This window comes from Bradyrhizobium sp. 45, from assembly GCF_023073155.1.
Taxonomy (GTDB): domain Bacteria; phylum Pseudomonadota; class Alphaproteobacteria; order Rhizobiales; family Xanthobacteraceae; genus Bradyrhizobium; species Bradyrhizobium canariense_D.
In genome coordinates this window covers 1-100,969 of record NZ_JADPIX010000051.1, presented here as the reverse complement: position 1 = coordinate 100,969, position 100,969 = coordinate 1, and the positions used below count along the sequence as shown (strand labels likewise).

Annotated in this window: 98 protein-coding genes and 4 pseudogenes; 77 read left to right on the top strand and 25 right to left on the bottom strand. The window is 60.4% G+C overall.

What is annotated here, in order from left to right:
• Positions 1–93: 93 nt before the first annotated feature.
• The 5 genes and pseudogenes from IVB42_RS09235 to IVB42_RS09215 all read left to right on the top strand — a co-directional run.
• Positions 94–228: pseudogene (locus tag IVB42_RS09235) on the top strand (antirestriction protein ArdC); the annotation flags it as partial.
• A 109-nt stretch (positions 229–337) separates the two neighbouring features.
• Entirely contained in the window at positions 338–580 is a 243-nt protein-coding gene (locus IVB42_RS09230) for a hypothetical protein (RefSeq protein WP_247470069.1), read from the top strand.
• Positions 580–1,641: a toprim domain-containing protein gene (locus tag IVB42_RS09225; protein WP_247470067.1), complete on the top strand. Its 1,062-nt coding sequence runs from the start codon at positions 580–582 to the stop codon at positions 1,639–1,641. The genes IVB42_RS09230 and IVB42_RS09225 overlap by 1 nt, the downstream gene beginning before the upstream one ends.
• A gap of 330 nt (positions 1,642–1,971) precedes the next feature.
• Positions 1,972–2,895 carry a DUF2493 domain-containing protein gene (locus tag IVB42_RS09220; protein ID WP_247470065.1) on the top strand — a complete coding sequence of 308 codons (924 nt, stop codon included), beginning with the start codon at positions 1,972–1,974 and terminating at the stop codon, positions 2,893–2,895.
• 1,161 nt (positions 2,896–4,056) lie between these two features.
• Entirely contained in the window at positions 4,057–4,377 is a 321-nt protein-coding gene (locus IVB42_RS09215; protein ID WP_247392237.1) for a DUF736 domain-containing protein, read from the top strand.
• Between the two features lie 148 nt (positions 4,378–4,525).
• On the opposite strand, the gene IVB42_RS09210 is transcribed toward IVB42_RS09215, so the two are convergent.
• A complete protein-coding gene (locus tag IVB42_RS09210) occupies positions 4,526–4,753 on the bottom strand; it encodes a helix-turn-helix transcriptional regulator (RefSeq protein WP_007594546.1) in 228 nt (75 codons plus the stop codon).
• Positions 4,754–4,983: 230 nt separating this feature from the next.
• On the opposite strand from IVB42_RS09210, the gene IVB42_RS09205 reads away from it, so the two are divergent.
• From IVB42_RS09205 to IVB42_RS09145, 13 genes and pseudogenes are all read left to right on the top strand, one after another.
• Positions 4,984–5,256: a DUF2285 domain-containing protein gene (locus tag IVB42_RS09205; RefSeq protein ID WP_247392239.1), complete on the top strand. Its 273-nt coding sequence runs from the start codon at positions 4,984–4,986 to the stop codon at positions 5,254–5,256.
• A gap of 164 nt (positions 5,257–5,420) precedes the next feature.
• On the top strand, positions 5,421–5,615 hold the full coding sequence (locus tag IVB42_RS09200) for a DUF6499 domain-containing protein (protein ID WP_247299373.1): 195 nt from the start codon (positions 5,421–5,423) through the stop codon (positions 5,613–5,615).
• Positions 5,616–5,754: 139 nt separating this feature from the next.
• The gene (locus IVB42_RS09195; protein WP_345946726.1) at positions 5,755–6,195 is read left to right on the top strand and encodes a DUF2285 domain-containing protein; all 441 of its coding nucleotides are present in this window, start codon (positions 5,755–5,757) and stop codon (positions 6,193–6,195) included.
• A gap of 130 nt (positions 6,196–6,325) precedes the next feature.
• Complete coding sequence (locus IVB42_RS09190; RefSeq protein ID WP_018454787.1) at positions 6,326–6,607, top strand: helix-turn-helix domain-containing protein; 282 nt, start codon at positions 6,326–6,328, stop codon at positions 6,605–6,607.
• A 21-nt stretch (positions 6,608–6,628) separates the two neighbouring features.
• Positions 6,629–7,509: pseudogene (locus tag IVB42_RS09185) on the top strand (replication initiator protein A).
• A 165-nt stretch (positions 7,510–7,674) separates the two neighbouring features.
• Positions 7,675–8,139, top strand: coding sequence for a DUF2840 domain-containing protein (locus tag IVB42_RS09180; RefSeq protein WP_247403487.1), 465 nt, complete (start codon positions 7,675–7,677; stop codon positions 8,137–8,139).
• Entirely contained in the window at positions 8,136–8,648 is a 513-nt protein-coding gene (locus IVB42_RS09175; protein WP_247470063.1) for a S26 family signal peptidase, read from the top strand. The genes IVB42_RS09180 and IVB42_RS09175 overlap by 4 nt, the downstream gene beginning before the upstream one ends.
• Positions 8,645–9,532, top strand: a complete 888-nt coding sequence (locus IVB42_RS09170) for a lytic transglycosylase domain-containing protein (protein ID WP_247361534.1) — start codon at positions 8,645–8,647, stop codon at positions 9,530–9,532. Before IVB42_RS09175 ends, IVB42_RS09170 begins: the two co-directional genes overlap by 4 nt.
• 199 nt (positions 9,533–9,731) lie before the next feature.
• Positions 9,732–10,796, top strand: a complete 1,065-nt coding sequence (locus IVB42_RS09165) for an IS110 family transposase (RefSeq protein ID WP_247470076.1) — start codon at positions 9,732–9,734, stop codon at positions 10,794–10,796.
• Between the two features lie 547 nt (positions 10,797–11,343).
• Positions 11,344–13,107 carry a DUF3363 domain-containing protein gene (locus IVB42_RS09160; RefSeq protein ID WP_247470062.1) on the top strand — a complete coding sequence of 588 codons (1,764 nt, stop codon included), beginning with the start codon at positions 11,344–11,346 and terminating at the stop codon, positions 13,105–13,107.
• A gap of 37 nt (positions 13,108–13,144) precedes the next feature.
• A complete protein-coding gene (locus tag IVB42_RS09155; RefSeq protein WP_247470061.1) occupies positions 13,145–15,130 on the top strand; it encodes a conjugal transfer protein TraG in 1,986 nt (661 codons plus the stop codon).
• Between the two features lie 6 nt (positions 15,131–15,136).
• Positions 15,137–15,565 carry a CopG family transcriptional regulator gene (locus IVB42_RS09150; RefSeq protein WP_018454780.1) on the top strand — a complete coding sequence of 143 codons (429 nt, stop codon included), beginning with the start codon at positions 15,137–15,139 and terminating at the stop codon, positions 15,563–15,565.
• A gap of 130 nt (positions 15,566–15,695) precedes the next feature.
• Positions 15,696–17,012 carry an MFS transporter gene (locus tag IVB42_RS09145; protein WP_051112976.1) on the top strand — a complete coding sequence of 439 codons (1,317 nt, stop codon included), beginning with the start codon at positions 15,696–15,698 and terminating at the stop codon, positions 17,010–17,012.
• Positions 17,013–17,022: 10 nt separating this feature from the next.
• On the opposite strand, the gene IVB42_RS09140 is transcribed toward IVB42_RS09145, so the two are convergent.
• Positions 17,023–18,342 carry a type II toxin-antitoxin system HipA family toxin gene (locus tag IVB42_RS09140; protein ID WP_247392251.1) on the bottom strand — a complete coding sequence of 440 codons (1,320 nt, stop codon included), beginning with the start codon at positions 18,340–18,342 and terminating at the stop codon, positions 17,023–17,025.
• On the bottom strand, positions 18,342–18,593 hold the full coding sequence (locus tag IVB42_RS09135; RefSeq protein WP_247392253.1) for a helix-turn-helix domain-containing protein: 252 nt from the start codon (positions 18,591–18,593) through the stop codon (positions 18,342–18,344). Before IVB42_RS09135 ends, IVB42_RS09140 begins: the two co-directional genes overlap by 1 nt.
• 440 nt (positions 18,594–19,033) lie before the next feature.
• Between IVB42_RS09135 and trbB the strand changes: the two genes are divergently transcribed.
• The 11 genes from trbB (at position 19,034) to IVB42_RS09080 (ending at position 28,563) form a co-directional block, all read left to right on the top strand.
• Positions 19,034–19,948 carry a P-type conjugative transfer ATPase TrbB gene (gene trbB, locus IVB42_RS09130; RefSeq protein WP_247470060.1) on the top strand — a complete coding sequence of 305 codons (915 nt, stop codon included), beginning with the start codon at positions 19,034–19,036 and terminating at the stop codon, positions 19,946–19,948.
• 37 nt (positions 19,949–19,985) lie between these two features.
• Positions 19,986–20,276, top strand: a complete 291-nt coding sequence (locus IVB42_RS09125; protein ID WP_018454775.1) for a TrbC/VirB2 family protein — start codon at positions 19,986–19,988, stop codon at positions 20,274–20,276.
• The gene (locus tag IVB42_RS09120) at positions 20,276–20,539 is read left to right on the top strand and encodes a VirB3 family type IV secretion system protein (protein ID WP_018454774.1); all 264 of its coding nucleotides are present in this window, start codon (positions 20,276–20,278) and stop codon (positions 20,537–20,539) included. Before IVB42_RS09125 ends, IVB42_RS09120 begins: the two co-directional genes overlap by 1 nt.
• A 10-nt stretch (positions 20,540–20,549) precedes the next feature.
• Complete coding sequence (trbE, locus tag IVB42_RS09115) at positions 20,550–22,991, top strand: conjugal transfer protein TrbE (protein WP_247470059.1); 2,442 nt, start codon at positions 20,550–20,552, stop codon at positions 22,989–22,991.
• Complete coding sequence (gene trbJ / locus IVB42_RS09110; protein ID WP_247470058.1) at positions 22,988–23,719, top strand: P-type conjugative transfer protein TrbJ; 732 nt, start codon at positions 22,988–22,990, stop codon at positions 23,717–23,719. Before trbE ends, trbJ begins: the two co-directional genes overlap by 4 nt.
• Positions 23,719–24,072: a putative entry exclusion protein TrbK-alt gene (trbK-alt, locus tag IVB42_RS09105; protein ID WP_247470057.1), complete on the top strand. Its 354-nt coding sequence runs from the start codon at positions 23,719–23,721 to the stop codon at positions 24,070–24,072. Before trbJ ends, trbK-alt begins: the two co-directional genes overlap by 1 nt.
• Positions 24,069–25,298 (top strand): P-type conjugative transfer protein TrbL, encoded by a 1,230-nt coding sequence (gene trbL / locus IVB42_RS09100; protein ID WP_247470056.1) that lies wholly within the window; start codon positions 24,069–24,071, stop codon positions 25,296–25,298. The genes trbK-alt and trbL overlap by 4 nt, the downstream gene beginning before the upstream one ends.
• A gap of 97 nt (positions 25,299–25,395) precedes the next feature.
• A complete protein-coding gene (gene trbF, locus IVB42_RS09095) occupies positions 25,396–26,079 on the top strand; it encodes a conjugal transfer protein TrbF (protein WP_247470074.1) in 684 nt (227 codons plus the stop codon).
• A gap of 8 nt (positions 26,080–26,087) precedes the next feature.
• Entirely contained in the window at positions 26,088–27,104 is a 1,017-nt protein-coding gene (trbG, locus tag IVB42_RS09090) for a P-type conjugative transfer protein TrbG (RefSeq protein WP_247470072.1), read from the top strand.
• Positions 27,101–28,312: a TrbI/VirB10 family protein gene (locus IVB42_RS09085; RefSeq protein WP_247470055.1), complete on the top strand. Its 1,212-nt coding sequence runs from the start codon at positions 27,101–27,103 to the stop codon at positions 28,310–28,312. The genes trbG and IVB42_RS09085 overlap by 4 nt, the downstream gene beginning before the upstream one ends.
• An 8-nt stretch (positions 28,313–28,320) precedes the next feature.
• Positions 28,321–28,563 carry a DUF2274 domain-containing protein gene (locus IVB42_RS09080; protein WP_247470054.1) on the top strand — a complete coding sequence of 81 codons (243 nt, stop codon included), beginning with the start codon at positions 28,321–28,323 and terminating at the stop codon, positions 28,561–28,563.
• On the opposite strand, the gene IVB42_RS09075 is transcribed toward IVB42_RS09080, so the two are convergent.
• From IVB42_RS09075 to IVB42_RS09060, 4 genes are all read right to left on the bottom strand, one after another.
• The gene (locus tag IVB42_RS09075) at positions 28,536–29,495 is read right to left on the bottom strand and encodes a LysR family transcriptional regulator (RefSeq protein WP_247470052.1); all 960 of its coding nucleotides are present in this window, start codon (positions 29,493–29,495) and stop codon (positions 28,536–28,538) included. The genes IVB42_RS09080 and IVB42_RS09075 overlap by 28 nt on opposite strands.
• A gap of 586 nt (positions 29,496–30,081) precedes the next feature.
• Positions 30,082–30,984: a tetrahydrofolate dehydrogenase/cyclohydrolase catalytic domain-containing protein gene (locus IVB42_RS09070; protein ID WP_247470050.1), complete on the bottom strand. Its 903-nt coding sequence runs from the start codon at positions 30,982–30,984 to the stop codon at positions 30,082–30,084.
• A 478-nt stretch (positions 30,985–31,462) separates the two neighbouring features.
• A complete protein-coding gene (locus IVB42_RS09065; RefSeq protein WP_247470048.1) occupies positions 31,463–32,560 on the bottom strand; it encodes a hypothetical protein in 1,098 nt (365 codons plus the stop codon).
• Between the two features lie 349 nt (positions 32,561–32,909).
• Positions 32,910–33,260, bottom strand: coding sequence for a dihydroneopterin aldolase (locus IVB42_RS09060; RefSeq protein WP_247470046.1), 351 nt, complete (start codon positions 33,258–33,260; stop codon positions 32,910–32,912).
• Positions 33,261–34,030: 770 nt separating this feature from the next.
• On the opposite strand from IVB42_RS09060, the gene IVB42_RS09055 reads away from it, so the two are divergent.
• The 4 genes from IVB42_RS09055 (at position 34,031) to IVB42_RS09040 (ending at position 37,213) form a co-directional block, all read left to right on the top strand.
• Positions 34,031–34,234, top strand: coding sequence for a hypothetical protein (locus IVB42_RS09055; RefSeq protein ID WP_247470044.1), 204 nt, complete (start codon positions 34,031–34,033; stop codon positions 34,232–34,234).
• Positions 34,235–34,320: 86 nt separating this feature from the next.
• On the top strand, positions 34,321–35,226 hold the full coding sequence (locus IVB42_RS09050; RefSeq protein ID WP_247470042.1) for a 3-keto-5-aminohexanoate cleavage protein: 906 nt from the start codon (positions 34,321–34,323) through the stop codon (positions 35,224–35,226).
• Between the two features lie 427 nt (positions 35,227–35,653).
• Positions 35,654–36,499, top strand: coding sequence for a formyltetrahydrofolate deformylase (gene purU / locus IVB42_RS09045; protein WP_247470041.1), 846 nt, complete (start codon positions 35,654–35,656; stop codon positions 36,497–36,499).
• A 330-nt stretch (positions 36,500–36,829) separates the two neighbouring features.
• Positions 36,830–37,213: a hypothetical protein gene (locus IVB42_RS09040; protein WP_247470039.1), complete on the top strand. Its 384-nt coding sequence runs from the start codon at positions 36,830–36,832 to the stop codon at positions 37,211–37,213.
• Positions 37,214–37,411: 198 nt separating this feature from the next.
• Here the strand turns inward: IVB42_RS09040 and IVB42_RS09035 are convergent, their stop codons facing one another.
• The gene (locus IVB42_RS09035; protein ID WP_247470037.1) at positions 37,412–38,320 is read right to left on the bottom strand and encodes a LysR family transcriptional regulator; all 909 of its coding nucleotides are present in this window, start codon (positions 38,318–38,320) and stop codon (positions 37,412–37,414) included.
• Between the two features lie 319 nt (positions 38,321–38,639).
• Here IVB42_RS09035 and IVB42_RS09030 point away from each other — a divergent pair, with 319 nt between their 5' ends.
• The 4 genes from IVB42_RS09030 (at position 38,640) to IVB42_RS09015 (ending at position 44,177) form a co-directional block, all read left to right on the top strand.
• Positions 38,640–39,605, top strand: coding sequence for a fumarylacetoacetate hydrolase family protein (locus IVB42_RS09030; RefSeq protein ID WP_247470035.1), 966 nt, complete (start codon positions 38,640–38,642; stop codon positions 39,603–39,605).
• A 1,845-nt stretch (positions 39,606–41,450) separates the two neighbouring features.
• Entirely contained in the window at positions 41,451–42,326 is an 876-nt protein-coding gene (locus tag IVB42_RS09025) for a 2,3-dihydroxybiphenyl 1,2-dioxygenase (RefSeq protein WP_247470033.1), read from the top strand.
• Positions 42,323–42,610 carry a hypothetical protein gene (locus IVB42_RS09020; RefSeq protein WP_247470031.1) on the top strand — a complete coding sequence of 96 codons (288 nt, stop codon included), beginning with the start codon at positions 42,323–42,325 and terminating at the stop codon, positions 42,608–42,610. Before IVB42_RS09025 ends, IVB42_RS09020 begins: the two co-directional genes overlap by 4 nt.
• A gap of 208 nt (positions 42,611–42,818) precedes the next feature.
• Positions 42,819–44,177 carry a hypothetical protein gene (locus tag IVB42_RS09015; protein WP_247470030.1) on the top strand — a complete coding sequence of 453 codons (1,359 nt, stop codon included), beginning with the start codon at positions 42,819–42,821 and terminating at the stop codon, positions 44,175–44,177.
• 724 nt (positions 44,178–44,901) lie between these two features.
• Here the strand turns inward: IVB42_RS09015 and IVB42_RS09010 are convergent.
• On the bottom strand, positions 44,902–45,207 hold the full coding sequence (locus IVB42_RS09010) for a hypothetical protein (RefSeq protein WP_247470029.1): 306 nt from the start codon (positions 45,205–45,207) through the stop codon (positions 44,902–44,904).
• A gap of 265 nt (positions 45,208–45,472) precedes the next feature.
• A complete protein-coding gene (locus IVB42_RS09005) occupies positions 45,473–45,652 on the bottom strand; it encodes a hypothetical protein (RefSeq protein ID WP_247470028.1) in 180 nt (59 codons plus the stop codon).
• Between the two features lie 101 nt (positions 45,653–45,753).
• Between IVB42_RS09005 and IVB42_RS09000 the strand changes: the two genes are divergently transcribed.
• Together IVB42_RS09000 and IVB42_RS08995 are read left to right on the top strand one after the other, a co-directional pair.
• Entirely contained in the window at positions 45,754–46,731 is a 978-nt protein-coding gene (locus tag IVB42_RS09000) for a virulence-associated E family protein (protein WP_247441465.1), read from the top strand.
• Positions 46,732–47,146: 415 nt separating this feature from the next.
• A complete protein-coding gene (locus tag IVB42_RS08995) occupies positions 47,147–47,464 on the top strand; it encodes a hypothetical protein (protein ID WP_247470027.1) in 318 nt (105 codons plus the stop codon).
• Between the two features lie 108 nt (positions 47,465–47,572).
• Here IVB42_RS08995 and IVB42_RS08990 read toward each other — a convergent pair whose 3' ends face one another.
• Complete coding sequence (locus tag IVB42_RS08990; RefSeq protein WP_247441469.1) at positions 47,573–47,872, bottom strand: hypothetical protein; 300 nt, start codon at positions 47,870–47,872, stop codon at positions 47,573–47,575.
• A gap of 144 nt (positions 47,873–48,016) precedes the next feature.
• Here IVB42_RS08990 and IVB42_RS08985 point away from each other — a divergent pair, with 144 nt between their 5' ends.
• From IVB42_RS08985 to IVB42_RS08975, 3 genes are all read left to right on the top strand, one after another.
• Positions 48,017–48,256 (top strand): hypothetical protein, encoded by a 240-nt coding sequence (locus IVB42_RS08985; RefSeq protein WP_247441471.1) that lies wholly within the window; start codon positions 48,017–48,019, stop codon positions 48,254–48,256.
• A gap of 471 nt (positions 48,257–48,727) precedes the next feature.
• The gene (locus tag IVB42_RS08980; protein ID WP_247378193.1) at positions 48,728–49,198 is read left to right on the top strand and encodes a nuclear transport factor 2 family protein; all 471 of its coding nucleotides are present in this window, start codon (positions 48,728–48,730) and stop codon (positions 49,196–49,198) included.
• Positions 49,199–49,642: 444 nt separating this feature from the next.
• Entirely contained in the window at positions 49,643–49,909 is a 267-nt protein-coding gene (locus IVB42_RS08975; protein ID WP_247378191.1) for a hypothetical protein, read from the top strand.
• A 43-nt stretch (positions 49,910–49,952) separates the two neighbouring features.
• Here IVB42_RS08975 and IVB42_RS08970 read toward each other — a convergent pair whose 3' ends face one another.
• Positions 49,953–50,216 (bottom strand): hypothetical protein, encoded by a 264-nt coding sequence (locus tag IVB42_RS08970; RefSeq protein WP_247441473.1) that lies wholly within the window; start codon positions 50,214–50,216, stop codon positions 49,953–49,955.
• Between the two features lie 1,261 nt (positions 50,217–51,477).
• On the opposite strand from IVB42_RS08970, the gene IVB42_RS08965 reads away from it, so the two are divergent.
• Entirely contained in the window at positions 51,478–51,693 is a 216-nt protein-coding gene (locus IVB42_RS08965) for a hypothetical protein (RefSeq protein WP_247441475.1), read from the top strand.
• 115 nt (positions 51,694–51,808) lie between these two features.
• Here IVB42_RS08965 and IVB42_RS08960 read toward each other — a convergent pair.
• A pseudogene (locus IVB42_RS08960) lies at positions 51,809–52,042 on the bottom strand (SOS response-associated peptidase); the annotation flags it as partial.
• Between the two features lie 166 nt (positions 52,043–52,208).
• Here IVB42_RS08960 and IVB42_RS08955 point away from each other — a divergent pair.
• Positions 52,209–52,445, top strand: coding sequence for a hypothetical protein (locus IVB42_RS08955; protein WP_247441477.1), 237 nt, complete (start codon positions 52,209–52,211; stop codon positions 52,443–52,445).
• A 1,256-nt stretch (positions 52,446–53,701) separates the two neighbouring features.
• Here the strand turns inward: IVB42_RS08955 and IVB42_RS08950 are convergent.
• Positions 53,702–54,130, bottom strand: a complete 429-nt coding sequence (locus IVB42_RS08950) for a heme-binding protein (RefSeq protein ID WP_247384960.1) — start codon at positions 54,128–54,130, stop codon at positions 53,702–53,704.
• Positions 54,123–57,134, bottom strand: coding sequence for an FAD-binding and (Fe-S)-binding domain-containing protein (locus IVB42_RS08945; RefSeq protein WP_247470026.1), 3,012 nt, complete (start codon positions 57,132–57,134; stop codon positions 54,123–54,125). The genes IVB42_RS08950 and IVB42_RS08945 overlap by 8 nt, the downstream gene beginning before the upstream one ends.
• A gap of 174 nt (positions 57,135–57,308) precedes the next feature.
• On the opposite strand from IVB42_RS08945, the gene IVB42_RS08940 reads away from it, so the two are divergent.
• The 6 genes from IVB42_RS08940 to IVB42_RS08915 all read left to right on the top strand — a co-directional run bounded on the left by IVB42_RS08940 (position 57,309) and on the right by IVB42_RS08915 (position 63,751).
• A complete protein-coding gene (locus IVB42_RS08940) occupies positions 57,309–58,508 on the top strand; it encodes an aminotransferase class V-fold PLP-dependent enzyme (RefSeq protein WP_247470025.1) in 1,200 nt (399 codons plus the stop codon).
• Positions 58,509–58,552: 44 nt separating this feature from the next.
• The gene (locus IVB42_RS08935) at positions 58,553–59,350 is read left to right on the top strand and encodes an enoyl-CoA hydratase/isomerase family protein (protein WP_247470024.1); all 798 of its coding nucleotides are present in this window, start codon (positions 58,553–58,555) and stop codon (positions 59,348–59,350) included.
• A gap of 140 nt (positions 59,351–59,490) precedes the next feature.
• The gene (locus IVB42_RS08930) at positions 59,491–60,477 is read left to right on the top strand and encodes a tripartite tricarboxylate transporter substrate-binding protein (protein ID WP_247367443.1); all 987 of its coding nucleotides are present in this window, start codon (positions 59,491–59,493) and stop codon (positions 60,475–60,477) included.
• Positions 60,478–60,652: 175 nt separating this feature from the next.
• Positions 60,653–61,195, top strand: coding sequence for a tripartite tricarboxylate transporter TctB family protein (locus IVB42_RS08925; RefSeq protein ID WP_247378171.1), 543 nt, complete (start codon positions 60,653–60,655; stop codon positions 61,193–61,195).
• A 12-nt stretch (positions 61,196–61,207) separates the two neighbouring features.
• Entirely contained in the window at positions 61,208–62,725 is a 1,518-nt protein-coding gene (locus IVB42_RS08920) for a tripartite tricarboxylate transporter permease (protein WP_247470022.1), read from the top strand.
• A 156-nt stretch (positions 62,726–62,881) separates the two neighbouring features.
• The gene (locus IVB42_RS08915; protein WP_247367413.1) at positions 62,882–63,751 is read left to right on the top strand and encodes an outer membrane protein; all 870 of its coding nucleotides are present in this window, start codon (positions 62,882–62,884) and stop codon (positions 63,749–63,751) included.
• A gap of 130 nt (positions 63,752–63,881) precedes the next feature.
• Here the strand turns inward: IVB42_RS08915 and IVB42_RS08910 are convergent, their stop codons facing one another.
• Complete coding sequence (locus tag IVB42_RS08910; protein WP_247470020.1) at positions 63,882–65,075, bottom strand: CoA transferase; 1,194 nt, start codon at positions 65,073–65,075, stop codon at positions 63,882–63,884.
• Positions 65,076–65,204: 129 nt separating this feature from the next.
• The gene (locus IVB42_RS08905) at positions 65,205–65,366 is read right to left on the bottom strand and encodes a hypothetical protein (RefSeq protein ID WP_247367484.1); all 162 of its coding nucleotides are present in this window, start codon (positions 65,364–65,366) and stop codon (positions 65,205–65,207) included.
• Positions 65,367–65,563: 197 nt separating this feature from the next.
• On the opposite strand from IVB42_RS08905, the gene IVB42_RS42010 reads away from it, so the two are divergent.
• The 9 genes from IVB42_RS42010 (at position 65,564) to IVB42_RS08865 (ending at position 75,640) form a co-directional block, all read left to right on the top strand.
• Positions 65,564–65,692 (top strand): hypothetical protein, encoded by a 129-nt coding sequence (locus tag IVB42_RS42010; protein ID WP_256470502.1) that lies wholly within the window; start codon positions 65,564–65,566, stop codon positions 65,690–65,692.
• Positions 65,693–66,223: 531 nt separating this feature from the next.
• Entirely contained in the window at positions 66,224–67,777 is a 1,554-nt protein-coding gene (locus IVB42_RS08900) for an oligosaccharide flippase family protein (protein ID WP_247470018.1), read from the top strand.
• Positions 67,778–67,780: 3 nt separating this feature from the next.
• Entirely contained in the window at positions 67,781–69,619 is a 1,839-nt protein-coding gene (gene asnB / locus IVB42_RS08895) for an asparagine synthase (glutamine-hydrolyzing) (protein WP_247470016.1), read from the top strand.
• 3 nt (positions 69,620–69,622) lie between these two features.
• Positions 69,623–70,711: a glycosyltransferase gene (locus IVB42_RS08890; RefSeq protein WP_247470015.1), complete on the top strand. Its 1,089-nt coding sequence runs from the start codon at positions 69,623–69,625 to the stop codon at positions 70,709–70,711.
• Positions 70,712–70,753: 42 nt separating this feature from the next.
• Entirely contained in the window at positions 70,754–71,359 is a 606-nt protein-coding gene (locus IVB42_RS08885) for an acyltransferase (RefSeq protein ID WP_247470014.1), read from the top strand.
• Positions 71,349–72,200 carry a class I SAM-dependent methyltransferase gene (locus tag IVB42_RS08880; RefSeq protein WP_247470013.1) on the top strand — a complete coding sequence of 284 codons (852 nt, stop codon included), beginning with the start codon at positions 71,349–71,351 and terminating at the stop codon, positions 72,198–72,200. Before IVB42_RS08885 ends, IVB42_RS08880 begins: the two co-directional genes overlap by 11 nt.
• Before the next feature lie 3 nt (positions 72,201–72,203).
• Entirely contained in the window at positions 72,204–73,136 is a 933-nt protein-coding gene (locus IVB42_RS08875; RefSeq protein ID WP_247470012.1) for an SDR family oxidoreductase, read from the top strand.
• Positions 73,129–74,322 carry a glycosyltransferase family 1 protein gene (locus IVB42_RS08870; protein WP_247470011.1) on the top strand — a complete coding sequence of 398 codons (1,194 nt, stop codon included), beginning with the start codon at positions 73,129–73,131 and terminating at the stop codon, positions 74,320–74,322. The genes IVB42_RS08875 and IVB42_RS08870 overlap by 8 nt, the downstream gene beginning before the upstream one ends.
• A 172-nt stretch (positions 74,323–74,494) precedes the next feature.
• Positions 74,495–75,640, top strand: a complete 1,146-nt coding sequence (locus IVB42_RS08865; RefSeq protein ID WP_247470010.1) for a hypothetical protein — start codon at positions 74,495–74,497, stop codon at positions 75,638–75,640.
• 886 nt (positions 75,641–76,526) lie between these two features.
• On the opposite strand, the gene IVB42_RS08860 is transcribed toward IVB42_RS08865, so the two are convergent.
• The 5 genes and pseudogenes from IVB42_RS08860 to IVB42_RS08840 all read right to left on the bottom strand — a co-directional run bounded on the left by IVB42_RS08860 (position 76,527) and on the right by IVB42_RS08840 (position 79,428).
• Positions 76,527–76,940 (bottom strand): NUDIX domain-containing protein, encoded by a 414-nt coding sequence (locus IVB42_RS08860; protein ID WP_247470009.1) that lies wholly within the window; start codon positions 76,938–76,940, stop codon positions 76,527–76,529.
• 281 nt (positions 76,941–77,221) lie between these two features.
• The gene (locus IVB42_RS08855) at positions 77,222–77,788 is read right to left on the bottom strand and encodes a hypothetical protein (protein ID WP_247470008.1); all 567 of its coding nucleotides are present in this window, start codon (positions 77,786–77,788) and stop codon (positions 77,222–77,224) included.
• Complete coding sequence (locus IVB42_RS08850; protein ID WP_247470006.1) at positions 77,761–78,003, bottom strand: hypothetical protein; 243 nt, start codon at positions 78,001–78,003, stop codon at positions 77,761–77,763. The genes IVB42_RS08855 and IVB42_RS08850 overlap by 28 nt, the downstream gene beginning before the upstream one ends.
• A gap of 643 nt (positions 78,004–78,646) precedes the next feature.
• A pseudogene (locus tag IVB42_RS08845) lies at positions 78,647–78,963 on the bottom strand (CoA transferase); the annotation flags it as partial.
• Positions 78,964–79,101: 138 nt separating this feature from the next.
• Positions 79,102–79,428, bottom strand: a complete 327-nt coding sequence (locus IVB42_RS08840) for a hypothetical protein (RefSeq protein ID WP_247470005.1) — start codon at positions 79,426–79,428, stop codon at positions 79,102–79,104.
• A gap of 201 nt (positions 79,429–79,629) precedes the next feature.
• On the opposite strand from IVB42_RS08840, the gene IVB42_RS08835 reads away from it, so the two are divergent.
• The 5 genes from IVB42_RS08835 to IVB42_RS08815 all read left to right on the top strand — a co-directional run bounded on the left by IVB42_RS08835 (position 79,630) and on the right by IVB42_RS08815 (position 86,612).
• Positions 79,630–81,999 (top strand): FG-GAP-like repeat-containing protein, encoded by a 2,370-nt coding sequence (locus IVB42_RS08835; RefSeq protein ID WP_247470003.1) that lies wholly within the window; start codon positions 79,630–79,632, stop codon positions 81,997–81,999.
• A gap of 216 nt (positions 82,000–82,215) precedes the next feature.
• Positions 82,216–83,781 carry a hypothetical protein gene (locus IVB42_RS08830; RefSeq protein ID WP_247470001.1) on the top strand — a complete coding sequence of 522 codons (1,566 nt, stop codon included), beginning with the start codon at positions 82,216–82,218 and terminating at the stop codon, positions 83,779–83,781.
• Positions 83,782–84,026: 245 nt separating this feature from the next.
• Complete coding sequence (locus IVB42_RS08825) at positions 84,027–84,434, top strand: FdtA/QdtA family cupin domain-containing protein (protein ID WP_247470000.1); 408 nt, start codon at positions 84,027–84,029, stop codon at positions 84,432–84,434.
• Positions 84,435–84,458: 24 nt separating this feature from the next.
• Positions 84,459–85,562, top strand: a complete 1,104-nt coding sequence (locus IVB42_RS08820) for a DegT/DnrJ/EryC1/StrS family aminotransferase (protein WP_247469999.1) — start codon at positions 84,459–84,461, stop codon at positions 85,560–85,562.
• Between the two features lie 33 nt (positions 85,563–85,595).
• Positions 85,596–86,612, top strand: a complete 1,017-nt coding sequence (locus tag IVB42_RS08815; RefSeq protein ID WP_247469998.1) for a glycosyltransferase family 2 protein — start codon at positions 85,596–85,598, stop codon at positions 86,610–86,612.
• Positions 86,613–86,713: 101 nt separating this feature from the next.
• Here IVB42_RS08815 and IVB42_RS08810 read toward each other — a convergent pair whose 3' ends face one another.
• A complete protein-coding gene (locus IVB42_RS08810; RefSeq protein ID WP_247469997.1) occupies positions 86,714–87,631 on the bottom strand; it encodes a glucosyl hydrolase in 918 nt (305 codons plus the stop codon).
• Positions 87,632–88,018: 387 nt separating this feature from the next.
• Here IVB42_RS08810 and IVB42_RS08805 point away from each other — a divergent pair, with 387 nt between their 5' ends.
• From IVB42_RS08805 to IVB42_RS08745, 13 genes are all read left to right on the top strand, one after another.
• Positions 88,019–88,795 carry a class I SAM-dependent methyltransferase gene (locus IVB42_RS08805; protein WP_247469996.1) on the top strand — a complete coding sequence of 259 codons (777 nt, stop codon included), beginning with the start codon at positions 88,019–88,021 and terminating at the stop codon, positions 88,793–88,795.
• Complete coding sequence (locus IVB42_RS08800; protein WP_247469995.1) at positions 88,792–89,481, top strand: acetyltransferase; 690 nt, start codon at positions 88,792–88,794, stop codon at positions 89,479–89,481. The genes IVB42_RS08805 and IVB42_RS08800 overlap by 4 nt, the downstream gene beginning before the upstream one ends.
• A complete protein-coding gene (locus IVB42_RS08795; protein WP_247469994.1) occupies positions 89,478–90,428 on the top strand; it encodes a GNAT family N-acetyltransferase in 951 nt (316 codons plus the stop codon). The genes IVB42_RS08800 and IVB42_RS08795 overlap by 4 nt, the downstream gene beginning before the upstream one ends.
• A 25-nt stretch (positions 90,429–90,453) precedes the next feature.
• Positions 90,454–91,590 carry a hypothetical protein gene (locus IVB42_RS08790; protein WP_247469993.1) on the top strand — a complete coding sequence of 379 codons (1,137 nt, stop codon included), beginning with the start codon at positions 90,454–90,456 and terminating at the stop codon, positions 91,588–91,590.
• The gene (locus IVB42_RS08785; RefSeq protein ID WP_247469991.1) at positions 91,590–92,462 is read left to right on the top strand and encodes a hypothetical protein; all 873 of its coding nucleotides are present in this window, start codon (positions 91,590–91,592) and stop codon (positions 92,460–92,462) included. The genes IVB42_RS08790 and IVB42_RS08785 overlap by 1 nt, the downstream gene beginning before the upstream one ends.
• A 164-nt stretch (positions 92,463–92,626) precedes the next feature.
• Positions 92,627–93,553: a glycosyltransferase family 2 protein gene (locus tag IVB42_RS08780; protein WP_247469990.1), complete on the top strand. Its 927-nt coding sequence runs from the start codon at positions 92,627–92,629 to the stop codon at positions 93,551–93,553.
• A gap of 50 nt (positions 93,554–93,603) precedes the next feature.
• Positions 93,604–94,158, top strand: a complete 555-nt coding sequence (gene rfbC, locus IVB42_RS08775) for a dTDP-4-dehydrorhamnose 3,5-epimerase (protein ID WP_247469989.1) — start codon at positions 93,604–93,606, stop codon at positions 94,156–94,158.
• 14 nt (positions 94,159–94,172) lie between these two features.
• Entirely contained in the window at positions 94,173–95,231 is a 1,059-nt protein-coding gene (gene rfbB / locus IVB42_RS08770) for a dTDP-glucose 4,6-dehydratase (protein WP_247470071.1), read from the top strand.
• A complete protein-coding gene (rfbD, locus tag IVB42_RS08765; RefSeq protein WP_247469988.1) occupies positions 95,228–96,130 on the top strand; it encodes a dTDP-4-dehydrorhamnose reductase in 903 nt (300 codons plus the stop codon). Before rfbB ends, rfbD begins: the two co-directional genes overlap by 4 nt.
• Positions 96,127–96,993, top strand: a complete 867-nt coding sequence (gene rfbA / locus IVB42_RS08760) for a glucose-1-phosphate thymidylyltransferase RfbA (protein ID WP_247469987.1) — start codon at positions 96,127–96,129, stop codon at positions 96,991–96,993. The genes rfbD and rfbA overlap by 4 nt, the downstream gene beginning before the upstream one ends.
• Positions 96,994–97,301: 308 nt before the next feature.
• On the top strand, positions 97,302–98,108 hold the full coding sequence (locus IVB42_RS08755) for a YdcF family protein (protein WP_247469986.1): 807 nt from the start codon (positions 97,302–97,304) through the stop codon (positions 98,106–98,108).
• A 260-nt stretch (positions 98,109–98,368) separates the two neighbouring features.
• Positions 98,369–98,587, top strand: a complete 219-nt coding sequence (locus IVB42_RS08750; RefSeq protein WP_247469985.1) for a hypothetical protein — start codon at positions 98,369–98,371, stop codon at positions 98,585–98,587.
• The gene (locus tag IVB42_RS08745) at positions 98,584–99,603 is read left to right on the top strand and encodes a glycosyltransferase family 4 protein (RefSeq protein WP_247469984.1); all 1,020 of its coding nucleotides are present in this window, start codon (positions 98,584–98,586) and stop codon (positions 99,601–99,603) included. Before IVB42_RS08750 ends, IVB42_RS08745 begins: the two co-directional genes overlap by 4 nt.
• Here the strand turns inward: IVB42_RS08745 and IVB42_RS08740 are convergent.
• Positions 99,591–100,538, bottom strand: a complete 948-nt coding sequence (locus IVB42_RS08740) for an NAD-dependent epimerase/dehydratase family protein (RefSeq protein ID WP_247469982.1) — start codon at positions 100,536–100,538, stop codon at positions 99,591–99,593. The two genes, IVB42_RS08745 and IVB42_RS08740, sit on opposite strands and share 13 nt — an antisense overlap.
• An 85-nt stretch (positions 100,539–100,623) precedes the next feature.
• Positions 100,624–100,969 (bottom strand): polysaccharide biosynthesis protein (locus IVB42_RS08735; RefSeq protein ID WP_247469980.1); only part of this gene is annotated, 346 nt, incomplete at its 5' end.

Sequence of the window (100,969 nt, the reverse complement as noted above, 5' to 3'; positions counted from 1 at the left end):
ATAATGCGCAGCAGATCGCAAGCCGTTTTAGCCGATCTCCACAAGCCGGCCGCGCTAAGAATCTTCCTTCACATTATGATCTGCTGCTGATTACTTGAAGTCTTGCGCGAGGACAGTCGTGCCATTATCCGGGCTGCCTCCAAGGCCAGCAAGGTTGCCGATTATCTGCTTGGCTTTCTCCCAGAACCCGTCGGCGACATGCCGAGGGAGGACCAGCAGGCGGCGTGAGGTTCTGCTCGCGAGGCGCGGGCACTAGAGTGAGAGGGGGCAGGGTTGTTTCCGCGACGGGTTGGAGGCCGAGAGAGAGGCTCCCGGCTGCCTGTCGTGGAGAATCAGCATGCCAAAAGCTGTCCAAAAGATCACGTCGGCCAATGTCGGAGTGACCCGTGGAAAGCCCATCGAAGTGTCGGGATCCAGTGCCAAGATGCGCAAGAGCTTGCGAGTCTACGGCCTCTTTAGAGAGATCATCTTTTGTAAGCTCCGGATGCTCGTGCGGATGGACGCAAGCGGCATAGAGATGCTGTCGAAGATACTCGACCGGTATCCAGTCGAAGGTGCCAGCTGGCAGGAGGCGGCCTGATGTCCCGCCAACCTTGCGAACTGGCACGCCGCCTTGCGCGAGAGGCGGAGGCTGTATGCCGACACTATCTCTCCAATGGCAAGCGGACGGGGCGGTATTGGGTGGTCGGCGACGTCCACAACAACCCGGGCCGCTCACTATTTGTGCGGCTCCAGGAATCGCCGAAGGGAGCGGCGGGCAAGTGGACCGATGCCGCAACCGGCGCGCATGGTGATCTCCTCGACATCATCCGCGAAACGCTGGCTTTGCGAGACTTTCGTGAGGTCGCCGAGGAGGCGAGGCGCTTTTTGAACCTGCCTTGCTCTGAGCAGAAGCCGGCCCCAAGACCTATTCCCTCAGTCATACCGCCCGGATCGCAGGAAGCCGCCCGTCGGCTCTTTGCGATATCCCGCCCGATCGAGGGGACCATTGCCGAGGCTTATTTGCAGGGCCGCGGCATAACCCGCATCCACCATGGCGGCAGTCTGCGCTTCCATCCGCGCTGCTACTATCGGCCGGACGACCATCTGCCGACCGAAACCTGGCCGGCAATGATCGCCGGCGTCACGAATCTCGATGGTCGCATCACCGGCGTGCACCGGACCTGGCTCGATCCGGACGGCTTTGATCGCGTGCGGCTCGGCAAGGCTCCGATCGATACGCCACGGCGCGCGATGGGCGATCTGCTCGGCAACGCCGTTCGGTTCGGCGTGGTGGATGACGTGCTCGCTGCCGGCGAGGGTATCGAGACCATGCTTTCGCTACGCTATTTGCTGCCGACTATGCCGATGGCGGCCGCGCTTTCGGCTAATCACCTCTCCGCCATGACGCTGGCGTCTAGCCTGCGCCGGCTCTACATTGCGCGCGATGCCGATGCCGCCGGTGGTGCGGTGGTGGCAACTCTCAGCCAGCGCGCAGCAGACGCCGGCATTGAAGCGATCGTGCTGTCGCCCTGGCTGGGCGACTTCAACGAAGATCTGCAGCTATTCGGTCTCGAAGCCCTCCGAGCAGCGCTGCGGTTTCAGCTTGCGCCAGAGGATGTCGTTCGCTTCCTGCATTCGTCGATCGTGGCCGCGGAATAGCTCCCGGTCTTTGATCGACGTTGATGGACCGGTCATAGGCGAGGCCAATACCGGAAGAGGACGCGACCTCGGCCTTCTAGAGGGCGATCGGACGGCAGCCGGCCCGGGCCGGCAATGGCTGCCTCCGGCTATTTTCCGCCGCGCGCCAGCGATGTGAAGACACATCATGCAGTTGGCCGCGCGCTTTGCATCGCGAAGCAAAATAGCCGGCCTCCGCCATCCTCCGCTGCCGCTTCGGCCCTGTCGGGTTCTGGCCCGGTCCGCCCGCCGGCAGAGGATCGCCACGAAGACCGCGATGGTCGCGGCCGATCCGGCAAAGGACCTCTTCCCATGACCGACGATGACGACATCGAACCGCCGCATGCCTCTTCCCCGACCGACCACATCCTCACTGAATTACAGCTGTTTGGCTATCGTCCCTTCGACGACCAACCCGATCCGAGACCGCTCCCGGAGGGCAAGATGATCGTCGGCGCCATAGCGGACATCTTTGATGCTATGGTTGCGACCCTGAACGACACGCGACTTGAGCCGGACCTTGACGATCTGCTCTGGTCGACCGTCAACCTGTTCCATCGTGTCCTCGATCGCATCGAACGGCAGCTCGATAACAACGAACAAGCGCAGCATAAGAGCCAGCGCGAGCAGAATGGCTCGGAAGTGCGATCGGTCGAACTTGAGCGCCTGACGGCTGAAGGCATCACGCTGATCGAGCGCCGCAACTGCCTGGAGCTCTTCCGCGACCAGGCCATCGAGCGATTTGAGGTCCACACCGGCTCAGCCTGGCGCCCACGATCGGGATCATTGGTCAATCACCGAACGCTCACCGCGGCAATGATCGACTCCCGCGACTTCATCGCCGCCAAGCGTCGTTCCGAGACCGAGGTCATGTTGCCACCAGGACCGAAAATTGCACTCACCGGTGGGCTCGACTTCAATGACCATCATCTGATCTGGGATCGTCTCGACAAGGTTCATGTCAAGTATCCCGACATGGTCCTGCTCCATGGCGGCTCGCCCAACGGTGCCGAACTGATCGCCTCCAAATGGGCGACCACCCGCAAGGTACCTCAGATCGCCTTCAAGCCTGACTGGACGAAACATGCCAAGGCTGCCCCCTTCAAGCGCAACGACGCCATGCTCGAACTCCTGCCGATCGGCGTCATGCATTTCCCGGGCACGGGAATTCAGGACAATCTCGCCGACAAGGCGAAGCGGCTCGGCATTCCCGTCTGGAAGTTCGGCGGCGCATGAGCGCCGTCGCCTCGAAGACGCCAAGGTGGAGTTGCACGCCGCAACTCCGCCTCGTTTCGTTTTTACATCGCAAAACTGCGCCGTGTGGTGGTGGAAGGCGCGATTGATAAATCCATGCACATGGAGCCACCACCATGCTTGCCATTGGGCTTGTTCTGGTATCGGTTTGTTTTGCTGGGCCATGTTTGCGCTCGCGGTGTACGCTTTGCCGTTTTTCGTCGCACTCAGTATCGGGACTTTGGCATTTCGCGATGGCGCGGGGCGTCTTCGGCGCACTGCTTATTGGAGTTGCTTCGGGCGCGCTGACGCTTGCCGCTGGTCGGGTCGCCGTTGCCTTTAGTCGGTCCTTGGCCTTGCGCGTCGCCATCGCAACCGTATTCGCGGCCCCTGCGGCAATCGCCGGCTATCATATGGTGTTCGCCCTATCGCAGATCGGTGTGCCGTCGTCGGCTTGGCGCCACGTCTTCGCTTGTTTGGGCGCTGCTTGCATCAGCGGCACGGCATAGGCGCGTTTGACTGTTTTCGCGAACCCGCCCGTCGGAGTCGGTCGGGGTGCTGGAGAATACGGCTCGCCCAGTTCTTCCAGCAGCGACGCACGAGTGATGAGGCTTCGTCGCCATCATCGGCCGAGCAAGACCGCACAGGGCACCACGTTGAACGAGGCGGCGTCGAGCTTGAGCGAGAGGTAACCGCACTTCTCGTCAGAGCGCTCTAAGCAAGCCGTAGCAATCTCTGTCTGATCCACATAGTTGCGTGGAGCGGCGCGCCGCGCTCGATCATTCGTTCCGAGACGATACCGCCCTTTGCGGCAGATTGTTTCTCTTTGTGCGGCGAACCGTACCGACCTCTTGTTCTGCACAATCGAGATTCGCCAAATCTTCTCCCAAGGTTGCGGTTCAGCACGCGGACGCACGTGGCCTCTTTGATGGCTTGATCTGGCCGAAGACCGGCTGCGCCTCGATCGTCTCAGCCGCAACGCCGTTGATGCGACTTTCTTCCCCTGGGCTTGCGCCCATTCCTCGCGAGGCAAGAAAGTCGCAACAACGGCGTCCTCCGCTGCGCTCCGGCCCGCGAGCGGGTGCGTCGCCGATCGTCCTCGGCCTCTAGATCGCCATCGAGGTCGCGGTGGTCGCGGGCTCGAAACACAACAGGAGAAGTGACATGGCTAACATCGGTTCTTTCAAGAAGGTCGGCAACGACTTCCAGGGCGAGATCGTCACCCTGAGCCTGCAAGCCAAGGGCGTCCGTATCGTCGCCGAGACCAACCGATCCAACGACAACGCTCCCAGCCACCGCATCTACGTGGGCCGGGCGGAGATCGGCGCAGCTTGGTCGAAGCGCTCTGAAGAGGGCCGCGATTACTTCTCGCTCAAGCTCGATGATCCTTCGTTCAACGCGCCGATCTACGCCAACCTGTTCGATGATGAAGGCGGCGAGGGCTACACCTTGCTCTGGTCGCGGCCCCGCAAGAGCGGCGAGTAGACGCTCCGCCAAGCCCCGTCCGGTCCGCCGGGCGGGGTGTGGGCGCCTGTTCGAGGCCTCACGCACGGCCGCCGATCCAGCAATCCGGATCGGCGGCCGTGACGCGTGTCCGTGTCGGGCGCTCCCCCGCTACCCGGCTCGCGGAAGTTCATGATCGAACTTTGGACACCTTCTCCTCAAGCAGATCTGCAGGCCGAACCCCTAGAGCTTGGGCAATCTGCCAGATCGTTAGCAATGTAGCGTTCTGCAACCCTCGCTCCATGCTACTCACGAAGGCTCGATCGACGCCCATGCGTTCCGCCACCGCCTCTTGGCTCAAGCCAAGGGCCAGTCGAAATCGACGCGCGTTCGCTCCGAAAACCTTGCGGATATCCATCCGCAGGATAGGAAGCAATCGCGTATTTTGGCGCTACGTGTTATAATACGCGGAGCTGGGTGTTGAAGGTCACGGACGGAGCCTCGATTGCTGAATATGTGGGGAACGCGGCTTCTTGAACGCTCGCCCGAGCTCGTGGCATGCCATATGCTACAGAACGGAACTGTTCGAGCCGGCAAGGCTTTCGCCTCGCAATTTTATTTTCAATCCCGCGCACATAGTAGCCTCTGATGTCAAAGCCGTCGCTGGATCCCGACGTCGCGGATGTCGCGCCGAACGAGCCGGCGCTGACAGCCTATGACGAACAGCATGTCGTCACGTACATTCGCCTTCTGCAGGCGGAGGGCGAGGGGGCGAACTGGCGCGAAGTGGCTCGAGTCGTCTTGCACATGGATCCAGAGCGAGAGCCGGACCGCGCGCGGGCCGCATATCAGAGCCATCTTGCGCGCGCCAAGTGGGTGACTGAGCAGGGACGCCTCTTACGCGGTACTGGCTCAAAATAGAAGAGAATTGCCGACTACAGGCGTGCAGCAAGAACGATTTTCTCCCGCTAACCGGTGGTCATTCTCATGCACCACGTGGTGCCAAACTAGGGGCTTCCTACAACCGCCTCGTTCATAATTATTGCGCCGCAATCTTGTTCGTTAAGTGCAATGGGGCGGAAGCAATGCCTGAATTCGACTGGCGATCGCCGGATTCGTTTAAGAGTCTAGAGAACGCTGAGATCACTGAAATCGCCTGGGTAGGCCTTCGTATGAACGTGGACTACCAACGTGACTACGATGCGATCGTCGCTAGCAGCTCAGACGGCGAGGTGAGCGAGGAATTCAGGAGGAGGTGGGGCCTCTGCTTTCGCGCATGACCCGCAGAGGTCGTTCCACGAGCAGACAATCTTTTGGGCGCCCGAGGTTCTCCCGACCGTCGTCCCGGTCGTTGTAACCGATTCAACGCCTGGTCAAGGCCCAACGCCTCAGCCGCCGCTTGATCCTGCATCTGGTCAGGTGCGCCGTGCCGCTGACGGCTGGCATGCCGTGCTGCAAATCGGTTCGGTGAAGCATCGCATCTGGTCGAAACAGCCGCTGACCGCAGGCGCTCGCTATGCGGCCGATTTGCCATTTGACGGCGATTTCGAGGCGCGCGCGCATGCCGCCACGCGGCTGTGGCGCGCGATGAATGGACGCGCGCCAGGGCCTCCGTTTCATCGCGTGCCCAAACAGCGGCGCGAACGACTGTGCGCAGCCCTTCGCGCGGTCGCCGCGTATCTCGCTGGCGCGACTTATCGCAGCATCGCAGAAGCTCTGTTTGGCAAGCCGCGCATATCCGATCGTGGCTGGAAAACACACGATCTGCGCAGCCGAACCCGTCGCCTTGTACAAAGCGGCCTCGCATTTGTGCGCGGAGGCTATCGCAAGCTGCTTCGGCCGAGGCGCAGGGTCGAGTAGCGCCTTCATGGGTGGCCGAAAATGGACCCCCCAATATTCGGCATCCCCCTCCGAGATCGCGCTTCTCCATGATGACCCCACACACGCCGGCGCCGCCATCCGCGGTGCGCTGTCATCCTGGAGTTCTCAAATGCCCGATTCGACGGCCGGTCTACCTCCGCGATTCCTGCGAACACCGGAGGCTGCGCGTTACCTTGGCCTCTCCGGTCGCACGCTGGAGAAGCACCGCACGTACGGCACCGGGCCGACGTATCGGAAGATCGGCGGACGTGTCGTCTACGCCGTAGACGACCTGAAAGCCTGGGCTGACCTCGGCGCCAAAACGTCGACGTCTGACCCCGGGAAGGGGACCGTGCTGCCGGCAAAGAAGCATCCGGTACTGCGCCCATATGCGGGCCAGGAACGTCGCTAATCGCGGGCGAGGGCAGTGACCATGCGGCGCAAACAACATTCCGAGCGCGATCAGCTGGAGCTCTTTAGGGCGCTACCCGGCGATCTCGCGCCACGCGATTCGCAGGATCTGATGGCTTATCCGTTCTTCTCGCTTGCAAAAACGAAGCGAATTATTCCGATCGACTTCCGTGTCGGCGCGATCTCAATTCGGGTCGAAGCGGTGCCGGAACACGGCATGGCGACCATCTGGAATGCCGACGTTCTGATCTGGGCCGCATCCCAGATCGTCGAAGCCCGTGACAACGGCTTGAAGAACTCGCGCCTGATGGCCGCAACGCCTTATGAAATTCTGACATTTGTCGGCCGCGATACGAGCGCGCGAGATTATGATCGCGTCAAGGCCCGTCTCGACAGACTTCAGTCAACGACCGTCCTGACCTCGATACGTCAGCCGACAGAGCGCCGGCGGCATCGCTTCTTCTGGCTTAACGAGTGGAAGGAGACGGCCGATGCAAATGGCCGTCCATTTGGGCTCGAGCTGATCCTGCTTGATTGGTTCTATGCCGGCGTCATCGATGACGCGCTCGTGCTCACGATTGACCGCGGCTATTTCGAACTTACGGGCGGGCTTGAACGGTGGCTCTACCGCCTCGCGCGCAAGCAGGGTGAACGTCAGCACCGCGGCTGGAGTTTCGACCTTGTACGCTTCCATACCAAGTCCGGCATCCTCTCCCCGCTCGAGCATTTTAGTTCCGACATACGGCAGATCGTCCAGCGTCAGACATTGCCCGGCTATCGGCTCGTGCTCACGCGCGATCCGAGCGGCACAGAGCGGCTGAACTTCGTGCCCACGCTCGTTGCTCCCTTAACGGCACGCCTTCGTCGGCGCGGACTCACTCCAATTCGGAGGACAACCTGTGAATCAGTTCGTGCTATCGAGGGATGCAACCTTCGTGCCATCAGGGACTCGATCTTCGTGCATTGGCGAGCGCGGGCTGGGAGTCGTGCTTGCCTTCGCCTGCCGCATACGTACTTCGCCGAGCGCAAAGCTTACGGCTCTCAGCTCCAGCATCAAGGAGCCGCTGCATGAGTGACCTCACCGAAGTAGAAATCTTGTGGCTTGAGATGCGTATCGAAAACCGCATTCGGTTCGGTCGCATCGTCAAGGAACGGAAGCTTGATGGTCACCGGCGTGTACTGTCATTCGCGCCTGGCAGCATCTTTGCCTTCGTCCGTTGGACCTCCAGCGACTTTGGCACGATCATCTCGCGGATTGACATCTTGCGCGCGGTCGCACCAGGACAGCGCTGCTCGACCGTGCCGTATGTGAAGCCGGGCGGAGAGATTTTGCTGCGGCTCTCCGGTTGGCCGAAGGTCGAACGGGTGCTGCAGATGGTCGATGCGGTCGAAGCGCTCGGCATCGATCCCGCCGATGTCGCTCCTGATCATTGGCATCACGTTCATAACCGTCTGTCCGTGAACGAAAATCCGCGTCCGTATACGAAAGCGCGCCATCAGGCGTGGCTTAATCGTCAAAAGGTGATGCGATGACGTGCCGTTTCATCATGCTGATAACGACGTTCGTGGTTGCTGCCGCCCTTGTCACGACAATCTTTCTGGAGCCGCTTCCGCTCTACATCTGGAATGCATCGACGAGCGTACCTATCGGTCTCTATCGCTTGCGATCGGCAAAACTCTTTCGTGTCACAGAGCTGGTCGCCATTCAGCCGCCGGAACCACTTGCGACCTTTCTAGACCTGAACGGCTATCTGCCGGTCGGCGTCCCCATGCTCAAGCGGGTCTTGGCGCTGCCGGGGCAGACGGTCTGCAGAAGCGGTCTCACTATTTCCGTGAATGAAATTGAAGTCGGCGAGGCCCGGGATCGTGACGGACGCGGCCGGCCGCTGCCGAAATGGCAGGGCTGCCGAGTCGTCGGGGAGGGCGAGCTCTTTCTCATGAATTGGCAGTCGGATGACTCCCTTGACGGCCGATATTTTGGATTTCTTCCGGCGTTGGGCGTGATCGGCCGTGCCCTCCCGGTGTGGACGTGGGAGGAGTGATCGTGCGTGTTCTACGTTTCCGTTCTGCCATTCCTCTGTTCGATCAAGTGCAGGACCATTCCTCCGTCTCGACCAAAGCTTGCAAAGCCGACGCGCGCAGCGGCGGTCCAGCGCGGCCGAAAGGCCGGCGCGAAGCGGCTTTACCCTGGACGGGCGCGAGCACGCCGGCACTCTTGCATTTTTTCGAGAGGAGCCTGTGCGCTGCCGTGCCCCTGTTCGTGGCACTGACTGTGAGTAACGCTGCTGCTGTCGCCGAGACGCGACCGGCAGAGCTCACAGCGAGTTATCGAACTGGCAATTCATTTGCGGATTTCGTTGAAGCGGCCTCGCGTCGCTTTGGCATGCCGGTGCGCTGGATACTGGCAGTCATAGACGTCGAGAGCGCCGGAGACATGCGCGCCAAATCACCCAAGGGCGCCATGGGGTTGATGCAGATCATGCCAGAAACCTGGGCGGAGCTACGTCTGCGGTACGACCTCGGCAACGATCCTTACGATCCCCATGACAACATACTTGCAGGTACGGCGTACCTGCGCGAACTGCGCGACCGTTACGGTGCGCCGGGCTTGTTTGCAGCCTACAACGCGGGGCCTGCTCGTTACGATGAGCGTCTCGCCGGCCGCCCATTGCCAGTAGAGACCGAAGCCTATTTGCGGAAGCTCGCGCCAGTCATCGGCAGCGACCTTACTACTTCCAGCGCAGTCGCTCGTCTGCGGTCATCCGCTGGAGAACTCTTCGTTGTGCGGCCTGAAAGCCCAATGAGCGCTGCCAGGCGTCCACCGAAACGGGCTCCGACGGCTGCCTCGATTCACGACGTCTCGGCCATTGTGCCACAAGCAACAGGGTTGTTTGTTGCGAGATCTGGTGCGGGAGGCGCGCAATGATGGAACGCGCAAGCTCGCATGCGTTGGCGTGCTCTGGAGAAGAACGGGCGGAATGGGGAGAGCGGTGGGCAAGCACGACAGCAGGACGGCTCTTCAAATCGGGCTTCGAGAAACCGGTGCACGACGATAGCCGCCGTGTGGCCGAATCCGGAGCCTGGTGCAACGACTTAGGCCTTCGTTGCCACACAGGAGAGCTCCGCTGAAGCTATACGTTGGGTCGGATGTCGGTCTTGAAGAAACTAGTCATTGCATCGTCGATGGCGAGGGTCTCACTGTCCATGAGCTCAAGGTGAGCACCGAGCCAGCGGCGATCCGCTCCGCAGTAGAGGGCTACGCGGATCGCCTCGAGCGAGTGGGCGTTGAGGCGTCATCCCTTGGTATCTGGCTGTATCGTGAACTTCAGCCGGCCCGGCTTCCAATCATTGTTGTTGAAGCGCGCCGCATGCGCGTTTCATTGTCGACAATGCGGAACAAGACCGACCGGAACGACGCGCGGGGTATCGCGCAGATGATGCGACTGGGTTGGTACCGCGCCCTTCATGTCAAGAACATCGACATGCAGAAGATGCGCACCTTGTTGACCAGCCGGAAGCTGTTGAAGCGCAAACTGATCGATCTCGAAAACTACATTCGTGGTGCGCTGCGGGCCTATGGATTGCTCGTCGGAGCCGTCGCTCGAGGGGCCTACGAAGCACGCGTCCGCGAGCTGATCGAGCACAGCGATCCGATCTTTGTGATGACCATCGAGGCCATGCTGGACATGCGTCGCGCCATCCTCGAGGGCGACGATCGGCTACATCGTGTGCTGTTGCAAGTGGTCCAGCATGACCCCGTCTGCCGGCGTTTGATGACGGTTCCCGGCGTCGGTCCCGTCGCGGCTCTGTCGTTCAAAGTCGGCGTCGACGACCCCCATCGCATTGCGCGATCACGAACGGCCGGCGCCCATTTTGGTCTAACGCCGAGGCGGCACCAGTCCGGCACGTCGATCGACTTTGAAGGGCGCATCAGCAAACAGGGCGACGTTGCCGTCCGAGAGGCGCTTTGCGAGGCAGCCGCAAGCCTGCTGCTGCGGGTCAGAAAATGGTCGGCCCTGCGAGCGTGGGGCCTGCGGATCGCCAAACGGTCCAGCATGTTGTGCGCGATCACCGCGGTGGCGCGCAAGCTCGCCAGCATTCTGCACCGGATGTGGGTCAGCGAGACCGACTTCCACGTCGGGTTTGGCGCAAAGATCACGCAGCGGCTGCGGTTGAAACCGGCGGAGTAGCCGCGGTGCAGGTGACGATAGATTAGCGCTGGGTCTGCGCCCGGCATGTTGAGGAGGAACGTAACTACAGATCCGCGCGCGCGGTGAGCGTCCCCTGGCGGGCCGCGAAACGGGAAATGTCCGCTATCGCTTGCCTGCTGCCGCCCTTCGGGGACGAGAGCGCCGGACTGCTTGGACATCCCTGTTTACGAACCTGATGAAGAGCATGCGACGGCCGAAGTGCTGAACGCGAAGGAACGCACGGACCCCGCCTGGTGAATGCAAGTGGCGTACGCGGCTGCGGTGAAGTTGCGCGTTGTTGGTGCAGGGAGTCGGTAATGACTGAAGTTCGAAGAGTCGAAGAAAAGCGTAGGAATGAGTTGACTTTGCCCGCCCGATTAGGAAGGCGAGATAAAAGGGGCTCGCCGGTCGAACCGCAAGCCATTGACATGGCTTGGGTCCTGGCGTGCCGGTCGGTCGGAGCGCGTGCCGCGCGTTGGATTTTGGCGAATGCAATCAAAGGCGTTTTCGGCACTGTGTGCGCTTTTGTTCGTTGGGAGGCCCTGCCATGAGCGTGGGCGACAGCGATTTACGTATTCGGCCTGGGCGTATCCGGAGTACCCGCTCGCCGAAGCCCAAGAGCTTTATCAACCAGGTGCTACATGCCGCGACGAAAGCCGGTCACACCTCAGGACAGGCCGCGGCTGGCAGGCGTTCTGTTGCCTATGGGCGCTCCACGTTTGGCCGCGGGCGCCTCGCCTTTAGCCGCGCCAGATTGTTCAGCCCGGCACGACGCGTTGTGGCGAAGGCGCGTGTTGTCCGGCACAAGGGCCGAGCCTTCCGTTCAGCACCACTGACCGCCCATCTTTCGTATCTCAAGCGCGACGGCGTGACTCGAAGTGGTGAGCGGGCCGAGATGTTCGATGGGGGCAGCGACCGCGCCAATAGCGCAGCCTTTGCTGACCGGTGCAAGGACGACCGGCATCATTTCAGGTTCATCGTCTCACCAGAGGATGCAGGCGACATGACCGACCTGAAGGCCTTCACCCGCGATCTCGCGAAGCAGATGGAGACCGATCTCGGTACGCGGCTCGATTGGGTGGCCGTCGATCACTGGAACACGGATAACCCTCACGTCCATCTTCTCGTGCGGGGAGTAGATGAGCAAGGGGCAGATCTCGTGATCTCCCGCGACTATATCAGCCAGGGCCTGCGCTCGCGCGCCGAGGAACTGGTCGCCATCGAACTGGGCCCAAAACCCGAGCACGAGATCCGCAATTCACTGGAGAGGGAGGTTTCGGCTGAACGATGGACGCGGCTCGATCGGGAGATCCGGCTGGCGGCCGATGAGACCGGGTATGTCGATCTTCGGCCAGAGAATCCCGGCAAGTCTGATCCCGAGGTCCGGCGCCTGATGGTCGGCCGCCTGCAGCATCTGGAGAAGATGCGCCTTGCCGTATCCGCCGCACCAGGCGAATGGATGGTCGGCCTCGAGGCCGAGCGCAGCTTGCGCGACCTCGGCATGCGCGGCGACATCATCAAGACCATGCACCGCGCCTTTACCGAGCGTGGAGAAGCGCGCGGCGTTGCCGACTTTGTCATCGAAGGTGGACAGCCTTCGTCCCAGATCATCGGACGGCTGGTCGATCGGGGATTGCACGATGAGTTGACGGGTGAGGCTTACGCCCTGATCGATGGAACTGACGGACGCGCGCACCACGTCCGCTTCCGAGGGATCGAGGCCTTCGAACAGGCGCCGCCGATCGGCGGCATTGTCGAAGTCCGGCGCTTCGGCCAAACCGGCGATCCGCGCCCCACCTTTGTGCTCGCGACCCGCTCCGATCTCGATCTCAGTGGGCAGATCACCGCAAGAGGAGCAACCTGGCTTGACCACAGGCTGGTCGAACGCGACCCCATGCCGCTCGCCATGGGCGGATTCGGCCGCGAGACCCGCGACGCCGTGGAAGCCCGTACCAAGCATCTGGTTCAGGAAGGTCTGGCGCGCCGGAAGGGCCAACACATCATCTTGCAGCGCGACCTTCTGGACACGTTGCGCCGACGTGAACTGGACGAGGTGGCGGCAAAAGTCTCGACCGACACCGGCCTGCCTTACGTGAAGGCGGCCTACGGGGAGCATGTGGCGGGCACCTATCGGCAGCGCCTGACGCTCTCCTCGGGGCGCTTCGCCATGATTGATAATGGGCTCGGCTTCCAGCTCGTGCCTTGGTCGCGCGAGCTCGAGAAGAGGCTCGGCCAGCACGTCACCGGCGTCGTGAAGGACGACGGTGGCATCGAATGGGGCTTTGGTCGGAAGCGCGACCTCGGCCTCTAGCATTCTCTCCACTGCAGTTGCGCAAAGGACTTTCGCGATGTCTGGAACCAAGATCCTCTGGGGACAGGTGATCGTTGTCGGCCTGATCGTCTTGCTGGCCATCTGGGGCGCGACCGAGTGGACGGCTTGGCGGCTCGCCTGGCAGCCCGAATTGGGACGTCCCTGGTTCGAACTGGCGGCCTTCAAAGTCTACTACCCGCCTGTCTTCTTTTGGTGGTGGTTTGTCTACGACGCCTATGCGCCGCACGTCTTTGTTGAGGGCGCCTTCATCGCGGCGTCGGGGACATTCATTTCGATCGCCGTGGCGATTGGCATGTCGGTCTGGCGGGCGCGCGAAGCCAAGAATGTCGAGACCTATGGCTCGGCGCGCTGGGCTGATGCGGGAGAGGTTCGAGCGGCAGGGCTCCTCGGTCCAGATGGCGTGGTGCTCGGTAAGCTCGACCGCGACTACCTCCGGCATAACGGACCGGAACACGTCCTGTGTTTCGCGCCCACCCGATCCGGCAAAGGCGTCGGTCTTGTCGTTCCCTCGTTGCTGGCCTGGCCCGGCTCGGCCATCGTTCATGACATCAAGGGCGAGAACTGGCAACTGACCGCCGGCTTTCGCGCGCGGCATGGCCGCGTCCTGCTGTTCGATCCGACGAATCCAAAGTCGTCAGCCTATAATCCGCTTCTCGAGGTCCGTCGTGGGGAGTGGGAGGTTCGCGACGTTCAGAACGTGGCCGATGTCCTGGTCGACCCCGAAGGCTCGCTCGACAAGCGGAACCATTGGGAGAAGACCAGTCATTCGCTCTTGGTCGGCGCCATTCTCCATGCCCTCTATGCCGAGGCGGACAAGACCTTGGCTGGCGTGGCCGCCTTCCTGTCGGACCCGAAGCGGCCGATCGCAGCGACGCTGAAGGCGATGATGACCACGCCACACCTCGGCGAGCATGGCCCCCATCCCGTGGTCGCCTCGACCGCACGTGAACTACTCAACAAATCCGAGAATGAACGCTCCGGCGTCTTGTCCACTGCCATGTCGTTCCTCGGGCTCTACCGGGATCCTGTCGTGGCCCAGGTGACCCGACGTTGCGAGTGGCGGATTGCAGATCTGATCGCTGATAGCCGGCCGACGACGCTTTACCTGGTGGTGCCACCCTCCGACATCTCGCGGACCAAGCCGCTGATCCGCCTGGTGCTAAACCAGATCGGCCGGCGCCTGACCGAGGATCTGCACGCCCGTGAACGGCGGCATCGCATCCTGATGATGCTGGATGAGTTCCCAGCGCTTGGGCGGCTTGATTTCTTCGAGTCCGCGCTCGCTTTCATGGCGGGGTACGGGATCAAGAGTTTCCTGATCGCGCAGTCGCTCAATCAGATCGAGAAGGCCTATGGGCCCAACAACGCCATCCTCGACAACTGCCACGTCCGGGTCAGCTTTGCGACCAATGACGAGCGGACCGCGAGGCGAGTATCCGATGCGCTTGGTACGGCGACGGAGATGCGCGCGATGAAAAACTATGCCGGACACAGGCTAAACCCGTGGCTCGGGCATCTGATGGTCTCGCGGCAGGAGACGGCGCGCGCGCTTCTGACTCCTGGCGAAGTCATGCAGCTTTCGCCGTCGGACGAGATCGTCATGGTGGCGGGTACGCCGCCGATTCGAGCTCGGAAGGCTCGCTACTATGAAGATCGGCGGTTTACCGAGCGGGTCTTGCCGCCGCCCGATCCAGCCGCATCCGGCCGGTCACCGCGAACGGACGGATGGTCTGCATTGGGAGCGCCCAAGCCGGCGTCGCTTCCAAGCGAAAGGGGGCGAGCGGAGGAAGATTCGGCGAATAGCGGCCTTCGTCGCGAGCCCGAACTCCCCGATCACGTCGCGATCGCCAAGGAGACGGCCGAACCGACGCCGGCCGAGGAATTTGCCGTCGTTCTTGACGACGACGAGGACGCGGTCCGCCAGTCCCGGCTTCTCCGTCAGCAAATGCGCGGCGTCGCCCGTCAAGCCGCTATGGACCCGAATGACGGCATGGAGCTCTGAGACACTATGCGCGACCGGATGAACGTGTATTTCCCGCCGGAGCTTCTCAAGCAGGTCTCGGATCTGGCGGATCGCCAGAAGCTCTCGCGGTCTGCGATCGTGGAGGCGGCCGTTGCTTCGTTTCTGTCGCCGGATGGATCGGACAGGCGGGAGGCGGCGTTTACCCGTCGCCTGGATCGGCTGTCGCGTCAGATGCAGAGACTGGAGCGTGACGTTGGTTTGACAGCCGAGACCCTGGCTCTCTTCGTCCGTTTCTGGCTGACGGTTACGCCACCGCTACCGAACGACGCGCAGGCGGCTGCACAGGCAAAAGGCCGGGAGCGGTTTGAAGGATTTGTCGAGGCGCTCGGGCGTCGTTTGCAAAAGGGGCAGAGCTTTCTGCGTGAGATACCGGAAGATATCGTCCGTCAGGAGCCCGCCGGCGGACCTGACTGATCGCTCTCAATGCGCCATCGCGCGAACCCTTCTTTTTCTACGCCAGCCTACGACCAAAGTGATTCAGCCGAGCCTATAAAAAGCTGGACGCGCTATCGGCTCGAATGAGTTGATGAGCAAGAGGGTCGGCATGCAAGTTACAAGGACGTGGCGTCTCACCGTGCGCGTATTTCTACCGTTTGCTGCTGGCTACTATCTTTCGTATCTATTTCGGACGATCAACGCCTTGATCGTGAGTCATCTCAGCTCGGATGCCGGGCTTGGGTCAGCCAACCTCGGACTGCTTACGTCAGTCTATTTCCTGGTCTTTGCGGCGGCTCAGATCCCGGTCGGTATATTGTTGGACCGCTTTGGTCCGCGTCGGGTCCAGAGCGCGCTGCTCTGGTTCGCAGCACTGGGCGCCGGACTGTTCGCCGTATCGACCGGCTTCCTGTCGTTTTTGATCGCGCGTGCGATGATCGGGCTTGGCGTCGCGGGGGCGCTGACGGCAGGACTTAAGTCCATCATCCTTTGGTTCCCCAGGGAGCGAGTTGCCTTGCTCAACGGCTACATGATCATGCTGGGATCACTAGGAGCGGTGACCGCCACAGTTCCCCTCGAACACCTGCTCGCTTGGATGGGCCGGCGGCAGCTCTTTGAGGTCCTGGCGGCTGCGACAGGTGCCACAGCGATCCTCATCTATGTCGTAGTTCCAGAACAACGCGTTATCCCATCGAAAGCACCAGTCTCCGCCACCCTGGGATCCGTTTTCAGCGACAGGCGCTTCTGGCGGATAGCCCCGTTGTCGGCGACTTGCGTTGGTTCAGCTTGGTCGCTGCAGGGATTGTGGGCATCACCGTGGCTTGCAGACGTGGAGGGGCTCGATCGCGCAGGCCTCGTCAGACAGCTGTTCATCATGTCGATCTTTCTCAGCGGCAGTGCCTGGTTGTTCGGTATGACGATCCATCACGTCAAACGAACAGGCCTCACGGCTGAGACGATATTCGCGATGCTGGCCGTGCTGTTTATCGCAGCCGAGCTAGCCTTGATCCTGCGAGTACCTCTGCCGTCCATCTTGCCCTGGTCGGTTGTCGCAATCATCGGAACGGCAACTGTGGTCAGCTTTGCCGTGATAGCTGATTATTTTCCGTCGGAGCTTGCCGGCCGTGCCAATGGCGCCTTGAACGTCTTGCACTTTGGGTGGGCATTTCTGGCACAATATGCGACCGGAGTGATCCTGGAGCAATGGTCCACGAACGATGGCCATAGGTCGATCTTGGCTTATCAAGTCGCGTTCAGTCTCAACGTAGCGCTGCAGATCGCGGCGTTGGTTTGGTTCGGGCTACCTTGGATCCAATCCTTTGCTTGCTGGATGAATTCAGTCCCTTCCACCATGCCGGTCAGCGCTTTCGATGTGGTCGAAGCAAGCATTTTCTGCGAGCAATCGGACGGCGAGGTGGAGTGGTGACCCGCGCGACCTAAGCGCCACTCTCCGTCGTGACGAGGCTGTTGAGGCGTCGCTTGGCGCCGGTCGCGATGGATTCTGCCATCGCCTGCGGGAAATCCTTCGGCAGCTTCGCAATCGTTGTGTCGATCTTCGTGCCAGCCGTATCCGCGAGCTCTTCGATGATACCGCGAACCACGCTGTCGGGCAGGCCGCAAGTCTTTGCGGTTTGCACGAAATGTCGGCCGAGAATCGTGTGTACTACGTAGTGGCGACTATTGCCGATCGCCATGGCGAGCTTCATCTGGTTTTGCGTGATCTGCTTGGCATCGAGGCTCGGTTGCGTTGAGATGATGTCGTACAGCGGCGCGAGGACGAATCGTCCGCCGGGCGAGAGGTGGATGCTGAAATTCTTGGCGTGGCCGTCAGTAGCCGCCAGAAGCCAGAAAACGATTTGTGCCTTGAAGAAGGTCGCCTGGTCGGTCGCCGGTGTATCGCTGCCTTTGAGGAGATCAGAGATATTTCGGATGTCCGGGCCGCCGTCCGATTCGTATTTGCGCCCGGGCGGGACGGAAAGCGCCTGACAGCAATCTTCCTGTGGCAGGCGCAGAAGCCGTCCGTCGTGCGCCCATGTGCGGTCGAAGCGCTCAACGGCGAGCACGCGCCTCCCCGCGAAATCAACGATGCGCGACTTGGCGACGGGCAAGTCGAGCGCGGCGACGAGCTTCAGGCAGAGATGCTCGTTTTCAACGCTGTGGGTCAGGTCGACGCCGCTCGGTAACCTGCCGATCTGCGGTTTGATGATGTGCGTGGTGGCGGTCGTGCCGTGCGGCACATGCCACTTGTCCTTCCAGTAGAGAAGGGCGGTTTTTTCCTGGGCTCCAGCCAGAGAGATACGAAACTCCTGATCGGGACCGATGCCGAGCGGATTGTTGGCGAGATTGGCAAGGATCGCCGCGATGTCCTGGTCGCTCGCGACGCGAGCGTCAATCGCGCCCGCCGCTCCGGGTGCCGTTCCATCCGGAAGGAATTGCAGGGCGCCGACACAGTCGCGGCCGATCGCGGAAAGCAGGCTGTAAGCATCGGCTCCGCCGGCATGCGCGCGTTCGGCGACACGCCGGCGGATGTCGTCGTTATCGGGAAGCAGGTTATCGAAGACTGCAATGACGGGGTCACCGATATAGCGGTCTTCGCGTAGAGGCATCGATACCGAGACCGGGATGGCGTTCTCCCATCCCAGCCAGGCTTCGTCGTATTGGAAATCGATGGCGCCGCTGCTCTCCCGCCGCAGCCGCCCGACCAGACGAGCGTTCAGGTAGACGTTGAGAGGCGCTCGGATAGGACGGCGTCCCATCAGAACAGATCCTCGATGGCTTTGGCCGACACCTTCGTGCGTGGTCGGAGGACCAGTTCCAGGTCGAGCGCGGCCAGCGCATCCATGAGGATGCGCAGTTGCGTCGCTGGTTCGCCGGCCTCCAGCTTCGAGACAGTCGCTTGGCGCGCGTGCATCTCGTCGCCTAGGCCGCGCTGGGTGAGTTTTTTTTGCCGGCGGTGCCGCTTAATGGCGGCGCCAAGCTGCTGCGGGGTGCGAGCGATCGTATCCATTGGAGCTTGATACGGGAACGCGTATAAAATGTCAATATACGTGGATGCGTATATCGATAAATATACGATATCGCGTATAGGATATTAATATACGCAGTCGCGTATAGCGCTTTGGCCCGATCACACCGCAGGCGGACGTTGCAGTGATTGAATGAATAGCGCCGGCGCCACGGTCATACTATGAGCGCGTATGATGAGGCCGAGTGGTGAGCAGCAACTCGCAAGCGACCCGGTGCGATTGAGTAAGCCTCAAACATCGGTTCTCGGTCTTTCTTTTTCTACGCCAGTCTACCATCACCGAAAGCGCTCGTTGCGCCAAGCCCATTGATGCCTTTTCTAATCATCCCCACCTGAGGGCCCGCTGTGGAGGTCCTCATTCGGTGGGGACGTCGGTGGCAATCCATTCCATCCAATCGGAAGCGAATTCGCGCGGTGCGCGAATGCTGCGTAGCGCGCTTGGCGCGGCGATTGCCAGCTACCTCGAGGATGAAACGATCATCGAGGTGATGCTGAACCCGGATGGGAGGTTGTGGATCGATCGGTTGTCGAGCGGCTTGATCGATACAGGCGAAACTTTGTCCGCAGCAGATGGCGAGCGCATTGTTCGCCTGGTGGCGCATCACGTCGGTGCCGAGGTGCATGCCGGCGCGCCTCGGGTCTCGGCCGAATTGCCCGGAACCGGGGAGCGCTTCGAAGGTCTCTTGCCTCCCGTCGTGGCAGCTCCGGCGTTCGCGATCCGCAAGCCTGCTGTCGCCGTCTTTACGCTCGACGACTACGTCGCCAGAGAGATCATGTCCTCGAAGCAGGCCACAATCCTGAAGGGTGCGGTCGCCGCTCGTAAGAATATCCTTGTCGCCGGTGGGACATCGACCGGCAAGACAACGTTGACGAATGCGCTCCTGGCCGAGGTGGCAAAGAGCTCCGATCGGGTCGTTCTGATCGAAGACACGCGCGAACTTCAGTGCAAGGCGCCCAATCTTGTAGCGCTGCGGACCAAGGACGGCGTAGCCACGCTGTCGGATCTCGTCCGCTCCTCGCTGCGCCTCCGTCCTGACCGCATCCCGATCGGCGAGGTCCGCGGGGCCGAAGCTCTCGACCTTCTCAAGGCGTGGGGCACCGGTCACCCCGGCGGCATTGGCACCATTCATTCAGGCAGTGCGCTCGGCGCTCTGCGGCGTCTTGAGCAGCTGATCCAGGAAGCGGTCATCACGGTTCCGCGTGCCCTGATCGCCGAGACCATCAACGTCGTCGCCGTGCTTGCGGGGCGCGGCGCCGATCGTCGCCTCGCAGAACTCGCTCTCGTGACGGGGCTTGGTGCCGCCGGCGACTACAGCCTTTCATCAGCAGGAGACTGACATGCGTCCACGATTTCGTATCCTTGGAGAAGCTGCTTTGCTGGCGATTGTCAGCCCGGTTGTTCTGACGACAGCGCCCGCATGGGCGGCCGGCTCGAACATGCCATGGGAGCAGCCCCTCAATCAGATCCTGCAGTCGGTCGAGGGGCCGGTCGCCAAGATCATCGCCGTTATCATCATCGTCGTAACCGGACTCACGCTCGCGTTCGGGGATTCGTCAGGTGGCTTCCGCAGGCTGATCCAGATCGTGTTTGGTTTGTCGATCGCATTTGCGGCCTCTAGCTTCTTCCTGTCGTTCTTCTCGTTCGGCGGCGGCGTGGTGATCTGATGGACGAGGCGGCCGCAGGTTTTGTCGTGCCGGTTCACCGTGCGCTTACCGAGCCGATCCTGATGGGCGGTGCGCCGCGGGCGGTCGCCATCGTCAACGGCACGTTGGCGGCAGCTCTTGGACTCGGACTGCGGCTCTGGATCGCAGGTCTTGTCCTCTGGTTCATCGGCCACATGGCCGCCGTCTGGGCCGCCAGGCGCGATCCCGCCTTTGTGGATGTCGTGCGGCGCCATCTGCGCATTCCCGGTCATCTCAACCTCTGAGTTCTCGGTCATGATGAACCTTGCCGAATATCGCCATTCCAATGCGCGTCTTGCCGATTTCCTGCCTTGGGCAGCCCTCGTCGACGAGGGCATCATCCTGAACAAGGATGGCTCTTTCCAGCGGACAGCGAAGTTCCGTGGACCCGACCTCGATAGCGCGGTGCCAGCTGAACTTGTCGCGGTCGCCGGTCGTCTGAACAATGCACTTCGCCGCCTGGGATCCGGCTGGGCCGTGTTCGTTGAGGCGCAGCGCCATTTTGCCGGCAGCTATCCTCCGAGCACATTTCCGGACGTCGCATCTGCATTGGTCGACGCCGAGCGTAGGGCTCAGTTTGAGGAGGCCGGCGCCCACTACGAGTCCAGCTACTTCCTGACTTTCCTCTATCTGCCTCCGGAGGAGGGCGCAGCCAAGGCAGAGCGACTGCTCTATGAAGGGCGCGATCGGACCGTTGGAGCCGATGCTCGCGAGGTACTTCGCGGCTTTATCGATCAAACCAGCCGCGTGCTCGGGCTTCTGGAAGGATTCATGCCGGAATGCGCATGGCTCGATGATCAGGCCACGCTGACCTACCTGCACTCGACGATCTCGACCAAGCGTCATCGTGTTCGCGTGCCCGAAATTCCCATGTACATCGATGCGCTGCTGGCGGACCAGCCGCTGACCGGCGGGCTAGAGCCGATGCTGGGATCAGCCAATCTGCGCGTTCTCACCATCGTCGGCTTTCCGGGAGCGACGACGCCTGGAATTTTGGATGACCTCAATCGCCTGCCATTTTCGTACCGCTGGTCGACCCGAGCAATCATGCTGGACAAGACTGATGCCACCAAGCTGCTGACCAAGATCCGGCGGCAGTGGTTTGCCAAACGAAAATCGATTGGCGCCATCCTCAAGGAGGTCATGACCAATGAGGCCTCGACGCTGCTCGATACGGATGCTCACAACAAGGCGCTCGACGCCGACGCTGCCCTGCAGGAACTGGGTTCGGACCAGATCGGACAGGCCTTTGTCACCGCGACCATCACGGTTTGGGACGCCGATCCCAATGCTGCCGATGAAAAGCTCCGCCTGGTCGAGAAGGTCATTCAAGGCCGCGATTTCACCTGCATGATCGAGACGGTGAACGCCGTCGAAGCCTGGCTCGGCAGTCTCCCCGGGCATGTCTATGCCAATGTGCGGCAGCCGCCGGTCTCAACTCTCAACCTCGCCCATATGATTCCGATGTCGGCCGTGTGGGCGGGCGAGGCGCGCGATCTGCATTTTGGCGGCCCGCCGCTCCTGTTCGGCAAGACGGAGGGATCAACCCCATTCCGGTTTTCGCTCCACGTCGGTGACGTTGGCCATACGCTGGTGGTGGGGCCGACAGGAGCTGGCAAGTCGGTCCTGCTTGCCCTGATGGCAATGCAATTCCGCCGTTACCCGAACTCCCAGGTCTTTGCGTTCGATTTTGGCGGTTCAATCCGGGCGGCCGCGCTCGCCATGGGTGGCGATTGGCATGATCTCGGCGGTGCCTTGTCGGACGGAGGCGATCAAGCGGTCGCGTTGCAGCCGCTGGCCTGGATCGACGACGTTTCCGAGCGCGGATGGGCCACCGAATGGATCGGTGCCATCCTGGCGCGGGAAAAGGTCGAGATCACCCCAGAGGTCAAGGACCATCTGTGGTCGTCCCTGACGTCTCTCGCGTCGGCGCCAATACAGGAGCGCACCCTGACGGGCCTGTCAGTCCTCCTGCAATCGAACTTCTTGAAGCGTGCTCTTCAACCCTATTGCCTTGGCGGTTCGTCCGGGCGCTTGCTTGATGCTGAATTCGAGCGCCTTGGGGAATCATCAGTCCAGGCGTTCGAGACCGAAGGCTTGATCGGAACGAGCGCGGCGCCAGCCGTGCTGGCCTACTTGTTTCATCGCATCGGCGATCGTCTCGACGGCCGTCCGACGCTTCTCATTGTCGATGAGGGTTGGCTCGCCCTCGACGACGACGATTTTGCCGGCCAGCTCCGGGAATGGCTGAAGACGCTTCGCAAGAAGAATGCCTCCGTCATCTTCGCCACCCAATCGCTTTCGGACATCGACGGCTCGGCAATCGCGCCGGCGATCATCGAAAGCTGCCCAACACGACTATTGCTGCCGAACGAGCGGGCGATCGAACCGCAGATTACGGCCATCTATCGCCGTTTCGGCCTCAATGACCGCCAGATCGAGCTTCTGAGCCGGGCGACGCCCAAGCGCGACTATTACTGCCAGTCCCGTCGCGGCAATCGGATGTTCGAGCTTGGCCTAGGCGAAGTTGCGCTCGCATTCACGGCGGCCTCATCCAAGACAGACCAGGCGACCATCGCACAGCTCCTCGCCGAGCATGGAACTGACGGCTTCGTGCCGGCCTGGCTCCAGCACCGGGGCGTCGCCTGGGCCACGGACCTGATTCCCAGTCTCGTCAATCTGGAGAAATCGCAATGAGGCGCCTTGGTCTATTTGCCGCCGCCGGCACGATCGCCCTGACGCTTTGCGTCACGGCGCCCGCACGAGCGCAGTGGATTGTCTTTGATCCCAACAATTACGTCCAGAACGTGCTGACAGCGGCGCGCGAGCTGCAGCAGATCAGCAACCAGATCACCTCGTTGCAGAACGAAGCGCAGATGCTGATCAATCAGGCCAGGAATCTGGCGAGCCTGCCGTATTCCTCCCTCCAACAACTGCAATCATCGATCCAGCGAACCCAGCAGCTGCTGAGCCAAGCCCAACGCATCGCCTACGACGTCCAGCAGATCGATCGCGCGTTCTCGGCCAGCTATGCGCCAGCCAACGGCAGCCAATCCAGCCAGCTGCTGATCACCAATGCTCAATCACGTTGGCAGAATTCTGTCGCCGCGTTGCAGGACGCGCTCCGGGTTCAGGCTGGCGTTGTTGGGAACCTCGACACCAATCGCGTCCAAACATCGGCGCTCGTGACCTCAAGCCAGGGTGCCAGCGGCGCCCTGCAGGCGACCCAGGCCGGCAACCAGATCCTCGCGCTTCAGGCGCAGCAACTCGCCGATCTTACCGCCACTGTGGCTGCGCAGGGCAGGGCACAGAGCCTTGAAGCGGCGCAGCGCGCCGCAGCCCAGGACCAGGGTCGCGAACAGCTGCGGCGATTTCTGACGCCAGGGCAGGGCTATCAATCCCAGGACGTGCGGATGTTCCACTGATGACCGATACAGGCCCATTCAAAGCGCTATCGCTACTCATGTCAGTCGGGGTTCTGGTCCTAGCAGGCTGCGTGATCCAGCTTCGTGGCGGAGAAAATAGCTCTGCGCCGAAGGCAGAGCAGACCAAAGACGTTGACCGGTCCGAGCTTGCGCGCTGCCGGACCGTCTCTTCCGAAGATGCAGGGGACTATCAGCATTGCCATAAGGTATGGGCTGAAAACCGCCGCCGCTTCTTTGTCAATCGGGACGGTGCTGCCGCTGCAGAAACCGCCGTGACACCCGTGTCAAAGGATCAGAGCCGGATGCAGCAAGGATATCCGTCCGTCGGCGTGCCCGAGGAAGCTAAGCCATGACCGGCACCGGCATCATCGACCAGTTCCTTGAGACATTCACCCGCTACATCGATAACGGCTTCGGGCTTTTGGGTGGTGAGGTCGGGTATCTCGCGACAACGCTTGCCGCCATCGACCTCACGCTTGCCGCGTTATTCTGGAGTTGGGGCCCGGACGAGGACATCGTCGCGCGTCTTGTCAAGAAAACGCTATTCGTTGGCATTTTTGCGTATCTGATCGGCAACTGGAACAGTCTGGCGCGCATTGTTTTTGAGAGCTTTGCCGGGCTTGGTCTGAAAGCGTCCGGTTCAAGCCTTTCCGCGTCAGACTTCCTGCGGCCGGGAAAAATCGCTCAGGTCGGGCTCGATGCCGGAAGGCCGATGCTCGATTCGATCTCGAACCTGATGGGCTATATCAGCTTCTTCGAGAATTTCGTTCAGATCGTCGTTCTCCTGTTCGCGTGGGTCGTGGTGCTGCTCGCCTTCTTCATTTTGGCGATCCAGCTCTTCGTCACATTGATCGAGTTCAAGCTGACGACGCTGGCCGGCTTTGTGCTCATTCCCTTTGGCTTGTTTGGAAAGACGGCCTTCGCGGCGGAGCGGGTCCTCGGCAACGTCATATCGTCCGGGATCAAGGTTTTGGTCCTAGCCGTCATCGTGGGCATTGGCTCAACGCTGTTCTCACAGTTCACGGCCGGTTTTGGCGGCGCGCAGCCTACAATCGAAGATGCCATGACCCTGGTGCTCGCGGCCCTCTCCTTGCTGGGGCTCGGTATCTTCGGTCCCGGAATCGCAAACGGCCTGGTATCGGGCGGACCCCAGCTCGGCGCCGGCGCCGCGATTGGGACGGGCCTTGCTGCCGGCGGCGTTGTTGCGGCGGGCGCCGGCCTTGCCGCCGGTGGCGCTGGTCTTGCTGGTGGTGCGCTCGCAGGTGCGGGGCGCGGTGGGGCTGCCATGGTGAGTGGCACATCCGCGGCGTATCGAAGTGGTGGCCTTGCTGGCGTCGCGGAGGCAGGTGGCTCGGCTGCGATGAGCCCTTTACGTCGAGCCGCGGCCACATTCCGCGGCGGCGGGCAAGCGGGTGAGCCCGCTGCGAGTACGTCCACCGAGGGGCAACCCGATTGGGCCCGGCGCATGAAGCGGGCCCAGACCATTCGGGACGGCGCGTCGGCGGCCGCTCATGCTGTTCGCTCTGGTGGTCATGGCGGCGGCGGCTCTTCTGTCGATCTCTCGGAAGGAGAGCGCTGACAGGGAGCCAACCTGCCGGTTCGCCGGGCGCCAGCAGCGGCGTCAAACCGGACACCGCGACACGAAACCAATCACTCGATCTCAGGGGCAACTCTCCATGTTCAGACGACCTTCCGTTCACTACGGGCGCATGCCCGAGCCGGCCACGCCCTACCAAAAAGCAGCGCAAGTCTGGGACGAACGCATTGGATCTGCGCGCGTGCAGGCCAAGAATTGGCGCTTGATGGCCTTCGGTTGCCTCATGCTCTCGGGCGGCCTGGCCGGTGGACTTGTTTGGCAGTCAGCACGAGGATCAATCACGCCATGGGTCGTCGAGGTCGATCGCCTGGGCCAGGCCCAGCGGGTTGCGCCAGCCAACATCGATTATCAGCCTACAGATGCTCAGATCGCCTATCACCTGGCGCGCTTTATCGAGGACGTCAGAGGCCTGCCGGCCGACGGCATCGTTTTGCGCCAGAACTGGCTTAGGGCCTATGACTTTACTACCGATCGTGGCGCCGCCGCGCTCAACGATTTTGCGCGCAACAACGATCCCTTCGCCAAGTTGGGCAAGGCGCAGATCTCCGTCGACGTGTCGAGCGTCATCCGTGCGTCGTCGGAAAGCTTCCGGGTGGCGTGGACCCAACGTGTTTACGAGAACGGCTCATTGAGCGCGACCGAGCGCTGGACCGCAATTCTCACTGTCGCAATCGAAACGCCGCGAGATGCCGAACGGCTGCGCAAGAATCCGCTTGGCGTCTACGTCCGCGCCATCAACTGGTCAAAGGAGCTGGGGCAGTGATCAAGACGATGCGTAACATATGTTCAAAAGGTCCGATCCAATACCGCAGGTTCAGCTCGAGCAAGCTCGCGGCTTTGAGGCGAGCCCTTTTTACTGCTCTGTTGCTTAGCACATCCGCCCTAGCTGGATGCGCCACCTACATTCCGCCGGAAATCAGCTATGACGCCGAGGTCCCGCCATTGCCAGCACCTCCAGCGTCTCTTAGCGACCGAGCTCGCCCGCTTCACGTTCCACCGCTTTGGAAACCGGTTCTCGGCGGCAAGTCGGGGGCGAAGGAAGAGGCTGAACCCGTGAGCCGAGTTGAGACGGCAAATAGTGCGGCGCGGGTCGAGCCGCGCAAAAAGGGGTATTTCAATGCCGCGCAGATTTACGCCTTTAGCCCCGGGGCGCTTTACCAGGTCTACGCCGCTCCCGGACAGATCACGGACATTGCGCTGGAAGAAGGAGAGCAATTGACGGGATCTGGACCGATCGCGGCCGGAGATACCGTGCGCTGGGTCGTGGGAGATACGGAGAGCGGGAGCGGGGACACGCGTCGCGTCCATATCCTGGTGAAGCCGACCCGGGCTTCGATCGAAACCAATCTTGTCGTCAATACCGACCGGCGCACCTACCTGATCGAGCTCCGCTCTCGCGAACGGCCGTACATGCCATCTGTTGCCTGGTACTATCCGGAAACGGTTCGCGAACGATCGCGCTCAGTCGCCGTCAGACCTGCAATTCCAGATCCGGCGCAGCGTGTCTTTCGTTACGCGATCGAGGGCGACAGTCCACCCTGGCGGCCGCTCGCGGCCTATGATGACGGCCGAAAGGTCTATATCGAATTCCCGCAAGGCATCGTGCAAGGCGAGATGCCGCCGCTCTTCGTGATCGGCCCCGACGGCAAGACCGAACTGGTCAACTATCGCGCCTACGGCAATGTATTGATCGTGGACCGGCTGTTTGCAGCTGCAGAACTGCGGCTCGGCGGTGAGCATCAACAGAAGGTCAGGATCGTCAGGACTGACGGGAGGCCGTCATCATGAGCACGCAGAACGAAAATAATCCGGAGGGGGTCATTTCGCGGCAAGCACCGGAGGAGCAATCCAGGAGCTTCCGCCTCCGAGCCGAACCTCCGCGGGTCACCCGATTGTCTCGCAAGGTACTGGCGGGAGGGAGCGCGGTTGCCCTGCTGGTTATCGGCGGAGCCGTATTGTGGTCATTGCAAAGCAATCGCCCACGCAACCAGACGACCGACGAGCTCTATAGCACCGATCATCACAATCTCGCCGATGGCATCGAGGCGCTACCGAAGGATTACGGTGGGGTCTCACGCCAAACCGTGCCGCAGCTTGGTCCACCGCTCCCAGGCGACCTCGGTCGACCGATCTTGGCCGCTCAAGGCCAGTCGCCGACGACCGGCAGAGATCCGGAGCAGCAACGCCGGGATCAAGAGAGCGAGGCGGCCCGTAACAGCCATCTGTTCGCTTCGACCAACGGGCGAGAAGTGCGTCCGCCTGCCGCTACGGCAGCTGGAGGCGAGCGCGTCGTGCCGCCGAACGCAATGGGCGCCAGCGACGATGGATCTGCGCAGAACGCGCAGGACCGAAAACTTGCCTTTGTGAACGCTTCTGTGGATCGCCGCACGGTAAGCCCTGACCGCGTCAGCAGGCGCGCTTCGCCATACATTGTCCAGGCTGGAACAGTGATTCCGGGAGCACTGATCACCGGCATCAGGTCAGACCTTCCCGGCCAAGTCACCGCGCAGGTAACAGAAAACGTATTCGATTCGCCGACCGGGCGCCTTCTGCTCGTCCCGCAAGGGGCCCGCTTGATCGGGGTCTACGACAGTCAGGTTGCGTTCGGTCAGTCACGCGTTTTGTTGGTCTGGACCCGCCTTATCATGCCGAACGGTCGTTCGATCGTTCTGGAGCGGCAGCCGGGTGCAGACGCGGCAGGATATGCCGGCCTCGAAGACGAAGTCGACAACCATTGGAGCGAATTGCTCAAAGCTGCTGCCCTGTCGACGCTGCTGGCCGTCGGTACCGAGCTTGGTGCGGGTTCTGACACCAATAGCAATGACAGTGCCATTATCCAGGCACTGCGGCACGGAGCGGGGGACTCGCTGAATCAAACCGGCCAGCAGGTTGTTCGTCGCAGCCTCAATATTCAGCCGACGCTGACCATCCGTCCGGGGTTCCCGGTGCGCGTGATTGTCAATCGCGATCTCGTTCTCGAGCCATATAAAAGGTGACGGCAGCCATGGCTAAGCTCAAGATTGGAACTTTACTTGACGACAAGCCCGTCAAGCTCAGCATTGAATTGCCAGCATCCGTACATCGAGATCTGGTTGTCTACGCGAAGGCACTTGCAGGCGAATCCGGTCAGCCCATCAGCGATCCTAGTAAGCTCATCGCACCGATGCTGGCGCGGTTCATGGCGACGGACCGCGGCTTTGCGAAGCTACGGCGTGTGGCTCATTCGCGAGAAGTGGGCGAGGGGTAGCGTTCGGCCAAAAGTCTGAGAAAGCTGTTCAAGGCGGGATTTTCGTTGTCTGCGCGCCAATGTGCAGAAAAATCTACACGCGTCGGCCCTGTTTCGCCACGCAGTTCGCGATAAACCAAGCCAGCGAAGCTCGCGCCAATATCTGATTCCAGTACTAAGCTGATCCCAAGCTTCATGCTGATAAGACTCTTGATTATACCTCGGCTGACGTCGTGGCGTTCGATCTTTGGACGATCCGCGGGAGAAACAAGGTGTGATATCAGAAGGTCCTCAAGCTCGCGTCCGGGATCGTACTGGCTTAACAGGACGGTCTCGCTCCGGAGATCCGTCCAATAAACTACAGGGCTCGCTGCCAATGCATGATCCTCCGGCAGAGAGACCAGGACTCGCTCGCTCCAGAGCGAGCGAATGTTATTGTCCCGTAACGGCACTTCCCCAGTTACGATCAGAACGTCCGCCGTACCATTTCGCAGAGCCGTTGCGAGCCGCGTTCGCGACCGTTCGACAGTTGCTATTTCGATCCGAGGATGGCGGTCCTTGAATTCGGTCAGTGTAGCTCGGAGGTTGCCGGCGGATATGGAGGTACAGAAGCCGATGGAAATACGGCCAACCTCGCCGCGACCGCTATGTCGCCCCGTTTCAACCAGAGTATCGACTTGCTCGAGGATAAGCCTCGCGATTCGTAGTACAGTTCGACCGGCTAAGGTTGGCTTCACACCTCCGCTTGAGCGCTTAAACAGCGCGACGCCGACCCTGTCCTCGAACTGGCCAATCGAACGGCTCAACACAGAATGCCGAACCGAGAGGATGTCCGCAGCTCTGCGAAGGCTCCCGTAGTCACTAGCTGCCACTGCAAATCGAAGATGCTGCAGGTCGACCGGAGGTGTTCTTGGAGCATGTCGCTGGTTAGTTGGATTTCTGCTGTCTACCATGTGCGTTACTTGCTGGCTGATCGTAAAGGCGCCGCCCTCGGGCGGCTGGCGCCTCTCGCCGCTCCTACCTAGTGCTCTCTTTTAGGCGCTGTAAGCAACACGGGTGCTCATAGCACAGGCCCCGACAGTTTAGCCGCGCTTCGAACCTTTGCGAGCGGCTCCATTGAAACCGATAGGTAATCTGCAATAGCCGTGGTGTTACCGAGAGCGTGAGCCTCTCTCGCTGCATTGACCAACGATGGGCCGAATAACTGGAAAGGTCGAGCCCATGTTCGCCGAGCAGCGTCAAAATGCCCTCGTGGCTGACCTTGCCGTCGTCGTTGCAGTGGATGACGTGCTTGGATTGATTCGGGTCGACCTTCGCAAGACTATTCACGGAGGTCTCAGAGAGGAGCTTGAGCGCGTTGGGCCCCTTGAAGCGGTGCTCCCGAAGCAAGGACCAGTTTCCAATGTAGCAGGTTTCTTTTCAGGACATGCTCGCGTCGGTCGCGTTGGGAATTTCGGGGAGGCCCCAGCGGCTCGTGTAGTAACTTGCTGGTGTGGTAATAATCATCGGTTTCATCAGTGCCTCCCTTTTCCATGCCAACTACGTGATGTCTTCTGAATGAGCGGGTGGGAGGATCGGTCCGCGTGTCCGCTCGACGAAGCGGCGGGCCGCCGACAGGGTGTTGACGAGCAGCATGGTGACCGTCATGGGCCCGACGCCACCCGGCACGGGTGTGATGAAAGAGGCCTTCCGGCTCACTCCCTCGAAGTCGACGTCGCCGACCAGGCGTCCGTCCGGCAGCCGGTTGATTCCGACATCGATAACCACCGCGCCGGTCCGCACCATCTGCGGCAGGATCAGATTGGGGACGCCCGCAGCAACCACGAGGATATCGGCAAGGATTGTGTACTGCGCGACATCGCGTGTCTTTGCATGGCACACTGCGACCGTGGCATCGCGCCGCATCATCATCAGTGCCATCGGCTTGCCGACGATGTTGCTCGCGCCGACGATGGTGACGTTCCTGCCTTCGAGGGGAATATGGGCGTGGTCGAGGATTTTCATCACGCCAAAGGGTGTGCAAGGCGAGAAGATCGTGTCGCCGACGACCAGCCCACCAACATTGTACAGATGAAAGCCGTCAACATCCTTCTCTACGGAAATCGTGTGCAAGACGGCACGAACGTCATGATGCGGGGGGAGAGGAAGTTGCACGAGGATGCCGTGCGTCACCGGATCCTCGTTCAGCCGCCTTATAGACTCAATCAAGACTTCGGCCGGCACATCGTCCGGATACTCGATCAGAGTCGAGCGGATTCCGACATCGACGCACGCTTTCATCTTGTTAGTGACGTAGACACGGGAGGCGGGGTCTCCTCCGATCAGGATCACGGCAAGTCCTGGTACGACGCCGGCAAACCGGGTAAGTTCGTCGACATCGATCGTGATCCGAGTCCGAATTGCTCTCCCAATTGCCCGACCGTCGAGGATACGCACAGTCATGGTGTCCTATCTAAAACGCGGGGTTTTTTATCAGCGTGAGAGAGGGCATGGGGCTCGAGTGCCGGTCTGAAGCCAGCACAAGCCTTAGATAGCGAGTTGCTGCGAATGAATGTTCGATAGTGAGAGCCTGAGCCCTCCCATCTTGTGGAGTTTGAATCGCTTCAACGATCGTGCGATGTTGATCCTGGCCGAGGCTAATATCTGAACGATCCCCTGCACACCGGCCCGCTGCGATTCGATGAATGCGGTCGGTGTCGCGAAAGGCAGGGACATGACACGTTGAAGCGAGTGCGCAAGCATCTCGCTACCTGACACTTCGATCCCCTGCGATCCGCAGTCTGATGCCGCAAAAGTCCCGCAGCATCTTCGTCGGGAGGTCAGCGGCCGTTGTACTTTCATCAGAGACGTCCCTTGAAAAACGGGCGCCGCGGGGTCATCGCGGCGCCTTAAGTTCCACCGGGAGAACAGAAGAGGTGGCTCAGAATTTCATAGTGATGCCGCCGTAGACCGTCGATTCAGTGCAACTGTTGGTGCTTTGGCCGGTTGCAGCGATGGTGCAAACTCTCGGCGTGGCGTTGTGATCGAAGCCGTACTTGTTTTGCCAGTAGCGATAGGCGATCCAGAGATCAACGAAATGAGTATATTTTTCACCCAGCGCAGCCTTGCTGGCGTCAAAAGTTAAGCGGATCGGTTCGCTGTTGAACTCAACCTTTGTGGCGGTGCTGAGTGGACCCGAACCGGAAAAGGCGGGAAGACCATTCGCGTCGCCTTTGGGGCCATACCATGCGGCGCGACCGCTGATTGAGAAATACTGCAAGCTCGGCGGCAAAAAGCCCAAATCCATGTAGTAGTTGGTCTCGATCGCCCAAGTCGTTCTGAACTCATGGTTTCCGTCGACGTTGCAGCCGAGTCCGGGCACTTGGCTGAACGCAAAAATGCTCCCGCATTGATTGAAAGCGTTGTGGTTGATCTCCTTGTAAGCCAGGGGAGCTACGTTGAAATACCCCTTGTACGGAAGATCGAAGGCGAATTGCAGTCCGGCGACCATCGAACGCTTGGCGGCCCCCAGATAGAGATTGTCAGTATCGGCATCCGCGCCAACTTCGAACGAAATGTCGCGCAACGGTCCGACACTGAAGGCCTTAGTGTTGAAAATCTCATTCCATCCGAATGTGCTTCGGAACAAGCCATAGACTTCCGTTTCGCCTGCGCAGTTTCCTGGCGTGAAATTGACGGTCAATCCGGCATTGATGCACGGTGACGCTGCGTCGTTATGACCTGACTTGAACATCGAAATGTTCAGGAAGTTGGTGCCGTAAGCCCACGCATCGAAGTGCGTGAAAGAGTAAACCTGCTTTGCAGTGGTGCCTGTGATCGTCCCGTTTGGGTTAACGGTGAACATGCTGGGGGTTGTGCCCTTAGGCATCCACGAAAACGATACCCTATTGTCGATCACAAAAAAGAACGGCACGTCCGGCGGTGGCGAAGCGGCCTTGACTGGCAGGTCAGCGGCTCTGCCACCCGCAGCAAAGCCCAGCGTGAAAACAGCACCTAATACAAAGTGACGAACCGACATTAATGCGTCCTCCCCTGGATGCGTTGCGACCCTCTTTCCGGGACCTTTTACCGAGCGCGCTTGCATTCGATGGCAGCGCGCAAATAGCGCTCTAGTTCTAGGAGGCCGACCAAGGACGGACCAACGAATTCTGTAAATGCCAAGTATTTCCGCGCTTGATGGTGCTTGCCACCCGTCGCCTTTCAGCATGTTGGCAGGATAGTCACTTAGCTCAGATGCAAAAAATCTGCTTGAGCCGGCAATGCGCGACAGACCTTTCTTGCGTCATGGCCGATCGCGAAGCGGTGCCGCCAATGCCAATTCCGAATTCCGCCGACTGTGGCTTTAGCTCTCACGACGGAAGTCCAGCTTAATGCCAACGGCCGCCATCCGGGCGGGAATGGGCGGAGCGGGCTTGCGCAAGGCAATGCTGATCGCGATTACAGACGGATAGGCGGCGAAGATCGCTTCGGCTATAGCGCGCCCGGCCGCTTCGAGTAGTTTGAAGCGGCGCGCCGAGAAGATCGTCGTCACGAAGCGCGACAACGGCGCCGTAATCAACGGTGTCAGCCAGGTTGTCGCTGAAGGAGGAAGCGCGCAAATCGCAGTCGAGCACGAGGTCGATGATGAAGTGCTGGCCAAGACGTTCCTCCTCCGCGAAATGACCGTGATAAGCATAGAGGTCGAGGCCCTCTATCATGATCTGTCCGGCCCGGCTCATCTTGCTCCTCCGACTGCCGCCCATCTTGAAGATGTCGGATCAGCAATGAGGAACTGTCTGCGCGGCAGGCGGCCCTCGATAGCTTTCGCAAAGGGGCGGCTCAACATGTCCAGCCCCGGTCCAGGACTCTGGCAACAGTTATGCATCTAGATCATCCGCGCGCTGGACGTCGGCCCCTGCGGCGACGCTCTCTCAAACTGCCAGCGTCTAAAGGTGATCGCCGCAGCCTGCAACAATTACGAGCGAAGTCCGACCCCGATGTAGCGCTCAATCAGCTCGTCTTGCGTCCTCAGTTCGTGGGTTGAGCCCACCCAAGCGATCCGTCCACGCTTGAGCAGCACGACCGTATCCACAAAGTCGATCATCCGCTCAATCTACTGCTCCACGATGACGGTGATCGGAGCCGCGCCTGTCGTGATACGGTTGCGGACGCGTTGGCGAGGATATCTCCTCGCGTCAGCGCGTATCTGCCCAGGATTCGCGAGGACTTCTAGCGGTTCATTGTGGAGCATGAGCCTTCGATCGCAACGGTTGATCTCGTCGTCACTCGAAGATGAACAGACCGCCGAATTCCTCGGGGCCTTCATTCACAACATCAATAGCAGAGATTGGAAACCTGAGTTTCTCGATTGGGTGCCCCGCCCTTAGAGTCAGCCCGTCCTGCTACTGGCGGTTTGAGCGAGCGTTTGCCCAATTGGGTTGGAGGAAGAGGGATCGGTCAGTTGTAGGAAGGAGAAAAATAAAGTGTCTGGAAACATGGGAGGGGAGTATTGCCGCAGCGCGAACGCTATGGCGCGGGTACCTCAGAAGTTCGCTGTCAGCGCCGGTTTGATGATGGCCCACGCAATGCTTTACTCGATCGGTACGCCTACCGCCGCCTGCTCGAGCTGATATCTCAGCCAATTGAAGCCGAGAACAATATCAATCTGTGCTCGAGCTACGACTACTTGAAAGATGCATGTCGCTCTTCGTGAGTATTCCGAAGGCGCTGCGATCGATGCATACACGAAAGTTGATCAAGGTTGGGATGAACACTCTTGTAATTGAGAAGGAGGAATGAATGACACCGGTGGTGATCGTTGCCGCGCTGAATGGCGGCTATCAGCAATCGACAGAAGTTACCCGCATTCCCGTGACTCCGAAAGAGATTGCGGAGGAGGCGGAAAAGTGTCGCGAGGCAGGGGCGTCAGTCGTCCATTTCCATGCACGGGATGCGGAAGGTGTGACCACAGGGGATGTCCAGATATTTTCCGAGACGATCCGCCTGATCCGGGAGCGTACGGATGTTCTAATTCAGACAACCAATGGCATTGGGGCAAGAAAAGATGCCCAGACCGGCGAGTGGATTCGGCCCACTGATTCAGACAGACTGGCGCTTCTAAACATCCAACCTCGACCGGATCTCTATGGCGCAGCCACTGGCTCAATGGACTTCTACCATCCATGGGGCGGGCAACCAGTGGAGCGTCCGTTTGTGAACAGCGCCGATTGGCTATGCAAAGCGATCCAATATACGCATCGCGTTGGGGCAACTATCGAGTTCGAGGTTATTACATCGTCAGTACTCTACCGATTGAAGAGATTCGCTGATGATGGCGTCTTCGACGCCAACGCCGACTATCTGTGGTTTCTCCACGGAGGCGGATTTGGCGGCACTCCTCCAGTTCCGCGAATGATTATTCAGAGCATCGACGAAGGAAAGCTCCTGTTCCCTAACGCGAAGTGGGGGATAGTAGGCACTGGTCCGGACCAATTCAAACTCGCTACGCTTGGTTTGGCATGCGGCTGCGACTCTGTCAGGGTCGGACTAGAAGATAACGTCTATCACGCCGACGGACGAACTGCCGCCACCAGTCATGATCTTGTGCGAGAGGTCGTAGATGTCGCGTCAATATACGGAAGAAAACCAGCTACTCCAACAGAAGCGCGCGAAATCCTCGGCCTGAATCGGATGGCGTCCAGTTGAATACAAGTAACCGGCGTAGGAATAGACACTAGTCCTTTGAGGTAGTTTTGGTGGCAGCCCTGTCCTGTGTGAGGGCCTGTGCGCTGATCGGAGACACTCGTCAAACCCCGCGTCCTCTTCGAAATCTTTCAGGCCATCAGTGCGCAAGAACCTCCATAACAGATCTCGATCCATGGATCGCTACGGCCAGCTTGAGCCTGCGGATCGACATAGCTGGACAAGTCTGTCGTTGCGGCAATCCCAAGAACGTATCGTGCATATAGCTTTGCAGGTGCTACATCGACGAGCGTCTGCAAGGCGCGGTGATGCCCGATCGAGTTTGAGGAAACTCCAGGTGCCGGCAGTCTACAATCGGATCAGAATGGTCAATCCTAGAGAGTGATAGGCGGAAATAACGGTCATTGTCTCCAAAACAAACGGTAAGAAATTGAAAGATTACATTCTGACACTGCATTGCGAGGACCGGCCGGGAATCGTTGCTGCTGTAGCCTCGCGCCTCGCGAGCCACGGTGGAAACATCAACGAGGCGCAGCAATTCGATGACTTCGAGACCGGTAAGTTCTTCATGCGCGTTGCGTTTTCGATGGAAAGGCCGATCGAGGATTTCATCGGTCGGTTTGCTGAGGAGGTGAAACGCATCGAACTGGAATGGACATTGCGACCGGCCGACCAGAAACGGAAAGTGCTTATTCTTGTCTCCAAGGTCGATCATTGCCTCGTCGATCTGCTCTATAGGGCGCAAATAGGAGAACTGAATATGGAATGTGTCGGCGTCATCTCCAATCATCCACGCGAGGCGCTGGGTCTTTCGATGACCACCGAGATTCCATTCCATCATTTCGCAGTCACTAAGGAAACGAAGTCGGAACAGGAGGAACGGATAAGGGGAGTAATAATGGAAACCGGCGCGGACCTGGTCGTTCTTGCGCGCTATATGCAGGTCCTTTCAAACGAGTTCTCAGCCTATCTTTCCGGTCGCTGCATCAACATCCACCATTCCTTTCTGCCTGGCTTCAAAGGGGCCAAGCCTTATCACCAGGCACATGAGCGCGGGGTGAAGATGATCGGCGCGACTGCGCACTATGTAACGGGGGATCTCGATGAGGGGCCGATCATTTCCCAGGACGTTGAACATGTTACCCACGCGGATCGGCCGGATGACCTCGTGCGCAAGGGCCGCGATATCGAACGGCGAGTGCTTGCCCGGGCCGTGACCCTTCACTTGCAGGACCGCGTGCTGCTGAACGGACGGAAGACCGTCGTTTTCACGTAACAAAGCGAAGGCGGGAAAGGAGACAAACACGCAAAGGCGGCCGAATGGGCATCATGATATGGAACGGAGCAACACGTGGAGAAAGGTCTCCGCTTCGATCGACATATCGCCAAAGCAGGCGCTCGAATCCCTGGAGCTACCCGGCTTGTTCCCGCAGGGCGTGCGAGCATACATCACTGATATCGGTACCCACGCGACACGAACTCTGGTCTACGCCGTCAAGCGTTTCAGTGTTTCGGATACAAGGCCGTACCCCACTTCGCTTCCCGCCGCCTGACGACAAAGCTTCGCTTGAGGACTGGATCATTGCCTGGAGCTGAGGTTATTGGAGTGACGGATATCCTGGTTGTTGGCGGAGGGGAAGAGAAACCCGCCGGCGAGTTTTTCTCCACGATGGATGTGCTGGCGACCGGCTTTCTTCGCAAGTACGGTGTCACTCATGTCGGTGTAGCCGGCCACCCGGAAGGAAGCCCGCACTTCTCGAAGGAGGTCGCGATAGAGGCACTGCGGATGAAGAAATCCTTCGGCGAGCGCACAGGAGCCCATGTGCGCATTGTCACGCAGTTCGGTTTCGACGGGGAGAAATTCGTCAGATGGGCCGAGGCGGCGCTGCGCTCCGGGTCGTCGGTGCAATTGAAAAACACCTACAGGAAAATCCCGCCTCTCCGATTGAGCAGATTCATGTCTTTCCATTCGGTGGCGCAAAAAATATGACCCATTGGTTGAAAACGCGTGGGGGTAAGATCCGCACCTACAGGTGTGTTCAAAGCGTTTCGGATGCAGGATATTTGCAAACATACAACTACCGGTCCGGAGGTTTGCCCCGCAGCCTGCTGCAATCCCGTCCCAACCCAACGGAGAGGCGGTAGCGCTGTGGCTTGCTGTCTCGCTCGGCAACACGTCATCGGCGACCTATATATTGGCGGCGCCGACCGCGGCAGAGATTGTCTCAATGAGCCAAATGATTGCTGGATCATTGCTTCTGTAAGTGTGCCATTGCATCGCTAGATCGATGCGTGGGATCTGGAATGGCAGCCGCAGGATTTGGATGGGAACGAGCCGGGCTGCCTCGCGTGCGACGGAAGCATGAACCGTTGCGAGACGATCTGAGCCGACGACGAGTCCTGGTAACGACGTGAAGCTGTAAGTCGTCGCAGTGATAGTGCGTTCAACGCCGATCTCTTGCAGAGCCCGCGTTTCGAAGGACACAGCACCTTTCATCGGCTTCATTACGGCATGAGGTTCTTCGCAATATTGCTGCTGTGTCAGTTCGGACCCAATGCGCGGGTGGTCCTTGTCGGCCACGCAAACGAATTCTTCTTGCAAGAGCACCTGCGATGGGTGATGAGGGGAAGCGAACTCACTTGGAATGATGATCAGATCGGCCTCGCCGCTTTCGAGGGTGCGCTGCGGCTGGTCTGTCTGGGGTCGGAAGTCGAAGCGAATTGGATACCGTTTTGGCCCGATCAGCCGAAGGAAGTGTGGCACGATCATTGCTAGAGTGTAATCTGAAACGTAGATGCGGAACACCCTATCCGATTGCGCCGGATCAAAGCGAGGTGCGGCGATGACCGAAGCGTCCACGCGAACGAGAATATCGCGAAGAGGAATCTTGAGGCCTTCGGCTCGTGGCGTCAGCTCCATTCCGCGGTTAACCTGTACGAGCAGATCGTCACCGAAAAACTGACGCAGACGGGCCAAGGCGTTGCTCATGGCTGATTGCGTCATGTGCATTTTCTCGGCGGCGCGACTGACGTTACGCTCGGTGAGAAGAGCGTCTAGTGCGACCAAGAGATTGAGATCTAAATTCTTAAACCGCAAACACCCCCGCTCCCGCCGTATCCGTATATTTACGATGTGAATTTCGGATATTCAATCTAACGATTTTGCCAATGGGGGTCAATGAAGTTATCTACGACTGAAAGCGACGCGCCGACCAGTCGGTCGTGGGGAGCGCTAGACGATCCGCGGAGGCTCTGAACCACAAGGCGGGCCGAGACATTTGGCACCTTGAAAAGCGGCACAATCTCGAATGCCTGCCTACCCCACTTCATAATCGCCCTTTTTCCGAAGAAGCTCCCGGACATGACGAACCGTCCGGCGACCGGGCTATTTTCCAAAGTACAAGGAGGATTCCACCATGAGATTCGCAACGATAGAAGACGGCACGCGCGATGGGCGGCTACATCTCGTGAGCCGCGACAACAGCCTCTGTGCGCCTTCCCGCAATGCAGTGAACCTTCAAGGCGCGCTGGAGGAATGGGATGCAATGGAACCCAAGCTTCGCATCGAATACGACTTGCTCAACGCCGGTGACGGGATCCCCTTCGATCCTTCGCGTGCGCTTGCGCCACTCCCTCGCGCTTGGCAATGGCTCGACGGCTCGGCCTACGACAGTCATGTGGAGCTAATGCAGACAGCATTCAACCTGGCGCCAATCGACAACGGCGGCAGGCCACTCATGTATCAAGGTCTAAGTGACCGATTTTATTCCTCGGTCGCCAATGTGAGACTCCCCTCGGAAGATGATGGTATCGATTTCGAAGGCGAATTCGGTATCATTCTAGACGCTGTTCAGATGGGAACGAACGCGGTGCAGGCGCGGGAGCATATCCGGATAATTGTTCAGATCAACGACTGGAGCCTGCGTGGGTTAGGCGCAGTGGAGATGAAGACCGGTTTCGGGTGGATCAGCGCGAAACCCGCTTGTTCGATGGCGCCCGTCGCGGTCACGCCTGACGAACTAGGACCCTACTGGCGCGATGCCCGTGTGGATCTCGCCCTTGCGTTGGACTGGAATGGAGCAAGGTTCGGCGCGGCGAACGGCTATTCAATGAGCGCTGGCTTCGACGAGCTCATAGCACATGCCGCCTACTCCCGCGATCTAGTAGCTGGCACGGTGCTGGGCTCGGGCACGGTGTCCAACGTGAATTTCCGCGAGATCGGATCGTCTTGCATCGCCGAGCGCCGTGCCATCGAGATTTTAGATTTCGGTACCCCAAAGACGGAGTTCATGAAATTTGGTGACCGGATACGTATGGAAGCCACGCTGCCCGATGGCACACCGCTCTTCGGCGCCATCGACCAACAGGTAGTCAGGGGCTGACTAGTTTGGCTGTCGGAGCGCGTGAAGGTTCTCGTAAGCAAACGAAAAGAGGTCTGCTCGGCTGATTAGGAGAATGACCCGACTTCGGTCTGAGCGGCTCGCTTCGCATATCCTCAACGGTTACGAGCGACGATCGCGATCGTGGGTTGAGCAGCGAGCCACGACTGGGCGGTTGCGGACTCGCGATCCGCCAGCAGCGGTAACTACTCGGCGCCGTTCCAGAATGCAGATGATACTGGCATGTCGGTGATTGCGCCCGCCGGGCTCGATCATCAGTGCCAAATGACCCTGAGCGGATCAGCCGGCGGACGGCTACGGCGCCGAACTACGCGAAGCACCGTTTCTTTGCTCACCAGCAGCATAAGGCTACTGCCGGTCGACCGCCAAGCGCCCGACCGAGGTGATGGACCATAGAATTCCGCCTCGCTCCTGCGCGCCGATGGCGTCAGAACGCCTTCGACGAAGCGCTCTGTGAATATTTGGCGCCGCACAAGACAGCGTCGCAACGAAAGCGACGAATCACCAGCAGCCGTACGATCCGTCCCGAAAGGAGATCGGTCGCACGCCGCCGATACCGGTTATGAACTCGTCGGGAAAACCGTTCCGCAAGATGGGCACGGACCAATGCTTCCTGACGCCCCGGACCCGCAATAGCGGCCTTATGATCTTCGTAGTATGCATTCTCTGGCGGCGGCCAGAGATCTTCGCCTTGCTCGGCTTCACCCATTCCTGCCGGCGGACCCGAGGCGGCCGGTTCATCGTGAAGCGCAAGACGGAAGGGAAACGCCTGACGCGCAAGTTGACGGCGTTGCGCCAGGACCCCTGGCGGCTCATGCACGAGTCACTGGCCACGCAGCACGAGTGGTTCGCCGCTGTTCCGCGTGGACACCTACGGCTACTACGGCAGGCCGAACGACTACCTTCCGCTCAACGGCTTCTACCTGGAAGTGCATCGGACGTGGATGCGCTGTCTGGGACGGCGCAGCCGGAAAAGTCGGCGCATGGGCTTGTCGGAGTTCGAGACCCTGACGGCAGGCTTTCGTCTGTCCGTTTTACGCATGACTCGCACTTGGCGCAGACGCGGATATGACGCTGGTTACCCTCGAGAAGAGCCGGGTGCCGGAAATCCGACCGTCCGGATATCCGAGGGCGAAAGCCAAATGGCTGAACTACTCGACCACGATCTGTGGGCCGCCCGGTTTACGAGCCGGAAGTTGATTCCCGTGCAGTCTGCTTCAACGGATTCGGTCTGAGGCGCCGCGGCGATAGACCTTCACGCCGCATATGCAAAACGGGCCTGGTCGACGAGCTTTCCGTGACGCCGTAGCACCTCTATCCACGGCATGAATATGAAGTAACACTAAGCTCAATTTCCATGATGGGCTTAGGGCTGCTAGTCAAAATAATTATCACCCGAGGGATCGACTCGAAGGATAGGGGAGAACCCGATGTCGCCACCTCTTATACGCCATTGCCACGCTTAGACGATCACCAACGACTAAGGGACCCGTTCGACCTACGATGTCCAGTTTGGGTGCGATTGGGTTACTCGCTTTCTTAGGTCAACGGAGAGACCGTGCAGAATTCGTCAGTCGACCTCACCTTGGCTACAGCCATGGATCGACATGATGTCGCGGGATGTGGTCGCCACGGGTCGGCTCCAGGCAACGGCGCCTAACATGGCCGATTCCTCTGGGACGGCGGTGTGATGGAAAAGCTCGATCAAAGAACTCCGCCGTTCGCGCGACGCTACGTGCAGGCGGAGCGTCCGTGTGACGAACTGGTGTCTGGCTAGGAAAACTGAATTGAGTAGTTCAACTCAACTCGCTGAGATAAGGAGGCGCAATGGCGCGACTTGTGTACGTGACGATCATCCCGCATGATCCGACGCTGCCGCGGAACGTCGAGGCCGCCGATGACGGACATCCCGTTTTTCGCATAATACGGACAGATTATGAGCGGATTCGCGCGGGACTTGCTGCTGCGCGGCCGGACGTCATCGTGATGGCGTCCGGAGACCATTTCAATCAATGGTTCTATAGCAACATACCGACATTCGCCGTGGGGAAAGGGACGAAATCATCCGGTCCCTTCCCGTGGGAACGGGACGTGTACGGGATAGGCTCGTATGAAACTGCTGGCGATCATGATCTGGGACGTCATCTTCTTGAGCGTGGTCTGGAGCACCATTTCGATTTGGCTGCGTCTGATGTGTACAACATCGATCATGGCTTCACTGTCCCGCTGAACTTCGTCCGACCCGAACAAGACGTTCCTGTGGTACCCCTCTGGACAAACGTGCTCATTCCACCGCTGCCGCCAGGACAGCGCTACTACGACCTCGGCGTGATGCTCCGGTCCATCATCGAGGAATATCCCAAGGATCTGCGAGTTGCGGTGATCGCGACAGGCCACATGACCAATTCCGTCGGCGGGCCCGCGATGCTCCACATGACTGAGGAGCCGGTGACGGAGTGGGACCTGCGCACTTGGGACCTGTTCACCAATGGACGCGTGAAGGACCTTCTGTCCGATTGCACATGGAATAAGCTGTACGAGCAGGGGAACGGAACGCCCGGTTTCATGGTCCATCTGGTGGCCTGGGGAGTGACAGGAGGCAAGGTGCCCAATTGGTCGGATCTTACATCCTCGCCGGTGACCTTTCCCAACCCATTCATTGAATGGAACGAGCAGTGCCTCAACGAAGGAGCACGCAATTGAGCCAACTCGGTTTGAACAGCGCACTGTGGGCTATCTACACGTCTGGGGAGCGAGCCGAACTGCTCAAAATCAACCCCGATGCTTTGATTACAGAGTTCGAACTCACGGAAGATGAGCGCCAAGCGGTTGCGACCCTCGACCTGCGCGGACTGCTGCAGGCCGGTGCCCATCCTTTCCTGATGTACAAAGCGGTGCTGCGCACGTCTGGCCCAATGACTTTCGAGAAGCTGCGCGAATATGTCAAAAAGCTCGAAGGGCTTCAGCTGCGCGACATCGTAACCTGACCACTTCCGCGAAAGAGGCGCCCCATCGCAAACCATAATAACTTAGCGGGGGGCGCGACAATTTCTATCACACCGGTCCTTACGATCGTGTCACCGGCACAGTATGCGCGTGTAGCTCGCGAAGACTACCGAAGGTAGGTGTCGCCACGGGTCACCGTTTTCACTGTCATCTGGCCAAAGCAGAGCCAAAAACTATAAGGGGAAGCACATGACAACTCTTTCGCATACACAAAGGTCGGGCTACGATGCGCTCGTCACAAACCGTAACGGCAAGTTCGGATCTGATCGGCCGGCGCTATTCTCCCCTGCCATCGCTGCCCAGGAGCCGGCCAACTCGTCACAGATCTTCTACAATTTTTCGCCTATTTTGGTTCCCTTCGAATACACGAACTGGGTGGAGGAGAGCCGTGCACACACCACGACGTGCTACATCGGAGACTGGACGCCGATCGGCAAGCTCCTCATCGAAGGGCGCGATGCGTTGGCTTTTCTGTCGTATGCAGGGGTGTCTAAAATCGAACCGTTCGAAATCGGACGCATTCGCCATCACGTGCAAGTGAGTCAGGAAGGGCATGTCGCGTCGGAAGGCATCCTGCATCGTGTCAGCGAGGAGCGATTCTTGTACACGGGTGGCGGTACGGACTATACCGCGTGGCTGCTGGGGGTCGGTGACTGGGATGCGCGAGGCGTGGACATCAGCGCAGAGAACTTCCTCTTCGAGATCCAAGGTCCCAGCTCTCTGAAGGTCGTGGAGAACGCACTCGGGCAGAATCTTCGGGACCTCCGGTTCAACCGGGGGATGCCGGTGACACTGGAAGGTGTCGAGATCCGTCTGCTCCGCACCGGGATCTCCGGCGAGTTGGGATACGAGCTTCACGGTCCTGCCGAGTATGCCGCCAGAACTTGGCAGCGTGTCGTGGAAGCGGGAGCCGAATTCGGCGTCAAGCAGCTCGGCGCCGCCTCGCAGCTGGTGGCGCACATCGAAACCGGGATCCCGACGACGGGATTGGACTATCTCCCCTCCTCTGTGGTGACACCCGGGGCACAGCGTCTTTTTCCGAAAGGTCCGCTGACGGGCAGTTTCATCCCCACGGGAGGCGTTGCGGACTTCTTCCGCTATCCGGGAGAACTCGGCTGGGGAGGTCGCGCGAGCCTGGACTCCCACGAATTCCAAGGGCGTGATGCGCTCCGAGCACAAGCGACCAAAGGTGGACCCGAGCGTCGACTTATGGGCTTGGAGTGGAATTTCGATGACGTACGGAGCATCTTGACTGCAATCTACGACGACGAGTTTACTTCGCCGATGCAAATTCCTCGAACGGTAGGGTTGTCCATGGATCGCGTGCGGTTTGGGGACAAGGACGTTGGCATCTCCAGTTCGCGTACCTTCAGCGCTTCATTGCGGAAGATGATCTCGCTCTGTGTGCTCGACAGGGCCATACAAGCCAATGAGACGGTGACCGTGGTCTGGGGATCGCCGGGGACTTCACAACGTGAAGTGCGCGCGGTGGTGCACGAGCTTCCGATGAAGCCTGACCGGCGACGCACGGACGTCGCCCACCGATAAACATGGGCAGGTATTGGCAGCACCATCTTAGAGGGCGAATGCTTGAGAGGGGGCATTAATGCCAGCGCCGGAGGAGAACCCTCTTGCTCAGCGATCACGCCCGTGCGGTCAGAGGCAGCATGCTTCGACCATCAGGATGAGATCTCCGCATTGTCCTGCCGCTCCCACACGCACTTGTAAGCTGAGTGGCGCAACTCGCCGTCACTATCATTTTTCCGGCCGCTTGGCTCAGAGCTGAGCCGCTATGTCCCCAGAGGTGCAACTCGATAGGGCAATGCCGCCCGTAAAGAAGATGTTCGTCGTCGCGTTGAGTGTTGCCACTTGCGTTGAGGCGAGTCGCAAAAACCCAATATCGGGCCCGTCAGCTGCTTCCCATGACCCGCGTATAGTTAGCCTCTCCGTCAGGGACATATCGATTGTCTGTGCCTGAATCTTCGGTTCCCTTATGAACCGAATTAGGCCAACTTCCCCGCTGTCCGGGAGCTCCTCCAACACGTGGGCGGCCGTCAATATTCCGTGAATCGATCCTACAGACACCAATGCGCCTGAGCCCGCTGGGTGCACATGTTCTCGGCCCGCAATGGTGCTCAGCTTTGCAAAACCGATCGAAAAATCGGCAAGCTGCGATCCAACGGCGGGTATCAACGACGTAATATCTGTCATGAGATTGCCCGAACTCTCCGCGAACGCCGCTCAGCCGCTTCGCTTTCGTGCCCCGGTCCGTTCAAAGGCGTTCCAGGATGTCCTTGTCAGGTCCAACTACGATATCAAGGAGACTATCAAACTGAAATCGATTGCTCGCCTCCACTTCAGCGGGGGTCGCAGCACGCCGACCAAAAATCGCTGATGGCCCCGCGGCTGGCTGAGCGCTCAACATCAACCGATGCGAGAGTGGTAGGAGAAAGCCTGTGGCAATTTCGAAGTCTGGCATCGGTGTGTCACTCAAAACGAGGCTTTCCGCCGGCGCGTCGAGCAACGTGAAATCCATCGTCCGCAATATTGCAGCGATCGGTCCGGCGCCTTGCAGCACTTCCTGCTCAGCGAAGACCGGATTCTGAGGGCTCCCGCTTCTGCAAGAACTGGCTTGACACGTGCCTTCGGAGGGCAACGGTTCAAGAAGAGGGATTTGCTAGGTCCGTTGGAAGCATCACCCTAGGACCAATGCGCCTGCTACCGTTCTCGTTGAGACTCCGCAACGAAATCGCAACGAATTGGGTGAAACGCCGTGAACAAAACGTGGCGAAAGCACGTGCCATAGCAAGAAAAAATCAACAACTTAGAAAATATGCACTGCGTTAACGCGGCGGGCGGCCCTTGATGTCGATCCGAACGCTCCGGTCATCTTCTGCGTTGGCTTTGGTCCCGATTCCGCCCGGCCGGCTTGGGCTGGCATGCACGATGATCGCCGTCACCAGCTCGCGGATGGTCGCAAACTCGGTCGGCGTGCCGCGCTTGAACTCGTCGGCCAGTTCCACAACAGCGCGCTTGTAACGATCGAGCGCCTTGGGGTGCAGCGAGATGACGTTGTCGGTTTCCTTGGCGCTTTCGAGCCCGGCGATGACCTTGGCGCAACATGATGATCAGCGCCATCGCTCGCATTCTCGGCATCGGCGAGAAGGTCGATATGATGGTGATCCTCGAAGGCCCGCAGGGCCTGCTGAAATCGACCGCCGTCCGGACGCTGTTCTATCCGTGGTTCACCGACGACATCGAGCAATTCGGCAGCAAGGATGCCTCTATGCAATGTGCAGGTGTCTGGTGCATCGAGGTCGGCGAGCTGGACGCTATCAGTAAGACGGAGGCTTCGCGGATCAAATCGTTCATTTCGCGCTTCAATGATCGCTTCCGGCCGCCATACGGCAAGCGCATCATCGAACGTCCGCGCAGTTGCATCTTCATCGGAACCACCAACTGCAACGACTATCTGAAGGACTGGACCGGTGCCCGTCGGTTTCTGCCGGTGAGCGTGATCAAGATCGACATCGAAGGCTTGCAGCGTGATCGTGACATGCTGTGGGCCGAGGCCCGCATTCTCTATGAAGCGGGCGTGGCGTGGTGGTTCACGGACAGCGAGACCGGCAAGGCTGCCGCTGCAAAGGCTGAACTGGAGCAGGAAGGCCGCTTCCAGGCCGACCCGTGGGAGCCGCTGATTGCCAACTATCTCGAAAGCCGTCTGCATCAGCCTCCGGATTACCCCGCGTACCGGATTTTGATTGAGCACGTGTTCAAGAACGCCATCGGCCTCGACGAGGTGAAGTGGGATCAGGCCGCCATGAACCGGGTCGCCCGCTGCATGAAACGGCTCGGCTGGAAGCGGAAGCAGCTCACGGTCGAGATCAAAGTGCAGGGCAAGCCGCAGGACAAGCGCGTGTGGTTCTATGTGCGACCGCCGACGAAGGACGAGCTGGTGCAGGACGCCCGCCAAAAGGAGATCGACGCACGCAAGAAGGCCGCCGAGACTGAGCCGGGCAGCAATATCACCACTCTCAAGCAGCTCGCACCAGCCGCCGCCGACGCAGTGGTGATGCAAGAAACCGCTGTGCCGCAGGCGTAATCACCACTGCACCAGTATCACCAGTAAATCTCTTAAGAGAGAGTACGAATAGCGCTTCTATAGGAGTTTAGGAGAAGGCCAAAAAGACCGGTGAAAGGTGGTGCAGTGGTGGCGATCGAAGCGCAGGTTTCGCCCCAGCGGCGAGCCGAGATCGAAGGCCTCGTCAAATCGCTGGCCCCAGTGATCGGCCCGATTTCGTCCTGGCAGCAATCACGCCGCTGAGAGAGCGGATCAAGGAACTCGAGTCGCGCCCGACACTGCGTTACTTGGGCATTTGGGATGCATCGCGGACGTATCCGCCGGGTTCCTTCGTCACACATGCGGGCTCGATTTGGCATACCGACGCGCAAAACACCGGCATTCGGCCGGGTGAAGGCGGAAATTTTTGGCGACTGGCTGTGAAGCGGGGCACAAAATGAAAGTACTGGATGAAGCAAACGCCGAGCTGTGCCGCCATCGCGATCTTGCGTTAACTGCCTATGCGCGCCGTCTGCTTGCTCGCGGTGCCGACATTGACGGAGAAGAGTTTCGTGCGGCCTTGCGCAAATACGGCGTCGAGCTGGAGGTGTGGCGCAGAAAAGCGATGGACCGCTTGCGGCAATTTTGTCGAGGCGATGACGGAGCGGCCGTCCGCCACGCTGCACTAACTGCCGATGATGCTCTAGCGCATCAAGGAGTTCGTAGCGCTGTTAGTCTGCTGTTTTGGGAAAAGCGGAAGTCGCGATGCGCGTAGTTCGACTTCCGAGTCTGGGCGTCGGGTAATCTCCGAGTTCGAAGGCAAAGCGGAAAACCATATGCTCGCGCCTTGGTGCACGCAGCACAACCAAACAGCAGGCGAACGCTAAAAGCCGTTCGCCGCGGCGCTGTCGCGGTCAGCTTGTTTTTGCCGAACAATCGCTAGGCCTTCGCTGCACGCAACAAATTCGCTGCTCCCGAGACGCATTCCAAACTTCTCGCAAAACGAACGATTCTCATCCGTTAATGCCTGCACAAGTTGCTGTTGTGCCGCCGCGCGCATGGCGGGAACAGCGATGAAGGCTGCATAGAGGCCACATGCTACCATCGCGGCAAGGACCAGTGAAAACGCGAGTGAACCTGGAGCACGATTTATGACTGGAGTACTGACGCTGTGTTGGGCCATCGCCGTTTCTCCTCTTAAATATCTGCTGAAAATATCTTTGACGCCCCGCAAATTCTAGACGCTCTTGGCCAGCCCCAACGTGAACCTGTTCACATTGCTGCGCAAGGAAAAACGAGCGTCGGTTTGAGAAGGACAAGCTTGTGGATGCCCTATGGCGATGTCGTGATCGCCCTGTCCACGGTGCTACTCACCAAGCGGACGCTCAATGGCCGCGAGATCGATCAGATCATCTGGGATGTTGAGACACGCAAGGCTTTGGCGATTGAGCAACAGCGCCGGGCAGACTGGCGCAAGGCCGAAGTGGACGCCGAGCGCTTTCGGGCGGAATGTAAGCAGCTCGACGCCGCGCGCTCGCCACATCTTGCCCAAAATCAAGTGGCGTAATCGGCGACATCAATGATCAGAAGACACGGCGGATGTACCCGAGCCTTATGAGCTTGAATGGCCCCGACGTGCAATACCGTCGGGGCCGCTCGATCTCGTTGACATCAACTAGCTGCTGAGCGCGTTCTCTTGCGTCCTGCTGTCGGCACACTGCAAATTGGCTGACGGCTCTTGGCGGACGTGATGAACAAGTAGGCCATCGCGCGCGTCGAGCAAGACACTTTCATTGCCACATGCGTCAACTTGCCTGTCTTTCCCGACCGCACTCCGCCGCATTCTCCAGGAATCCCCGCCCCCGTCCTCGATGATCAAGGTTGGCGCGTGCCAAGCCGTGCAAAACGGCATATACTCGTCAGCCGATAGTATTACAGCCTAATGAAAGAATGCCCCTCGGAACAAATGCAACGCGACGTCCTACGTCAGGAGGACGTCGCGATGCAACTGTGCATCACAATCAGAGGGGAAGTTGTTATGAAGCGACGTTCATTGCTCTTGGCATTGTGTTCTTCCGCTTTCATCTCTGCGCCGGCACTGGCCGATGAGGTCAAGCAGGAGGCCGAAAAATTAGCCGTCGCCTACACCGACTGCGTCGCCAAGAAAGACGCGGCCTGTGTCGCTGCGCTCTATACAAAGGACGGGGTCCAGATCAACCCGGGCGGCGTGTTTTCCGATCTCAAGACCGTATACGAAAACAACTTCAAGAACGGCACCGATCATATTGAGATCAGAGTCGGCAACATGTCGGTCATCAACAGCGATCTGGTCGTTGCCAACGGCGAGACCGACATCTTCGGTAAGGACCCTAAGAGCGGCGACGCCACGAAGGTCACGGTGTTCTGGGGCGCCATCGACATACGTGAAGGCGGCGCGTTTAAAATCCGCCAGTTGACCGTCGGCATGAAGCCGCCTCCGGCTAAGGAAGCCAGCGCGGAGAAGAAGTAGGACGTCATCATGTCGTAAGTCACCACGCGCCCATCCTCTTTGAGGGTGGGCGTTTGATCTTGCTGCACGTCGATCCGAAAGCGAAGTACAGGTGCCTCGAAACGCACACCGCTCGTGCGATGTCTGCAAATGGCCCATGCGTCGGTTGGCGCAGTGCAGCGGCAGGCCTGGAGCCGGGAGTAGAGCCGAAGTCATCGCCTCCGGGTGCAGATCGGCCGTTCAGGTCCGCTGTTAGTGCACTCGGGCGGGCTCCCTTACCGACGCAGGGCGGCGTGGGCTGGCGATGCTGATCTTCCAGCAGCGCGGAAGCGAGCGCGCGCAAGCTCTGCTGGTCATAGCTCGCGCTCCATCGCTGGATGCTTGCCGGGCCTTGCCCTAACTGCTGATCCCCACGGCGCACTGCGAGCGAGGTCTCGCTCGGGCCGAGGCGACAGGAAGCTCTACATGTCCCCCAAAGGGTACGTCGATGATCTCAAGGCGACCGTGCGTTATGCGCTAGAGACAACTCGTGCGATTGCGGTCTGTCCCTTCCACTCTGATGTAACCATCCGCGTGGGTGATGATGCGGCCGAAAGCCATTCCTTCGAACGCGCCAAGAGGATCGTTAAAAGCGACGGTACGAATTGGGATACAAAGGCGCTCAACGAAGAGATTGGTCGGCAACTCAGCGAAGCGGCAGATGGTGAATGCCCCCGCTGCGCGTTGCATTGATGCGACGAAACGGTGCAGCGCGCTCAGGCTTGCGCACGCGATGCTAGTGCGGCTCGGGATTGTCGGCTATCTCGCGCGCCGCCAGATTTAACTCCAGCACTCTGAGGTGTTCGATCAACTGCTCTACGATCTCATGGCAGTCAGATTGCGTCAGTGAATGCACGCCCCGTAGCGTCAGTTGGTTCTGGAGGATTGTCGCCATCATGGCTTTAACGCTCATGGGGACCTCGACTAAAAACTGGATCGTCATAAAATCAATCTGAAGTAGACGCTGACCATGGACGACACGCAACGGCAATGGCTTCACTTTGGGCTCCGTACAATTACGGGCGACGCTCGCGCTATGGTGCGCTGCGTAGCACGCTGTTCGACATTGAAACGCCTCGGTCCGAATTCGAGTCGCTCGAAACAGTTCGTTAGCTTTCGTGTGGCTAGCTGAGAGCGTGCCGATTACCGCTGATTACGGCACACGGAATGGGAATGTCGGCCCCGGCTGTTTCTCCCAACCTGCGGCTGGGGCCGTTTTGAACTTTCGCTGTATCGTTCAACCCGGTCCACAACCATGTTTAGAGGCATTGCAATCGCGCTATTTGGGCTGACCATTCTTTCGCAGGTCGATCAGGCGCTCTGTTACGGCCGAAATACTGACGCTGCGTTCAGGCTTGTGCGGGAGATTAGCCGCAGTTTTGGGCTGTAGGACGGCCGCGCTGCGCTCATTCGGGCGGCGCATACGAGGCCTCTCGACGGCAACTTCTTCAACAGTATTCCCATCGTTCGCGCCATTCGCCTTACTGATCCGGCGTGACGGCCCAGCTCGGCTGCTATCTTCGATACGCCGGCGCCTGCCCGGGCGAGCTTGGACATTGCTGGACTTCGCGCTCGGCCCATTGCTTTGGCTTTTGTGTTTTCATGGTGCGGCGCTCCCCAACCTGCCGCCCTGCCTTACCAGTGAGCCTGGTGGCCGACGCTTGAGAAATTTACGGGTGGACAGCCCGCGCGCCACGAGCGGATTTGTCCAACCTCTCGCCGGCTTATCGGCGGCCTTCTCGTGGATCGGGGCCGGGGATGGTCTTCGCTCGGACGGTCTCGCAGGGGGGCGTGGCCTGCGCGAGGGGACGACAAGCAAAACAAAGAGAAGGTTGATGAGCAGCCACAATCCGAAAATGAGAAGGACAGTACGCACAACGCAACGATCCTAGTGGTTCAATCTAAAACGTATCAATCACAGCCTAGACCGACGCAAAACCCAGGTCTGTCCGCTTTCGAACATTCATGCTGTGCCTGGGCCTGCTAAACTGAACGTTCTTTTTCAGTGCAACCGCGCGATGACGTGTTGCGGATAACGACGGCGGGCGGCCCGTGCGCGGCGGTGGTGGTGGTAGGCCCCTGCTCCATCAGTGTCATCTCGGTCCCGGCTTCCGTGTTGCGGCTAATGTTCCATTTCGGGAACGAGTAAGACGGCATGCCTTTTGAAATTGTGGGCATGAGTCTCGCAACTGCCCTCATTACTGCTAGCATCCTCGTCGTTCTTGCGATCTACTTTTCGGCGGTTTTGCAGGGAGGGAGCGATGTCCTATACGATCGGATTTGTACGTAAGAACGCACGAGATGTTTGGGCGACCGAAATGCCGACAGCTCATCAAGCGGTCGCCATGATTGCGATACTTCAGGAGAGCGCAGAAGAGATCAGGTTCATCAGTTCGCCCCAAGAAGGTGAGATGGGGCTCGAGATGCTCCTGCTGTTGGCGAAGGAAGAAGCTGAAGAACTGCCGAGTGGACGCTGAGGCCAAAGAAGATCGGCCCAGCAGATCGAGGAAGGGATCGTCGTGATCGAGGCTGGATTAGCGCGGTTGGACGACGCAACGACGAGATAACCGACCAATGCTGTCGCGTTAGAGCTGCCGCTCTATCCTCCTTGTCCGCCCCACGCATCACGATCCTGAGCGCATCATCCGGCAACGGCCGTTGCAGCGCCTTAGCCTCAATCCATGGCGCTCGCATCCAGACATCGCGCTCCTTATCCGTCGTGAGGATCACCGGCATCGGCTTCGGATGGATCGGTTCAAGCATGGCGTTCGGCGTAGTCGTCAGGAAACTATAGACAAGGTGCGGGCCTGAGACCGGCTTGAACTTGTGCCGTGGTCCGCCCGGTGCCGACAGGCCGTGCGATGTGTGTCTGTGTCCCAATTCCCACAGTTGCGATCAAAAGCGCATCCGTTTGTCGCGTTTCGAACAGACGGGCCAAATCCACTCCGCTCCAACTTCACTATTGGAAGCAGCCATCAGTTGGGAAGGCGGAATGGAACGTTCCCTGTTAATTGAGATGACGCGCGACAAATATGTCAAGCGGCGCAAGCAGCGAGCTTTTGATCATCTCGACCGAGGTGATCTTAAGAACTCGGTCGCCTCCTTTGTCGAGACTATGAACGCGCGTCCCGATTGCGAGTTGCCAAACTACTTGGCAAGGCTTGGCGGTTCGCTTCTGGCGGCGAATGATGCGCTCGCCTGGAGAACGCTCATTGAAATGTTGAGGTGACGGTCCGATGATAAACATGCGGGATCGGCAATGACAGAGCGCGACAAGGGGTCTCCTCCGTCCAGGTTCTTGGTTCGGCAGGGGGGCAAGGGCTGGATGGTTTACGATCGGCAACGTAGGGGGCCAGCGGTGGTTGGGATCACCCTGGCGGTCAATTTGACCAAGGAACAAGCCGAGCGCATCGAGCGGACGCTAATGGATAAGCGCGAACGTGGGATCATCCCCGATTAGGACAGCGTCCAGGGTCAATTTATTACGGCCTATTACGGGATTGGGTGGATTGTGTGCAACATGATAGGGGGCTTAATGACATATTGTATAGTCGTCAGAGCATCTGGACGAGAGCTAGACCGCTTGCGGACACATGCTGCGCAGATTGCGCGCGATCAGAAATCAGATTGGTGGGTGGAGACAACTGAGAAAGGAAAAGCATTTTGCTTCGAACACGCAAACGCGAGGGTCTCATTCAGTACTGTCTGCGAAGGAGACAGTATTCAGTTCAGCGAAGTCTAATTGGCGCTAGCACCGGCTGGTGGGGCGAAAGGGTTTGGTTAACGCTTCCCTGATACGGTGCGGATCGTCGCAGAACCGTATCGCGTACTGCGACCATTGGCGCTGTATGCAAACAATAGAAATCACTGACCCCCGAGAGGCCCGACGCTGCCGCTTTGCCCAGTATCGGGGCGAAACGGCGGTAGTGGTGTTGAATGGATTGCCCGTCGCGGGGATGATCCATTCGATCATGGAAGATAAGTCGAGCAGCCCAACGCGGTGGTCTGTCACCGTGGCACTCGTCGGATAGTTCAGATTGTCACGCGCTGACCGGAGCCGTGCTTGCCGGTAGCGATGAGCGTAATTCGGTGTAGTCGAGAAGCGTTAATGACGCAAAAGAAGGCCGCTTCTTCCCCCTGACTATGCCATGTGCCGCTTCTCCGCTTGCCATTACCGCGCTTAGTTAGCCGCGCGCGGCGAGTAGCGAAATGCCCGGTCGTGCGGTCTCATCTACCACACGGACACCGGCCGAGCTTTTCCTCATCGTTTCAACCGGTTAGGCTGCGCGCGAATCTCCCACAAGGGGAGAAGGAAGGGGACACCAGCTACCGCCAACCGTTAGGCCACGGAGACCAAGAACTCGGCCGAAACGGTCGGGGGGGAACGTAGGTAGCCCTCTAGGGACTCGAACCCCCGACAAGCGATCCTACGCGGCGCACTCCATAACGTCTTTTGAAGCGCAGGAGCTCTGGGTTGGACGATCACTATCCCGCGTTGGCCTTCAACCCCGCGGCCTGGATGCCGGCTACCGCGCACGCCTCGTCATTGTCGGATGTGTCGCCGGAGACGCCGACGGCGCCGAGAAGCGTCGTGCCGTCCATGATCAGCACGCCGCCGGGGACCGGCACCAGTGCGCCCTTGGCCATGGTGTTCACGGCGTCGATGAAATAGGCCTGCTCCTGCGCGCGCTGGAAGAGTGCGCGCGAACCCATGCCCAATGCGAGCGCGCCATAGGCTTTGCCGTGCGCGATCTCGGCACGCATCAGGCTGGTGCCATCCTGCGCCGCGGCGATCTTGAGCACGCCGCGGGCGTCGAGGATGGTGACCACCAGCGGCTTCAGCTTCAGCTCGGTGGATTTCGCGAAGGCGGCGTCGAGGATCTTGCGAGCGATGTCGAGGGTGAGGTCAGCCATGACTGGTTTCCTTTGCAACGGGAGGGGTTGTGGATTGGGTCTTCGCACGATCAAGGCTCATCGCCAGCACGCGCGCAACGTGAAGCGCCTCGCGCTGGGCGCCGTCGTGGATCTGGTGTCGGCAGGAGGTGCCGTCGGCGACGAGCAGCGTATTCTGGTCTGCGCGCCGCACGGCGGGTAGCAGCGAGAGCTCGGCCATCTCGATCGAGGCATCGTAGGTGTCTGCGCCATAACCGAAGGCGCCGGCCATGCCGCAGCAGCTCGACTCGATGGTCTCGACCTCAAGACGAGGGATGAGGCGCAGCACCTGCTCGACCGGCTTAAACGCGCCGAAGGATTTTTGATGGCAATGGCCGTGCACCAGGGCTTTGTCGGCGACGGTGCCGAGCGGCAGTTGCAGCCGGCCAGCCTCGGCCTCGCGCACCAGGAATTCCTCGAAGGTCAGCGCGTGGGCGCCGACGGCCTTGGCGTCGTCGTCCTTGCGCAGCGACGCGAGCTCGTCGCGCAGGGTGAAAAGACAGCTCGGCTCGAGACCGACGATCGGCACGCCGCGCGTGGCGAAGGGCGCGAAGGCGGCGACAAGACGATCGAGCTCGGATCTGGCTTCGTCGACGAGACCGGCGGACAGGAAGGTGCGGCCGCAGCACAGCGGACGGCCGCCGCTTGCGGGTTTCGGCAGATGCACGCGATAGCCCCCGGCCGAAAGCACGCGCAGCGCGGCCTCGAGGTTTTCGCGCTCATAGATGCGGTTGAACGTGTCGGCGAACAGCACGACCTCGCGCCCGGTTTCCGGCCCGACCGCTTCGGCCGTGGGCACGAATACGTCGCTGCGGAACGCGGGGAGCGGGCGGCGGGCGCTGATGCCGGCAAAGCGCTCGAACAGCTTTCGCAGCAGCGGGCTGTGGTTGCGCAAATTTGCCAGCGGCGCAAAGCGCGACGCGAGGCCGGCATAGCGCGGGAGGTAGCCGACCAGCCGGTCGCGCAAGGTCAGGCCATGCGAGGCCGCGCGCGCGGCAAGCACCTCGATCTTCATCTTGGCCATGTCGACGCCGGTTGGGCATTCGTGGCGGCAGGCCTTGCAGGACACGCAGAGCTTTAGCGTCTCCATCATCTCGTCGGAGGAGAGCGCGCCCGCGCCAAGCTGGCCGGAGATCGCGAGCCGCAAAGTGTTGGCGCGCCCTCGCGTCACGTCCTTCTCGCTGCGCGTCGCGCGGTAGGACGGACACATCACGCCGCCCTCGAGCTTGCGGCAGGCGCCGTTGTTGTTGCACATCTCGACCGCGCCCTGAAAGCCGCCGCCGGCCCCGGGATAAGCCGACCAGTCGAGTTTTGTCTTCAGCTCAGCGACGCGATACTCAGGCTTGAAGCGAAATAGCGAGCGGTCGTCCATCCTGGGGGCGTCGACGATCTTGCCGGGATTGAGCACGCCATCGGGATCGAAGCGCTGCTTCACTTCCCTGAAGTCGGCAACGAGGCGCTCGCCGAACATCGTTGCGTGGAATTCGGAGCGCACCAGGCCATCGCCGTGCTCGCCGGAATGCGAGCCCTTGTATTCGCGCACCAGTTCGAAGGCTTCCTCGGCGATGGCCCGCATCGCCTTGACGTCCTTCTCCAGCTTCAAATTCAGCACGGGCCGCACATGCAGGCAGCCTTCGGAGGCGTGAGCATACATGGTGCCGCTGGTGCCGTGCTTGGCAAACACCTCGCTCAGCCGCGCGGTGTAGTCGGCGAGATGCGGCAGCGGCACGGCGCAGTCCTCGACGAAGGAGACCGGCTTACCCTCCTGCTTCATCGACATCATGACGTTGAGGCCGGCGGCGCGGAAATCGGCGATCCCGCTCTGCAGCGCGGGCTTGGTGATTTCCACCACGCCGCCCCATTTGCGCTTGTCGTTGTTCCAGCCGAAGCCGAGATCGCCCATCAGCTCGCCGAGCTGCTTCAGGCGCACGAGGTTGTCCGCCTGATCCTCCTCGGCGAACTCGACCACGAGCACCGCATCCGGATCACCCTTGATCACAGTGGAGATGATGGGCCGGAACATCGCGATGTCGCGGCCGAGTGCGAGCATGGTGCGGTCGACCAGCTCGACCGCGATCGGCTTCAGCTTGACCAGATGCTGGGTCGCGTCCATCGCCTCGAAAAAACTGCCGAAATGGCAGATGCCGAGCACCTTGTTGCGGATCACGGGCCACAGCTTCAGCTCGACCTTGGTGGTGAAGGCAAGCGTCCCCTCGGAGCCGACGAGAAGGTGCGCCATGTTGCTGCGCGCATTGCGCGGCACCAGCGCATCGAGATTGTAGCCGCCGACACGGCGCTGCACCTTTGGAAAGCGTGCGGCGATCTCGTTAGCCTCGCGGGCGCCGAGATCGAGCATGTCGCGGAACAGGGCGCGGGCGCTGTCGTTCGCATCGAGATCGGAGAGATCGCGCGAGACTTCGCCGAAGCGGCTCAGCGTCCCGTCGGCGAGCGCGGCCTCCATCGACAGCGTGTTGTCGCGCATGGTGCCGTAGCGCAGGCTGCGGCCGCCGCAGGAATTGTTGCCCGCCATGCCGCCGATGGTGGCGCGCGACGCCGTGGAGACGTCGACCGGAAACCAGAGGCCGTGCTTTCGGAGCTGGCGGTTGAGGTCGTCGAGCACGATGCCGGGCTCGACCACGCAGGTGCGCCCTTCGACGTTGAGCGACAGGATTCGGTTCAGGTGCTTCGAGAGATCGACAACGAGGCCGTCATTGACGGTCTGGCCGCATTGCGAGGTGCCGCCGCCGCGTGGGGTCAGCTTCAGTCCCTCGTCGCGCGCGATCGCCAGTGCCTTGAGCGCCTCGTCCATGGTGCGCGGCACCACCACGCCAGTGGGCATGATCTGGTAGAAGGACGCGTCCGTGGCGTAGCGGCCCCGGCTGAAAGCGTCGAACAGGACGTCGCCGGTCACTTCCCGGGCCAGACGTGTCGCAAGGCCGTCCTTTTTGGCCGATTCCTGTGATTTCCCGGGCACTTCCGCCGCCATGGTCCGCTCTTGCCTGTTCGCCGCCCCCGTCTTGCCTCCGGTCACGTCCCTTGGCAAGGCGAGCCCTGCTTCTTGTGCATTGACGGCCCCCGCCCGGCGAGGGACAAGCCCGGCGAATAGTGATATTCGAGCGGCTTGCGCAGCCGACAGACTCAAAGACCGGGAAGGACGCCGATGACCGTGCATACTGGAAGGCATTTTCTCCAGATTCCAGGACCGACCAACGTGCCCGACCGGGTGCTGCGGGCGATGGATATGCCGACGCTGGACCATCGCGGTCCGGAGTTCGCAGAGCTCGGTTTCGCCGTTCTCGCCGGCATGCAGCGGGTGTTCCGCACCAAGCAGCCCGTGATCATCTTCCCCTCGTCCGGCACCGGCGCCTGGGAAGCTGCGATGGTCAACGTGCTCGCGCCCGGCGACAAGGTCCTGATGTGCGAGACCGGCCAGTTCGCCGTGCTGTGGCGCGGTATCGCCGACAAGTTCAAGCTCGACGTCGACTTCATCCCGAGCGACTGGCGCCATGGCGCCGATCTCGCCGAGATCGAGAAGCGCCTTGTGGCCGACAAGCAGCACACGATCAAGGCGGTCTGCGTCGTCCACAACGAGACCTCGACCGGCTGCGTGACGCCGCCGCTGGAGGTGCGCAAGCTGCTCGACCGCGTCAAGCATCCGGCGCTGCTGATGGTCGACACCATCTCCGGCCTCGGCTCGATGGAGTACGAGCACGATGCCTGGGGCATCGACGTCTCGGTCGCCGGCTCGCAGAAGGGCCTGATGCTGCCGCCGGGCCTCGGCTTCAACGCCGTCTCGGAGAAGGCGCTCGCGGTGGCCAAGGCCAACCCCGGCATGCGCTCCTATTGGGACTGGCAGGAGGTCATCGGCTTCAACAAGCTCGGCACCTTCCCCTATACGCCGGCCACCAATTTGCTCTACGGCCTGCGCGAGGCGATCAAGATGCTGGAAGAGGAGGGGCTCGAGAACGTCTGGACCCGCCACAAGCGCCACAGCGCGGCGACCCGTGCCGCGATCAAGGTCTGGGGCCTGGAGACGCAGTGCGCCGATCCTGCCGCGCATTCGCCGGCGCTGACCGGCGTGCGCGTGCCTGATGGCCACGATGCCGACGCCTTCCGCAAGGTGGTGCTGGAAAACTTCGACATGTCGCTCGGCACTGGCCTGAACAAGGTCAAGGGCAAGGTGTTCCGCATCGGCCATATCGGCCATTTCAACGACCTGATGCTGATGGGGACGCTCGCCGGCGTCGAGATGGGCCTCGATCTTGCAAAGATCCCGCACCGGAGCGGCGGCGTGTTGGCGGCCATGGACGTCCTGAAGGGACGCGACGCGGTGCCGATGACCAAAGCTCAGGTGGCCTGAAGGCCCAGGTTGCGTGAACTAACCTAGAAAAAAGAGAGCGCGCGATGAACGCACCGACGACCGCCAACGAAGACCTGCTCTACTCCGTCACGGACGGCATCGCGCGGATCACCTTCAACCGCCCGCAGGCGCGCAACGCATTGACCTTCGCCATGTACGAGCGCATGGCGGAGATCTGCCAGGAGATCAACGCCGACCGCTCGATCAAGGCGCTGATCCTGACCGGCACCGGCGACAAGGCGTTTGCCTCCGGCACCGACATTTCTCAATTCCGTGCGTTCAAAACCGCGCAGGATGCGCTCGACTATGAGGCCCGCATCGACCGCGTGCTCGGTACGCTCGAGCAGTGCCGCGTGCCCGTGATCGCGGCGATCGCGGGGGCATGCACCGGCGGCGGCGCCGGAATTGCGGCTTGCTGCGACCTGCGCATCGGGACTGAAACGACGCGCATCGGGTTTCCGATCGCGCGCACGCTCGGCAACTGCCTGTCGATGTCGAACATCAGCCGCGTCGTCTCGCTGGTCGGCCCCGCCCGCACCAAGGATCTGATCTTCAAGGCACGCCTCGTCGAAGCGCCGGAAGCACTGGCGCTCGGCCTCCTCAACGAGATCGTTCCCGACCTCGAGACGCTGCAGCGCCGCGCTGACGAGACCGCCAGGCTGGTGGCGAGCCACGCCCCGCTGACACTTGAAGCGACCAAGGAGGCAGTGCGCCGCATCCGCCGCACGCTGTCGCGCGAAGAGGGCGAGGATCTGATCCTCAAGGCCTATATGAGCGAAGATTTCCGCGAGGGAATGGACGCCTTCCTCAACAAGCGTACGCCGAACTGGAAAGGCAAGTAGCGAATCTCCGGCTTGGCTTCGTCAGCCGAAAGTCATAGGCACCGGGATGTTCGGCTGCTTGAACTCGCCAGCATTAGTCCGCACAATGCGTCGATAAATTCCTGGCAAACAAAGCCAACAATAGCCGTGGGGCGAAACTCGTGCGAATTCTACTGAAAGCTGTTGGCGTTGCAGCGGTGGTATCGTTGAGCACGCCGGCGTTTGCCGGCTGGGAGCCGACCAAACCGGTCGAGATCGTGGTCGCGGCGGGCGCGGGCGGCGCCTCCGACCAGATGGCGCGGATGATGCAGGCCGCCATCCAGAAGAACAATTTGATGAAGCAGCCGATTGTGGTCTCGCTCAAGGGCGGGGCTTCCGGCGCGGAAGCACTGATGTACATGAAGTCCAGCGAGGGCGACCCCAATAAGGTGCTGATCGCCTATTCGCTGATCTACATGCTGCCGCTATCGGCAAAGATCCCGTTCAACTGGCGTGAGCTGACCCCGGTTTCGGTGATCGCGCTCGACCAGTTCGTGCTGTGGGACAACAGCGCGGGTCCCAAGACGGTGAAGGAGTTCGTCGCCGCCGCGAAGGCGGCAGCCGCGCCGTTCAAGATGGGCGGCACCGGCTCGAAGCGCGAGGATCACGTGCTGACCGTGTTCCTCGAGCAGAAGACCGGCGCGAAATTCTCCTATCTGCCCTACAAATCCGGCGGCGAGGCCGCGACCCAGCTCGTCGGCAACCACACCGAATCCAACGTCAACAATCCATCCGAAAATCTCGAAGTCTGGCGCGCGGGCCAGGTGCGTCCGCTCTGCGTGTTCGACAAGGAGCGAATCTCCTACACCAGCAAGGTGACGGAGACGCAGTCCTGGGCCGACATCCCGACCTGCAAGGAAGAGGGCGTCGATGTGCAGTATCTGATGCTGCGCGCGATGTTCCTGCCCGGCAAGGTCACCGCGGAACAGCAGGCGTTCTATGTCGAACTGTTCCACAAGGTGACGCAGACCGCGGAATACAAGGACTACATGGAAAAGCAGGCGCTGAAGCCGATCTTCCTCACCGGCAAGGACATGGTGCAATTCCTCGAGGAGGACGATGCAGTCAACAAGTCGCTGATGACGGAAGCCGGATTCGTCGCGAAGTAGCCGTCTTCACCTCGCCCCGCTTGCGGGGAGAGGTCGCATCGCATCGAAGAAGCGATGCGGGTGAGAGGGACTCTCCGCGAGTCCGTCTATCACCGTCCTCGTGGAGACTCCCCTCACCTAACCCTCTCCCCGCAGACGGGGAGAGGGGATTGGCCACAGCGATTGTTGCTCGTTCATGCCCCAAACCGATCTTGAAATCGTCGTCGACGATCCGACCGCGCCCGAAGTCGACTCGCCTTCCGTCGTCTCCTCCGGCACGATCGAGATATTCGTCTGTCTCCTGTTGCTCGCGCTGGCCGCGACGCTCGGCTACGACAATTGGCGCACCGGCGCCTCCTGGGATTCGACCGGGCCGGAGCCCGGCTATTTCCCGTTCTACCTCTCTGTCATTCTCGGCAGTGCCAGCCTCTACGGCCTGATCGTGGCGCTGGTCGCGCACCGCGCGGCACCCGAAACCTTCGTCACGCGCGCGCAAGCCCGCCGCGTCATGGCGGTGTTCGTGCCGACGCTGCTGTTCTGCCTGGCGACGCAGTTTCTCGGCCTCTATGTCGCGAGCTTCCTTCTGATCGCGAGCTTCATGCGTCTCGTTGGCAAGATCGCGCTGTGGAAGTCGCTGCTCACCGCTGTCGTATTCACGGCGATCATGTTCGTGACCTTCGACGTCGCCTTCGACGTCATCATGCCGAAAGGGCCGCTCGAAGCGGCCTTCGGCCACTAAGGCGAGCCCGCGATGGAAGCTCTCGGCCTGTTGCTTCACGGCTTTGCGGTCTTGCTGACGTGGAAGACCCTCGTGCTGATGATGGTCGGGCTGGTGCTCGGCATCTTCGTCGGCGTCTTGCCCGGACTCGGCGGACCCAACGGCGTCGCGATCCTGTTGCCGCTCACCTTCACGATGGATCCGACCTCGGCGATCGTGATGCTGTCCTGCATCTATTGGGGCGCGCTGTTCGGCGGCGCGATCACCTCGATCCTGTTCAACATCCCGGGCGAGGCCTGGTCGGTCGCGACCACCTTCGACGGCTATCCGATGGCGCAGCAGGGCAGGGCGGCGGAGGCGCTGACGGCGGCGTTCACGTCCTCCTTCATCGGCTCGCTGGTCGCGGTGCTCCTGATCACCTTCCTCGCCCCGATGATCTCGTCCTTTGCGCTGAAGTTCGGCCCGCCGGAATTTTTCGCGGTGTATCTTTTGACCTTCTGCTCCTTCGTCGGACTCGGGCGCGAGGCCAAGCACAAGACCGTCATCTCGATGTCGCTGGGGCTGTTGCTCGCCGGCATCGGCATGGACACGGTGTCTGGCAATCTGCGCATGACCTTCGGCTCGTCCGAGTTGCTCCGCGGCATCAACTTCCTCGTCGCCGTCATCGGCCTGTTCGGCATCAGCGAGATCCTGCTGACGATGGAGGAGCGCCTGGCGCTGCGCGGACACGCGGCGAGCATTTCGTTGCGCGTCGTGCTGAGTGTGTGGAAGGACCTGCCGAAATACTGGGTGACGCTGCTGCGCTCATCCTTCATCGGCTGCTGGCTCGGCATCACCCCGGGCGGCGCGATCGCTGCCTCTTTCATGGGGTACAACCTGGCAAAGCGTTTCTCCAAGGATCCCGAGAGCTTCGGCAAGGGCCGTATCGAGGGCGTGTTCGCGCCGGAGACGGCGGCGCATGCCTCCGGCACCGCGGCGCTGCTGCCGATGCTGGCGCTCGGCATTCCCGGCTCCGGCACCGCCGCGATCCTGCTCGGCGGGTTGATGGTGTGGGGGCTCAATCCGGGACCGCTGCTGTTCGTCGAGCACAAGGATTTCGTCTGGGGCCTGATCGCCTCGATGTATCTCGGCAATGTCGTCGGCCTCGTGCTGGTGCTGACGACGGTGCCGATCTTCGCCTCGATCCTGCGCGTGCCGTTCGCCGCGGTGGCGCCGATGATCGTGGTGTCCTGCGCGATCGGCGCTTATGCGATCCAGAACGCGATGTTCGATATCTGGCTGATGCTCGGCTTCGGCGTCGTCGGCTACGTCTTCAAGAAGATCGGCATTCCGCTCGCACCGTTCACGCTGGCGCTCGTGCTCGGCAACCGCGCCGAGGATGCCTTCCGTCTGTCGATGATCGGCGCGGGCGGCGACCTCAAGGTGTTTTGGTCGAACGGCCTGGTGGGCTCGATCACAACCTTGGCGATCGTGCTGCTGTTTTGGCCTGTGATCGACGGCTTGCTCACCCGTGTCGGATTGACGCATCGGTCCAAGCAGGCGCCCAGCTAGGTAGAATATCCCCTGGATTCAGATACATAGGGGTGATGTCGCTCTAGGCTTGGGCGTTGCACGCCCCGATTGTTTCCGGTTGTTGCTGGCGCGGCACAGCCGTTGGGCGCTCCTCCGCGTATATTTTCATCATCAAATTGGGGCGGAGGAATTGCCATGAAGCGGATTGTGATTGGAATGGCGGCGGCGATGTCGCTGTTCGCGACGGGCGCATTGGCGGCCGATCTGGCCGCAAGGCCCTACGTCAAGGCGCCGGTCATGGTCGATCCGGTCTGGAGCTGGACCGGATTCTACGTCGGCGCCAATGGCGGCTACAGCTGGGGCCGCTCGCGCACCGACGTCTCCTACTTCAACTCGGCAACCGGTGCTGCGATCGCGCCGCCGGCCGGCTCCATCACCAATGCGTCGTTCGACATGAACGGTGGCATCGCCGGTGGCCAGGCTGGCTACAACTGGCAGAGCGCCAATTGGGTCTACGGTATCGAGGGAGACCTGCAATGGTCGGGTGAAAAGGGCAGCGCCGGTTTCAATTGCGCCCCCACCGGACCTGCAGGAGGAGCCTGTCTTCCGGGCCTTACCTTCCTTCCCGCCGGCGCCGCTGCCGGCACCTCGCTGACGATCGACCAACATCTTCAGTGGTTCGGTACGGTCCGCGGCCGCGTCGGCATCTTGGCGACGCCGAAGGTGCTGTTCTACGGCACTGGTGGTCTGGCCTTTGGAGAGATCAAGACCACCGGTACGATGTCCGGCTTCACGCCCGCGGGTGTGGCGGTCGGCTCGGTCGGCTCGAACTCGACGACGCGTGCCGGCTGGACCGCTGGCGTGGGCGTCGAAGGCAAGATCACCCAGAACTGGAGCGCCAAGCTCGAATATCTCTACATGGACCTCGGACGCTTCGGCTCCGGTCCATTCACGCTGGCGCCGCTCTCCACGATCAGTGCCAACGTCTCGTCGCGCTTCACCGACCACATCCTGCGCGCCGGCATCAACTACCAGTTCGGTGGCCCGGTGGTCGCCCGGTACTAAGAAAAACGGAGGCGTCAACAAGAAGTAAAGCCCGGCTCACGCCGGGCTTTGTCGTTTCCGGCCAGGTTATTCGACCCCGCGTTGCCTGTTCATTGCTCCGCGAGTTCGCTGGCCAACCTCTAAAGAACACTCACACCACTTTCGCGTCCCTGAGCTTGGCGATCTCGTCCGCGCCGAAGCCGAACTCCTTCAGCACTTCGTCGGTCTGCTCGCCGAATTCCGGCGGCCGCGCCACCATCCTGCTCGGCGTGCGCGACAGCGTCACGGGCTGGCCGACCAGACGGATGTCGCAACCCTCGTCATTCGGCACCTCCTGCGCAATGCCGAGATGCTTGACCTGCTCGTCTTCGAACATCTGGTCGATGGCGTAGATCGGGCCGCAGGGCACGCCGGCCTCGTTGAGTTCACTGACCCAGGTCTTGGTGGACTTCGTCACGGTACGCTTCTCGATCTCTGCATTGAGCGCGTCGCGATTCTTGGAGCGGGCCGGCGCGGTCAGATAGTCGGGATGGCTGTAGAGTTCCGGCGCGCCGATCGCCTGCGCGCAGCGCTCCCAGATCCGGCCGCCCGTAGTGGCGATGTTGATGTAGCCGTCCGAGGTCTTGAACACGCCGGTCGGAATGCTGGTCGGGTGGTTGTTGCCAGCCTGCTTTGCCACTTCCTTCTCCATCAGCCAGCGCGCGGCTTGGAAGTCGAGCATGAAGATCTGGGCCTGCAGCAGCGAGGTCTGCACCCACTGGCCCTTGCCCGAGACCTCGCGTTCCAGCAGTGCGGTGAGGATGCCCATGGCACAGAATAGACCGGCGGTGAGGTCGGCGACCGGAATGCCGACCCGCATCGGCCCTTCGCCCGGCGCGCCGGTGATCGACATCAACCCGCCCATGCCTTGCGCGATCTGATCGAAGCCCGGCCGCTTGTGGTAGGGCCCGTCCTGGCCGAAGCCCGAGATGCTGCCGTAGACGATGCGTGGATTGATCCTGGCGAGGCCCTCATAATCGATACCGAGCTTCTTCTTCACGTCGGGACGGAAATTCTCCACCACGACGTCCGCCTGGGCGGCGAGGCGCTTGAATACGGCGAGCCCGCGCTCGTCCTTCAGGTTCAGCGTCATCGCCCGCTTGTTGCGATGCAAATTTTGGAAGTCGGAGCCCCGCCGCGGCCCGCCCGGCTGCTCGCCGCCGGCATCCTCGGTGAGCGCGTCGATTTTGATCACGTTGGCGCCCCAGTCCGCGAGCTGCCGCACGCAGGTGGGCCCGGACCGGACGCGGGTCAGATCGAGCACGGTGAAGCGGGACAGGGCTTCCGAGGCAGGCGGAAAGGGCATCTTGATGGGCTCCGGGACAGATTGCGGGCCCACCATAGTGCCGAAAGATCACGCGACAAGCGGGCTCGAAGCCGATCCCGCCTGCCGAAACGCCATGCCTGATGCAGCTTTGCTGCGGTGCCTGAAAGCTCAGCGCGACAAGCGCTTCAGTTCCGCGCGTGCCTGCTCGGCCAGGACAGTATCGCCGTGCTGCGCAATGAAGAGCTCGAGCCCCGGCGTTCCCTTGCGGCGGGCGGCTTCGTTATTCGTGACGGCGCTGACCTGGATGGCGGGCAGGCCGATCGTAACCACGTGCCGCAGTGGGGCGCGGTCACCGCAGCGCTGCCATATTTCAGCGCAGGCCCCTGTCCGCCCAGTCGTACAGACAGTAGTTCCCGCTGCACAAACTGCCTGATCCGGAGCCCACTAGAAAATTTGCGGACACCAAGTCTCGCCAGCGAGCCTACCAGATCGTCAGGGTCAGGAACAGGCCGAACGGAAGGGATGCGGTGGCGCGTAGCCGCCTGCGTATAGGCGCCGATCCCGAGCAATGCGGCAAGCTCCATGACCGCGATTACGGTCGCCAGATCGAGTTCGGCGCCGCAGACCGCCGCGAGCTTGATGTCGCCGAGCACTAACCCGTCCCGGCCACGCCAGCAGCGGTGCAGCACCAGCAGGGACGCGACCGCAATTCTCGTCAACCGCATCGATCAGAAGGTCGCGCGTGTGTGGGGGGCGGGAATCGCTCAGCGGCTGGTCGTTGACGTCGGTGTCGCCGCGCGAAATGACATTCAGGCAGGGGGAGCGCAGCGAGGTACTGGCGGCTCCAGGGGCCCAACTCGGCCGCGCCCCAAACCCGTCCGTGAGGCCGGGAAGCAAGCTGACCATGCCGGGTTTGCCCGATCCGCCTTCGCCTCCTTTGAGCCGCGCTCCACGCCGAAGAACGGCGATTCGGACGGGCACTGAGCGTGCCTTCCCGGGAGCTTGGGAAGCTTCGGGCGGAGCCCTGAAAGACCGGCTGAACGGGTCCGGCCGAGCCGGGCCGGTTGCGATCCCTGCCGGCTATCGACATTCCGTGAACTGGCTGCTAGCCCGAATTCGCGATGCCTAGGGAAGGACCCCGATCGGTGTGGGCAAGGGCTTGCTGAGGTGATGGCCGGGTGGCTGGCATGACGTTGAGAAAAGCACCTCCCGATCTACTGGGGAATTCCGCCTGGAATGCGATGGCCTTCGTGGTAGCCGTGGTGCTGAACCTGGCCATTCTGCCTTTCGTGATTACCCATCTCGGCCTCGCTGCATTCGGTGTCGCGGGTCTTGTCACCGCATGCACTGCGCCGGCCCTGGTGTTCAGCAACGCGCTCGGGCTGTCGACATCGCGCGAGCTTGCACAGCGACTGGAGCCATCCGACCGCGACGACGCGCGACGCCTGTTCGCGACCGCGGCCATGCTCGCGGTCGGCGCGGGCGGGCCGATCGCCATTTTCCTTTTGGTGGCCGGGGCTCCGCTCGCGCGTCTCGGATTTCATCTGGCCGGTCCGGCCGCCGAGGATCTTGCGCTGGCGTTCGCGCTGGCCGGTATCGGCTGGTTGTGCCAGTGTGTATCGGCGGTCTTCATTTCGTTGTTCACCGCGCGGCAAGACTATCGCCGGATCGCCTCGATCGGCATCGTCAGCACCGTGGTCTCGACTCTTTCGATGCTCCTCCTGATCCCCACCGCACCCTACGCATCGACATTCCTGGGTTGCCAGGCGCTGGGGTTGGCGATCGGCCTGTTGCTGGCGCTGGCTTGGTGTCGCGGCCAAATGCGTCAGTGGCTGGCGCCTCCAGCATTGCATCGCGAGGCGCTTGGCAGGCTGGTTCGGTTCGCCGGATGGCAGGTTGCCGCACAGGGCGGTGCGCTGCTTGCGGGGCAGGCCGATCGATATCTGCTTGGCACGCTGCTGCAACCGCAGTTTGTCGGCTTTTACGGCGTTGCGCAGCGCCTGCAGGAGGCGACCTATATCGGTATCCTGAAGGTCGGCGAGATCCTGTTTCCCTTCTTCAGCACGCTGCAGGAGGAGAGCGAGGACCGCAAGGTCGATCTGCTGTTCCGATCGTCTTGGATTCTCAACGTCTTGGCCGCAAGCGCGCTCGGCGGATTGGTCCCCGTGGCCGGCCCGCTGCTGCATCTTTGGACCGGCGCCGAGGTCGCGGCCGAGGCTGCACAGGTTCTCGTCGTCTTGTCGATTGCCGGGATCCTCGGATCGACCGCGAACGTCTTCGGCTTTTACTTGCTGGCGCACGGGCGGTCGCGCTCCAACGCGCTCATCGCCTTGATCACGGGGGTCGTCACACTCGTAACCAGCGCCATCGCCTTGCCACGCTTCGGATGGCAGGCCGCGGGCTGGAGCGCATGCGCCGGAATGATCGCGCAGATGGCGACCATTGTCTTCCTGTTGCGCCGTAGTTTTGGCCTCGCCGGCATGTGGTTGCGCATCGTGCATTGCGTGCTGATGCCGCTCGGCATCGGGATCGCGACGGCGCTGGCGGTGCGATACGGTCTCGACCGTGCGCCATTCCAGCCCGCGCCGTCCTGGTGGTCGGTGGGAGCTGTTTCATCGGTGACGGCCGCGATCATTTTCGCAATCGCAGTTGCGGCGTCGCAATTGGGTCCGTATCGAAGGGCTTGCCGGCAAGATATTCGTTCGATCGTCGGTCGCTTCTTGCCCCTCAAGGCTGTCTAGGACATGTGCGGAATCGCAGGCATCGTAAATCTGGGTGGCAATGCGGTCGAACCGGCCGACATCTCGCGGCTGACCAGCCTGATCGCGCATCGCGGTCCGTTCGGCGAGGGGACCTGGTTCAGCGCGGACCGAAGCCTCGCATTCGGCCACCGCCGCCTGGCGATTATCGATCCCGGCGAGGGCGGCTATCAGCCCATGCTGTCTGCGGACGGCCGCCATGTGATCGTGTTCAACGGCGAGATCTACAACTTCCTCGAGCTTCGCCGCGAGCTCGAGGCGCAGGGCGCGGTGTTCCGCAGCCAATCCGATACCGAAGTGATTTTAGCCGCCTGGCAGGCCTGGCGCGAAGACATGCTGCCTCGCTTCAATGGCATGTGGGCCCTGGCGATTTTCGACACCAGCACCCGTGAGCTGTTTCTTGCGCGCGACCGCTTCGGCATCAAGCCGCTGCTCTATGCCGCGTCGCCGGAACGATTCATCTTCGCCTCCGAGCAACGGGCGCTGGTGCGGAGCGGACTGATCGATACTTCCGTTGACATGGAGGTGGCACGGCGGCTGCTGCTCGATGCCTTCGGGATCGAAGGAAGCGAGCGGACCCTGTTTCGCCAGGTTCGGCGCCTGCAGGGGGGCCACTGCATGTGGCTTCGCCAGGGCGAGGTCAGCGTCAAGCGTTGGTGGCGGACCGTGGATCATCTGCCTCCGGTGCCGGCCACCGAAGCCGAGCGTGTCGCGCGCTTTCGCGAGCTGTTCCAGGATGCCGTGGCGCTGCGCATGCGCAGCGATGTCCCGATCGGAACATGCCTGTCCGGTGGCTTCGATTCGTCGGCGGTGATTTGCGCCATGGCGGCGCACGAAAAAGAAGGCATGGGGCCGCGCGACAGCACGGCATGGCGTCACGCCTTTGTTGCGACCTTCCCCGGCGCCTTGAACGACGAGAGACCGATGGCCGAGGAGGCCGCCGTCTGGGCCAACGTCGCGCCAACTTTTCTCGAAATCGGACAGGCCGATGCGCTGACGGACCTCGATCAGATCCTCGACGATCTCGATGACGTCTACATCGCGTTGCCCAGCGCCATATGGCTGCTCTATCGGCAATTGACCCAAAACAACGTGACGGTGTCACTCGACGGCCACGGCGCGGACGAGCTGATGGGAGGCTATTTGCAGGAAGGACAAGCGCGCGCGTTTCAAATACGGAACGTGGCAGAGGACCTCGCGTCGCGTTCGAAACTGGCCCGGCGTTGTGTGGATGTCCTGCGTGCGCTGGCCCTCAAGCGGAAGGGCGTGTATTTTCTGCGCGGTGGCCTGCGCAATCTTCCCGCCCCGCTCCCGTTGATAGCGGAGGACGATGTGCTGCCGCGTGAATGGGGTGGCTTGAACAAGCGCCTGTATCGGATGTTTCACAGCACGGTGCTGCCCACCATCCTGCGCAACTTCGACCGCCTTTCGATGGCGCACGGCGTCGAAGTCCGCATGCCGTTCATGGATTGGCGGCTGGTGACCTATACGATGGCGCTTCCCGAAAGTAGCAAGTCCGCAGACGGCTATACCAAGGCTGTTGCCCGGCGGGCGATGGCCAATTTGATGCCGGAGTCCATTCGCACCGCGCGCCGCAAAGTCGGGTTCAATTCACCGATGCCGGAATGGTTGAACGGACCGCTGGCCGGCTGGACAACCGACCTGCTGGACAGGAATGTGCCGGCGTTTGCGGAACTGGTGGACGAAGCGGGTCTGCGCGCGGCGGTCAGCCGTTTGACGGCGTCGAAGTCCTGGGATTGGGAGTCGGTCGGGCGGATCTGGCCGTATCTGAATATGAAATGGATGTTGGCGAGGTACGCGTAAACGATGCGTCTGTTCCAGAATAGCGCCCTCTATCCATCTTATCTGCCGCGCTTGAATCAGCTCGCGGCGGGGACGCAGAGCTTCGTGGAGCGGCGGCGCGTGTTTCTGAACGACCGTTTCGGCGCGTCGCATTTTCTTCAACCGGTGCTCGACGGTTCGCCGGAGGCCTTCTTCACCAACGGTGACGACGAGGTCCTGCAGCGCCGCTGGGCGCGCGAGCAGGGCATGTCGGGCGAGCCGACGCTCGAGGCCATTCTGCTCGCGCAAATTGAGCATCACGCCACCGAGGTGTTCTACAATCTGGATCCCGTGCGCTACCCAAGCGCATTCGTTGCCAAGCTGCCGGGCTGCGTGAAGAAGGCGCTGTGCTGGCGTGCCGCGCCGTCGGGAAATGCCGATTTCACTGCCTATCGGGCCGTGCTTGGAAATGCTCCCTCTATCCTCGATATCTGGCGCCGCAACGGATGCCGGGTCGAAACATTCTTTCCGGCGCATGATCCGGTGATGGAGGAGTATGGCCAAGGCGAGCGCCCGATCGACGTCGCCTTTGCGGGCGGCTATTCGCGGCATCATCGCGTGCGCGCCAAGACGCTGGAGCAGGTCGCGCAGCTCGCCGATAGCCGCAATATCGTGCTTTGTCTCGATGCATCGCGTCTGACCAGGCTCGCGGAGAGCACGATCGGGCGATTGCTGCCACTGCGACAGCATCGGCGCCCCGATGCCATCGCCGCCATTGCGAGGCCGCCGGTATTCGGCAGAGCCCTCTACGAACTGATTGGCTCGTCGAAGATCGTGTTCAACGGCGCGATCGACATGGCCGGCACGGATCGCGGCAACATGCGTTGCTTCGAGACGATGGGATGCGGCGCACTGCTTGTCTCCGACGCCGGCAGCTATCCCGCCGGCATGCAGGATGGCGTGACTATCGAGACCTACAACAGCCCCGAACAGGCCGTCGAGGTCATTTCACGCAGTCTGCAGGACTGGCCCAGATCGGCGGAGATCGCTGCGCTTGGTCGGGCCCGCATCCGGGACATCTACAGCAAGGACGCCCAATGGAAGCAGTTCGGCGACCTCGTCGGACGGGTTTAGCCGTGCTAGAGCGTCCGGGACGACGCGATTTCAGTTGATTGCATGAACCTCAACTTCCTGATCCAGCGGCTCACCGGCCGCAATGCCGACTACCTGATCCAGCGCATGATGGGCCGTGCGACTTGCCGTCTCGATGACGGGGCAGCGCTCGGAGCCAGCGCGAGGATCAGGAACATCCGCGGCGATGCCGACAGGATCGTGATCGGCCCACAGAGCCGCATCCTCGGCGAACTCATGACCTTCGCCCATGGCGGCGAGATCAAGATCGGCGAATGGTGCTATGTCGGGGAGGGGACGCGGATCTGGTCGGCCGGCTCCATCGAGATCGGAAACCGGGTTCTGATCTCCCATTCGGCAAATGTCTTCGACAGTCTGACCCATCCGATCGGGGCGGCCGCGCGGCACGCGCAAGTCCGGCAGATCTTCACAAGCGGTCATCCGCGCGAACTCTCGCTTGACGAAAGCCCGGTCCGGATCCGCGATGATGCCTGGATTGGCGCGGGAGCCATGGTGCTACGGGGCGTGACGGTCGGGCAGGGGGCCGTGGTGGCGGCCGGCGCGGTCGTAACCAAGGACGTACCGGCCTTCTCAATCGTGGCCGGAAATCCAGCGGTGCTGGTCAGGGAGCTCCGGTCCGATGAGCGGTGACGGCAAGTTCACGACGTGGGAGGATGCCGTGGTCTGGCTGCGCAATCAGCCGGATCAGGGTCAGCTCGTGCGTGACGCCTTCTACGATGATCCGCTGATCGCGGCCGCCGAGCGCTATTCTCAGAGCTCCGAATGGCAGGCGGTCACGGCGCTCCTGCCCGGGCGCTCCGGCTCGGCCCTCGATGTGGGAGCTGGTCGTGGCATTGCCAGCTATGCGCTGGCCCGAAGCGGATTCGAGGTGACGGCACTCGAGCCCGATGGCAGCGCCATCGTCGGCGCTGCGGCAATCCGAGCTCTTGCGGCGAGCACGCAGCTGCCCATCCAGGTGGTGGAGGAGTTCTCCGAGCGCCTCCCGTTCGCCGACAACACTTTCGATCTCGTCTTCGCGCGCGCCGTCTTGCATCATATGCGCGACCTTGATGGTGCCTGCCGCGAGATGTTTCGCGTGCTTCGCCCCGGCGGCATGCTGATCGCGGCGCGTGAGCACGTGATCAGCAAGGAAGGGGATCTTCAGAAATTCCTCAACCAGCATCCGCTGCATCACCTCTACGGGGGCGAGCATGCTTACCTGCTCAATCGCTATACCGGCGCGCTGAAGGCGGCCGGTTTCGCCACTGTTGGGACATTGGCCCCGCTGCAGAGCGCGATCAACCTGTTCCCGTATACGATGCAGACGCTGCGATCCGCGGTTGTCGAAAAACTGACGCGGAAGATTCCGGTCGGTCCGCTGTGGCGCGCCGCGTTCGCTTCGCAGCATGTCTTCGCATCACTACTCTCGCTTGCTGAGCGCTTTGACCACCGGCCCGGCCGGCTCTATTCGTTCGTCTGTCACAAGGTCTAGGACATGTCCACGTGGGTTACCGGTGCAAACGGTTTCATCGGACGTCATCTTGTTCGCGAGCTAGCGGGCGTCGGGCATGCGGTCCATGGTGTCGGTCACGGTGCGCTCGATCCGGCCCAGGCACGGGCCCTCGGTTTGCAGACCTGGATCAATGGTGAAGTCGACGCGGCCAATCTGAACGCGCTCGCCGCCTTGCACGGGCTGCCGTCGCATGTCTTCCATCTGGCTGGCGGGTCGTCGGTCGGGCTGTCGATCGCGCGCCCGTTCGAGGATTTTTCGCGGACCGTGACGAGCACGGCGCGTCTGCTCGAATGGCTTCGAAGTTTTGCCCCCGAGAGCGAGCTGGTCGTTGCGTCGAGCGCGGCGGTCTACGGCGCAGACCATGCCGGTCCTATCGCCGAAAGCGCGGCGTTGGCGCCGATGTCGCCTTATGGCCATCATAAGCAGATGATGGAGCAACTGTGCCGGAGCTATGCCCAGAGCTTCAGCCTTCGCTGCTCTGTCGTGCGATTGTTTTCGGTCTACGGTCCGGATCTTCGCAAGCAACTTCTCTGGGATATCTGCTCGCGGCTGAAGAGCGAGGAACGCTCTCTCGATCTAGGAGGGACCGGGGCCGAGATAAGGGACTGGACCGACGTTCGCGACGTCGTCCGCTTGCTGGTGCGCGTTGCGGAGGACGTCCGCCGGGATGATTTTCGTCTGATCAATGGCGGCTCGGGGCGCGGGACGAGCGTGGCCGACATTGCCGAGGGCCTCATCCGGAATTGGGGAAGCAACACTGTTGTGCGATATTCCGGCGTGGCGCGGCCGGGCGACCCAATGAGCCTGCTGGCGGAGGACGGGCGCTTGCGCGAGATGAATTTCGATTGGCGCCTTCCCCTGGAACGCGGTCTCGCCGACTATGTCGAATGGTTCAGGAGCCAGGCTCGTGCCTGACAGCGCGCCGCTGCGGATCGCATTCACCAACATCCCACGTCGCCTATGGGCAGGCGGCCACAACTATCAGCGCAATCTATTCGAGGTTCTGAACCGGTACAGTCCGGGGACGGTCACACCGGTGCTGTTCGCTGGAACGAAGGATGAGCCCGAGGAGATCGCGGCGCTCGCCAGAATCCCGGCGGTGGATCTCGTTCAATCGCCTGCGTTCGATCGCACCGGAACGGGGCTCCTCGGTGCGCTCGCGCTCGGGCGCGACGGACCGGCAGTGGCCGAGTTCCGCGCGCAGCGGATCGACATGGTGTTCGAATCCGCCCGCTTCTTCGGCTGGCGCCTTCCGTTTCCGGCCATCGCCTGGTTTCCGGATTTTCAGCACCGCCTGCTTCCGCATCTCTTCTCCACGAGTGCATATTGGCGGCGTGATTTCGGCTTTCGGGTTCAGATCGCGTCCGGCCGGCATATCATGCTGAGCAGCGCCAGCGCGCTCGGCGATCTCGGGAGGTTTTATCCGGGCATTTCGAACGGCGTTTCGGTCGTCCGGTTCGCGACGGAGCCCCCTGTCAGTCTGCTCGCCACGCAGCCGTCCGACGTGATCGCGCATTATAGCCTTCCGCCACGCTATTTCTACCTGCCAAATCAGTTCTGGCGGCACAAAAATCATCAGCTCGTCGTCGATGCGCTCGATCTGCTGAAGGCTCGGGGGCACGACGTCGTCGTCGCCGCCTCTGGAAATACGAAGGACTTCCGCGAGTCCGGTCTTTTCGAAAGCACCATGAGCCAGGCCAGGTCGCGCGGTCTGGAGGCCAACTTCAAGCATCTCGGAATGATTCCTCTGAATCACGTCTACGCCCTCCTGCGCGCCTCGACGGCTCTCATCAATCCTTCGGAGTGCGAGGGATGGAGCACGACAGTCGAAGAGGCCAAGTCCTTTGGTGTCCCGATGATCCTGTCCGACCTCGATGTCCATCATGAGCAGGCCGGGGGCAACGCGCGATATTTCGGCATCCGCAACGCCGAGGCGCTGGCGGATCAAATGTTGCAGGTTGCGCAAACAGCTGGTCCTCCGACCGTCCGCAATTTGTTGCCGAACCTCGAGCAGCGCGTAGAGGCATTCGTTGCGGATTTTATCCGATTGACCCGGGATGTGATGGCCTCACGGAGCGGTTCGACTGCTGTGCCTGACTGAGCTGGTGGCGACATTTACAAGTTGAGGCCGCAATGCTAGCAGGTACGCGTGTTAGGTCTCGTTGCTCGATCAGTTTTAGTCATGAACGATGTTGACGCCATTGGGGCTTTTTTTGTCGTCACGGGACAGAGTTATTGATCCTCTCGGCGATCGCGTATCAGAGATCAAACTGATGACGAAGACTTGGTTGACCAACGCAGCCATAGCGGGTTGGATCTCAGCTAACGCAGTCCTTGTCCTTCTATACGGTCTGCTGGGCACGAAGGGACATGCAGCCATAACGGCGGCTGTGTTGATCGCGCCGCTCGTCGCGATATCGAGGAAGTTTCGGCCCATACCGGCCGACTATTTGTTTGCAGCGCTAGCAGCGCTCGTGGTGGCTTCAGTTGTCGTGAACGGCAGGACGGCGACCGGTCGCGAGTATGCACTGCTCGCCATTTCTATGGTCTATTATCCTGCGTTTCGCGCCGTGGGTCATCGTTTTGATCCCAGGCGCTTCTCTTATATGACGGCGGCGATCGTCGTGGTGGGGACGCTGCTTACGGCTTGGGGCGTGGTTTACGATCGGAGCGGCGAGTTTAAGCCGCTGGTCTTCGGCTTCAGCGAAGGCCCGACCGTGTTTTCGCTGACTTGGTGCTTCCTGGTCTTTGCTCTCCTTTCGATGAACTTATCGGCGCGTCAATGGCGTGTTGCCGGCGGATTGATCGCCTTGCCTTCGTTCGTGTTTGCCGCCGCAATGGTGCGACACCCTTTCATCGCCTTGGCTCTCAGCTTTGCTGCGTCGGCGATCAAGACAGGCGGTCGGCGCCAGATCGCGGCGCTTAGCATAGTATGTCTGACCATCTTCATTGGATTGGCAGCTCGTCCCGCGATGTCCGGCAAGATCATCGGGCTTGTCGTGGAGAATGCCCAAAAGCCGGTTGTGGCGTGCGATACCAAGGACACCTTGGCCATTCGAATAATACTCACGAAGGAAGCTTTAAACCTACTCCCGAAAGCTGGTCTCGTCGGTCAGGGCATAGGAACGTTCGCCCAACGATCCTGCTACAAGGCAGAGCCGCATAACGTTGTACTGCAAGCGGCAGTGGAGGTCGGTGCTGCCGCCGCGCTGATTCTGGTTGCTGTGTTCACTCTGGGATTGATGTCGGCAGGCAGGCAGGCCCGCTTTGATGCCGTGGCATCCTTTGTGTTCGCTGGCCTGGTCTTCGTAGGGATCGAGTTCTTGATGAGCGGCTCGCTGACGAATTCAGCGCTGCTGTTTGGGTTTATGGGGTGGGCGGTCGGCCTGCGTCAAAGTGACGGTCGCGAGATCCGGTGAACCGCAGCGCGCCGCCGGTCCGTAGCTGCCGCAAAATCAGACAAGCGAACATCGTCCGGCCAGCGATCGGCGCTTAGTGCAACGTTGTGACCGCAATGGCAGTAGACCAGGACGTCGCGTAATCCCATCTCGCGCATTTCACCGAACGTGGTCTTGATCGGTCGACTGTCGTGCGTAGGTGTGTGGCGTCGAACAGGGCGAGACATGCCGCCATCAAAGGGGCGTCGTAAGTACATCGCGAATTATCGATTCCTAGCAAGAAGTAAGGCGGCCTCAGAGGGCGGCCTCTTTCATTCACGCCTCGACGCTGGACCGTCGCCTTACGGGCACGGACTTGGATGTGGGTTGCTCGTTAAGACACGGGAACATGACGGAAACATTCGACCAACCGCAACTACAATTTCAGATGCTTGCGAAAGTGGAGCAATGTCGAAGGTTGGCCCGCCACATCAATGATTACGGTACAGTTCAACGCCTGCTTGATCCGGCCCCGACCTGCCACTACTGCTGGCGGTGGATTGTGACTCATTGTCAGCCCTGACAACTCCCCATATTAGTGGCCAGACCATTTCGTATATCGACGAACGCGCATGCCGCCAGCAAAGCGGCATCTTAGGGATCTCGCAAAGTATCGATTCCTAGTAGCTCGGAACATGCGCGGGCTACCGCTTGTCGTAGGTGGGGAAAGTCGCTGGAAGGTCCACCGGTTACCAGAGAAGGACGCGTCGGGCCGCGAGTGCGTAATCGCGCACAACTACGAAAGGCACGTCTCTGGGCTGAACACGTCCTCGCCGTTGCGGATCCGACTTCGATGTCCATTCAGGTTCAGGCGACACCATAGCCGCGAGGCAACTCTGGCGCATGGGGCGAACAATTAGGCCGCATCCTAAAGGCGCAGTCCAAAGAACTTCAGTGCAGAGTACGCCGACGGCACGAGGTTGCTGGCGATCGTTGAAATCTCTGCTGGATGTATCACAAGCAATGTTCCTTCCGTGGCGACCAGCTGTTCGACGGCAACATCGCGAACCACAAAGATTTCTCCGTGCACCGTGCCCCCCTCTACATCGAGGTCGGGTCCGGTTCGCGTTGCCAAATGCACGAACCGATTTGCTGGCACGTAGCAGCCAATTTCCTCGTGAAGTTCGCGTATGATGCAGTCAACGAACGATTCGTCGCCTTCGCGGTGTCCGCCGAACAACCCAACTTTCCCTGGATGGAGAATTCCTGGAATGCTGTCGCGCTGCTGCAAAATCAGGCGGGTATCCTCAGCAACGATGATCGCGGCAGTCGCTTCGCGCATGTCGTTCTCACTATATGAGCGCATCCTGGCGAACAATTAGCGCAGCTTCTGCTTTGGAGGTAGCTCGAAAGTGCGGCCAGTGGGATAGGCGGGGTTCCAATTGTGCGCTCGCTCTCGGGGCAATTCTCGGCAGAATGCCTTGGCTCCGTAGTAACTGCTGAAACCCTCTTTGCTGTTCAAATCAGCCGCATCCTGCTCGCAGGCAGTCTGCGTTTCGACTGTCTTCCAATCTATTTCCCGCGGCTCGCCATTAAGCCTGACTGTTAGTACCAAATCCCAGATCATGAGAGGGCGACAGCTGAGTTCGTGACGTCCGCTTGAACTCGATCTGATACTTTAACTGAATTGCGAAGGAAGCGCCGTTCAACGAGATAGTAAGACAAGATCCCGGCCAATGTCGTCAGGACGGCTGAGACCAGCATGCTCGACCAAAATCCTTCTACCAATCGATTGATGACGATCTGCTGGATTGGGAATGCGTAGATGTAGACTCCGTACGAGATATCGAACCGCCCCAGGATCAGGCGATCGCCAAACGAAGTGCCGATCACGATCGTCAGCATTGCCAGACCGGCAGTGCAAAGTACTTGGCGCTCGACGCCGCGGGTCATGACGAAGCTGAGCAGAACAATGCCGGCCAGATACCGCCAGAGGATCAGGCGATCGTGGCGGCCGAGATCAAGCTCATCCTGGCGGAGCGTGCCCAATGACGCGGCGGCGCAGGATCCACCGCGAGCGCGACCGGGAGCGGCTGATGACGCATCGCAGGCGGCTGAGGCGTTAAGATAGAGGCTCGCCGGTTCGGACCGGGGCATATCGTTCAATACGCGCTGCTCGACGATTTGCATTCGTAAGCGAGCGTGACGAGATTTTGCCCGCACTTCATCTCAGAGCTGGCGCGGCTGGTGGTCCCAAAGAGATTGACCTGGAATTCGTGAGAACACTTCATGTCGCCATTGACGTCGGTCTTGCAGCCTCCAGAGCTTGTGTAGGCCGGTGCCTGTTCGGCGGCATTCGCAGTCTTTGTTTGCGGCGGCGCGTTGGCGGCGATGATCACAAACAATACCATCACCCCACAAACGGCAACAAGACGGTTGGGGGATCATGGGGACGCGAAGCGGATAAAATACCGAGGTTGCGCAAACAATGTAAAGCAGTGCTCCAAGAACAACCATGATTTCCTCCAATGGGCTGTTCGCATATCTGCCACAAGAATTGTCACCGAGGCTTCCTACAACCCCTACAATTTGAAGAGATCAGCAGGCTACGCCCGCCGTTTCACGCTGGTGGGCGACTCTGCTAGCCTAACCGTGTGATCGGTGCCCCCATCGTTAACATCAGTCAAGAACTCCCGCCCGCTATCACAAGGTCGGCGGGTTTTCTTTAGAGCTGCCCGATGACAGAATGACAATGGCCAGGATCGGGTGGCATGTCCAATGGGAGCGATCCCTAAAACCGCCCGGCGAGCGCATCTGCTCGTGTTGAGCTCCTGGCCACTCAGATCAACGCCAATTTGCGTCAATCGACCGGTTGGTCCAGCGGGTACTTCCTGGCCAGCCGATCAAGAGGCTCGTGTGTCTCGGCGTCAGTGAGCTCGCGGACCCCCAAAATTTGAGGCTCTGATCGTTTGCGGTAAATTTCGCTGTGGTCTCGCCAGATCTCAGCAGTCGGACCGCGCAAACCGCGGAGCCACACTAAGCAAGCCATTTTTTCTTCACGTCGGGGCGGAAATTCTCCACCACGACGTCCGCTTGGGCGGCGAGGCGCTTGAATACGGCGAGCCCGCGCTCGTCCTTCAGTTCAGCGTCATCGCCCGCTTGTTGCGATGCAAATTTTGGAAGTCGGAGCCCCGACCGCGGCCCGCCCGGCTGCTCGCCGCCGGCAGCCTCGGTGAGCGCGTCGATTTTGATCACGTTGCGCCCCAGTCCGCGAGCTGCCGCACGCAGGTGGGCCCGGACCGGACGCGGTTCAGATCGAGCACGGTGAAGCGGGACAGGGCTTCCGAGGCATGCGGAAAGGGCATCTTGATGGGCTCCGGGACAGATTGCGGGCTCACCATAGTGCCGAAAGATCACGCGACAAGACATCTCGCGGCAGGTCTGGGCCGCGCGGATGCCGCCTGTCGAAATGCAATACCTGAGGGGGGCGGGCGCCGGAAGAATCAGCGCGCCAGCTGTTTCAGCTCGGCGCGCGCCTGCTCGGCCAGCGGGTCATCGCCGTGGCGCGCAATGAACAGCTCGAACGCCTCCCGCGTTCCCTTGCGACGGGCGGATTCGTACTCCTCCGCGACCGCAGCCGAGGGGTCGCGGGCGATTGGAACGGAGGGCGCGCGCCCCGCTGTGCCGCCTTGCCTGGCGCTTTCCTTGCCGCTCTCATCCGCATTGGCTTTGCCGACCATGACAGGCAGTCCTCCGAAGGGTAGATGGCCCGGCCCGGCGAGCGCCATCAGAGCGCCGAACAGGCCGGCCGAGAGGGAACGTAGTTTCATGATTTCACTCGCAACACGGCAGCTGGTCGGAACCGGGGCCCTTGTCCTGAACCGTATGACTACGGGATTTCATGGCTAACACGGCCTTATGGAAGAAGTCCGCACCGGCTCGCCAAAATTAAACCAAACGTTTAACTCTCAAGCTAAAATCACCTGTCCGCGCCCCGAATCGAACGGGGGTTGCCGCTTTCGGAGATCCCCTTGGCTACCGCAGTCACCGTCAGTGCCACCAACAACGCCGAGATCGACGGCCTGCTGTCAGGCTATAAATGGACCGGCACGATCACCTACAGCTTTCCGGACGCTGCAAGCGACTACGCCAATCCCTATAGCGGCGGCGACGGTGAGCCGTCGACCTCGGGTTTTGCCCCGGCGCCTAGCCAGATGCAGGCGGCGATCAAATATGCGATCGGACTGATCCTCGGCTACACCAACGCCAGCATCCAGTACGCCGGGACGAACGGCGCCGAGATCATGGTCGCGCAGTCGCCGGCCGCCAATCCGACCTCCTATGCCTATTACCCCGGCAACTACGCGTCCGGCGGCGACGTGTGGTTCGGAACCGCCTACAACTATTCGCTGGCTGCGCTCGGGAATTACTATTTCACGACTGCCTTGCACGAGCTCGGACACGCCCTTGGCCTGAAGCACAGTCAGGAGGCAGGCGGCCCCGCCAACGTCGCGGTGCCGAGCGCGCATGATGACAGCGAATACACCGTCATGAGCTATCGCAGCTATGTTGGAGCGTCCACGACGAGCGGCTACACTAATGAAGCCTATGGATATCCGCAGACCTATATGGCCAACGATATCCTCGCGCTGCAGACCATGTACGGTGCAGACTACACCACCCAGGCCGGGACCACCGTCTATACATGGAGCCCGACCACCGGACAGGAGTTCATCAACGGCGTTGGCCAGCCGGCCGACAATAGCGGTGCCGGTGGCTCGGCCAATCGCATCTACGAGACGATCTGGGATGGTGGCGGGGTCGATACCTACGACCTTTCGAACTACACGACGAACCTGAGCATCAATCTCAATCCAGGTGCGTCGTCTCTGTTCTCGTCGGTTCAGCTCGCCAATCTCGGAAATGGCCATTACGCGTCGGGCAACGTCTACAATGCCTATCTCTATAACAACGACGGGCGTTCCTACATCGACAACGCCATCGGCGGCTCCGGCAACGACACCATCATCGGCAATGCCATCGCCAACGTACTGAACGGCGGCTCCGGCGACGATACGCTGACCGGCGGCGGCGGCAACGACACCATTATTGGCGGGTTAGGCACCGACACGGCGGGGTATTCGGGCAACGAAGCCAACTACGTTATTTCCTACAATTCGACCACGCAAACATTCACCGTCACCGACCAGCGTTCCGGCTCGCCAGATGGAACGGACACACTGACGGGAATTGAATACTTTCAGTTCACCGATGGTTTCATCGCAAGCTCTTCGTTTGTGAACGGAGACGTGGTCACGCCTGCTGTCGGTCACCTCGCAACCAATTCTCCAGACTTCAACCGCGACGGCAATACCGACCTACTGCTTCTGAATGATGGCATTTCGGGTGTAGCAGTGTGGGAGTTGAGCGGCACCCAAGTGCTGGCTAACCCGCAGGTCGGCAGCATGGCTGCAGGATTTCATTTCGCCAAAGAGAGCGATTTCAACGGCGACGGCAAGACCGACCTGCTCATGCTCAACGACAGCACGCATGATGCCCAAGTCTGGCTCATGAGCGGTACGCAGATCAGCGCGGCCGGAACGGTCGGCACGATCAGCGCCTTTGCGGGGTGGGGCTATGCGGATATCGGCGATTTCAACGGCGATGGCAAGTCCGATCTCCTGCTCCTCAACAGTGTGAATAAGGGAGTTGCAGTCTGGGAGCTCAATGGGACCAGTGTGCTTGCCAGCCCGCAGGTCGGCACCATGGCCTCGGGATTTCATTTTGCCTCGGCCGGCGATTTCAATGGAGACGGCAAGACCGATCTCCTGATGCTCAACGACACGACGCATGCTCTCCAAGTCTGGCTCATGGACGGCACCCAAGTCACCAGCGAGTCAACCATTGGCACCATTAGCGCCTCCGCTGGCTGGCGCTTTTCCAACCTCGGCGACTTCAATGGCGATGGCAAGTCGGACCTGCTATTGCTCAACGATGCTACGCATGGCGTCGCGGTTTGGCTCATGGATGGCACGCAGGTGACCGCGAACCCGCAGATCGGCACGATGAGTGCCTTCGCCGGCTGGCGCTTTGCCGACACTGGCGACTTCAATGCAGATGGCAAGTCCGATCTGATGCTGTTCAATGACAACACTCACGGCGTCGCGGTCTGGGAATTGAACGGCACCCAGATAATCGCCGGCCCGCAAGTGGGGGTTGCCGCTTCGGGTGACAGCTATGCCCGGCTGGAGGATATCAACGGCGACAATAAGTCGGACATCCTTTTTCAGAACAATACGACTCATGTCCTCACGGCCTGGGAAATGAACGGTACCCAGATCGCGGCGAGCGGACAAATCGGAGCCGTCAACGCCGCCAGCGGCTGGCATCTCGTCGGCTGAGAGCGCCTACACTAGGCAAATATTCAGCCGGCGTCTTCCAAGTTGAAGAACATTATCGCATCGGATACAAACCCGGATGCCGAGAGCCGATTGTCTGCCAGTCAGCAGTGCGTCGGACTCACGTTGGGCATCCGATGAACCGTTCATGACCTCGCGACAGCCGCAATATTGTATCTGTGAACCAGCTGCTTCTGCGCAGGCGTGCGGAGTCTGGCCTTGAACAACGCGCTGTCTCGGTGGAAAACCACGGCAGGGTCGGAAGGGCCAACTCGCCTGCAGCGGCTCGTCCATGGCTGGTCGGCGAATCTGGTGCAGGTCCTGCTTGGTCTCACTCAGCAGCTTCTCCTCATTCCGGCATTCCTGCATGTCTGGACGGCCGATATCCTCGCGGCATGGCTAACGATCTATGCGGCTGGAAGCCTCATGATCGTGGCCGATGCCGGACTGCACCTACGCGCAGTGAACCGCTTTCTCGCCTTCAAGAACTGTGCTGATTGCGATGGACGGAGCGCAAGCTTCTACGACGGCATGTTGCGGGTCTACCTCTCGGTCGTTTTGGTGTTGGGTGTCTTGCTGGTCGGAGCGATGCAGCTCTGGCGACCTTCGGAAATGCTCGGATTTCGCGCGACGGCTGACTTCGATTCCGCGCTGCTCGTGATGACGCTTGGCATGCTCCTGACCTTGCCTGCCAACCTGGCTTCAGGGCTTTATCGCGTGCGCGGTCGTTACAGCCGGACAGTCTGGTTGCAGAATATAGCGCTGTTGTTCGGCCAGTTCGCCCAGGTCGCCGCGGCCATTGTGTTCGGCAACTTGTTCGCGGTGGCGGTCGCGTTTGTCTCCACACAGATCATTTTCGCGGCGTTCCTCATGGCACTCGATGCACCACGCCTGTTTCCGTTTCTGCGGCGTGATGGCATACATCGGACAAGGCGGTCGTTCCGTTGGGGCGTCGGCCAGATCGGCCTCGCACTGCCTTTCTCTACCGGCAGCTTCACCGAGCTGGCGCTCGTCAATCTTCCCGTCCTGCTCGTGAGCTCTCTCGTTGTCGATCGTATCGCGGTGGCGCAATGGGGCCTGACGCGGGTGATTGCAAGCTTGCTACGAGGAATTTGCCAGCAAATGAGCATGCCGCTCGCCGCAGAGCTGGGACACGATTATGCGATCGGGGACAAGGAGCGACTGCGCCGGCTCTATGCGCGCGGCTCGGTCCTTGTGACGGCGATGGCCAGTATCATGGCCGGAGGGCTGCTGCCGTTTTGGGAGAATTTCTTCAAACTGTGGACGCACGGCACAATTCCCTATGACGGGCCCCTCGCCACTACGCTGTTGCTCGGCTCCGCCGCGATTGCACCCTCGCTCTTCGCGCTTGTGTACGCCTATCACAGCGATCGTGGTGCATTGTTGGCCCGTACAAAGCCGCTGCAGCTCGTCGTTTTCCTGGTCCTGTCATTGGTGTTGATTCCGAGGTTAGGACCGCTCGGAGCTGCTTTGGCGATCGTCGCCAGCGATCTGGCTATTCAGTTCGGTTTGCTGGCGATCGTGATCATCAGGCAGACGTTGCAACACCCGCTGCGGCACGTTGCCTTCCTTGTCGCGACCATGTTCACCATCGTGTCCGGGGGATGGGGCATTGGCTTGGTGATTGAATCCCAGGCTGGAGCAGGCGGCCTTGCAAACTTCTTTGTCCAATGCGCGCTCTGGCTGGTCGTCGTTGGTGCGATTGCGAGCCCGCTTGCAAGCAGGAAGATACGTGCCAGTTTCGCGTCCGTCATTCCGGAGTAACGGGGATTAGCGCGGCATGAGACCCAAGCGGTTCTTGGGCCGCTCGATATGCCGCGCAAATTGTAACCGTCCTGCGACCGTTTCCTCAGCAAACTGCGCGAGCCGCGCTCGACATAGCTTCAAGGGGACCGTGGCCCGGAAAGTCGTATGACAACTTGTTCCAGCATTCGGTCCGCTACGTTGACCAAGGGGGGAAACTCTGTAAAGGTCGAATATGTGTGTTATTTAAGGAGAAGTTCGGAGGTATGAAAGTCACGTTCATCGACTTCGACCGGCACGGAGATGAGCGTGGAATGTTGGTCGCTCTCGAAGAGGGCCGGAACATCCCCTTCACGATTCGCCGTGTTTACTACCTTTTCGAGACCAGGCCGAAGGTCCGCCGCGGCTATCATGCGCACCGGCAGTTGAAGCAGATCATGATTGCGGTCTCGGGAAGCGTAAAGATCCACCTGGACGATGGGTTTGAGGCGACAGAGGTCACGCTCGACACTCCCTATCGCGGCCTGCTGCTGGAAAGCATGGTCTGGCGCGAGATGTCCGAATTCAGCTCCGATTGCGTACTGATCGTGCTTGCAGACCAGCTCTATGAACCAGGCGATTATGTTCGCGACTATCAGGAGTTCTGCACGCTCGCCAAACAGGAGAGAAAATGATGAAGTGCCTGAGAAGCGCCTGAAATGAGCGTTCCGTTTCTCAGCCTGCAAAAGGCTAACGCGCCATACATGGACGAGCTCAAAGCCGCTGCGTCGCGCGTGATCGAGTCAGGGTGGTATATCCTCGGCGAGGAACTCAACTCGTTCGAGCGCGAATTCTCGGACTACTGCGGGTCTCGCTTCTGCATCGGCGTCGGGAACGGCCTCGATGCGCTGATCCTGACATTGCGCGCCTACATCGCGCTTGGCAGGATGTCCGAGGGTGACGAGATCATCGTGCCTGCCAATACCTTCATCGCGACCATCCTGGCGATCACGCAGAATCGGCTGAAGCCTGTGCTCGTCGAGCCGGATCCGCGCACCTTCAACATCGATCCGGAGCGCGTTTCGCGAGCGATAGGTCCGAAGACCCGCGCCATCATGGCCGTGCATCTCTACGGACAATTGGCCGCCATGCCGGAGCTGGCTGCGATCGCGCGGGCGAGCGATATCCTGCTCATTGAAGATGCCGCACAGGCCCATGGTGCGTTGCGAGGCGGCGTAAAGGCCGGCGCGTTCGGTGACGCGGCGGCTTTCAGCTTCTTCCCGACCAAGAACCTGGGCGCTCTGGGTGATGCCGGCGCGGTCCTGACGAATGATGACGGTTTGGCCGAGCGGCTCCGCGCGCTTCGCAACTATGGTTCGAAAGTTAAATACTACCACGAATGCGAGGGCATAAATTCCCGGTTGGACGAGATTCAGGCAGCCATGCTGCGCGTCAAGCTGAAATATATCGATGACGAGATCGCGTCACGCCGGCGAATTGCCACCGCGTATCTGGAGGGCATCAAGAATCCAAAAATCCAGCTTCCCTTCGTCGCGGGAGATCCAGCCACCCACGTCTGGCATGTCTTCGTCGTGCAATGCGAGCAGCGCGAGGCGTTGCAGCGTCATCTCGCGTCCCGAGAGATCCAGACGCTCATTCACTACCCAGTCGCTCCGCACCTGCAGAAGGCCTATCCAGACCTCCATGATCTGTCGCTTCCCGTCTCGGAGAGGCTTCACCGCGAGGTTCTCAGCTTGCCTCTCGGGCCGACGCTGCGGTCCGAGCAGGTCGGAGAAGTCATAGCCGCATGCTGCGAGTTCTAGGTTCAATTCAGGCGAGCCGTCACTGCGACCGGCATGGGTGCTGCGGTCGGTTCGTTGCCGCGCCCGTTCATGTCCAGTCGGATTCCTGCTAAGCACGGGAAAGGTGTCAGTGTGATGAGTGCCAGTCCGGAGCAAGCGGGATCGAATCCGCCGGCGGGGCTTCCGTTGGTCTCGTTTCTGATACCCGCCTACAACCATGAGCGATTCATCGAGAAATGCCTCGATAGTGTATTGTTCGACAAGTATCCCTCGAAGCAGTTGGTGGTCATTAACGATGGCTCGACGGATCGAACGGCGCAGCTCATCGCCGACTGGATCGCGAGACGCAAATCATTGTTGGATATCCGCTATGTCGATCGAGAAAATAAAGGCGTTGGTGCGACATTGAATGAGCTGAGGGCTCTTGCCACTGGGACGTACCTTCGGCTTGGGGCTAGCGATGACTACTACCTGCCTGAAGGCACGTCCCCGCTGGTCAGTTATCTCGAGGCCAACCCAAAGAAGCTTGCGGTTGTCGCTGACTGTATTGTTGTCGACGATGAAGAGCGGGTCGTGCACGACAGCGCGATGGTCGGTCTGTTCAACGTTGACAAGAGTCGCTACGGGACTGATGAGGGTATTCGGCGTGAGATCATTTCTCGATGGGCTATTGGGGGTCCGGTTCCTCTACTTCGAGCGCAAGGGCTCGACGTCGCTGAAGGGTGGAATGAGGACTTCCTGATCGACGATTGGGACTTCTTTCTTCGCCTAGCCGCCCTTGGGGCAATAGGTTTCATCGACGTAAAAGTGGGAGCCTACCGGCTTCACGGGACCAATACCAGCAAGACGAGAGACAGGGCAAAGCGCATCGCCAATCTTCGCAATATGGCTGATGCGGTGAATCGCAATGTTATCAAGTTCAACGAGCAATATCGGATATTGCTCAGGGCCCAAGGACGGTTAATTGCGGCGAAGATTGCTTACCTCGAAGGTCGCTACATCGATGCAGCCTGGAACGCTCTGGTCTTTGGGGGGCTTAGGGCCGCAAGTTCCATGGCTTCAGTCGTTTAGGGCAAACTAGCTTTCCGACGCAACGGCCGTTCTGCTTGTCGCCGGGCGCAAACGAGCACCGCTGTCGCTGGTTCAACCAATTTCAAGTTGCTCTGGATCGGTCAGCTCACTTGGCGCGCGACTCCAACACCAGTGAGACCGAAGCCGTTGCCGTTGTAGAACATGAAAGTTCCATGCTCGTTCTCAATGATCGATGGGAAGCCGGTCATGTCCGAATCCCAGCCTGCTTCCGAAGGAGCTAGCTCGCCTTCGGCATCGCGTCTAACCCACTGAAGCCCGTCATCCGACTTTGCGTAGCCAATTCGATAGGTCTGCGTATGCGATCTGACCGAATACCACAGTTCGTAAGCGCCTCTGGTCTTGCGGATAAACGGCCGTCCAAAACCAAACTCTGATCCTTCAAGCTTTAATACGATCCTCCCGGACTGCGGCCAATGTATCCCATCGACCGACTCGGCATATGCCATCGGATACATCGGAGTTTCTTTCCCGGCGTGATCAATCAGGTCGGAACTGGCCGCGTACCACACCTTCCACAGACCACTGCCAGAGTCGTGCATCACGTAGGCGCCTGATCTTACCAGAAACTCTTGAGGCCCACGGTCGAGCACAGGAGTTTCCTGATAGCGAACAAAGCTATTGCCGCCATCAACGCTAAGCGCGAGTCCAGTGAAGAGCATGTACCGCGCACGGGGGGTCAATTGCCAGCCGGCATAGTACATGCGGAGCTGCGCGCCTTCCGATACTACTGAAAGCGGGGTGACACCGTTGTCGTCGAAGGCACCACTGCGCCCGACGTCTAGACAAGGATTTTCGGAAACCGCAAGAACACAGGTCGGGTCGTCGGCCTTAACATCGATCCAGCCCATCCTTCCCACTTGATTCTTGTCGCGAAAAGCGAGGAACACTCGTATGCGGCTGCTGTCGGGCTGGTAGGCCGTAGGAACATATGCATGCGAATGCATCCATTCCGACCGTTGATCGACGTTGAAGATAACGCCGAGCTTTTGCCACTTCATGCGGGTATCTCGGTGAAAGACAGGATGGGAGCTGCTGCAATTGCTTCCAATCGGAAGCCCATGCTGTAACGCTTTTAGCGATCCGCGCCCCCCTCTACAAGCCACCAAACCGTGCAGGCCAGATTCGTCGATTGTTCCGCTCTAACCCCCATTGTGTTGCAATTTGGCATCGGGCAGGCCGAAAAGTTACACGTTTGGGTTCATCCATCTAGTACCTTTTGGTAAGCGTCATCCCGCGCGGATCCCCCAGCAGGAGTTCCGGAACGAACGGGCCCCGACTGGCCCGACGCTTGCTGGATGGTCAGAACGTTAGTAGTAAAATCCCTGGGTTGTGGGGGCGTGCGAGCGAGTTCGTCGTGGCTAGATTTTATGGATTGGGGATGCGCCTTGAAGGACGATGATCTCGAAAGTTCGCGCAACATCGATTTGGCGGCCGTCGCGCTCGATTATGAGAGCTTCCGGAAACTTGCCTCTAATCCGCATTTGTCAGTTCACGAGCGGATTGGATTTCCTGTGCAGTATCGTGAGAATTTTGAGCAGGCGATTTTCCAGGACATTTGCCGGAAACTGCCAAATCTCGAGAGCCGCAATAAAGTTATAGTCGATGTCGGACCTGGTTGTGCGAACCTGCCCCGGATGCTTATTGATCTTTGCGAGCGAAATGGGCATCGCCTAGTCCTCGTCGATTCCGCCGAGATGCTGGATCAGCTACCTGACCGTCCCCACGTTCATAAAGTTACTGGCTTCTTCCCTCGAAATGTCGAGGAGGTTCGACGCGAAGCAGATGGTCCGGTGGATGCGATTCTAAGCTACAGCGTCCTGCAGTACCTCTTCTCGGAAACCAATCCGTTTCACGTAATGGATGTCATGATCTCACTTCTCGCTGATGGTGGTGAGATAATGCTAGGGGATATCCCGAATGCATCCAAACGAAAGCGGTTTTTCACAAGCGTCGCCGGAATCCGTTTCCATCGCGAATTCACCGGGAGAGATGATCTCCCGCCGCTTCCGGCCGGCGTTCCGCTTGGGCTGATCGACGACTCCGTGCTGTCCGGCCTTATTGCGCGCGCGCAAGGCGCAGGCTGCGACGCGTATTTGGTTCCTCAGCCTGCCAATCTCCCAATGGCCAATCGCCGCGACGACCTTCTTGTGAGAAAGCCATGAATGCAAAAACCGAACGTAAGCCGTTGCTCATCATCGGAAACGGTGAAATAGCCTCCATGGCATACGAATATTTCCTGCATGACTCCCCATACCAGCCGGTCGGCTTCGCGATCGGTAAAGATTACATCCGGGGTGATACGTTTGAGGGGCTGCCACTGGTCGACATTGAAGCCGTCAACGAGCGATTTCCGTCCGACCAAGTGACGGCGTTTGTCGCCATTGGCGATGCTCAGCTGAACCGAGTGCGTGCGCGGCATTATGACCTGATGAAAACGAGAGGTTATACGCTTGCGAGCTATGTCAGTTCGCGCGCCTTCGTTTGGCACAACGTAAAGATCGGCGAAAACTGTTTCGTGCTTGAAGACAACACGCTCCAAGCCTTCGTTACCATTGGCAACAACGTTATTTTGTGGAGCGGCAATCACATCGGTCATCGCTCGAGTATCGAGGACCACGTTTTCGTCACCTCGCACGTCGTCGTATCCGGCTTCTGCAAGCTTGGCGCCTATTCCTATTTCGGCGTTAACGCTGCAATCGGAAACAATGTCGACATAGCTCGCGACAACTACATCGCCATGGCTGCAAGTATTGCGTCTTCGACGGAGCCCAATTTGATATACCAGGGCAATCCTGCTGAACCGCGCAAGGTCTCTGCGACCCGTTTCTGTAGGGTCAAGGGCGAATGATCCAGTTAGTCAACTATGACCCACAATATCGGGAGTCATGGAACGCGCTTAACGCTCAGGCAAAGAACGGTCACTTTTTTTTCGACCGGAACTTCATGGAATATCATGCGGATCGATTCCATGACTCATCCTATCTCTTTCTCTGCGAGCAGACGCCGATCGCATTGTTGCCTGCTAATTTATCGGGCGACACGCTCTACTCGCACCAAGGGTTGACGTTCGGCGGTCTTGTGCTCGATCAACGTGCTACGTCAGTTCGCGTTCTTGCGATGTGGCAGCTGCTGTTGGCCGATCTCCGTGATCGCGGAATCAAGCGGTTTGTCTACAAGCCTCTGCCGCTTATCTATCACCGCTCGCCTGCGCAGGAGGATTTATACGCGCTATTCCGCCACGACGCGAGACTGGTGCGTCGCGATGTGACGACCACGATTGACTACGGCGCGCCGGGGCCTCGATCAAAGCGGCGTCAGAGGGGCGTCAAGAAAGCCGCTAAAGCGAAAATTACGTTCGCAGAGAGCAGGGCTTGGCAGGCATACTGGACCGTGCTTTCGGAGGCGCTTTCGGTTAAGTACGCTGTAGCGCCGACCCATACCGCTGGAGAAATCGCCTATCTTGCCGAGCGCTTCCCAAACGCGATTCGGCTCTTCACTGCGCAGGCCGGCGACGCGATATTGGGGGGCGTGGTCATGTTTGAAACCGCGAGGGTGGCGCACGCGCAATATATCGCGGCAAGTCCCGAGGGACGTGATGTCGGCGCGCTGGACGGTTTATTTGATGTTCTCATAGAGCGTTATCGCAGCTCTAGTCGTTTCTTTGATTTCGGTATTTCAAATGAAGACAACGGTCGAGTGCTGAACGAGGGCTTGGTCACTCAGAAGGAAGAGTTCGGTGGCAGTACGGCGGTGCACGACGCCTACGAGATCGCTCTTCACTCCACGGCAGTTTAGCACGGCCCGGCAGGGAAACGAAACGGTGAACGAGGCGCTACGATATCCATCGTTCTATCTGGCGTTGCCGATCCTGCTGGCGTTGTCGGTGATGGTCGTCAGCTTTGAATTTTCGCTCGCCATGTTCGGAGGCGTGCTGTTCTTCGCGACGGCCGCCGTCGGCATAGTCGTGCTGGACTTCATCCTGGACATTCGTTTGCCGCCGCTGCAGTCGTTTCAGCCTATGGATTTTGCGGGAACGCCTCAGGGGGTGGTCGCTGCCGCCCTTTGCTGGCTCGTGGCCGGGTTCTGCGTCGTCGACTTGACCGCTTTCCCGATCCCTCTCATCGTCGATCCCTCCTCGTATGCCAGCTTCGAGAACGGCCGCAATCACGTCCGCCACATCTCGAATTTGAGCTGGATTTTGCCACCGCTCGCATTGCTCTGTTTCAGAAGCACGGCTGTTCGTATCGCGCTTGTGGCGATCGGCCTGATCTTCCCCATCCTCGTGATCGATCGCAACCGTCTGTTCGCGGCCGTGTTCTCGCTGGTGCTGACGTTCCTTCTGCTGCAGAAGAAGTCGGCGCTGCTTTCCTGGAAAATCATCGTGTCTCTCCTGTTCGGAGGGCTGGTTGCTTTTTCATTGTTGGGAACGGTTCGATCAGGGCCATTGAGCCGTCTCAACCTGCCCTTGAGCGGCTTGTTCGAGAGCTCTCCGGAAGGCGTGAAGTGGCTGCTGCTCTATGTGAGCGCCGGCGTCTACAACTTCTCTTCCATTTTGGCAAAGAACTATCACAATGCGAACTTTCTGCTCAACCAGGTTATTCCTTTCAGTGGATCGGTAGAGACGCTCGGGACCGACATCCCCTTGGATGCGCCGACGATCAATGTCGGCACGGAGTTCTTCCCATTCCTGATGGCTGCCGGATGGAGCGGCGCCCTCCTCAGCGTGTTTCTGCTTTATTGCATGCTGCTGTGGAGCATCGTGCTGCTGCGAGGAAGTATCTCCGTCTGGCGCCTCCTGATTTTTCTTCGTATTGCCTACGTGTCCGTCATGTCGCCTTTCGCTCCGCAGGCCTTCACCTGGACGAATTTCGGGTTCGTGGCGCTGTGTTTGATGATCCCGCTCGCCGGGCATTTTCTCCCTGGTGGTGTGCGTGAAGGATTGAAGGAAGCTGATTGATGACGGTTCACGAAGACGCATCGGTGCCTGCAAAAGCCGTCGCTCGCCCGGAGGGCATCGAACCAAACGACCACCTGCAGCTGTTCGTTCGTCAATGGAGGTGGGCAGTCGCGACCTTCGTGATCGTGGCGGTGATCGCAATTGTGACTCTGAGCCAAATCAAGCCGCAGTGGGAGGCCCAGGCCACGATCCGCGTCGGTCAGGTCTATGATGCCTTCGCGGGGTCCCCGCGGCTCATCGAGACGCTTCAGGATGTGCAGGAGCGGATGCGCATAAAGTCGTTCCTGCAGGAGGCCTTGGAGGAAGCCGGCCTCGATTCGGAGAGCGCTTTGGTCTCGGGAGTACGGATTGATCCCCTCCCGTCGACGGGGATGATCCGCATCACCGCGCGGGCCCCTGTCGCGGACAAGGCAACGCGTGTCGTAACTGCGATCTTTGATCGACTAAAATCCGTACATGGAGAGCTGATGCTGGGGGCTCGCTCGGAAGCCGAGCTCCTGGCACAGCAATATGCAAATGAGCTTGCGGGCCTGCGCGAAGTGCAATCGAATCTGCAGAAGACGTATTCGTCGGCGGGCAATTCGGGCGCAGATGATGGATGGTCGGCTTTAGCATCGGTTGCATCGGCCATGGAAAGGAATGCTAAGGAAATAAGGGAGATCGATCACCAGAGATTCCTGCTGCTGCGACGCGTCAAATATCAGACGTCTCCGACTGAAATGATAGGAAAGATTTCGTCGGCCATGATCGGGAGAGTGAGCCTAGCTCTCATCATCGTCTTTGGCATCGTCATGGGGCTAGCGGCTGGACTCGTGTGCGCCGTGCTGCGCGACTACGTCGCCAGGAAGCAATCACAGCCACTTTCCGCTTAGAGCAGCCGAGTTGCGGCCTCGGGTCTGCCCGGGTTGCGCCGCCGGAGGCGAACAAGGGCGTGGAAAGCGTCGCCACGATTTGTTACGTAGGCACGTCTCATTTCGGGCGCTCCGGCCAATTTTAAAGTGAGTCCCCGGCTGCCTGCACGGGAGGGGAAGTTCAATTGTCCAAGCGTTCCAAAATCACGATCATGCTCGCAGCTCGAAATGGAGCCGAGTTCATCAGCCAGCAGCTTGAATCCTATCGTGCCCAGACTTATCCAAACTGGGAGCTCATCTTATCGGACGACGGCTCGACCGACGGGACGTTGGCGTTGGTCGACGAATTCGCGAAATCCGTATCACAGCGGGTGGTTGTGCTTCGTGGTCCGCAACTGGGCTTCTGGCAGAACTTTGCCTCGCTGGTCAGGAGCCCGGAGGCTTCGGGTGACTTGTTCGGTTACAGCGACCAGGACGACGTCTGGTTCGATCACAAGCTGGCGGACGCCGTCGCCTGGTTCGAGCAGATTCCGCAAGACGAGCCAGCGCTTTTCTGCACGCGTACCCAGCTCGTCACCCGGCAGGGAGAATCGATAGGGTTTTCGCGAGAGTTCGCTCGCGCGCCGGGATTCGCCAACGCGTTGGTTCAGAATCTGGGCGGTGGCAACACCATGATCTTCAACCGGGCAGCCCGATTGGCGCTGCAGAAGACGCCGCCAGAGGCGTCAATGGTTGCGCACGATTGGTGGACGTATCAGGTCATTACCGGGGTTGGGGGGCGCGTACACTTCGATCAGCGACCCAGCCTGGCCTACCGGCAGCACGGGGAGAACGTGTTCGGAAAAAACGTCGGTATCCAGGCGCGCCTGACAAGAGCGCTCAGCCTGGCGTCCGGGCAGATGGCCCAATGGAACGAGATTAATCTGAAACTGCTCAATCAGGTTCGTGACCAGATGCGCCCGGAGAACGTTGCGATCCTGGACCTGTTTGCCAGGGCTCGAACCGCTTGGCTGCCCATGCGATTGTGGCTACTTTGGCGTTCGGGGGTCTATCGGCAGACGGCCATCGAGAACCTTGCACTCAATCTTGCGGCGATCTTTGGCCGGATTTGACGGCTGTCCCGGCAGCCACGGAACTCCCTCAACCTCGCTGGACAATATCCATGAAAATCGAACGTTTGAGTATTCCGGACGTGCTGCTGTTGACCCCGCTGCGGCATGTCGACGAACGTGGCTCGTTCTCGGAAACATTTCGCGCCGATCTCTTGGCAGCCCATGGTGTCGGTGCGGCTTTCGTGCAGGACAACCACGTGGTCACGAAACGCAGGGGAGTCGTACGCGGTCTGCACTATCAAATGGAACCTCGGGCGCAGGGGAAGCTCGTGAGGTGCTCGAGAGGGGCGATCCGCGACGTCGCCGTCGACCTTCGCGAGATCTCCCCGACCTATGGGATGCATGTCGCCATCGAGCTGTCGGAGGCCAATTGGCAGCAACTCTGGGTGCCGCCCGGGTTCGCGCACGGCTATATCACGCTAGACGCTAATTGCGAGGTCATCTATAAGACGACCGATTATTATTCGCCGAGTCATGAACGGGGGATCGCTTGGGACGACCCCGCGCTCCAGATTGATTGGGGCATCCCTTCGACCGAAGCGACCTTGTCGGACAAAGATGGTAATCTTCCGCGTCTGGGCGAACTCTCACGGCGCTCCCACTGAAGTTGTAGGTGATCATGCGGGTTCTTGTGACTGGCGGGGCTGGGTTCATCGGATCGGAAGTCTGCCGTCATTTCATCTCCGGCCTCGGGCTCGACGTGGTCGTGCTGGATACCCTGAGCTATGCGGGCAATCTGGCCTCGCTCGCTCCGGTTGCAGATAGCCCGCGATATGCCTTTGAAAAGGGCGATATCTGCGATCGAGATGCCGTAGAATCGGTTTTCCAGAAATATGAGCCGGGCGCAGTCGTTCACCTCGCCGCCGAAACCCATGTCGACCGTTCGATCGGGCATTCAGAGGTCTTCGTTCGAACGAACGTCCTCGGAACCTTTACCCTGCTGGACGTGTCGCGTCGCTATGTCGAGCGCAGTCCGAGCGTCGCTCAGTCGTTCCGCTTCGTGCACGTGTCGACCGACGAGGTCTATGGATCCTTGGGCGCGGAAGGCGCCTTCACAGAGATGACACCTTATGACCCCAGCTCTCCCTATTCCGCCAGCAAGGCCGGCTCCGACCATCTGGCGAAGGCATGGCACCGCACCTACGGTCTGCCGGTGATTGTTTCGAACTGCTCTAATAATTACGGTCCCTACCAATTTCCCGAGAAGCTCATTCCCCTGATGATACTCAATGCGCTCGAGGGGAAGGCGCTGCCGGTCTACGGAAACGGATTGAACGTTCGCGATTGGCTCTACGTCGCAGATCACGCGCGCGCGCTCGCGACAATTCTGACCAAGGGGCGTCCGGGCGAGACCTACAACGTGGGCGGACGCAACGAAAGGACCAATCTGGACGTGGTGCGACAGATCTGCTCTTTGCTAGATGGGCTGCGTCCGGCCGACACCTCGCACCATGACCTGATTTCGTTCGTCAAGGATCGCCCTGGGCACGATCTGCGCTATGCGATCGATGCGACAAAGCTGGAAGGCGAGCTCGGCTGGCGCGCCGACGAGACATTCGAAACGGGCATTGAGAAGACGGTGCGCTGGTACATGGACCGGGCCGATTGGTGGCGCCCTTTACGGGACCGGGTCTACGGTGGCAAGCGGCTGGGTCTGATCGGAAAAGACGGCTCATGAGGCTTTTCGTCGTCGGTCGTGCAGGCCAGATCGCCAGATCGTTGCGCGAAGCCGCTGTCTGGGAGACTGACCTCGTTCTCCAGTCCGTCGGCCGTCCCGAGGTGGATCTGCTGCAGCCCGGAGTGGTAGCGGCGGCAATTGCAAAGTTTCGCCCTGACATCGTCGTCAACGCAGCCGCCTATACTGCGGTTGACAGGGCCGAAGACGAGCCGGGCGTGGCTTTTGCGATCAACCGGGACGGCGCAAGGGAAGTCGCCGCGGCTGCTGCGAGCGAGAAGGTTCCTATCATCCACTTCTCGACCGATTACGTCTTCGACGGAACAAAGTCCGGTCCCTACAAGGAGCAGGACGCTCCTAATCCGCAGAACGTTTACGGACGTTCGAAGCTGGAGGGAGAGCGAGCCGTGATGTCGGTGAACATCCGGCAAATTGTCCTGCGGACGTCCTGGGTATATGCACCGTTTGGAAGCAATTTCGTGCAGACGATCTGGCGCAAGCTCGTTGAGGGGCAGCGCCCCAAGATCGTCAATGACCAGACGGGTTGTCCAACCTACGCGGCGGACCTCGCCGCCGCCACAATCGCGCTGGGGCGCCGACTGATCCGGACAGGCTGGCAATCCGACTATGCCGGAATAACGCATATGGTCGGTTCCGAGGCCGTCACCTGGTACGACTTTGGGTGCCTGATCGCGAAAAGGTATATGGCCGAAACGGCTAGATCGGCCGAGATCATTCCGGTCTCCTCGTCTGAATATGCGGCCCGCGCCGTTCGTCCGGCGAATTCACGGCTTTCAACCGAGCGGCTGCAATCGGTCTTCGATATCCGACTGCCATCGCTGCAGACATCACTCGACAACTGCCTTGATCGTATCTTGCAGGAACAGGGAGGCCAATCATGAGAGGAATCATTCTTGCCGGCGGCAGCGGCACGCGGCTGTATCCGATGACCCTGGTGACCTCGAAGCAGTTGTTGCCGGTCTATGATAAGCCCATGATCTACTATCCGCTCACTACCCTTATGCTCGCGGGTATCCGTGAGATCCTGATCATTTCAACGCCGCACGACCTGCCTCACTTCAAGGCCCTACTGGGAGACGGCAACCGGTGGGGCCTATCGCTTTCCTATGCCCCGCAGCCGACGCCGGGTGGACTTGCGCAGGCATTCGTCATCGGTGCTGATTTTGTCGAGGGCACGCGCTCGGCGCTCATTCTCGGCGACAACATTTTCTTCGGCCAAGGGCTTCACCAGTTGCTGGCCAACGCGACGGCCAGGACCCACGGTGCGACCATCTTTGCCTATCAGGTGGCCGATCCGAACCGCTACGGCGTGGTGGAATTCGGTGAAGACGGCAAGGCTCTCTCCATCGAGGAGAAGCCGCTGAAGCCCAAGTCGAATTCCGCTGTCACGGGTCTTTATTTCTACGACGAGCAAGTGGCGAGTTTGGCTTCGACCATCAGACCTTCGGGGCGGGGAGAACTCGAGATTACCGACTTGAACAAGCTCTACCTCGATCGCGACCAGTTGCACGTTGAGCGACTGGGACGCGGCTTTGCGTGGCTAGACGCGGGGACACCCGAGAGCCTGCTTGATGCCGCGGAATTCGTGGCAACGGTCGAGAAGAGGCAGGGCTTTCGCATCGCTTGCCCCGAGGAGGTTGCGTTCAGCCAAGGCTATATCGACAGGGCCCAACTTGAGCGACTGGCAGCTGATATGGGCAAGGGCGACTACGCATCATACCTGCGCAATCTCTCGAACATCTAGGTGCGGAGCGGTCCGGAGCGATGCGTGTGCCGCACTGGCGGAAATCCATAGGTTCCTTGCCAGGACACCGCTGCTTTCGGTCGCTCTAGCGACCGCTGGGCATCATCCCACACAGCGAGGGAGGATCACCGGCACTTGCGTCAGAGCGACCTGATCAGCGGCAGACTGGCAAGCATCTCAGGGCATCAGCCCCACTTGACAGCAGTCGAAGCCGCGCGGGGCGGGCGAGGTGTAGTTGCCTAGGTGAAAATGGCGCCGGACGGGCCATTTTACTAGATACCCTGGTGTGATCATAAAGTTGGTGCGCTATGTATTTTTTTCTATCCAAGACCGTTGGTGAGCTTCTCACTCCATCGACGTTCATTGTGGCGATCGCTTCGGCCGGTCTCTTGCTCATCGTTTGTCGCTGGTCGGTCTTGGGCGGACGTCTGCTGGTTCTTTCGTCTATTCTTCTAGTTTTATGCGGTTTATCACCACTTGGATATTGGCTACTGCAGCCATTGGAAAGTCGCTTTCCTGATTGGGACGAGTCTCGTGGCTCCCCGGCTGGGGTGATCGTGTTGGGTGGCAGTATCGACCCTGCTCTTTCGGCTGCCCGAGGAGCGGCAGTCTTTCCAGCTGGAGCCGATCGCCTTGTCGCTGCCGCCGAGCTCGGCCGTCGCTATCCGAATATTCCCATCATTTTCACGGGCGGTAGCGCCAACCTCACAGACGGGGCGCGCGAGGCGGATTTTGCCGTAGGTATTTTTGCTAGGTTGGGACTGCCTACCGAGCGGATCGTTATTGAAAGGGAATCTCGCAACACATTCGAGAACGCAAAGCTTGTAAAGGCTATTACAGTTCCGAAACCAGGCGAACACTGGTTGCTGGTTACGTCTGCGTATCATATGCCGCGGGCCGTGGCATCGTTTCGGGCGGCTGGCTTCTTTGTTGAGCCGTACCCTGTGGATTGGCTGACACCAGGACTTGCCCATGGAAATTTGATCGATCGACCGTTTTACGGATTGCGCCGGACCGATCGAGGACTCCACGAGTGGGTGGGTCTATTTGCCGATTGGGTGTCCGGAAGAAATAAGGAGCTTTTTCCTGCCTACCATCCTTCGGAAATCAATTGAACAATCATCAGCGAGTCAGACACGCCGTCAGAAAACGTCAATATGCTCAATATGAGCCATGCGGATACGATGGTCATCGCACGACCGATGGTTCGAATCATGTTTTCTTCCCCACAGCTGAAGCATACGGCCGTGTTCTCGCCCACACATAAGGCGATATTACGGAAGGCAACAGAGGGACCGAACGCGCTACAGGGCTCAAGTGAATCAAGGTAGTTCCCACGCTGGCGCTGCAGTTCTTGCGGAGTTTCTCTGGAGGAATGAAAGATGATCGCATTGGGTTTTGTCTTAAGCAGGCCGGCATCTCTATGTGGGGTCGATTGATGTCCTGGCAGCTGCTGCTCAGCGACGACTTGGCGCTCACCGGGGCCTCGGCTTGCCTCCGTGACTTCGGCCTCGGCGCGTTCGGCGGCCTGGTCTGGGGCCTCAGCGCGGAGAAAGCCGCGCAGGGCTGGGCGCCGATCGGAGTGCCGGAGTGAGTCCGGCCGCCCATGCGATGGCGGCCGCGCCCTTGCTGCTTGCCCTTGCAATCGCCGCGCTGATATCTGCGTTCGTCACCCTTGCCAGCCGCCCTCTGCTCCAGAGCTACGCACTGGCGCGGCCGAATGCGAGGTCCTCGCATCGCATTCCGACCCCGCAGGGCGCCGGGATCGCGGTGATCGCCGCGACGCTGATCGTCGCCTTGGCCTCGTCGGCCTGGGCCGATGTCGCGCTTCCGCCGGCGCTGGTCGCTGCAACGGTCGGGATCGCACTGGTCGGTTTTGCCGACGACGTCGTGTCGCTGCCGGCGCTCGTGCGGCTGGTGCTGCAAGCCGCCGCCGTCGGCGCGGTGGTGTTCACCGCGCCCGAGACCGCGCGCATCGCGCCGGTGCTGCCGCTCGCGCTGGAGCGCGGCCTCATCTTGCTCGCCGGTGTCTGGTTCGTGAACCTCGTTAATTTCATGGACGGGCTCGACCTGATGACGGTGGCCGAAGTCGTCCCGGTGACGGCAGCGCTGCTGCTGCTCGGATGCCTCAGCGATCTCTCATGGCCGGCCGTGCTGATCGCCACCGCGCTGTGCGGCGCCATGCTCGGCTTTGCGCCATTCAACCGTCCAGTCGCAAAGGTCTTCCTGGGCGATGTGGGCAGCCTGCCGATCGGTCTCTTGCTCGGCTGGTGCCTGCTCGAGCTCGCTCGGCAGGGGCAGATGGCTGCGGCGCTGCTGCTGCCCGCCTACTATCTTGCGGATTCCAGCATCACGCTGTTCCGGCGCATCGCGCGGCGCGAGCCGTTCTTGTCGGCACACCGCACACACTTCTATCAGCGTGCCACCGACAACGGGTTCATGGTCCCGCAGGTGGTCGGGGAGGTGTTCGCACTCAATCTCATGCTGGCATCGCTTGTCATCGTCAGCGTCCGCGCCGGTTCGGTGACGATCACGCTCGTCTCCCTATTCGCGGGCGCGGCCGCGACCGCTTTCCTGCTGCGGCGCTTCTCTCGCGTTCAGGCATCCTGAGCCGACACCGCAAGCCGCAACCCTTCGTCGAGAGAGACCTGCGGCTGCCAGCCGGTCGCCATCGCCTTCGAGGTGTCGAGCTCGAGCGAGCCGATCAGGCCGTCATTCATATCCTGACGCCCCATCATGCGCAGGGCCGTACTGAGCACGTTTGGCGGTATGCCGAATAGGCGGGCGCTCTTGCCGGAGGCTCTCGCCAGGCAAACGATGAATTCGGGCGTCGAGACCCGTTCCCTATCGGCGAGCAGGAATATCTCGAAATCGCTCGTGGGGTCGGGGTGGCCGAGCCGGTAAAGGATGAAAGACGACAGGTTCTGCACAGAAAGGAAGTTGCGGCGATTGCGGATCGCCGCAAAGGGCAAAGGTAGCCCCAGCCTGACTGCGCGCGCCAGCAGCGGGAAATTGCCCTTGGCGTGCGCGCCATAGATCAACGGCGGCCTGATCACCGAGATTTTCATATCAGTGTCCTGCGCCAGCAGCCTCAAGCCCGCCTCAGCTTCAGCCTTGGATGTGCCGTAGAGGCCATGCGGCGTTGGGAGGTCACTCTCGCTGAACGGCGCACGTCCGTCATTGCTGCGGCCGTGCACGAGAACGGTGCTAATGAAGATGAAGTGGCGCACGCCGGCCTCCGCCGCACGGCGCGCCAAGTGCAGTGTGCCCTCGACATTGACGTCGCGGTAGAGCTCGACCGCGTGCTCCTCGTTCTTGTAATGCACGCGTGCGGCGAGATGGACGACGGCGTCGACGCCTGCAAGCGCGGCCTGCCAGTCGGTTTCGGGGCCGATCGATCCGATCACGACCTCGCTGTCGGTCCCCTTCGGGCTGCGCACCGCTGGGCGGACCGACCACCCCGCCCGCGTCAGCGCAGGCACGACATGCCGGCCAAGGAAGCCGCTCGCCCCCGTCACCAGCGCGACCGGCTTTATCTCGCTCATCGCTGCGCCGCCAGAATAGCGTTGCACAGCAACACGCCGATCGAACCGGCACAGGAGACGACGATCTTGCCTAGAGGCTGCATGGTCAGGCCGCAGTCGACCCGAATTCCGGAATCGCGTCCTTCAGGATGGTCCTGATGGTGGCCCGATCGTCGCGCGCGATCGCCTGCTCCAGCGCCACAATCCATTTGCGCAGCGTCTGCATCGGCGGCTCGTTCGGCTGCGCGGCCATGATGCCGGGGACGCCGATCTCGCGCGTCGGCTCCTCGGAGGCGAACAGGATTTCGTGCAGGCGTTCGCCGGGCCGCATGCCCGTGAACACGATCTCGATGTCGTAGCCGGGTTGCAAGCCCGAGAGACGGATCATGCGCTCGGCGAGATCGACGATCTTCACCGGCTGGCCCATGTTGAGCACGTAGACCGACACGTCC

Bases quoted from the DNA above. Each gene is read 5' to 3' on its own strand.
- IVB42_RS08955 (WP_247441477.1), top strand. From the start codon at position 52,209: ATGGAACGTTCCCTGTTAATTGAGATGACGCGCGACAAATATGTCAAG.
- IVB42_RS08945 (WP_247470026.1), bottom strand. From the start codon at position 57,134: ATGGCGGCGGAAGTGCCCGGGAAATCACAGGAATCGGCCAAAAAGGAC.
- trbB (WP_247470060.1), top strand. From the start codon at position 19,034: ATGCTGCGTAGCGCGCTTGGCGCGGCGATTGCCAGCTACCTCGAGGAT.
- IVB42_RS09230 (WP_247470069.1), top strand. From the start codon at position 338: ATGCCAAAAGCTGTCCAAAAGATCACGTCGGCCAATGTCGGAGTGACC.
- IVB42_RS08740 (WP_247469982.1), bottom strand. From the start codon at position 100,538: ATGAGCGAGATAAAGCCGGTCGCGCTGGTGACGGGGGCGAGCGGCTTC.
- IVB42_RS09140 (WP_247392251.1), bottom strand. From the start codon at position 18,342: ATGGGACGCCGTCCTATCCGAGCGCCTCTCAACGTCTACCTGAACGCT.
- IVB42_RS09070 (WP_247470050.1), bottom strand. From the start codon at position 30,984: ATGACTGTGCGTATCCTCGACGGTCGGGCAATTGGGAGAGCAATTCGG.
- IVB42_RS09180 (WP_247403487.1), top strand. From the start codon at position 7,675: ATGAGTGACCTCACCGAAGTAGAAATCTTGTGGCTTGAGATGCGTATC.
- IVB42_RS08750 (WP_247469985.1), top strand. From the start codon at position 98,369: ATGAAAGATGATCGCATTGGGTTTTGTCTTAAGCAGGCCGGCATCTCT.
- IVB42_RS09085 (WP_247470055.1), top strand. From the start codon at position 27,101: ATGAGCACGCAGAACGAAAATAATCCGGAGGGGGTCATTTCGCGGCAA.
- trbJ (WP_247470058.1), top strand. From the start codon at position 22,988: ATGAGGCGCCTTGGTCTATTTGCCGCCGCCGGCACGATCGCCCTGACG.
- IVB42_RS08795 (WP_247469994.1), top strand. From the start codon at position 89,478: ATGATCCAGTTAGTCAACTATGACCCACAATATCGGGAGTCATGGAAC.
- IVB42_RS09120 (WP_018454774.1), top strand. From the start codon at position 20,276: ATGGACGAGGCGGCCGCAGGTTTTGTCGTGCCGGTTCACCGTGCGCTT.
- IVB42_RS09155 (WP_247470061.1), top strand. From the start codon at position 13,145: ATGTCTGGAACCAAGATCCTCTGGGGACAGGTGATCGTTGTCGGCCTG.
- IVB42_RS08990 (WP_247441469.1), bottom strand. From the start codon at position 47,872: ATGGCCCAACACAGCGTCAGTACTCCAGTCATAAATCGTGCTCCAGGT.
- IVB42_RS09030 (WP_247470035.1), top strand. From the start codon at position 38,640: ATGAGATTCGCAACGATAGAAGACGGCACGCGCGATGGGCGGCTACAT.
- IVB42_RS08965 (WP_247441475.1), top strand. From the start codon at position 51,478: ATGTCCTATACGATCGGATTTGTACGTAAGAACGCACGAGATGTTTGG.
- IVB42_RS09135 (WP_247392253.1), bottom strand. From the start codon at position 18,593: ATGGATACGATCGCTCGCACCCCGCAGCAGCTTGGCGCCGCCATTAAG.
- IVB42_RS08985 (WP_247441471.1), top strand. From the start codon at position 48,017: ATGCCCTATGGCGATGTCGTGATCGCCCTGTCCACGGTGCTACTCACC.
- IVB42_RS09015 (WP_247470030.1), top strand. From the start codon at position 42,819: ATGACAACTCTTTCGCATACACAAAGGTCGGGCTACGATGCGCTCGTC.
- IVB42_RS08890 (WP_247470015.1), top strand. From the start codon at position 69,623: ATGCGTCTGTTCCAGAATAGCGCCCTCTATCCATCTTATCTGCCGCGC.
- IVB42_RS09075 (WP_247470052.1), bottom strand. From the start codon at position 29,495: ATGGTAGACAGCAGAAATCCAACTAACCAGCGACATGCTCCAAGAACA.
- IVB42_RS08915 (WP_247367413.1), top strand. From the start codon at position 62,882: ATGAAGCGGATTGTGATTGGAATGGCGGCGGCGATGTCGCTGTTCGCG.
- IVB42_RS09205 (WP_247392239.1), top strand. From the start codon at position 4,984: ATGTCAAAGCCGTCGCTGGATCCCGACGTCGCGGATGTCGCGCCGAAC.
- IVB42_RS09150 (WP_018454780.1), top strand. From the start codon at position 15,137: ATGCGCGACCGGATGAACGTGTATTTCCCGCCGGAGCTTCTCAAGCAG.
- IVB42_RS09200 (WP_247299373.1), top strand. From the start codon at position 5,421: ATGCCTGAATTCGACTGGCGATCGCCGGATTCGTTTAAGAGTCTAGAG.
- IVB42_RS08860 (WP_247470009.1), bottom strand. From the start codon at position 76,940: ATGCGCGAAGCGACTGCCGCGATCATCGTTGCTGAGGATACCCGCCTG.
- trbF (WP_247470074.1), top strand. From the start codon at position 25,396: ATGTTCAGACGACCTTCCGTTCACTACGGGCGCATGCCCGAGCCGGCC.
- IVB42_RS08810 (WP_247469997.1), bottom strand. From the start codon at position 87,631: ATGAAGTGGCAAAAGCTCGGCGTTATCTTCAACGTCGATCAACGGTCG.
- IVB42_RS08910 (WP_247470020.1), bottom strand. From the start codon at position 65,075: ATGCCCTTTCCGCCTGCCTCGGAAGCCCTGTCCCGCTTCACCGTGCTC.
- IVB42_RS09175 (WP_247470063.1), top strand. From the start codon at position 8,136: ATGACGTGCCGTTTCATCATGCTGATAACGACGTTCGTGGTTGCTGCC.
- IVB42_RS09025 (WP_247470033.1), top strand. From the start codon at position 41,451: ATGGCGCGACTTGTGTACGTGACGATCATCCCGCATGATCCGACGCTG.
- IVB42_RS09210 (WP_007594546.1), bottom strand. From the start codon at position 4,753: ATGGATATCCGCAAGGTTTTCGGAGCGAACGCGCGTCGATTTCGACTG.
- IVB42_RS09080 (WP_247470054.1), top strand. From the start codon at position 28,321: ATGGCTAAGCTCAAGATTGGAACTTTACTTGACGACAAGCCCGTCAAG.
- trbL (WP_247470056.1), top strand. From the start codon at position 24,069: ATGACCGGCACCGGCATCATCGACCAGTTCCTTGAGACATTCACCCGC.
- IVB42_RS08980 (WP_247378193.1), top strand. From the start codon at position 48,728: ATGAAGCGACGTTCATTGCTCTTGGCATTGTGTTCTTCCGCTTTCATC.
- IVB42_RS08975 (WP_247378191.1), top strand. From the start codon at position 49,643: ATGTCCCCCAAAGGGTACGTCGATGATCTCAAGGCGACCGTGCGTTAT.
- IVB42_RS08940 (WP_247470025.1), top strand. From the start codon at position 57,309: ATGACCGTGCATACTGGAAGGCATTTTCTCCAGATTCCAGGACCGACC.
- trbE (WP_247470059.1), top strand. From the start codon at position 20,550: ATGATGAACCTTGCCGAATATCGCCATTCCAATGCGCGTCTTGCCGAT.
- rfbD (WP_247469988.1), top strand. From the start codon at position 95,228: ATGAGGCTTTTCGTCGTCGGTCGTGCAGGCCAGATCGCCAGATCGTTG.
- trbG (WP_247470072.1), top strand. From the start codon at position 26,088: ATGCGTAACATATGTTCAAAAGGTCCGATCCAATACCGCAGGTTCAGC.
- IVB42_RS08935 (WP_247470024.1), top strand. From the start codon at position 58,553: ATGAACGCACCGACGACCGCCAACGAAGACCTGCTCTACTCCGTCACG.
- IVB42_RS08840 (WP_247470005.1), bottom strand. From the start codon at position 79,428: ATGAAACTACGTTCCCTCTCGGCCGGCCTGTTCGGCGCTCTGATGGCG.
- IVB42_RS08950 (WP_247384960.1), bottom strand. From the start codon at position 54,130: ATGGCTGACCTCACCCTCGACATCGCTCGCAAGATCCTCGACGCCGCC.
- IVB42_RS08815 (WP_247469998.1), top strand. From the start codon at position 85,596: ATGGGTGCTGCGGTCGGTTCGTTGCCGCGCCCGTTCATGTCCAGTCGG.
- rfbA (WP_247469987.1), top strand. From the start codon at position 96,127: ATGAGAGGAATCATTCTTGCCGGCGGCAGCGGCACGCGGCTGTATCCG.
- IVB42_RS09000 (WP_247441465.1), top strand. From the start codon at position 45,754: ATGATCAGCGCCATCGCTCGCATTCTCGGCATCGGCGAGAAGGTCGAT.
- IVB42_RS09160 (WP_247470062.1), top strand. From the start codon at position 11,344: ATGAGCGTGGGCGACAGCGATTTACGTATTCGGCCTGGGCGTATCCGG.
- IVB42_RS09050 (WP_247470042.1), top strand. From the start codon at position 34,321: ATGACACCGGTGGTGATCGTTGCCGCGCTGAATGGCGGCTATCAGCAA.
- IVB42_RS08825 (WP_247470000.1), top strand. From the start codon at position 84,027: ATGAAAGTCACGTTCATCGACTTCGACCGGCACGGAGATGAGCGTGGA.
- IVB42_RS08820 (WP_247469999.1), top strand. From the start codon at position 84,459: ATGAGCGTTCCGTTTCTCAGCCTGCAAAAGGCTAACGCGCCATACATG.
- IVB42_RS08755 (WP_247469986.1), top strand. From the start codon at position 97,302: ATGTATTTTTTTCTATCCAAGACCGTTGGTGAGCTTCTCACTCCATCG.
- IVB42_RS09215 (WP_247392237.1), top strand. From the start codon at position 4,057: ATGGCTAACATCGGTTCTTTCAAGAAGGTCGGCAACGACTTCCAGGGC.
- trbK-alt (WP_247470057.1), top strand. From the start codon at position 23,719: ATGACCGATACAGGCCCATTCAAAGCGCTATCGCTACTCATGTCAGTC.
- asnB (WP_247470016.1), top strand. From the start codon at position 67,781: ATGTGCGGAATCGCAGGCATCGTAAATCTGGGTGGCAATGCGGTCGAA.
- rfbC (WP_247469989.1), top strand. From the start codon at position 93,604: ATGAAAATCGAACGTTTGAGTATTCCGGACGTGCTGCTGTTGACCCCG.
- IVB42_RS08885 (WP_247470014.1), top strand. From the start codon at position 70,754: ATGAACCTCAACTTCCTGATCCAGCGGCTCACCGGCCGCAATGCCGAC.
- IVB42_RS09220 (WP_247470065.1), top strand. From the start codon at position 1,972: ATGACCGACGATGACGACATCGAACCGCCGCATGCCTCTTCCCCGACC.
- IVB42_RS08920 (WP_247470022.1), top strand. From the start codon at position 61,208: ATGGAAGCTCTCGGCCTGTTGCTTCACGGCTTTGCGGTCTTGCTGACG.
- IVB42_RS09065 (WP_247470048.1), bottom strand. From the start codon at position 32,560: ATGTCGGTTCGTCACTTTGTATTAGGTGCTGTTTTCACGCTGGGCTTT.
- IVB42_RS08900 (WP_247470018.1), top strand. From the start codon at position 66,224: ATGACGTTGAGAAAAGCACCTCCCGATCTACTGGGGAATTCCGCCTGG.
- IVB42_RS09225 (WP_247470067.1), top strand. From the start codon at position 580: ATGTCCCGCCAACCTTGCGAACTGGCACGCCGCCTTGCGCGAGAGGCG.
- IVB42_RS09060 (WP_247470046.1), bottom strand. From the start codon at position 33,260: ATGAGCCGGGCCGGACAGATCATGATAGAGGGCCTCGACCTCTATGCT.
- IVB42_RS08995 (WP_247470027.1), top strand. From the start codon at position 47,147: ATGAAAGTACTGGATGAAGCAAACGCCGAGCTGTGCCGCCATCGCGAT.
- rfbB (WP_247470071.1), top strand. From the start codon at position 94,173: ATGCGGGTTCTTGTGACTGGCGGGGCTGGGTTCATCGGATCGGAAGTC.
- IVB42_RS08800 (WP_247469995.1), top strand. From the start codon at position 88,792: ATGAATGCAAAAACCGAACGTAAGCCGTTGCTCATCATCGGAAACGGT.
- IVB42_RS08785 (WP_247469991.1), top strand. From the start codon at position 91,590: ATGACGGTTCACGAAGACGCATCGGTGCCTGCAAAAGCCGTCGCTCGC.
- IVB42_RS09190 (WP_018454787.1), top strand. From the start codon at position 6,326: ATGCCCGATTCGACGGCCGGTCTACCTCCGCGATTCCTGCGAACACCG.
- IVB42_RS08865 (WP_247470010.1), top strand. From the start codon at position 74,495: ATGACGAAGACTTGGTTGACCAACGCAGCCATAGCGGGTTGGATCTCA.
- IVB42_RS08925 (WP_247378171.1), top strand. From the start codon at position 60,653: ATGCCCCAAACCGATCTTGAAATCGTCGTCGACGATCCGACCGCGCCC.
- IVB42_RS08880 (WP_247470013.1), top strand. From the start codon at position 71,349: ATGAGCGGTGACGGCAAGTTCACGACGTGGGAGGATGCCGTGGTCTGG.
- IVB42_RS08855 (WP_247470008.1), bottom strand. From the start codon at position 77,788: ATGCAAATCGTCGAGCAGCGCGTATTGAACGATATGCCCCGGTCCGAA.
- IVB42_RS09145 (WP_051112976.1), top strand. From the start codon at position 15,696: ATGCAAGTTACAAGGACGTGGCGTCTCACCGTGCGCGTATTTCTACCG.
- IVB42_RS08875 (WP_247470012.1), top strand. From the start codon at position 72,204: ATGTCCACGTGGGTTACCGGTGCAAACGGTTTCATCGGACGTCATCTT.